105 protein-coding genes, 1 tRNA gene and 1 pseudogene (1 of these 107 only partly in view) are annotated in these 115,343 nt (G+C 46.4%); 73 read left to right on the top strand and 34 right to left on the bottom strand.

The features are described from left to right. The 21 genes from QUB68_RS19500 to QUB68_RS19400 all read left to right on the top strand — a co-directional run. Positions 1-1,509, top strand: partial view of a glutamate synthase-related protein gene (locus QUB68_RS19500; protein WP_332995539.1) — the 3' portion only. It extends 3,231 nt beyond the left edge of the window; only the last 1,509 of its 4,740 coding nucleotides appear in the window; the start codon falls outside the window, past its left edge; its stop codon occupies positions 1,507-1,509. Between the two features lie 433 nt (positions 1,510-1,942). Next, positions 1,943-2,344, top strand: coding sequence for an endonuclease domain-containing protein (locus tag QUB68_RS19495; protein WP_332995536.1), 402 nt, complete (start codon positions 1,943-1,945; stop codon positions 2,342-2,344). Between the two features lie 363 nt (positions 2,345-2,707). Continuing rightward, positions 2,708-4,045, top strand: a complete 1,338-nt coding sequence (locus QUB68_RS19490; protein WP_332995534.1) for a serine/threonine-protein kinase — start codon at positions 2,708-2,710, stop codon at positions 4,043-4,045. A gap of 303 nt (positions 4,046-4,348) precedes the next feature. Then, positions 4,349-4,576 (top strand): type II toxin-antitoxin system MqsA family antitoxin, encoded by a 228-nt coding sequence (locus tag QUB68_RS19485; protein WP_332995523.1) that lies wholly within the window; start codon positions 4,349-4,351, stop codon positions 4,574-4,576. 195 nt (positions 4,577-4,771) lie between these two features. Then, positions 4,772-5,173 carry an endonuclease domain-containing protein gene (locus QUB68_RS19480; protein WP_332995532.1) on the top strand — a complete coding sequence of 134 codons (402 nt, stop codon included), beginning with the start codon at positions 4,772-4,774 and terminating at the stop codon, positions 5,171-5,173. Between the two features lie 112 nt (positions 5,174-5,285). Next, a complete protein-coding gene (locus QUB68_RS19475; protein ID WP_332995530.1) occupies positions 5,286-6,647 on the top strand; it encodes a protein kinase domain-containing protein in 1,362 nt (453 codons plus the stop codon). A gap of 119 nt (positions 6,648-6,766) precedes the next feature. Then, positions 6,767-6,901: an element excision factor XisI family protein gene (locus tag QUB68_RS19470; RefSeq protein ID WP_442923105.1), complete on the top strand. Its 135-nt coding sequence runs from the start codon at positions 6,767-6,769 to the stop codon at positions 6,899-6,901. 127 nt (positions 6,902-7,028) lie between these two features. After that, positions 7,029-7,280, top strand: coding sequence for a hypothetical protein (locus tag QUB68_RS19465; RefSeq protein WP_332995528.1), 252 nt, complete (start codon positions 7,029-7,031; stop codon positions 7,278-7,280). Positions 7,281-7,282: 2 nt separating this feature from the next. Beyond that, positions 7,283-7,702, top strand: coding sequence for a putative toxin-antitoxin system toxin component, PIN family (locus QUB68_RS19460; protein ID WP_332995525.1), 420 nt, complete (start codon positions 7,283-7,285; stop codon positions 7,700-7,702). Between the two features lie 222 nt (positions 7,703-7,924). Then, positions 7,925-8,152 carry a type II toxin-antitoxin system MqsA family antitoxin gene (locus QUB68_RS19455; RefSeq protein ID WP_332995523.1) on the top strand — a complete coding sequence of 76 codons (228 nt, stop codon included), beginning with the start codon at positions 7,925-7,927 and terminating at the stop codon, positions 8,150-8,152. 6 nt (positions 8,153-8,158) lie between these two features. Beyond that, entirely contained in the window at positions 8,159-8,422 is a 264-nt protein-coding gene (locus QUB68_RS19450) for an element excision factor XisI family protein (protein ID WP_332995586.1), read from the top strand. Between the two features lie 64 nt (positions 8,423-8,486). Beyond that, complete coding sequence (locus tag QUB68_RS19445) at positions 8,487-8,756, top strand: type II toxin-antitoxin system Phd/YefM family antitoxin (protein ID WP_332995521.1); 270 nt, start codon at positions 8,487-8,489, stop codon at positions 8,754-8,756. Beyond that, a complete protein-coding gene (locus QUB68_RS19440; protein ID WP_332995519.1) occupies positions 8,743-9,024 on the top strand; it encodes a type II toxin-antitoxin system RelE family toxin in 282 nt (93 codons plus the stop codon). The genes QUB68_RS19445 and QUB68_RS19440 overlap by 14 nt, the downstream gene beginning before the upstream one ends. Positions 9,025-9,364: 340 nt before the next feature. Continuing rightward, a complete protein-coding gene (locus tag QUB68_RS19435) occupies positions 9,365-9,568 on the top strand; it encodes a hypothetical protein (RefSeq protein ID WP_332995517.1) in 204 nt (67 codons plus the stop codon). Positions 9,569-9,720: 152 nt separating this feature from the next. Next, positions 9,721-9,793, top strand: a tRNA-Ala gene (locus tag QUB68_RS19430). A gap of 259 nt (positions 9,794-10,052) precedes the next feature. Further along, positions 10,053-11,210: a glycine cleavage system aminomethyltransferase GcvT gene (gene gcvT / locus QUB68_RS19425; RefSeq protein ID WP_332995515.1), complete on the top strand. Its 1,158-nt coding sequence runs from the start codon at positions 10,053-10,055 to the stop codon at positions 11,208-11,210. A gap of 39 nt (positions 11,211-11,249) precedes the next feature. Continuing rightward, the gene (gene gcvH, locus QUB68_RS19420; RefSeq protein ID WP_332995513.1) at positions 11,250-11,639 is read left to right on the top strand and encodes a glycine cleavage system protein GcvH; all 390 of its coding nucleotides are present in this window, start codon (positions 11,250-11,252) and stop codon (positions 11,637-11,639) included. 246 nt (positions 11,640-11,885) lie between these two features. Then, positions 11,886-14,891 carry an aminomethyl-transferring glycine dehydrogenase gene (gcvP, locus tag QUB68_RS19415; RefSeq protein ID WP_442923104.1) on the top strand — a complete coding sequence of 1,002 codons (3,006 nt, stop codon included), beginning with the start codon at positions 11,886-11,888 and terminating at the stop codon, positions 14,889-14,891. A 148-nt stretch (positions 14,892-15,039) separates the two neighbouring features. After that, positions 15,040-15,288, top strand: coding sequence for an AbrB/MazE/SpoVT family DNA-binding domain-containing protein (locus QUB68_RS19410; RefSeq protein ID WP_332995511.1), 249 nt, complete (start codon positions 15,040-15,042; stop codon positions 15,286-15,288). After that, positions 15,282-15,533 carry a type II toxin-antitoxin system PemK/MazF family toxin gene (locus QUB68_RS19405; protein WP_332995509.1) on the top strand — a complete coding sequence of 84 codons (252 nt, stop codon included), beginning with the start codon at positions 15,282-15,284 and terminating at the stop codon, positions 15,531-15,533. Before QUB68_RS19410 ends, QUB68_RS19405 begins: the two co-directional genes overlap by 7 nt. Positions 15,534-15,805: 272 nt before the next feature. Then, entirely contained in the window at positions 15,806-17,491 is a 1,686-nt protein-coding gene (locus QUB68_RS19400) for a glycoside hydrolase family 44 protein (protein WP_332995507.1), read from the top strand. A 312-nt stretch (positions 17,492-17,803) separates the two neighbouring features. Here the strand turns inward: QUB68_RS19400 and QUB68_RS19395 are convergent, their stop codons facing one another. From QUB68_RS19395 to QUB68_RS19370, 6 genes are all read right to left on the bottom strand, one after another. After that, positions 17,804-18,688 (bottom strand): MBL fold metallo-hydrolase, encoded by an 885-nt coding sequence (locus QUB68_RS19395; protein WP_332995505.1) that lies wholly within the window; start codon positions 18,686-18,688, stop codon positions 17,804-17,806. Between the two features lie 291 nt (positions 18,689-18,979). Then, entirely contained in the window at positions 18,980-20,002 is a 1,023-nt protein-coding gene (locus tag QUB68_RS19390; protein ID WP_332995503.1) for a hypothetical protein, read from the bottom strand. 249 nt (positions 20,003-20,251) lie between these two features. Continuing rightward, positions 20,252-20,812, bottom strand: coding sequence for a Uma2 family endonuclease (locus QUB68_RS19385; protein WP_332995501.1), 561 nt, complete (start codon positions 20,810-20,812; stop codon positions 20,252-20,254). Positions 20,813-21,083: 271 nt separating this feature from the next. After that, positions 21,084-22,274 carry a cysteine desulfurase family protein gene (locus QUB68_RS19380; protein WP_332995499.1) on the bottom strand — a complete coding sequence of 397 codons (1,191 nt, stop codon included), beginning with the start codon at positions 22,272-22,274 and terminating at the stop codon, positions 21,084-21,086. Between the two features lie 69 nt (positions 22,275-22,343). Continuing rightward, positions 22,344-22,883, bottom strand: coding sequence for a four helix bundle protein (locus QUB68_RS19375; protein WP_332995497.1), 540 nt, complete (start codon positions 22,881-22,883; stop codon positions 22,344-22,346). 24 nt (positions 22,884-22,907) lie between these two features. Beyond that, positions 22,908-23,309 carry a DUF7682 family zinc-binding protein gene (locus QUB68_RS19370; protein WP_332995496.1) on the bottom strand — a complete coding sequence of 134 codons (402 nt, stop codon included), beginning with the start codon at positions 23,307-23,309 and terminating at the stop codon, positions 22,908-22,910. A 164-nt stretch (positions 23,310-23,473) separates the two neighbouring features. On the opposite strand from QUB68_RS19370, the gene QUB68_RS19365 reads away from it, so the two are divergent. After that, positions 23,474-25,162, top strand: coding sequence for a DUF655 domain-containing protein (locus tag QUB68_RS19365; protein WP_332995494.1), 1,689 nt, complete (start codon positions 23,474-23,476; stop codon positions 25,160-25,162). Positions 25,163-25,352: 190 nt separating this feature from the next. Here QUB68_RS19365 and cax read toward each other — a convergent pair whose 3' ends face one another. From cax to QUB68_RS19340, 5 genes are all read right to left on the bottom strand, one after another. Then, positions 25,353-26,444 carry a calcium/proton exchanger gene (gene cax, locus QUB68_RS19360; RefSeq protein ID WP_332995492.1) on the bottom strand — a complete coding sequence of 364 codons (1,092 nt, stop codon included), beginning with the start codon at positions 26,442-26,444 and terminating at the stop codon, positions 25,353-25,355. Positions 26,445-26,741: 297 nt separating this feature from the next. Then, complete coding sequence (locus QUB68_RS19355; RefSeq protein WP_332995490.1) at positions 26,742-27,161, bottom strand: hypothetical protein; 420 nt, start codon at positions 27,159-27,161, stop codon at positions 26,742-26,744. 329 nt (positions 27,162-27,490) lie between these two features. Beyond that, positions 27,491-28,114, bottom strand: coding sequence for a DUF6391 domain-containing protein (locus QUB68_RS19350; protein WP_332995489.1), 624 nt, complete (start codon positions 28,112-28,114; stop codon positions 27,491-27,493). Between the two features lie 48 nt (positions 28,115-28,162). Beyond that, the gene (locus QUB68_RS19345; RefSeq protein ID WP_332995487.1) at positions 28,163-28,900 is read right to left on the bottom strand and encodes an MORN repeat-containing protein; all 738 of its coding nucleotides are present in this window, start codon (positions 28,898-28,900) and stop codon (positions 28,163-28,165) included. Between the two features lie 44 nt (positions 28,901-28,944). Continuing rightward, positions 28,945-30,474 (bottom strand): hypothetical protein, encoded by a 1,530-nt coding sequence (locus QUB68_RS19340; protein WP_332995486.1) that lies wholly within the window; start codon positions 30,472-30,474, stop codon positions 28,945-28,947. 226 nt (positions 30,475-30,700) lie between these two features. Between QUB68_RS19340 and QUB68_RS19335 the strand changes: the two genes are divergently transcribed. The 5 genes from QUB68_RS19335 (at position 30,701) to QUB68_RS19315 (ending at position 35,484) form a co-directional block, all read left to right on the top strand. Continuing rightward, positions 30,701-31,348 (top strand): retropepsin-like aspartic protease family protein, encoded by a 648-nt coding sequence (locus QUB68_RS19335; RefSeq protein ID WP_332995485.1) that lies wholly within the window; start codon positions 30,701-30,703, stop codon positions 31,346-31,348. A 538-nt stretch (positions 31,349-31,886) separates the two neighbouring features. Then, positions 31,887-33,488 (top strand): 2,3-bisphosphoglycerate-independent phosphoglycerate mutase, encoded by a 1,602-nt coding sequence (gpmI, locus tag QUB68_RS19330; protein WP_332995484.1) that lies wholly within the window; start codon positions 31,887-31,889, stop codon positions 33,486-33,488. Positions 33,489-33,817: 329 nt separating this feature from the next. Continuing rightward, positions 33,818-34,057, top strand: a complete 240-nt coding sequence (gene secG, locus QUB68_RS19325) for a preprotein translocase subunit SecG (RefSeq protein ID WP_332995483.1) — start codon at positions 33,818-33,820, stop codon at positions 34,055-34,057. 101 nt (positions 34,058-34,158) lie between these two features. Continuing rightward, positions 34,159-34,887: a peptidase gene (locus QUB68_RS19320; protein ID WP_332995482.1), complete on the top strand. Its 729-nt coding sequence runs from the start codon at positions 34,159-34,161 to the stop codon at positions 34,885-34,887. A gap of 180 nt (positions 34,888-35,067) precedes the next feature. Next, entirely contained in the window at positions 35,068-35,484 is a 417-nt protein-coding gene (locus tag QUB68_RS19315) for a bis(5'-nucleosyl)-tetraphosphatase (protein ID WP_332995480.1), read from the top strand. A 168-nt stretch (positions 35,485-35,652) separates the two neighbouring features. On the opposite strand, the gene QUB68_RS19310 is transcribed toward QUB68_RS19315, so the two are convergent. After that, on the bottom strand, positions 35,653-36,132 hold the full coding sequence (locus QUB68_RS19310) for a rhodanese-like domain-containing protein (RefSeq protein WP_332995479.1): 480 nt from the start codon (positions 36,130-36,132) through the stop codon (positions 35,653-35,655). A gap of 422 nt (positions 36,133-36,554) precedes the next feature. Here QUB68_RS19310 and QUB68_RS19305 point away from each other — a divergent pair, with 422 nt between their 5' ends. Genes QUB68_RS19305 through QUB68_RS19295 form a run of 3 tightly spaced genes read left to right on the top strand, consistent with a single transcriptional unit; the run spans position 36,555 to position 40,770 of the window. Further along, positions 36,555-37,277 (top strand): hypothetical protein, encoded by a 723-nt coding sequence (locus QUB68_RS19305; RefSeq protein WP_332995477.1) that lies wholly within the window; start codon positions 36,555-36,557, stop codon positions 37,275-37,277. Positions 37,278-37,324: 47 nt separating this feature from the next. Beyond that, a complete protein-coding gene (locus QUB68_RS19300) occupies positions 37,325-39,304 on the top strand; it encodes an ATP-binding protein (protein WP_332995475.1) in 1,980 nt (659 codons plus the stop codon). Continuing rightward, the gene (locus QUB68_RS19295; protein ID WP_332995473.1) at positions 39,301-40,770 is read left to right on the top strand and encodes a DUF1802 family protein; all 1,470 of its coding nucleotides are present in this window, start codon (positions 39,301-39,303) and stop codon (positions 40,768-40,770) included. The genes QUB68_RS19300 and QUB68_RS19295 overlap by 4 nt, the downstream gene beginning before the upstream one ends. Before the next feature lie 35 nt (positions 40,771-40,805). Here the strand turns inward: QUB68_RS19295 and QUB68_RS19290 are convergent, their stop codons facing one another. The 4 genes from QUB68_RS19290 to QUB68_RS19275 all read right to left on the bottom strand — a co-directional run bounded on the left by QUB68_RS19290 (position 40,806) and on the right by QUB68_RS19275 (position 46,844). Beyond that, positions 40,806-41,576, bottom strand: coding sequence for a Uma2 family endonuclease (locus tag QUB68_RS19290; RefSeq protein WP_332995471.1), 771 nt, complete (start codon positions 41,574-41,576; stop codon positions 40,806-40,808). A gap of 115 nt (positions 41,577-41,691) precedes the next feature. Further along, positions 41,692-42,546: a Uma2 family endonuclease gene (locus QUB68_RS19285; protein WP_332995469.1), complete on the bottom strand. Its 855-nt coding sequence runs from the start codon at positions 42,544-42,546 to the stop codon at positions 41,692-41,694. A 196-nt stretch (positions 42,547-42,742) separates the two neighbouring features. Then, complete coding sequence (locus QUB68_RS19280) at positions 42,743-45,748, bottom strand: EAL domain-containing protein (protein WP_332995582.1); 3,006 nt, start codon at positions 45,746-45,748, stop codon at positions 42,743-42,745. A gap of 271 nt (positions 45,749-46,019) precedes the next feature. After that, positions 46,020-46,844 (bottom strand): prohibitin family protein, encoded by an 825-nt coding sequence (locus tag QUB68_RS19275; RefSeq protein ID WP_332995467.1) that lies wholly within the window; start codon positions 46,842-46,844, stop codon positions 46,020-46,022. A 663-nt stretch (positions 46,845-47,507) separates the two neighbouring features. Between QUB68_RS19275 and nfi the strand changes: the two genes are divergently transcribed. The 11 genes from nfi to QUB68_RS19220 all read left to right on the top strand — a co-directional run bounded on the left by nfi (position 47,508) and on the right by QUB68_RS19220 (position 59,357). After that, complete coding sequence (gene nfi / locus QUB68_RS19270) at positions 47,508-48,200, top strand: deoxyribonuclease V (RefSeq protein ID WP_332995466.1); 693 nt, start codon at positions 47,508-47,510, stop codon at positions 48,198-48,200. Between the two features lie 419 nt (positions 48,201-48,619). Then, positions 48,620-48,850, top strand: coding sequence for a KGG domain-containing protein (locus QUB68_RS19265; protein ID WP_293130743.1), 231 nt, complete (start codon positions 48,620-48,622; stop codon positions 48,848-48,850). 556 nt (positions 48,851-49,406) lie between these two features. Continuing rightward, positions 49,407-49,937, top strand: coding sequence for an FHA domain-containing protein (locus QUB68_RS19260; RefSeq protein ID WP_332995463.1), 531 nt, complete (start codon positions 49,407-49,409; stop codon positions 49,935-49,937). 295 nt (positions 49,938-50,232) lie between these two features. After that, complete coding sequence (locus QUB68_RS19255; RefSeq protein ID WP_332995461.1) at positions 50,233-52,236, top strand: FHA domain-containing protein; 2,004 nt, start codon at positions 50,233-50,235, stop codon at positions 52,234-52,236. A gap of 109 nt (positions 52,237-52,345) precedes the next feature. Next, positions 52,346-52,774, top strand: a complete 429-nt coding sequence (locus tag QUB68_RS19250) for a hypothetical protein (protein WP_332995459.1) — start codon at positions 52,346-52,348, stop codon at positions 52,772-52,774. 155 nt (positions 52,775-52,929) lie between these two features. Then, positions 52,930-54,084 (top strand): DNA cytosine methyltransferase, encoded by a 1,155-nt coding sequence (locus tag QUB68_RS19245; RefSeq protein ID WP_332995457.1) that lies wholly within the window; start codon positions 52,930-52,932, stop codon positions 54,082-54,084. Between the two features lie 252 nt (positions 54,085-54,336). After that, on the top strand, positions 54,337-55,689 hold the full coding sequence (miaB, locus tag QUB68_RS19240) for a tRNA (N6-isopentenyl adenosine(37)-C2)-methylthiotransferase MiaB (protein ID WP_332995455.1): 1,353 nt from the start codon (positions 54,337-54,339) through the stop codon (positions 55,687-55,689). Positions 55,690-55,958: 269 nt separating this feature from the next. After that, positions 55,959-56,372, top strand: a complete 414-nt coding sequence (locus tag QUB68_RS19235; RefSeq protein ID WP_332995453.1) for a hypothetical protein — start codon at positions 55,959-55,961, stop codon at positions 56,370-56,372. 138 nt (positions 56,373-56,510) lie between these two features. After that, the gene (locus QUB68_RS19230; RefSeq protein ID WP_332995451.1) at positions 56,511-57,569 is read left to right on the top strand and encodes a D-alanine--D-alanine ligase family protein; all 1,059 of its coding nucleotides are present in this window, start codon (positions 56,511-56,513) and stop codon (positions 57,567-57,569) included. A gap of 385 nt (positions 57,570-57,954) precedes the next feature. After that, positions 57,955-59,037 carry an AI-2E family transporter gene (locus QUB68_RS19225; RefSeq protein WP_332995449.1) on the top strand — a complete coding sequence of 361 codons (1,083 nt, stop codon included), beginning with the start codon at positions 57,955-57,957 and terminating at the stop codon, positions 59,035-59,037. A gap of 47 nt (positions 59,038-59,084) precedes the next feature. Continuing rightward, positions 59,085-59,357: a hypothetical protein gene (locus tag QUB68_RS19220; protein ID WP_332995447.1), complete on the top strand. Its 273-nt coding sequence runs from the start codon at positions 59,085-59,087 to the stop codon at positions 59,355-59,357. A 164-nt stretch (positions 59,358-59,521) separates the two neighbouring features. Here the strand turns inward: QUB68_RS19220 and QUB68_RS19215 are convergent, their stop codons facing one another. Beyond that, positions 59,522-59,662, bottom strand: coding sequence for a hypothetical protein (locus QUB68_RS19215; protein WP_332995445.1), 141 nt, complete (start codon positions 59,660-59,662; stop codon positions 59,522-59,524). 173 nt (positions 59,663-59,835) lie between these two features. Here QUB68_RS19215 and QUB68_RS19210 point away from each other — a divergent pair, with 173 nt between their 5' ends. The 8 genes from QUB68_RS19210 to QUB68_RS19175 all read left to right on the top strand — a co-directional run bounded on the left by QUB68_RS19210 (position 59,836) and on the right by QUB68_RS19175 (position 68,535). After that, positions 59,836-61,083 (top strand): HhoA/HhoB/HtrA family serine endopeptidase, encoded by a 1,248-nt coding sequence (locus tag QUB68_RS19210; protein WP_332995443.1) that lies wholly within the window; start codon positions 59,836-59,838, stop codon positions 61,081-61,083. 448 nt (positions 61,084-61,531) lie between these two features. Beyond that, the gene (locus QUB68_RS19205) at positions 61,532-61,675 is read left to right on the top strand and encodes a hypothetical protein (RefSeq protein WP_332995441.1); all 144 of its coding nucleotides are present in this window, start codon (positions 61,532-61,534) and stop codon (positions 61,673-61,675) included. Between the two features lie 3 nt (positions 61,676-61,678). Further along, on the top strand, positions 61,679-64,552 hold the full coding sequence (locus QUB68_RS19200; RefSeq protein ID WP_332995439.1) for a CHAT domain-containing protein: 2,874 nt from the start codon (positions 61,679-61,681) through the stop codon (positions 64,550-64,552). 270 nt (positions 64,553-64,822) lie between these two features. Next, positions 64,823-65,659, top strand: a complete 837-nt coding sequence (locus QUB68_RS19195) for an Rpn family recombination-promoting nuclease/putative transposase (RefSeq protein ID WP_332995438.1) — start codon at positions 64,823-64,825, stop codon at positions 65,657-65,659. A 137-nt stretch (positions 65,660-65,796) separates the two neighbouring features. Next, a complete protein-coding gene (locus tag QUB68_RS19190) occupies positions 65,797-66,057 on the top strand; it encodes a hypothetical protein (protein ID WP_332995436.1) in 261 nt (86 codons plus the stop codon). 63 nt (positions 66,058-66,120) lie between these two features. Then, on the top strand, positions 66,121-66,453 hold the full coding sequence (locus tag QUB68_RS19185) for a hypothetical protein (protein WP_332995434.1): 333 nt from the start codon (positions 66,121-66,123) through the stop codon (positions 66,451-66,453). Next, the gene (locus QUB68_RS19180; protein WP_332995433.1) at positions 66,440-67,903 is read left to right on the top strand and encodes a hypothetical protein; all 1,464 of its coding nucleotides are present in this window, start codon (positions 66,440-66,442) and stop codon (positions 67,901-67,903) included. The genes QUB68_RS19185 and QUB68_RS19180 overlap by 14 nt, the downstream gene beginning before the upstream one ends. Positions 67,904-67,929: 26 nt before the next feature. Continuing rightward, a complete protein-coding gene (locus QUB68_RS19175; protein ID WP_332995432.1) occupies positions 67,930-68,535 on the top strand; it encodes a hypothetical protein in 606 nt (201 codons plus the stop codon). A 178-nt stretch (positions 68,536-68,713) separates the two neighbouring features. Here QUB68_RS19175 and thiL read toward each other — a convergent pair whose 3' ends face one another. The 3 genes from thiL to QUB68_RS19160 all read right to left on the bottom strand — a co-directional run bounded on the left by thiL (position 68,714) and on the right by QUB68_RS19160 (position 73,936). Then, positions 68,714-69,709, bottom strand: a complete 996-nt coding sequence (thiL, locus tag QUB68_RS19170) for a thiamine-phosphate kinase (RefSeq protein WP_332995430.1) — start codon at positions 69,707-69,709, stop codon at positions 68,714-68,716. A 267-nt stretch (positions 69,710-69,976) separates the two neighbouring features. Continuing rightward, positions 69,977-72,538: a primosomal protein N' gene (priA, locus tag QUB68_RS19165; RefSeq protein WP_332995428.1), complete on the bottom strand. Its 2,562-nt coding sequence runs from the start codon at positions 72,536-72,538 to the stop codon at positions 69,977-69,979. Between the two features lie 318 nt (positions 72,539-72,856). Then, complete coding sequence (locus tag QUB68_RS19160) at positions 72,857-73,936, bottom strand: sensor histidine kinase (protein WP_332995425.1); 1,080 nt, start codon at positions 73,934-73,936, stop codon at positions 72,857-72,859. Positions 73,937-74,265: 329 nt separating this feature from the next. Between QUB68_RS19160 and QUB68_RS19155 the strand changes: the two genes are divergently transcribed. Genes QUB68_RS19155 through QUB68_RS19145 form a run of 3 tightly spaced genes read left to right on the top strand, consistent with a single transcriptional unit; the run spans position 74,266 to position 75,675 of the window. Continuing rightward, positions 74,266-74,466: a hypothetical protein gene (locus tag QUB68_RS19155; RefSeq protein ID WP_332995423.1), complete on the top strand. Its 201-nt coding sequence runs from the start codon at positions 74,266-74,268 to the stop codon at positions 74,464-74,466. Positions 74,467-74,520: 54 nt separating this feature from the next. Continuing rightward, complete coding sequence (locus QUB68_RS19150) at positions 74,521-75,465, top strand: fused MFS/spermidine synthase (RefSeq protein ID WP_332995421.1); 945 nt, start codon at positions 74,521-74,523, stop codon at positions 75,463-75,465. 39 nt (positions 75,466-75,504) lie between these two features. Then, positions 75,505-75,675: a YqaE/Pmp3 family membrane protein gene (locus QUB68_RS19145; protein WP_332995419.1), complete on the top strand. Its 171-nt coding sequence runs from the start codon at positions 75,505-75,507 to the stop codon at positions 75,673-75,675. Positions 75,676-76,038: 363 nt separating this feature from the next. Here the strand turns inward: QUB68_RS19145 and QUB68_RS19140 are convergent, their stop codons facing one another. Beyond that, positions 76,039-76,878 (bottom strand): metal ABC transporter permease, encoded by an 840-nt coding sequence (locus tag QUB68_RS19140; protein WP_332995417.1) that lies wholly within the window; start codon positions 76,876-76,878, stop codon positions 76,039-76,041. 191 nt (positions 76,879-77,069) lie between these two features. Beyond that, positions 77,070-77,789 carry a metal ABC transporter ATP-binding protein gene (locus tag QUB68_RS19135; protein ID WP_332995415.1) on the bottom strand — a complete coding sequence of 240 codons (720 nt, stop codon included), beginning with the start codon at positions 77,787-77,789 and terminating at the stop codon, positions 77,070-77,072. A gap of 88 nt (positions 77,790-77,877) precedes the next feature. Here QUB68_RS19135 and QUB68_RS19130 point away from each other — a divergent pair, with 88 nt between their 5' ends. Then, complete coding sequence (locus tag QUB68_RS19130) at positions 77,878-78,951, top strand: metal ABC transporter solute-binding protein, Zn/Mn family (protein ID WP_332995413.1); 1,074 nt, start codon at positions 77,878-77,880, stop codon at positions 78,949-78,951. Between the two features lie 181 nt (positions 78,952-79,132). Here QUB68_RS19130 and QUB68_RS19125 read toward each other — a convergent pair whose 3' ends face one another. Both QUB68_RS19125 and QUB68_RS19120 read right to left on the bottom strand, forming a co-directional pair. Beyond that, complete coding sequence (locus tag QUB68_RS19125; RefSeq protein WP_332995411.1) at positions 79,133-79,393, bottom strand: DUF7219 family protein; 261 nt, start codon at positions 79,391-79,393, stop codon at positions 79,133-79,135. Between the two features lie 275 nt (positions 79,394-79,668). Further along, positions 79,669-79,836, bottom strand: a complete 168-nt coding sequence (locus QUB68_RS19120) for a metallothionein (RefSeq protein ID WP_332995409.1) — start codon at positions 79,834-79,836, stop codon at positions 79,669-79,671. 146 nt (positions 79,837-79,982) lie between these two features. Between QUB68_RS19120 and QUB68_RS19115 the strand changes: the two genes are divergently transcribed. Further along, positions 79,983-80,393 carry an ArsR/SmtB family transcription factor gene (locus QUB68_RS19115; RefSeq protein WP_332995581.1) on the top strand — a complete coding sequence of 137 codons (411 nt, stop codon included), beginning with the start codon at positions 79,983-79,985 and terminating at the stop codon, positions 80,391-80,393. 206 nt (positions 80,394-80,599) lie between these two features. Here the strand turns inward: QUB68_RS19115 and QUB68_RS19110 are convergent, their stop codons facing one another. The 3 genes from QUB68_RS19110 to QUB68_RS19100 all read right to left on the bottom strand — a co-directional run bounded on the left by QUB68_RS19110 (position 80,600) and on the right by QUB68_RS19100 (position 83,222). Further along, entirely contained in the window at positions 80,600-80,800 is a 201-nt protein-coding gene (locus QUB68_RS19110) for a heavy-metal-associated domain-containing protein (protein WP_332995407.1), read from the bottom strand. A 168-nt stretch (positions 80,801-80,968) separates the two neighbouring features. Beyond that, on the bottom strand, positions 80,969-81,838 hold the full coding sequence (gene aroF / locus QUB68_RS19105) for a 3-deoxy-7-phosphoheptulonate synthase (RefSeq protein ID WP_332995579.1): 870 nt from the start codon (positions 81,836-81,838) through the stop codon (positions 80,969-80,971). A 619-nt stretch (positions 81,839-82,457) separates the two neighbouring features. After that, positions 82,458-83,222, bottom strand: coding sequence for a sulfotransferase domain-containing protein (locus QUB68_RS19100; RefSeq protein ID WP_332995405.1), 765 nt, complete (start codon positions 83,220-83,222; stop codon positions 82,458-82,460). A 363-nt stretch (positions 83,223-83,585) separates the two neighbouring features. Between QUB68_RS19100 and QUB68_RS19095 the strand changes: the two genes are divergently transcribed. The 9 genes and pseudogenes from QUB68_RS19095 to QUB68_RS19055 all read left to right on the top strand — a co-directional run bounded on the left by QUB68_RS19095 (position 83,586) and on the right by QUB68_RS19055 (position 93,243). Beyond that, the gene (locus QUB68_RS19095) at positions 83,586-83,738 is read left to right on the top strand and encodes a hypothetical protein (RefSeq protein ID WP_332995403.1); all 153 of its coding nucleotides are present in this window, start codon (positions 83,586-83,588) and stop codon (positions 83,736-83,738) included. Between the two features lie 34 nt (positions 83,739-83,772). After that, positions 83,773-83,907, top strand: coding sequence for a hypothetical protein (locus tag QUB68_RS19090; RefSeq protein ID WP_332995401.1), 135 nt, complete (start codon positions 83,773-83,775; stop codon positions 83,905-83,907). A 68-nt stretch (positions 83,908-83,975) separates the two neighbouring features. Beyond that, positions 83,976-84,374, top strand: a complete 399-nt coding sequence (locus QUB68_RS19085; protein WP_332995399.1) for a hypothetical protein — start codon at positions 83,976-83,978, stop codon at positions 84,372-84,374. 5 nt (positions 84,375-84,379) lie between these two features. Next, the gene (locus QUB68_RS19080; RefSeq protein ID WP_332995397.1) at positions 84,380-84,517 is read left to right on the top strand and encodes a hypothetical protein; all 138 of its coding nucleotides are present in this window, start codon (positions 84,380-84,382) and stop codon (positions 84,515-84,517) included. Positions 84,518-84,932: 415 nt separating this feature from the next. Beyond that, entirely contained in the window at positions 84,933-89,858 is a 4,926-nt protein-coding gene (hpsA, locus tag QUB68_RS19075; protein WP_332995395.1) for a hormogonium polysaccharide biosynthesis protein HpsA, read from the top strand. A gap of 32 nt (positions 89,859-89,890) precedes the next feature. Then, positions 89,891-90,514 carry a hormogonium polysaccharide secretion pseudopilin HpsB gene (gene hpsB, locus QUB68_RS19070; RefSeq protein ID WP_332995393.1) on the top strand — a complete coding sequence of 208 codons (624 nt, stop codon included), beginning with the start codon at positions 89,891-89,893 and terminating at the stop codon, positions 90,512-90,514. 85 nt (positions 90,515-90,599) lie between these two features. Further along, entirely contained in the window at positions 90,600-91,652 is a 1,053-nt protein-coding gene (gene hpsC / locus QUB68_RS19065; RefSeq protein ID WP_332995391.1) for a hormogonium polysaccharide secretion pseudopilin HpsC, read from the top strand. A gap of 58 nt (positions 91,653-91,710) precedes the next feature. Continuing rightward, a complete protein-coding gene (locus QUB68_RS19060) occupies positions 91,711-92,337 on the top strand; it encodes a type II secretion system protein (protein ID WP_332995389.1) in 627 nt (208 codons plus the stop codon). Between the two features lie 267 nt (positions 92,338-92,604). After that, positions 92,605-93,243 (top strand): annotated as a pseudogene (locus QUB68_RS19055) (Uma2 family endonuclease). A 167-nt stretch (positions 93,244-93,410) separates the two neighbouring features. Here QUB68_RS19055 and QUB68_RS19050 read toward each other — a convergent pair. After that, positions 93,411-93,644, bottom strand: coding sequence for a hypothetical protein (locus tag QUB68_RS19050; protein WP_332995386.1), 234 nt, complete (start codon positions 93,642-93,644; stop codon positions 93,411-93,413). Positions 93,645-93,857: 213 nt separating this feature from the next. On the opposite strand from QUB68_RS19050, the gene QUB68_RS19045 reads away from it, so the two are divergent. Continuing rightward, complete coding sequence (locus tag QUB68_RS19045; protein WP_332995385.1) at positions 93,858-94,430, top strand: transcriptional regulator; 573 nt, start codon at positions 93,858-93,860, stop codon at positions 94,428-94,430. Between the two features lie 336 nt (positions 94,431-94,766). On the opposite strand, the gene QUB68_RS19040 is transcribed toward QUB68_RS19045, so the two are convergent. Next, positions 94,767-96,836 carry an ABC1 kinase family protein gene (locus QUB68_RS19040; protein ID WP_332995577.1) on the bottom strand — a complete coding sequence of 690 codons (2,070 nt, stop codon included), beginning with the start codon at positions 96,834-96,836 and terminating at the stop codon, positions 94,767-94,769. Positions 96,837-97,624: 788 nt separating this feature from the next. Next, positions 97,625-98,176 carry a bifunctional adenosylcobinamide kinase/adenosylcobinamide-phosphate guanylyltransferase gene (gene cobU, locus QUB68_RS19035; protein WP_332995383.1) on the bottom strand — a complete coding sequence of 184 codons (552 nt, stop codon included), beginning with the start codon at positions 98,174-98,176 and terminating at the stop codon, positions 97,625-97,627. Between the two features lie 298 nt (positions 98,177-98,474). On the opposite strand from cobU, the gene QUB68_RS19030 reads away from it, so the two are divergent. Beyond that, positions 98,475-99,446 carry a glycosyltransferase family 2 protein gene (locus QUB68_RS19030; protein ID WP_332995381.1) on the top strand — a complete coding sequence of 324 codons (972 nt, stop codon included), beginning with the start codon at positions 98,475-98,477 and terminating at the stop codon, positions 99,444-99,446. Positions 99,447-99,547: 101 nt separating this feature from the next. Then, entirely contained in the window at positions 99,548-100,504 is a 957-nt protein-coding gene (locus QUB68_RS19025) for a glycosyltransferase family 2 protein (protein WP_332995379.1), read from the top strand. A 439-nt stretch (positions 100,505-100,943) separates the two neighbouring features. Here the strand turns inward: QUB68_RS19025 and QUB68_RS19020 are convergent, their stop codons facing one another. Continuing rightward, positions 100,944-102,257 (bottom strand): dihydroorotase, encoded by a 1,314-nt coding sequence (locus tag QUB68_RS19020; RefSeq protein ID WP_332995377.1) that lies wholly within the window; start codon positions 102,255-102,257, stop codon positions 100,944-100,946. A 275-nt stretch (positions 102,258-102,532) separates the two neighbouring features. Continuing rightward, positions 102,533-103,882, bottom strand: coding sequence for a histidine phosphatase family protein (locus QUB68_RS19015; RefSeq protein ID WP_332995375.1), 1,350 nt, complete (start codon positions 103,880-103,882; stop codon positions 102,533-102,535). Between the two features lie 407 nt (positions 103,883-104,289). Here QUB68_RS19015 and QUB68_RS19010 point away from each other — a divergent pair, with 407 nt between their 5' ends. From QUB68_RS19010 to QUB68_RS18980, 7 genes are all read left to right on the top strand, one after another. Continuing rightward, positions 104,290-105,882, top strand: a complete 1,593-nt coding sequence (locus QUB68_RS19010) for a CPBP family intramembrane glutamic endopeptidase (protein WP_332995373.1) — start codon at positions 104,290-104,292, stop codon at positions 105,880-105,882. A 242-nt stretch (positions 105,883-106,124) separates the two neighbouring features. Beyond that, positions 106,125-106,337 (top strand): hypothetical protein, encoded by a 213-nt coding sequence (locus QUB68_RS19005; protein WP_332995371.1) that lies wholly within the window; start codon positions 106,125-106,127, stop codon positions 106,335-106,337. An 88-nt stretch (positions 106,338-106,425) separates the two neighbouring features. Beyond that, a complete protein-coding gene (locus QUB68_RS19000; protein WP_332995369.1) occupies positions 106,426-106,773 on the top strand; it encodes an NINE protein in 348 nt (115 codons plus the stop codon). 264 nt (positions 106,774-107,037) lie between these two features. After that, on the top strand, positions 107,038-107,742 hold the full coding sequence (locus QUB68_RS18995; protein ID WP_332995367.1) for a helix-hairpin-helix domain-containing protein: 705 nt from the start codon (positions 107,038-107,040) through the stop codon (positions 107,740-107,742). Positions 107,743-107,949: 207 nt separating this feature from the next. Next, positions 107,950-108,420 (top strand): DUF29 domain-containing protein, encoded by a 471-nt coding sequence (locus tag QUB68_RS18990; RefSeq protein ID WP_332995365.1) that lies wholly within the window; start codon positions 107,950-107,952, stop codon positions 108,418-108,420. 312 nt (positions 108,421-108,732) lie between these two features. Next, complete coding sequence (gene chlG, locus QUB68_RS18985) at positions 108,733-109,743, top strand: chlorophyll synthase ChlG (protein ID WP_332995363.1); 1,011 nt, start codon at positions 108,733-108,735, stop codon at positions 109,741-109,743. A gap of 157 nt (positions 109,744-109,900) precedes the next feature. Next, positions 109,901-112,492, top strand: a complete 2,592-nt coding sequence (locus tag QUB68_RS18980; protein ID WP_332995361.1) for a transglycosylase domain-containing protein — start codon at positions 109,901-109,903, stop codon at positions 112,490-112,492. Positions 112,493-112,709: 217 nt separating this feature from the next. On the opposite strand, the gene QUB68_RS18975 is transcribed toward QUB68_RS18980, so the two are convergent. Then, a complete protein-coding gene (locus QUB68_RS18975) occupies positions 112,710-114,050 on the bottom strand; it encodes a 16S rRNA (cytosine(967)-C(5))-methyltransferase (protein WP_332995359.1) in 1,341 nt (446 codons plus the stop codon). Positions 114,051-114,250: 200 nt separating this feature from the next. Next, the coding region (locus tag QUB68_RS18970; RefSeq protein WP_332995357.1) for a tetratricopeptide repeat protein at positions 114,251-115,343 on the bottom strand (1,093 nt) is incomplete at its 5' end.

Raw genomic sequence — 115,343 nt, 5'->3', positions numbered from 1 at the left:
GAGGATTTGGCGCAGTTGATTTTTGACTTGCATCAAATCAACCCGAAAGCGGGAGTTTCGGTGAAGTTGGTATCGGAAGTCGGTATCGGAACTGTAGCAGCCGGTGTTGCGAAGGCAAATGCGGATGTGATTCAAATTTCCGGTCACGATGGCGGCACCGGTGCATCTCCACTGAGTTCGATTAAGCACGCAGGTTCTCCGTGGGAACTCGGATTGACCGAAGTTCACCGGGTGCTGATTGAGAATAAGTTGCGCGATCGAGTTTTGCTCCGTGTTGACGGTGGCTTTAAAACAGGTTGGGACGTGATTGTAGGCGCTTTGATGGGCGGCGAAGAGTATGGGTTTGGCACCGTGGCAATGATTGCTGAAGGCTGCATTATGGCTCGCGTTTGCCACATGAATAGTTGTCCCGTGGGCGTGACAACTCAACAGGAACACTTGCGGAAGCGGTTCCCCGGAACGCCGGAACACGTTGTTAATTTCTTCTATTTCGTAGCAGAAGAAGTGCGGAGTTTGTTGGCGAAGTTGGGTTATAAGTCGATCGCAGATATCATCGGCCGCGCGGATTTGCTGAAAATGCGCGAAGGAGTCCAACTGACTAAGACGCAAGCGATTAATTTGGATTGTTTGACGAAGTTACCGGATACTAAGGGCGATCGATCTTTCTTGGTACATGGTGACATTCACAGCAACGGGCCTGTGTTAGACGATGATTTGTTGGCGGATGTTGAGATTCAAAGTGCGATCGCGAATCACGGCACTGTTAGCAAGAGTGTAAAATTGGTGAATACCGATCGCACTGTGGGAGCACGTTTATCAGGTGCGATCGCACTGCAACACGGCAACACAGGCTTTAGCGGTGAAATCACCCTCAACTGCACAGGTAGCGCGGGCCAAAGCTTCGGCGCGTTCAACTTGCCGGGAATGACGCTGCGACTGTCAGGCCAAGCTAACGACTACGTTGGTAAGGGGATGCACGGTGGCGAAATTGCGATCGAGCCGCCGGCTGGTGCGACGTATGATGCTTCCGAAAATGCGATCGTTGGTAACACCTGCTTGTACGGCGCGACGGGCGGAATCCTGTTGGCTGCGGGTAAAGCGGGCGAACGGTTTGCGGTGCGTAACTCGATGGCGAAAGCAGTCATTGAGGGTGCGGGCGATCACTGTTGCGAGTACATGACTGGCGGTGCGATCGTCGTGTTAGGAAAAGTCGGCCGGAACGTCGGCGCTGGAATGACTGGCGGCTTGGGTTATTTCCTCGATGAAGATGGCAATTTCCCGGCGCACGTCAACGGAGAGATTGTGAAGATGCAGCGGGTTTGTACGGCCGCTGGTGAGGCGCAGTTGAAGGAGTTGATTGAGATGCAGTGCGATCGGACTAACAGCAAGAAAGCCGCGAAGATTCTCGCAAATTGGTCGGAATACTTGCCGAAGTTCTGGCAAGTTGTGCCGCCAAGTGAGGCGAATTCGCCGGAAGCTTCGGAGCAAAAGATTGCTGTGAAAGCGTAATTTTGCAACAAGTTAATTAGATGAGGGGCGACACGAGTCGCCCCTTTTTTTGAATCTATGGGAATTACGAACCGTGAGTCAAAAACCCGGTTTTTCACAACAACTCAAAAAACCCTCTCTTGCTCTTGCTCCCCCCCTTAGCAAGGGGGGGCTGGGGGGGGTAAAAAAGACCAAACAACCCACAAAAAAACCCTCTTGCTCTTGCTCCCCCCCTTAGCAAGGGGGGGCTGGGGGGGGTTAAAAGACCAAACAACCCACAAAAAAACCCTCTTGCTCTTGCTCCCCCCCTTAGCAAGGGGGGGCTGGGGGGGGGTAAAAAAGGCCAAACAACCAACGAAAAAAACCCCGTCTTGCTCTTGCTCCCCCCCTTAGCAAGGGGGGGCTGGGGGGGGTTAAAAAACCAAACAACCCACAAAAAAACCCAAATAAAAAAATGACCAAACTTTACAACAAAACCTCAGAAAAACTCAAGCGACAGCGACTCCGCAGAGAAATGACCAAAGCCGAAAAACGTCTCTGGGACAAAATCAAAAACAGACAGCTTGAGAATTGTAAATTTCGCAGACAATACAGCGTAGCAGAATTTGTAATCGACTTCTACTCACCGGAAATCAAATTAGCACTAGAAGTTGACGGTGACAGTCATTTTCAAGAAGGTGCTGTAGAATATGATGCAGCAAGGCAAGAATTTATTGAATCAGCAAAAATTAATTTTTTGAGGTTTACAAATGATGATGTTTATCATAATTTGGATGGGGTTCTAAATGTGATTGTCGATGGGATTAAATCGCTGAGAGTATTAGGTGTTTTACCCCCCCCAGCCCCCCCTTGCTAAGGGGGGGAGAAAGATTGGAGCGCATGGGATTAAATCGCTGAGAGTCTTAGGTGTTTTACCCCCCCCAGCCCCCCCTTGCTAAGGGGGGAGCAAGATTGGAGCGCATGGAATTAAATCGTTGAGAATATTAGGTGTTTTACCCCCCCAGCCCCCCCTTGCTAAGGGGGGGAGCAAGATTGGAGCGCATGGGATTAAATCGCTCAGAGTATTAGGTGTTTTACCCCCCCCAGCCCCCCCTTGCTAAGGGGGGGAGCAAGATTAGATAATAAACAAACTGGGTTTTTGAGGTCAGCGCCTACACAAAAATTTCCCGACTTCAGCTATAATCAACACCATCATCTCCTCCCCCCTCAAATACCCGCCATGAGACGCTGGCAAGACGGACAACAACTCGACGACGGTAAATATATCATTGAAGAATACCTTGGCGGCGGTGGATTCGGTGAAACCTACCGCGCTCAAAATCGCCATGAAGGTAAGTCAGTTGCTATCAAAACTCTGAATCTTTACCAACAATTCCAGCCGGATTTTGCTAAAACACAAAATAAATTCCTTAAGGAAGCAATGTCTTTATCCAAGTGTCGTCATCCGCATATTGTCGAAGTTTATGATATATTTCGCGAGGGTGATTTCAATTGTATGGTAATGGAATTAATCGATGGCATTGACTTGGCTACTCATCTCAAAGAAAACGGTGTTTTGTCGGAACAAAAAGCTTTGTCAATGATTCAGCAATTAGGCGATGCACTGACTTGTGTTCATAAACAAAACTTGACTCACCGCGATGTTAAACCAGAAAATATCATGCTCAGAAAGCGCGGTATGGAAGCTGTTTTGATTGATTTTGGTTTGGCGCGACAGGCGACGTTATCGGGAAAGTTAATGACTAATAGTAGCAGGGGGACTGAGCATTACGCACCCATTGAACTTGCGGAACAACGCCCTCAACTTGGCGCTTATACTGATGTTTATTCTTTGGCGGCGACGCTGTATAATATGCTTACAGATCACAAGCCGATTCCGTCGCAAGGTAGAAAGATTATTGATCCTTTTATTCAGCCAAAACAGTATGATAATAAAATTAGTGACAGGGTGAATGCGGCGATTATCAAAGGGATGGAGTTGGAACCGCAAAATCGCCCGCAGTCGGTGCAGGAATGGTTGGATTTGGTGATGCCGAAACAGGCGGCTAATGAGGTACAATTGGTTTCAGCCGTGGGGATGGATTATAGAAACTTGCGAGATTTATTAGCAGCAGGAAAGTGGAAAGAAGCGGATGAGGAAACGTCGAAAGTGATGTGCAAGGTGGCGGGTAAAGAATATTGGCTGGATATAGAAAGTATTGATAATTTTCCCTGCGAGGACTTGCGTACCATTGACCAGCTTTGGGTAAAATACAGCGATGGACGCTTCGGTTTTTCAGTGCAGAAGCGCATTCATCAAAGTCTGGGGGGAACCGGGGAATTGGATATTAAAATATGGAAAGCGTTTGGCGATCTGGTGGGCTGGCGAAAGAACGGTAGGTTGCTTTATTACTACAAGGACTTAACTTTTTCAACAAAAGCACCAGAAGCTCACCTCCCAGAGTCGTTGCATAAGTGGATATATTTTGGTATGAATCGGGGGGAGTATGAGTGCGACGAGGATGCTGAACGCTGGATATATTCTCTCGCGTCGAGACTTGTAAAGTGCAACATCTAAGCATTTCAGGGTTTCATGAAGATTTATAAAAAAGGCTAAAACCTCGAAACCTCGCCACTTCTCAGGTTTCCGATACCTGGCACGGCGGCCGACTACCGGACTGGGCTAAAAGACTCCCAGCAACTTGCGGGTGGTAACAGTTAGCAAAGATAAATTTTTCTGCCACCGCCAGAATTTCCGGGTTTTCCGCATTCCATTCCCCCCAATGAACTATTACATGACGCACCTTAAGAACTACTAGAAGCGAACGACAAATGTTCGACAAAATACTACGTAATTGCCTTAAGCAAGGAGACTTAGTAAATGGTATGTGATATTTGCGGAACAGAAGGTGTGCGAGTTCGCCGAATTCCCAGAACATATAGTAAAGGCAAAGATTTGCTAGTTATAGAAAACATTCCCGTAATAAGCTGTCCTCACTGTGGCAGTAGTTACCTCACAGCCGAAACACTCCATGAAATCGACAGAATTAAACGCCAGCGTAAAAGTGTAGCCGTAGAACGTTCTGTAGAAGTAGCTAGTTTTGCTTAGTCAAGTATTACTTTCATCTGCTTTGTATTATGATTGAAAAAAGGGCTAACTCTTGCTCCCCCCCTTAGCAAGGGGGGGCTGGGGGGGGTTAAAATACCAGCTTAAAAAAGGGCTAACTCTTGCTCCCCCCCTTAGCAAGGGGGGGCTGGGGGGGGTTAAAATACCAAGCAACTAACAATAAAATCCTATATAACAATGACAAAACTCTACAACAAAAACTCAGAAAAATTCAAGCGGCAAAAACTTCGCAGAGAAATGACCGAAGCTGAAAAGGAGCTATGGAAACGTATCAGAAACAGACAGCTTGAGAATTGTAAATTTCGCAGACAATATAGTGTATCAGCATTTGTGATCGACTTTTATTCACCAGAAATCAAATTAGCACTGGAAGTTGATGGTGACAGCCATTTTGTGGATGGCGCTGTAGAATATGATGCAGAAAGGCAAGAGTTTATTGAGTCGGCAAAAATTCATTTTTTGAGGTTTACGAATGATGATGTTTATCATAAGTTGGATGGGGTTTTAGAGGTGATTGTGGAGGGGATTAAATCGTTGAGAACATCGGGTGTTTTACCCCCCCCAGCCCCCCCTTGCTAAGGGGGGGAGCAAGAGTTAGCCCCCTTGCTAAGGGGGGGAGCAAGAGTTAGCCCCCTTGCTAAGGGGGGGAGCAAGAGTGTCTATAATCCAAAATTCATAATTCACAATTTATATGCCCTCAAAAGTTACCCTCACCATCACAGAAGGCAATCTCAAAGGTCAAGAATTCACCTTTGAATCCCGCACAACTTGCATCATCGGCCGCGCCAAAGATTGCTATCCCAAAATTCCAGACGACGACAAACACCGCACGATTTCCCGCTATCACTGCTTGCTAGATATCAATCCTCCCGATATCCGAGTGCGGGATTTTGGTAGCAAAAATGGTACGTTTGTTAACGGCGAAAAAATTGGTCAGCGAGAAGCACATCAAACTCCCGAACAAGCCGCAAATATCCAATTCCCAGAATTTGACTTGCAGGGCGGAGATGAATTCAAACTCAGCGATACTTCCTTTCGAGTTGGCATTGCCCTTGACCCAGAAATTGCTAAAACTATCAAATCGGAAAGACCCCCGACTATTCCCCCAAATCAACCGCAACTGTGGGAAATGCTCAAAGCTTTTCTGTTAAAAGCTGTCGGTGGTGAAAAGAATATCGGAGTTCTCGGCGATTATGTGTTGCTGAAGGAATTGGGTAAAGGTGGTTTTAGTTTAGTATATCTGGCAGAACACAAGCGGACAAAAGAACAAATTGCCCTGAAAGTAATGCTGCCAAAAGTAGCGGCGAATCAGCGGGCTGTTAATTGGTTTTTGCGGGAAGTTGAAAATATGAAATATTTAAAACACCCCAATGTGGTAAGTTTAAAAGAGTTTGGTTATGCTGATGAAACTTTCTTTTTTACGATGGAATTCTGCAATGGTGGCAGTGTTGTTGATTTGATGGCCAAACGCGGTGTCAGAACTTTGCCTGTGGATGAAGCTGTGGCGATTATCCTGCAAGTTTTAGATGGTTTGACTTACACCCACAATGTGGAAATTCCGAATGTAAAATTGGCTGATGGCAGTTTTGGTAAAGGACGCGGATTGATTCACCGGGATTTGAAGCCGGGGAATATTTTTCTGGCGAATGTGGGCGGGAAACAAGTTGCGAAAGTTGGGGATTATGGCTTAGCAAAGGCTTTTGATTTGGCGGGATTAAGCGGTCAAACTCTGACGGGAAGCGCGGTGGGGACGCTGGGTTTTATGCCGCGACAGCAGGTGATTAATTTTAAGTACGTGCAGCCGGAGGTTGATGTGTGGGCGGCGGCGGCTTGTTTGTATGCGATGTTGACGGGGTGTTTGCCGCGCAATTTGCAGGGCCAAGATCCGTTTTTGGCGGTTTTGCAAAGTGATGCTGTTCCGATTTGCAATCGCACTTCTACCATCCCTAAACCGCTAGCTAAAGTTATTGACTTAGCTTTAATTGACAATCCTGAAATTTATTATAAAAGTGCGGCTGAATTTAAACAAGCGCTAGTAAATAGTATGTCATAAATAGGACTTACTCACGAGTGGTCAGAAACCGGGTTTTTTACGAAAATCTTTGGTTGTTACCAGCAAATTCGGTAAAAACCCGGTTTCTTTGGCTTGATGCGTAACTCTTTTTAGTTAAAATTTGGATTGAGCGCGATCGCGCAAAAATCGGAGTAGCCAATGAATTAGTAGAAGCCGGAGTGCCCAAGACAGATATTGTTTTGGCATTTTACGCTCCCTACAGACGGCCATATACTGAGTTTGCGGTTGGCTAAAGGTGTGTATCGGCGATAATTGCGATCGCACTCCCAATCCCTGCCGATTTTGCCTAAAACAAATATAACCCACACTTATTGTGTTATGATATATTGAGAAAGCAGATTTTTACTGAGAGGTGAATCGATGCCAATAGCAACATTAGCATTATCTTTAACCTATACCCAAATCCTAGAATTAGTCAAACAAATTCCTAGCGAACAGCAAGCAGAATTATGTGAATTTTTGCTAAAAAGTAAATGGGGCTGGTTAAGTAACTTTACTAAAGATAGCGAAGCACACGCGCGAATGGCTTGCTGGAAGCGCGGCAAAGATTGGGATACCATGACTGAAGGCGAACGCGAAGAATTTATTAACGATGTCTTGGACGAAGATTGACCATGCTGCCTATCGTCATATTCGATACCAATATTTTAATCTCTGCCACTTTATCACAGAAAAGTAACCCCTATGGCTGCCTAAAACTTGCCAAAGATGGTTTAGTAAAATCGGTAACTTGCAGAGAAATTCTTGATGAATTTAAAGAAAAACTGATCTTTAAATTTGACTATTCACCAAATGATGCTCAATCAACTACTGAGCGGGTACTTGACTACTCTCAGCTAGTGAATATCACAAACAGCCTGAAAGGTATCTGTGCTGATCCTGACGATGATATGGTGTTGGAATGTGCTGTAGTTGCCAATGCAAATTATATTGTGACTGGTGATAAACATTTACTATCTTTGATTAATTATCAAAACAGTCTCATTCTCAAAGCAACAGACTTTTTGGCTAGTATACAGGAGTTACAAAACTAGAAGTTATTGTAGGGTGCGTCAGGGGAAAATTCTTGAGTAGGCGATCAAAATATTCTGTTTTGACGCACCCTACATACTATATTATGGCCGATTGGTTCGCTAAGAGATCACAATGACATATAGCTTAAAAAGCTTGGCAACACAGGTTTCGGTATACCCCCATTTGTGCGATCGAGGCTATATCATTACAGTATACGTGCCTTAAGCAAGGAGACTTAGTAAATGGTATGTGATATTTGCGGAACAGAAGGTGTGCGAGTTCGCCGAATTCCCAGAACATATAGTAAAGGCAAAGATTTGCTAGTTATAGAAAACATTCCCGTAATAAGCTGTCCTCACTGTGGCAGTAGTTACCTCACAGCCGAAACACTCCATGAAATCGACAGAATTAAACGCCAGCGTAAAAGTGTAGCCGTAGAACGTTCCGTAGAAGTAGCTAGTTTTGCTTAGTCAAGTATCACCTTCACAATCATAATAGATTGCAATGACCTCAAAAGTCACTCTCACCATCACAGAAGGACGCGGGTATTCGGCTGTCTGATCTACATCGAAATCAAAGATGGTAAAATTTGGATTGAGCGCGATCGCACAGAAATCGGAGTGGCGAATGAATTAGTAGAAGCCGGAGTGCCAAGACAGATATTGTTTTGGCATTTTACGCTCCCTACAGACGGCCATATACCGAGTTTGCGGTTGGCTAAAGGTGTGTATGGGCGATGATCGCACTCCCAACCCCTGCCGATTTTGCCTAAAATAGACATAACCCACACTCATAACATCTGTCATGCAAAGTTACACCCTAGCAGAAGCCTGCAATCCACAGGGGACAGTCTTTAACCGAGCGGCTGTGGAGCCTGTTTTACTCACCGATAAATCGCAGCCCAGCCATGTAATTATGTCCGCTGATGCCTATCAGTGCTTGATTGAGCGACTGATGGAATTAGAAGATATGCTGTTAGGCAAAGCAGCCAAATCTGCCCTGAGTCAGTCTCAAATGGTGGGTGCGGAAACCTTTGTAGAAACACTAAAAAAACTGACCAATGGCGAAACTTGATGGTTTAAAAACTGTTCTCGACTTTCTTAAAGGTTTGCAACCTAAAATAGCGGCTCAAATTGCTAAAAAAGTGTTAGCGCTGAATGTCGATCCTTTACCCAATGATAGCAAGCAATTAATAGGATCTCCGGGTTATTATCGGGTAGATAGTGGCGAGTATCGGATTGTTTACAACTTTAACCCAGATGAAGATTTGGTAGAAGTTATTCTAGTTGGTAAGCGTAATGATGATGAAGTGTACAAAAAATTAGAGCGCCTTTTACAATAAACTAATCCTCAACAGCCTTTGATTTGATCTTAAACGTGCGATCGCCCATCCATCCAGTTATACTCAAAACCTGCCGATCCAATAGCTGCAAGCTTCGCTAACGCACCCAACCCTCAAAAAAATCCTGCTTCCCCGCTTCCAGCTCAAAACGCCCCTAAAAAGCTGAGCTAGCTCTCATTTACTTTGCATATCGTCATTATCAAGAAAACCTATACTTTTTTTCTTGATGACTTTCCGCTGCTCCCCATCCGTTTTACAGCAATACTTAAATACGTCTGAGCTGATCTGCACGCAGTCCAAAGTTTTGTTACAATGGTCTAGCTGTTACAAATCGTAACTTATGCTGGTTTCTATTTTAATAATTGACGTTGCCCTCGTTGCCTGGTCATTGCACCTAATGCAAGAGGCGATCGCGCAGCGCGAATTTTCACTAATGCTAGCCGGCACCCTAGTTGCGGTCTCAGCCGCGGCCCTGGTAGTCGTCTACTTCCTCATGGGGTCTTGTTTGAGCCATTTAACCGCAATATCCCAACACACTTACTAAATCATAGTAGGGTTTGACAATTGTCCAGAAGCGAGGAGAGTTTTTTTGACAAAAAGCCGAAAGCCTTGCCAATCCAAGGCTCAAAACTAATTTTACAAAAAGGATTGACAAATATTGGTCAGTCAAGGCATAATGAAGAGCGCGAAAAGAAAGGGGAATTAGCTCAGTTGGTAGAGCACTACAATGGCATTGTAGGGGTCAGCGGTTCGAGCCCGCTATTCTCCATAAACAAGATGGGACGTACGGTTGAAACCGCGTCTACAAAAACCAAGTCCGCCTCCGCGGACTGAAGAGAATAACGCAATTTTCACCGCCCATTCTTCAACCCGCTCCCGTCGCGTGAGAGTTTGTATAGACGCGGTTTCAACCGCCCGGTCTTCTTTGGGCCTTACCATATCCTGAAATTCGATCGCCCCACACACCACAAAAACCAACTTTCCCGTAAAATCAAAACAGTCTACCCGTAAAAAACAAAGCGCTACCTGTGGCAAAGTCAACTGAACCCAACAATCCAGAGATACCGAGTCAGCTTGCCCGATCGCCTCTGTACGAACTATCATTAGAGCTCAAAGGTCGGATGGTGCCCTTTTCCGGGTGGGAGATGGCAGTGCAGTACGCAGGCATCAGCAGCGAACACCAAGCAGTACGCCAGCAAGCAGGAATGTTCGACATTTCCCACATGGGAAAATTCTGTTTGAGAGGGAAACAACTAATAGAAAAATTTCAACCCTTAGTACCCTCAGACTTAAGCCGCTTGCAACCAGGTCAAGCTCAATATACAGTCTTACTAAATAACAAAGGCTGCATCTTAGACGACATTATTTTCTACTGCCAAGAACCAGATCCCACCACGGGCGAAGAACGTGCAGTAATCATTGTCAACGCCGCTACTCGCATCACAGACAAAGCCTGGATTGTCGCCCACTTAGAATTGAGCGGACTTAGTTTTACAGACATCTCCGAAGACCAAGTTTTAATCGCAATTCAAGGGCCCGAAGCCGCCAACTATCTCCAGCCTTTTGTGGAAGATAACCTCGCACCAATTAAGGCATTCGGACACTTAGAAACAAAGTTATTGGGACAGCCGAGTTTCATTGCCAGAACTGGTTATACCGGCGAAGATGGATTTGAAATCATGGTGGATATAGAAACCGGAAAAAAAGTCTGGCAAAAATTCCTAGATGCTGGCGTTGTCCCCTGCGGTTTGGGTGCGCGAGATACCTTGCGTTTAGAAGCAGCAATGGCACTTTACGGTCAAGATATTGACGATAATACCACGCCTTTAGAAGCTGGATTGGGTTGGGTAGTTCACCTCGATACCAAAGGCGATTTTATTGGGCGCGAGGTTTTGGAACAGCAGAAAGCAACGGGAGTATCGAAGCGGTTGGTAGGGTTAGAAATGCAGGGGCGGCACATTGCACGCCACGGCTATCCGGTAATATTTGAAGGCGAAACAGTCGGAGAAGTTACTAGCGGTACATTATCGCCTACACTGAATCGGGCAGTTGCCCTCGCGGTTGTTCCGGCAAAATTAGGGAAAATCGGCCAGCGGTTAGAAGTCGAGATTCGCGGGAAAAATTACCAGGCGACGGTGGTGAAAAAGCCATTTTATCGATCTAATAATCGAATGCCCATAGTTTAATAAGATTTAACAGATACTTTTTTACGGCAAGGAATTGAGATGGCACTAACATACCCCGATGACCTGAAATACCTAGACACTCACGAATATATCCGACTCGACGGCGAAATAGCCACCATCGGCATTAGTGCCTTTGCAGTTGACCAACTTGGGGATATCGTATTTCTAGATTTGCCCGAAGTCGGCGCAGGGTTGGAAAAGGGCGAAGCTTTCGGTACAGTCGAGTCAGTGAAAGCCGTTGAAGACTTGAAAGCGCCCATTACCGGTACAGTCTTAGAACGCAATGATGCCATTGTAGATTCTCCCGAAAACTTGGCGGAAGACCCCTACGGTACTGGATGGCTGCTAAAAGTCCGCGTTGACAACGCCAGCGATGCCGATGATGCTTTGTCTGTCGAAGAGTATCGCAAAATGGTAGAAGGGGAATAAGAGAGGGAAGAGGCAGAGGGGGAGATTGGGAGAAGGGGAAAATCTTTTCTCTTCCCTCGAACCTCGAACCTCGAACATCCGTTAAATCCGCTACAAAATCCGTTGCCGAACCGTTACATCCGTTAAATCCGCTACAAAATCCGTTGCCGAACCGTTACATCCCGCACATTGCTTGCTGCCGAACTTCCTTCTTTTGTGGCGAAATGTTACAAACAAAGAAGAAAAGTCAATTTAGGAGAATCAGCCTTGGTACTCTACAGCCCTCAACTTGAACCCAACCAGCAGCAAAACCTTGTTCCCATCGATGGTTTTGCGGGGCGGCACATTGGCCCGACACCCAGCGAAATCCAGCAAATGCTAGATGTTTTGGGCATTTCCAGCCTCGATGACTTGATTGACAAAACGATTCCAGCGGCGATTCGCATGAATCAACCGCTACAACTTCCCGCAGCCCAAAGCGAGTACGCGGCTTTAGCAGAATTGAAAGAAATTGCTGCAAAAAATCAGGTATTTCGATCGTACATCGGCACTGGATATCACAACTGCATCACACCACCCGTCATCGGGCGAAACATCCTGGAAAATCCCGGCTGGTATACAGCCTACACTCCATACCAAGCCGAAATTGCCCAAGGGCGATTAGAAGCTTTGCTGAACTTCCAAACCATGATAATCGAGCTCACGGGTTTGGAAATTGCCAATGCTTCCTTGCTGGATGAAGGGACAGCGGCGGCGGAAGCTATGGCGGTGAGTTACGGCGCTAGCAAGAATAAGGCAAAAGCGTTTTTTGTGTCTCAAGATTGCCACCCGCAAACCATCGAAGTGGTGCAAACTCGCGCTAAACCGCTGGGAATTGAAGTAATTGTCGGCGACCATCAAAGCTTTGAGTTCGATCGTACAATCTTCGGTGCACTGCTGCAATACCCAGCAACCGACGGCGCAATTTACGACTATAGTGATTTTATTCGATCGGCACACCAAGCCGGCGCCTTAGTCACAGTCGCCGCCGACATTTTGAGCCTTTGCTTGCTCACACCCCCCGGCGAATTCGGCGCAGACATAGCCGTAGGAAGCACCCAGCGCTTCGGAGTGCCGATGGGATTCGGAGGGCCCCACGCAGCCTATTTCGCTACCCGAGAAGAGTTTAAACGGCAAGTTCCGGGGCGAATTGTCGGCGTTTCCAGAGATGCTAACGGCAAATCTGCCTTGCGTTTGGCTTTGCAAACTCGCGAACAGCACATCCGCCGCGAAAAAGCAACTAGCAATATTTGTACTGCTCAAGTTTTGCTAGCAGTGATGGCGAGTATGTATGCTGTTTATCACGGCCCTTCTGGACTCAGAGACATTGCCGAGAAAGTCTGGAGTTTAACTGCACTTTTGGCATCCGGCTTAAGAAGTTTCGGATACAAAATTGGTGATCAACCTTTCTTCGATACTCTGCGAGTAGAATTGGGAGACAAACCGCTGTCAGAACTTCTCGAAGCTGCTCAACTTCGCCAAATTAATCTCCGAGTTTTCGATGATGCGACAGTCGGAATCACTTTAGATGAAACTGTCACTGTTGAAGATGTGCAAGAGTTGTGGGAAATTTTCTCACAGAATAAGGATTATATCAGGGCTGACGGGCAGAATGCTCTCAACATTCCGCTGGATGCAGAGGAATTGAACTCATACTTGACTTTACCTGATTTTTGCGATCGTACAACCAGCTATCTCACCCATCCAGTTTTCAACAGTTACCACTCCGAAACTGAACTGTTGCGCTATATGCACCGTTTAGAAGCCAAGGATTTATCACTAAATACATCAATGATTCCCTTGGGTTCTTGCACAATGAAACTAAATGCAACATCAGAGATGCTGCCGGTAACTTGGGCGGAATTTGGTAACATACATCCCTTTGCACCCCGCAACCAAACTCGCGGCTATCAAATGATGTTCGTGCAACTCGAACAGTGGCTGGCAGAAATCACCGGTTTTGCGGGAATTTCCTTGCAGCCAAACGCGGGTTCTCAGGGCGAATATGCGGGATTGTTAGTAATTCACCAATACCACGAACACCGAGGCGAAACTCACCGCAATATTTGTTTGATTCCCCAGTCAGCCCACGGTACAAATCCGGCTAGCGCGGTGATGGCGGGAATGAAAGTAGTCGCTGTCGAGTGCGATTTGCAGGGCAACATTGATGTCGCCGACTTGCAGAAAAAAGCCGAGAAGCACAAAAATGAACTGGCTGCTTTGATGGTGACATATCCATCTACCCACGGCGTGTTTGAGTCAGAAATTAAAGAGATTTGCGCGATTGTCCACAACTGCGGCGGACAAGTTTATATGGACGGCGCCAATATGAACGCTCAAGTTGGTTTGTGCCGCCCTGGCGATTTCGGTGCCGATGTTTGTCACTTAAATTTGCACAAAACTTTCTGTATTCCCCACGGCGGCGGCGGCCCCGGCATGGGGCCGATTGGCGTGATGTCTCATTTAGTGCCTTTCTTACCTGATGTTTCGGGAGATCCCCCCCAGCCCCCCTTAACAAGGGGGGGGCAAGAGTTGCCTAATCTATCATCGATTGAGTCCAGAACTAATGGAGAGAAAGATGGCAATTCTATAGGTGCTGTTTCGGCCGCGCCTTGGGGAAGTGCTAGCATTTTGACTATTTCTTGGATGTACATTCGGATGATGGGAGGAGTCGGTTTAACTGAGGCGACAAAAGTTGCAATTCTTAATGCTAATTACATGGCGCATCGGTTAGAATCGTATTATCCGGTTTTGTACAAAGGGAAATCTGGTTTAGTAGCACACGAGTGTATTCTGGATTTGCGACTTCTCAAAAAATCTGCGGCTATCGAAGTCGATGATATCGCTAAGCGGTTGATGGATTATGGCTATCACGCGCCGACTGTTTCTTGGCCTGTCGCGGGTACGGTAATGGTGGAACCGACGGAAAGCGAATCGAAGCAGGAATTAGACCGTTTTTGCGATGCGATGATTGCGATTCGAGGGGAAATTGCGGAGATCGAAAAAGGTAATGTTGACGCGCAAAATAATGTGTTGAAAAATGCGCCGCACACCGCAGAATCTCTGATGGTTGATGAGTGGAATCGTCCTTATACTCGCGCGCAAGCTGCTTATCCGACTCCTTGGACTCGCGAATATAAGTTTTGGCCTGCGGTGGGCCGGATAGATAATGCGTTTGGCGATCGCAATTTTGTCTGTTCTTGTTTGCCAATGGAGGCTTACAGTCAAGGTTAAGTAACTTAGTAGGGTGCGTCAGAATGCGTTATTTGTGAATAGATAGGCTAATTCCTGACGCACCTTACTAACTTTACATAACTCAATCTGCCGTAATTTATATGCAACTGCTATAATAAATAAATCTGAGTCTTAACATCGCAAATGTATGACAGCTAAAATACACATCAGCAAGTTAGGTGATTCCTTGACTTTGCCAATACCAGACTACATAGTAAAGTTTCTCAACCTTAAAGCCGAAGATTCAGTAATTTGTAGCATAGAAAATGGGAAAATGGTCATAGAGCCTGTAAATAATAAAATATCAAAATATACCCTAGATGAATTATTGGCAGGCGAAATAGAATCTAGCGAAGAAGTCTCTTGGGGAAAACCAGAAGGAAAAGAAATTTGGTAAACTATATCCCCGAACGAGGTCATTTTATTCGCCTGAATTTTGACCCTCAAGCAGGACACGAACAAATGGGGACTAGACCTGCACTGGTTGTGAGTCAAACTAAATTTAACCGAAAAATGGGGTTTGTGTTTGTCTGTCCCATTAGCACCACACAACGCAAAAATCCGTTTTATATTCCCATTCCAGAAGGTGAAGGGGTAACAGGTGTAATTATGACGGATCAACTACGCTATGCAAGATTATAGGGCAAGGCAGGCAGGTTTTATTAGTGAATGTCGAGAAGATGTAATTGAGGAAGTCTTGAGGCGAATTCAACCTATTTTGTTTGAAAATGTGATTGTTGATGAATAGTTAATCAAAATCATATTGATTGAATCGTGTGGGCGGTTTGAGCATAATTTCTGTCACGTAGCGACAATTTAAATAAACCCGCTTCTACCAATTTGCAACACTCTTGTTAAGGGTATTTAATGGAAAATTCCCATAAAAAATCCTCAACTACCAAGTAAAATAACCAATGAATATAAGATTTTTGTGGCGATCGCCCTCCAAGACACCACGCTGGATTATTCTAGTATTATTAGGCGTTTTGGCGGCGATCGCAACGATCGCCACAGCCGTTCACTTCAAAAGTGCGATCGCCCAAAACAGTCTATCTTTATCTGTAGACGTAGCAGCCGATCGACATCTCATCAGTCCCGACATCTACGGCATGAACGATTATGCCATAGATCCAGCCCTGGCGCAAGAGTTGCGAATTCCGGTGGAACGCTGGGGCGCCAATCACACCAGCCGCTACAACTGGCTTGTCGATTCTTCCAACAGCGGCGATGATTTCTTCTTCGTAGGAGGCGGCGAAAACAAAAACCCAATTCCCGGCGAGTCGATCGACAAAATCGTCAAAACCAACCGCAATAACGGCAGCAAAAGTATCGTTACCATCCCCATAATCGGCTATGTAAATAAATTTAGCACATGGAACTGCGGCTTTCGAGTAGCCAAATACGGCGCGCAAGAAAAAACTAATCCCTACATTTTTCCCGAAGGCGATAAATGCGGCAACGGCAAGCGTCCCGACGGCAGTTTAATAACAGATAATAACCGCCTCGATGTCAGTATTATCAGCGATCCAAAATTCCAGAAAGCTTGGGTTGAACATTTAGTTAAAACCCACGGTACTGCTGCTAACGGTGGCGTGCAAATTTATCAAATGGACAACGAACCAAGCGGCTGGGGAAACACTCACCGCGATGTTCATCCAGAAGCGACAAGTTATCAGGAATTGCGCGATCGCACTTACGAATATGCGTCAATGGTAAAAGCGGTTGATTCCACCGCTAAGGTACTCGGCCCCTCGGATTTTGGCTGGATAGTCTATGCAGATTCTTTGGTAAAGGGCGATCGCGAAAAACACGGCGGTGTCTGGTTTGCGCGGTGGTACTTGCAGCAAATGCGCGCTTACGAACAGCAAAAAGGTGTTCGCATCCTCGACTATTTTGACGAACACTACTATCCGATCGTCGATGACCTCTGTTTGGGGAATTGTCCGGCTGGCGACGCTAAGACGCAAGCAGCGCGGTTGCGATCGACTCGTTCTCTGTGGGACAGCACTTATACTGATGAAAGTTGGATTGGTAAATCGAATCCGCCGCTAACAATTATTCCCCGGTTTCGAGAGTGGGTAAAGCAGGATTATCCAGGTACAAAAGTTGCAATTACTGAATACAATTGGGGCGGTTTGGAGTCAATTAACGGTGCGTTGACTCAAGCCGACATCCTAGGGATTTTTGGGCGGGAACAACTGGATTTAGCGACGCTGTGGGGCCCTCCGAAGTCTTCTGAACCGGGTTCCTATGCCTTCCGCACGTACATGAATTATGACGGTAAGGGCAGCAAGTACGGGGATACTTGGGTGCGATCGCACAGCACAGATCAAGGACAATTATCAATCTACGGAGCGCAACGCACGGCTGACGGTGCTTTGACGCTGGTAATCATTAACAAAACCAGCCAAAACTTAACCAGCAACTTGAGTTTGACAGGATTTAACCCAGCGGCCAAAGCTCAAGTTTACACTTACAGCGAGGCGAATTTGCGGGCGATCGTCCGTCAGAGCGATTTAAGTGTCAGCGCCGCCGGTTTTGGCGCAACTTACCCCGCTAATTCTATCACTTTGGTTGCCCTTCCGAAAGCAAAAATTTAGCCAGTTCGGGTACATCTATTTCGGAAAGCTGGCAAGAGGAAAGAAAAATTGGTATCAGAAACCCGGTTTATTCATAAATTTCTCGGAACTTCACGCACAACTCGTAGAAACCGGGTTTCTAGCTACCTATCGGTTAGCCATCAAACTGTCGCTACATATTGTTATCAAAATTGATTTAATTGCCAGAAACAATTGGTTTAACACCTCTCACTTTTAGGGAAAAATTAAAATCAGACTATTTATTACTCCAATCTTCTTCCTTCTAGGTCAATTGCTGTCAACTATCAACTATCAACTGTCAACTGTCAACTGTCAACTGTCAACTGAATTAACCTCCATCCAAGCAATACATTTCCGCATTTGCTCGGTCATCATTTTTTTGTCAGCATTATATCGGCGCCCGTGTCCCGGCAAAACCCATTCAAACGAGTAATTAGCCAAGTTTCCCATAGATTTGATTTGTTCCGGCCAAGAATACCAGCAGGCAGTAGGAAAGCCAATTAGCTGCTGGAAATTGTCCGACCAAGCGAGATGGTCGCCGCTGAACAAAAACTTGTTATTGTAAAGCAAAACAGTGTGACCTTTGGTGTGACCAGGAACAGGTACAATCAACAAATTATCTGCTATTTGATGCGGTTCGCTACCCGACAATTGAATTTCTACACTGCGAGTATCGGCGTTAATTTCGTCAGCATGAAGAATGCGATCGCACCCAAAATGGTCGCGGTATTTTTGATGGTCTGCTACGTCGTCGCGGTGAGTCAAATACAGATAGCGAATGCCGCCCATTGCTTCTATATTTTTGACTAGCTGCGGTACAAAACGGGGAGAATCAACTAAAACGTTTCCTTCGGGGCGGACAATTAAATAGCTGGCTGCGCCGTAGGATTTCTCTGAGTGGTAGCCGCAGTGGTAGACATTTTCTGTTACTAAGGCTGGCAAATGTTGCTGAACTTCTTTGATATTTTTGGGTTTTTCAACAGTGCCGATCGAAGTTGTTGGACAAGACAAAAGAGCTGCGAGACTTAGCATTTCTGCGGTTTCGTTTGTTGGCTGCTGGTAAACCGCAGATTGTTCTCCGGCTTGAGTAAATACTTCCGGCGCCATCCACCGACAAGTATCGCAGTCAATGCAGCTACTGTCTACATAAAAATTACCGCTGATATTTTCGGGGCGGCGCAAATTTATACGAGCCATTTTTTCACCTTTTAATAAAGTTAAGATGTAAGTTGGGAGGGGCTGGTTTATTTCAATTGTTGGTGAGAGTTAGAGATGGTTGGCGAACCCGTTCCTACAGAATTAATGGATGAAAAACTAATAATTGGAGTGAATTTATTTTAGCATAATTATGGCAAAAGGTGCTAGGTAGCGATCGACCGTTTTCCAATTCTCCAAATAGCGAGAAACCGGGTTTTTGCGAAGATATTCGATGCGAGGCGAAGATATCGGAAAAAACCCGGTTTCTTAGATTGTTAAGGCTGCCTCACTTTAGGCATTAGCTAGCTTCTTTTGAATCATTGCCCAATATTCAGGGAAATCCTCACGGGTATATACTGTTAAAGCTGCTTCATAAAACGATCGCGCCTTTGCGAGATTTTCATCCCGCGAACCGTTGATTCTGTCATTATGGGCATTACCTAGGTTATATTGAATCATGGCCCAATCTTCAGGAAACTGTTCGGGAGTACGAACAGTTAAAGCAGCCTCAAAAAATGCGATCGCGCGATCGATATTTTCCGCCCGCGAACCGTTGATTCTGTTGGCGTAAGCAGCAGCTAGGTTATTTTGAGCCATTGCCCAATCTTCCGGGAAAGCCTCAAGGGTGTAGACTGTTAAAGCAGCGCCATAAAGGGCGATCGCCATTTCCACATTTTCAGCCCGCGAACCCTTTATTCTGGTAATATAGGCAGCAGCTAAGTTGTTTTGAGTTTGAGCAAATTTTCCGCTTCCCGGTTGCCGATTATTTAAAACAAGTTGATAAGCGGCAATGGCAATTTCAATATTATTCGCTCTATTCCCACCGGAAAAATTGCTAATATTAATCGTCAAGTCTTCAACGAGGCTGACAATTGAGTCAATAGTTTGGGCATTTTCGCCACCAATTAACCTCTGGATTACTTGCTCTAAAATCTCGGCAAAACGAGCATTGAGGAGATGTTTTCGTTCAGCTAGCATGGGGTGAATTACTGCTGGATTGCTATTGCTACCATCTTCTGCTTGCAATAATTCTAGAATAAAGTTTGCATACTCTTGGGGATTTTCACCTTCGGAGTTATCGCCATCGTTGATCTCGATTAATTGTAATAGCTGACTAATCAGACTTCGCAGGAAGCTAGCGCCGTTTTCTCCTCCTTGCTGCGCCATTTTTTCTGCTACTAACTCGCAAGTTTCCAGAAATTCGACATCCAACAATTCTAAGTTATCTTCTAATATCTGGGGCTCGGTGCCGTTGGGGCAATTCAGCAGGGTGTGAATTAGTTCTAGGTAGGCTTGGGCGCGGTTTTCTTCCATTGTTGGGGAGTTGTGAATAATATCGGAATTTATTTTATCATGGTTGTGCGTGGGTGGCGAGAAACCGGGTTTTTGCGAGAATTTTTGATGAGAGGCGAAGATATCGGAAAAAACCCGGTTTCTTGGATTGTTTCTTAGATTGTCGGTGGGTGGCGAGAAACCGGGTTTTTGCGAGAATTTTTGACGAGAGGCGAAGATATCGGAAAAAACCCGGTTTCTGAGATTGTGCGTGGGTGCCCTGTCTTCTCTCTACGCAAATAATGTGGCTACTGATACGGTAAAACCAGGTAACAAAGGACTGCTTAAGTTATCTTCTTTAAATAAGGTCATTGCTAATTGCAAAATTCCGTTGTCTCGACGGTAAATTTCTACTTTTTGCTGTATTCGGTCAAAGATCCAATATTCGCGCACGCCTTGAACTGAATATAATTTTAACTTGGATTGCCGATCGCGCTTTTCATTTGCCTCACCGGGAGACATCACCTCTACCACCAACTCCGGTGCACCAGCCAAATGTCCGGCTTCATCTAATATTTGTGCTAAACGTTCGTAGCTTACCCAAACTACATCAGGAATCACATTATCACTATCGGTGAAGATCAGACCGGCAGTTGTTGCAGCCTTACCTAAACCTGTCTCTATTGACCAATTACCCAAGGTTCTGCAAACATTGTCAACAATATTTTGATGTTCCCAGCGAGGTGCTCTTGTCACAATCAATTCTCCTCCGATTATTTCATAACGGTTGCCGTTATCGGGTAATGATTCTAAATCAGCGCTTGTCCAGCGAACTTTTTCTGTGGTTGACATAGCTTTGACTCCGCTCTGTTCTATTTTAATTATATACCAATCTTTTCGGAATTTTGACCGCAGATGTTGGCGGATGTACGCGGATGGACGCAGATGAAGAATGGGTGGGTGGCCAGAAACCGGGTTTTTGCGACAATTTTTGGTAAGAGGCGAAGATATCAGAAAAAACCAGGTTTCTTAGATTGTGGGTGGTGGCGAGAAACCGGGTTTTTGCGAGAATATTCGATGGGAGGCGAAGATATCGGAAAAAACCCGGTTTCTGAGATTGTTTCTAATGCCTGCACAATGCTACCTTGGGCATTAATCTATCTAAGATTTGTGCGATCGCAATTACCGTCCAATCAATATCAGCTTCGGTGGTTTCGCGTCCCAGTGTCAAGCGAATTCCACCAATCGCGCCGCTTTCATCATATCCCATTGCCAATAATATCGGACTGGGCGTGAGTTTACCACTGCTACAAGCCGCACCGGAACTAATGCCAATTCCGGCTAAGTTTAGCTGTCTCACGAGAGTTTTGCCTGTGATTCTCTCTGTGTCTCTCTTTTGGTAAGGGCGACAGGAAGGGGAGACGATGCAAAAACTGGTGTGGTGCGGCAGTCGGTAATATCGATCGCCCGTTGGGACTAAACTGGGTATGTGGGATAATTTGTCAAAAAGTCGATCGCGCAATCCAATCAACCTCGGCGTTTCCACATCCATTTCCTGCACAGCCAACTCCGCCGCCACTCCAAAACCCACGATTGCGGGCAGCGCTTGCGTTCCTGAGCGCAGTTTCAACTCCTGTCCGCCCCCGCCGAACATTGGCACTAATTCTAGTCCTGGACGCACGTACAGCGCCCCCGCACCTTGCGGCCCGTAAAGTTTGTGACTGGAAAGCGAAAGCAAGTCTACGGGCAGTTTCTGCACATCAATCGGTAGTTTGCCCGCAACTTGAACTGCATCGGTATGAAACAGGATATTGCGATCGCGCGCAATTTGCGATAATGCTTCTATTGGTTGCAGTGTACCAACTTCGCTTTGTCCGTAGATGATGGAAATTAGCACTGTGTGCGATCGCAGTGATTCTTGCAAATCCAAAGGATGAATTCGCCCGTATTTATCGACTGGTAATCGCGTTATTTCCCATCCCAATTCTTCGAGTTGTCGCGCCGTTTCTGATACGGCCGAATGCTCTACGCTGGAAATAATGATATGCTGCGGCTTTGTATAAAGACGCGCAATTCCCATAATTGCTAAATTGTCCGCTTCTGTACCGCCCGAAGTAAAAATCATCGATTCCGGTAGCGCATTAATCAAGCTAGCAACCTGCATTCTGGCTAATTCTAAAGCAGTCGCCGCCCTTTGTCCCCACTCGTGCAAACTAGAAGGATTCCCCCATTGTTGAGTGAGAGCTTTTTGCATAGCATCAATTGCTTCTGAGCGTGTGGGTGTTGTGGCGCTATAGTCGAGGTAAATTTGCATGGGTTTTAATGAGTTAGTTGTTAGTTGTTATTGGTTATTGGTTATTGGTTATTTTTTGATTGTTGGTTGTCAAGAGTCTGTGGGTGGTTTGCTTTTGGGTATTTTCTTAATTTTCAACGCTTGAGTATTTGCTTTGCTTTGAATTGAGTTTAGGTAAGCGTTGAGTTTGGGAGATAGTTCGTCTATTAAAGGTTTTATACGCTCGATTTGCTCGGTGGTTAACAGGTGTCGGACACAAGCTAATCTTAACCAGTGTCTTGTTTCATGTAGTGACCCCCTGGCTATTTTGATAAAACGTTGATTATCATTGTAGTTATACCGCCCATTCCCCTCGGCAATATTAGCACCAATACTATCGACTGACCTAACCAATTGTTGCCCGACTGTATTTTTAGCAAAGGAATCCCAGGATTGAACAATAAACCAAACTTCATTAGAAATTTGCTCTGCTAATTGATAAACCTGCAACTCTTGAAACCTAACCATACATTTAAAATTTGAACATTGAACAATTATAACATTTTCTAAAAAAAGTACAATAACAACTAACCAATAACAACCAACCAATAACAAATAACAAATAACCAATAACCAATAACCAATAACCAATAACCAATAACCAATAACAACTAACTAACTCCCAGGTTTGCAGACATTGTAGTCTTCGTGGGACAAGACTTTTTGGGGAATTAAGAAACTGCCGCAATCTTCACAAAGCATTCTGTAGTTGCGCGTTACAGGAATACTCACAATCCAACGGTTGTGACGGAGACGTTTGCCGCCAAAATCTCTGTAATTCTTATTTTCGCCCAAAGCTGCTATAATGGCGCGAGCTTTAGTAACTACATGGTCTGGTAGACCTCTGAGATCGATGATATCTCTAGCAAATGATGCTTCCCTCTGTTGTTTTTTGGTTTGTTTTTCGACCAGGACTTCAACATATTGCTGCTGCGCCACCAACTCTTGCGTGCAGCGATGGCACGCTTTACCATATCCTTTGTGACCACACGGAAAAATTGTTTTTCTTTTAGCCATAAAGCAGCAGTATCGGGTTCGATCCACGCCCCTGAATGCTGCTACCCTACCAGTGATGCTTCCGGCATCGAGGCAGTTCTACAAGACGCAAAATCTATTCCGTTTCATAAATTTAATAGTTTTAACTTTGCTTGACCGAATATCTTTGAACTGTGAATAGACCGATGACCTCAATAAAATTTAAAATTTTTCTGACTGTACTTTATGATAATTTACCAGGTTTTTGCTGTGCTGGACTAATGGCGATCGCCCTGGCGGCCTGCGGACAAGTAAAGCAAGACGTGCAGAATTTGCCTCCCAGTTTGGCTCCGCTGCCTCAAGACCCCTTGTTGCAAGTATACTTCAATCAGTCCCTCACTTCGAGTTATACAGAGCCTTATCGCCCGCAAACTCGACCTGGTGATGATTTAGAAAAGTTGGTCGCTGAGGCTATAGCAAGTGCTGGATCGACCGTAGATATGGCGGTTCAGGAGTTTCGCTTGCCAGGTATTGCACGAAAAATGGTCGATCGCGCGCGATCGGGAATTAAAGTGAGATTAATTGTCGAACATCTGTACAGTCGCCCTTGGAGCGATTATACAGCCCAGGAGTTAGCGAAATTGCCCGATCGAGAGCGTGATCGCTACAATGAATTTTTGCAACTCGCCGATACCAATAAAGATGGCAAATTAAGCCCGGAAGAAATCAAGCAAAACGATGCTTTAGTAATTCTCAAAGATGCGGGAATTCCTATAATTGATGATACTGCTGACGGCAGTAAAGGCAGCGGTTTGATGCACCACAAATTTGTGGTAATTGATGGCAAAACAGTCATCGTAACTTCGGCTAATTTTACCACCAGTGATATCCACGGCGATTTCAAGACAGCAGCAAGTCGCGGCAATGCGAATAATTTGCTGAAAATTGAGAGTTCTAAATTAGCGCAAATATTTACTCAAGAATTTAACATCATGTGGGGCGACGGGCCCGGAGGCAAACCGGACAGCAAGTTTGGCATCAAAAAGCCGCTTCGTTCAGTCCAAAAACTCAGAGTTGGGAATGCAACTGTGGCGGTGCAATTTTCACCGACGAGTGCGACTTTGCCTTGGGAAACAAGCGTCAATAGTTTGATAAATCGAACTTTAGCAAAGGCGAAACAGTCGGTTAATTTGGCACTGTTTGTATTTTCGGCTCAGCGGTTGTCAAATACCCTGGAACTTGAATCTAGGCGCGGTGTGGCGGTGCGAGCTTTGATTGACTCAAATTTCATTTATCGCCCTTACAGCGAAGGTTTAGACATGATGGGGGCGACTTTGATGCAGGATTGCCGGTTGGAATCTGACAATCGCCCGTGGAGAAAGCCGCTGACTGCGGTGGGTGTGCCGCTGTTACCAATGGGCGATCGCCTGCACCACAAATTCGGCGTTATCGACGGCAAAACGGTCATTACAGGCTCTCACAACTGGAGTGAGGCTGCAAATCACGGGAATGATGAGACGCTGCTGGCGATCGACAGTGCGGTAGTTGGGGCCCATTTTGACCGGGAGTTCGATCGGCTGTACAAAGGTGCAATCCTGGGAATTCCCGCCCGCATCAAGCAGAAAATCGACGCTAGGAAAAAAGAGTGCGAGTCAGTGCAAGCAGCATCAAAATCTGCGAATCCTAAACCTCAAATTGCTGCTAAAAAGTTAATTAATTTGAACGCAGCGACTCAGCAAGAATTAGAAACTTTGCCAGGGGTTGGCCCCAAGTTAGCCGAGAAAATTATTGCAGCACGGGAAAAGCAGCCTTTTGAGTCTTGGGAAGATGTGGAAAGGTTGCAAGGAGTTGGAACCAAGACTGTAGACAAGTGGCGCGATTTAGTCGCATTTTAAAGACTAGAAAAGATTGCAAAAATAGCTAGGACGGGCAAGATGCCCATCCCACAAAATTTTTTTTCCTTATAGTACAAAAAGTTTAGGACGGGCAAGATGCCCATCCCACAAAATTGTTTGTCTTGTGGGACGGGCAAGATGCCCATCCCAAAATTTGATGCAAATAACTTCTGCAATCTTGTCTATTGCTTCAAGTAATCGGGTGAAAATAAAATGCTGCGGCCAACACAATATATGTTGCTAAAAGCAGCACTCCTTCCAGCCAATTAGAGCGCCCGTCGAGACTAATTAGATTAGCGATTGTCACCGCAATGGCAACTGCAACCACTTCAAACGGATTAAAGTTTAAATCCATCGGCTGATGAATCACTAATCCGATAATCACCAACACCGGCGCTACCAGCAAAGCAACTAGCAAACTCGAACCCATCGCCACGGAAACTGACAAATCCATATTGTTTTTCATCGCAACTCCCACCGCCGTTACGTATTCCGCCGCGCCGCCCACAATTGGTAACAGAATTACGCCTGTAAACAGCGGTGTCAATCCCAATCCTTTAGTAGTTTCTTCGACAACACCCACGAAAATTTCTGATTCAAAAGCAACGGCAATAGTTGAAGCAACTAGCACTCCTATCCACAGCCACAAATTCGGTTTGTGTGCAGTTGATTCATCGGTATTTTCAGAATCTTCTAACTCTAGTATGCCGACTTCGTAAAGATAGCTGTGAGTTTTTAAGGAAAATAGCAGTGTTAGCGCGTAAACTGCAATTAGGACGATCGCAGTTATTAACGAAAGATTCTGAATGGCTGCGGGTTCCACTCCATTGGATGTGTAAATTACCATTGTCGGCAGCAGAATCGCAATCACTGCTAGAGTCATGGTAGAACCGTTCACCCGCGCGATAATTGGCTTGAATTCTTGTTCTTTATACCGGATTCCTCCTAGCAACATGGAAAATCCCATAACTAAGAGCAAGTTGCTGATAATTGTGCCGGTGATGCTGGCTTTCACAATATCAATTAAGCCGGCTTTCAGGGCAACTATGGCAATAATTAATTCCGTAGCATTGCCGAAGACTGCATTTAATAAGCCGCCAATGGAGGGCCCTGTGACGATCGCCACTTCTTCTGTTGCTGTGCTCAACCAAATCGCCAGAGGTATAATGCCTAAAGCGGATGTGATGAAAACTGTGAGGGAGCCCCAGTGCAAATACTCGGCGGCGATGGAAATGGGGATGAAAACTAGCAGCGCTATGGAAAGAATTTTTTTGATTGACATAGGAACTCGGATGCTGTATTAAAGGGTGAAGTGGAGTTGTCAGGGCGATCGCCAACTTGATTTTACCGAAAAAATGGGTCTAAACCCCCGTCCTTCTAGGAAGGATTTTTAGATAAATGTGTTAAAATGTAAATGGCAATGCGGTCGCTACGCCTAGATAGCCAATATTGGGTTCTCCCCAACTACAATGCTCAGCTACGTGCGACTACCGTGTAGGAAAGAGAAACAAGAAATCGAGTAAATCATTTCAAATGCGGTCGGGCAGTCCGTGTATGCTTGTGGAGGGTAAAGTGATGCTTACTCCCCGTGAAGCAAGAATCCCCGCGCTTTTAAGCCGGGGAGTGTCAATGTTCCTTCGCCAACAGGTTTCAAACTCACTTTCAATAATGCACCGTCTTGTCGCCTAAATAAAACTGAGGGGGGTAGTGTCAATGCTTGCAGCGCGACTGTTGAATTTTCGGCTAAAGTGCGGCGGTTAGTTTGTCCCACTACTTGATAAAATAGTCGATCGCTCGTTTTATTTGTTAATCTCACATTGGCTTTGCCATTAACGGGAACCATCTTGCCGTCAGGAACTCTTTCTGGTTCGTTAGTTTGGGCGATTTCGCCAGCCAAACTCGGATTGTTGGCGAAAGGCAAAAAGCTGTTTCCTGCTATGGCTAAGGTAACAGCGAGTAGACTTGCTAGACTGGTTTTGTCGATCGCCCTTTTGCACATTATTTTGTTGGATGATCTGAGATTTCCCTGACTTAAAATCACTAATTAAACGCAGAAACAAAGCAGAAGCAATACCAATTATGAAAAATATTGCTACAGAAAAATTAGAAGATCTCATCTGTAGGGAAACGGCATTGCCGTGTCCGGCGGGAAGTTACGCTACAGACAGATAATTTGTATAGAAGTAATCACTGTAGCAAGACTTTTTCACGCTTGGTATTAAGAAGGAAGCATCAAAAAAAGGAAGGAAGAAAGAAGGAAGAAATAAGATTTTTCTCATCTCCCCATCTCTGACTCCTCCCTCTCCCACTCTCCCATTCCCGCAGCAACTATTCAACCCAACGCAGCCGCACAAAATGAGCCTCGCGTCCCCAGAAGTCGTGACTTACAGAAATATCAACAATACTCAAATTAAACGGAATAGCAGTTGTCAGGTAGCGCTGAGCCAGAGCTCCCACATCGGGAGCTAACTGAGCCGCCGCAGTCGCCGCCGCACCCAAACCCAAAAGTTGCAGGATGGGCCCCTTGGGCAGGGCTAAATTGATCCCGACAGCAAGTCCAGCAGTCAGCAGCATTGCCACCGACAAATTAGTGCCGCAGCGGGGATGTACGGCTAAATCCCACTCTCCGCTGGCAATCCGCTGCAAAGCCGATTGCACTGCATGGCGCAACTGTGCAATGTTAACGCGGCCGTACAGATAAAATCCTTGTTCTGTGGACATCCCGCCCAATAACTGATTATCGGCTCTTGCTGTCGGCGTACCGCCAGATTGGCTGAGTACCCAAACCGTAGCGTGTTCCAAAGCATGAACTTGGCGCAAAGTCAAGACTTCCTTCAAACCGGGCACAAAATCGAGTTGCCGCAATAACTCGGCATCTTGAGTCCGCTGCGGGGCAAAGTCAAAAGGAAATTCGCTGGTGTGCCCAGAGCCAGAAGCAGCATTTGTCGTCATGTCCAAAGCCCTCCACTAATGTCCGATCTTAATTTTTAGAGGCTCGATTTACGGTTGAACGCGCTTGCCTGCGCGAAACTCTCCGGGAAAGCGTCTGCCTTTAGCATCTGTAATGACGCCTCTACCGTGAGGCAGTCCCTTACGCAGTTCGCCTTCGTAGCGAATGCCGTTTGGGAAGCTGCAATTACCTTTGCCGTCTAGCTTGTCGTTGAAAAACTGACCGTCGCAGCGCGTCCCGTCCGATCGCGTGAACACTCCCCTACCAAACGGGTTTCCTGCGAAAAACTGTCCGGCGTAGCGATCGCCGCTAGCAAAGATAAACTGCCCTTGACCGTGCGGCTGACTGCTACTAGCGCCGCCACCTACTTGTTGAACAATTTCAAATGTTCCCCTGTAGCGATCGCCCGTGGCAAAAATAGCTTCTCCCCTAACGATCAGACCGTTGCGGAACTCTCCCACCATGCGGTCATCGTTGGCGAACAAAAATGTGCCTTGACCGTTGGGAACGCCGTTACGAAACTGTCCTTCGTAGCGATCGCCCTTGGAGTATACGTATACTCCTTGTCCCTGAGGTCTGCCGTTGACGAAATTTCCTTCATAATTGTCGCCATTTTCGTAGTTACATCTGACTCGACCGTTGGGGGGAGAGCCTTCGCAAGCGGGAGGGCGCTTTTGTTCTGCTGCTGGCGCCGCCAATGACGACTGAGTGTTGGCTACCACTGAGAGGCATCCTACTCCCGAACTAACCAAAATCAGTATTCCGAGTTTTTGAATTGAGCGAAGCATGACGGTTCTCAATTTTTTTTCTAAGGATTGAGGTAAATTTTGCATTAAACAGGGTTTTGGGCAACTCGGGGAGATTTTTCTCCCACAATTTTGGCAACCTCTACACCGTTTTCTTCTAAAACCACAATCGGGTCGGTTCCTGATTTGAAATCAACCCGTTTGATCAGCACCTGCCCGCTGGCAATCCGCTGTCCTACTTTGATATATCGACTTGTTGGTTCGTTAGGTGCTTTCACAATTACCAGTATGTCATTACCAACTCTGACTACGCCACTAACTTCAACTCCTTTGGCATTATCTGTCGAAGGCGGAGGCGGTGGCGGTGCCGGAGCCGGTGGGGGCGGTGGTGGGTTCGGGTCTTGCCAGGAGGGCGGCGGCGTTAATTCTGGCAGCTTGGGCAGACCGGGGAGTTCTCTGGTAGCGATGTTGGGAATTGTGGGAGGGCGAGGCGGGCCGGGCGGTCGAGCGGCGATCGCTCTTGGTCGTGCCGGTGTTGCTCCCGGTCGTGCCGGTGTTGCTCCCGGTCGTCTCGGTGTCCCTTGGGTGCCGGAGGTGGTGCCTGTTGGGAAGCCCGGTATGGAGGGCAGTCCGGGTATTGATGCGGGAGAGCCTGCTGTGTTTGGGGCACCCGTCGGTCTGGCTCCGGGGCGTCCGCCGGCTGGCTGCTGTCCCGTGGTGCCTGTTGGGAAGCCCGGTATGGAGGGCAGTCCGGGTATTGATGCGGGAGAGCCTGCGATGTTTGGGGCGCCCGCAGGTCTGGTGCCGGGGCGTCTGGGGGCTGCACCGGGGCGTCCGCCGGGGGCTGTTGGCACGCCCGGTAGGGAAGGCAGTCCGGGTATTGATGCGGGAACTCCTGCGATGTCTGGGGAACCTGCGGGTCTGGCTCCGGGGCGTCCCGGTCTGGTGCCGGGGCGTCCGGGGGTTGCTTGGGGACGCGCCGAAATTGGCGGTCTCCATTGGGGGGGTATGGAGGTTAAGGGCAGGTTGGGAAGACTGGACACCGCTGCGGGGCTTTGGGATTCGGGAAGTTCGGCAATTGCGCCGCCCCCTGCGCTCGATCGCTGTGCTGGCGTCCACTGAGGCGGGTTTTTCTCGTCGGGCAGCTTGGGCAGAGTTGGCACTTGTCGGACTGGCAGGTTGGGGAGGTCGTTGCCTGTGCTGCCGCCGTCTGTTCTCAGCGGTTGAGGGGGAAGGACTGAGAATGGGTCACTGGCTTTGCCCGGGAGCGTGGTCTGTGAAATTGCCTTGCGGTTTGAGGCCTCTCCCGGTGCTGTCTTTTTGCCCTCGATGTCTGTTTGAGCTTGTCTGGCGCGTTCGTCGGGGTTTGTGGGCCGGATCAAGCCGGGGGGCTGGGCCGCTACTACAGGGGAGGGGAATGTCTGAGCTCCTGGGGTGGGACTGGCCGCGGCCCCTGGAGTTCCCGGAGCCTTGGCTGCCGGTGTCCCAGAGCCTGCACCGGGACTGAGAGTAGGACTAGGAGTGGGACTGGCCGTGTTGCCGCCCCCGTCGCCGCCGCATCCTCCGATCGAGAAAGCCAGCATTCCGATAGTTGCAAAATATAAAAGTTTACGCATTGCCGATCGCCCCCAAACGCCTGACCTTTAAGTGATCCAAATGGCAAGCGCAGTTGCTGCTATTTGCCGATTTTCAGTTTACCTGTGTTTGATGGTATGCGATCGCTTTTAAATTGCCAAGTTTTGCCGATCGTGGGAGGTGGAAGCAAGCGCTGGGTTTTCGGGAGCAGGTTAGGATATCAATGGTGGCGGTTCTTGCACAGATTGAATCAATGAGGGCATTGTAATGGTGGCAAAAGTGATTCTGAAGCGGATTTGGCGATCGGGCATTGTTTCGGCGGCGGTTTTGGTGGCAGTTGGCTCGGTGGGAGGTGGCAATGTGGATGCTGGTTCACAGCCTGAAACTAAGGTGATGGCATTGGTACCTGATATGAGTTTCCAGCAGCTCGATCGCACTTTAACAGCCTCGGGAGCGGCACAGGGCAATGTGTACTCTCAGTTTCGCCGGGGATCGTCCAATCCTGGTGCCCAACCGCCGGGAAATCAACCGGCTTCTGGGGGGAATCAAAAGGTATTTCAAGCTAAAATCAAGCGCCGTGCTGGCGGGACACCGGTGATTGACGTAGTATTTAACGGCAACAAGACTTTTGAGATGATTGTCGATACCGGGGCGAGCGGCACTTTGATTACTCAGCGGATGGCTACTGCACTGGGAGTGAGGCCCGTGGGCATCGGGAGAGCGGGGATCGCTGACGGTAGCGTTGTCGAGTTCCCCATCGGTGTAGTGCGATCGATTCGAGTTGGGGGTGCTGCGATCCAAAATGTCGAAGTGGCGATCGCTAAACAAATGGAAATTGGTCTGCTCGGTCACGATTTCTTTGGCAATTACGATGTGAAAATTAAAAAAGATGTTGTAGAGTTTTATGTCCGCTAAGAGCGAGCCGATTCGGAAACCGATTTTGACAGTTGACAGTTGACAGATGAGGGCGAACTCTACCTGGAAAAAAGAGGATCGGAGTAATGAATCGTCTGATTTTAATTTCTCCCTACAAGGGTGGAGGCTTGAAACCAATTCTTTCTGGTAAAGTTATTCGCAGCTTTCGTCAAGGCTGTTTAATTTATTTCTTGAGGCAGTAGCAAAAGTCCGCCAAGTGTGGTATTCTCTTGATAGTTTCCAGAGCCACTGACCGTTGAACAATTCGTGAAAATCCGGCCGCAAAAGCACAGTCGCCGTTGGTGAGTTCGGTAACAGTCTGCGACTGTGGATTCACAGTTCAAGGCAAGGCAATCAATTAAACAATTCGCCGCTCGGGTCGAAATTAGTTCCCAAAATGCTGTGGCTGAGGGAATTTTGGTTGGCGTGGTTGTGCCGGAGCCTACAAAATCTGTAAACTGATTAGCGGAAGATGTTCCACCAAAAAATCGGAACTGATGACGATCGAGAAATTAATTATTGTAAATAAGGTATTCGCATGGCACAAACGTTTGTATCTCCTGTAGTGCTGATTATTCTAGATGGCTGGGGTTATCGTGAAGAAAAAGACGGAAATGCGATCGCCGCCGCAAAAACACCCGTGATGGACAGTCTCTGGGCCGCTTATCCCAGAACTCTGATTAAGACATCGGGTCGGGCGGTAGGGCTTCCAGACGGGCAAATGGGCAACTCGGAAGTCGGTCACTTGAATCTGGGTGCAGGCCGCGTGGTTCCTCAAGAGTTGGTGCGGATCTCGGATGCTGTCGAAGACGGTTCTTTGCTCAACAACCGGGCGCTGGTTCAGCTTTGCGAGAAAGTGCGCTGTCGGGGTGGCAAGTTGCACCTGACTGGTCTTTGTTCCGAGGGCGGGGTACACTCGCATCTGAGTCACATTTTGGGTTTGCTGAAGCTAGCAAAGGCGCAGGGAATTTCTGAGGTTTGCATTCACGCGATTACCGACGGCCGCGATACTACTCCGAAAGAGGGTGTCGAAGCTCTAGGCAAGATTGAAGGTTATATCGAACAGGTAGGAGTAGGCAGAATTGTTACCATCAGCGGCCGCTATTACGCGATGGACAGGGACAAACGCTGGGATCGGGTGCGGCGCGCTTACGAGGTGATGACGATTGAGGGAGCGCCTGACGGTCGATCGGCAGTTGATGTGTTGCAGGCCTCCTATGCTGAAGGAGTGACCGACGAGTTTGCAATTCCGACTCGAATTGCCCCAGGTGCCGTGGCATCCGGGGATGGGATGATTTTCTTCAATTTTCGCCCCGACAGGGCTAGAGAATTGACACAGGCTTTTGTAGCTGCGAATTTTAATGGGTTTGAACGGCAGTTAATTGAGCCGCTGACTTTTGCGAGTTTTACTCAGTACGACCCAAAACTGTCGTCGGTACTGGTGGCTTTTGAACCGCAGAATTTGAACAATATTCTGGGCGAGGTGATTTCTAAACACGGTTTGCGGCAGTTGCGGACAGCGGAAACTGAAAAGTACGCTCACGTGACTTATTTTTTTAATGGGGGTCTGGAAGAGCCTTTTGAGGGTGAAGACCGGGAATTGGTGCAGAGTCCGATGGTGGCGACTTACGATGAAGCGCCGGAAATGTCCGCCGCCGAGGTGACGGATGTGGCGCTGGCGGCTTTGTCCAAGGGTATTTATTCGTTTGTGGTGCTTAACTACGCTAACCCGGATATGGTTGGCCATACGGGGATGATGGACGCGACGATAATTGCGATCGAAACTGTGGATAAATGTTTAGGGCGGCTGTTGGTGGGGATTTCCAAAGCTGGGGGAACGGCAATTATTATTGCTGACCACGGAAATGCTGAGGTGATGTTCGATGAGAATGGGAATCCTTGGACGGCTCACACGACTAACCCGGTGCCGTTTATTCTGGTAGAAGGCGAGGGTCTGAAGATTCCGGCTCACGGAACGGATGTTCCTCTGAGGGCGGACGGCTGTTTGGCTGATATTGCACCGACGATTCTGGAGTTGTTGAGGTTGCCTCAGCCCCCGGAGATGACGGGAAAGTCTATGATTGAATCCGCTAATTTTGAAGTTCGCGCTAATCGCACTCCGGTGCGGGTGCGGCTGTAGCAAGTCTGGGCGGCAGGTAGGGACTTAGGCAGTGGCGATATGTGTCAACTTAAGACTAAAACCCTTGATAAGTGTCGTTTGTAGCCGAGGCCCGATCCCCCTAAATCCCCCGAAAGCAAGGGGGACTTTGAGAAAACTCCGGTTCCCCCTTTCTTAAGGGGGGCTAGGGGGGATCTGGCCTCGGCTGCGAACGAGATATACAAAGATTTCCAGGCGATTGTTGACACTTTCGGAAAGGCCGTGCGGTGTCCCGGAGGAGGTTGTGTGCGATCGACCGAATTTGATATAATCATGAATTACGGATTACTAATTACCAATTACCCCGAATTATGAATATTGTTGCTGTGTTACAAGTTATCTGGTCTGTATCTGCTTTAGGACTTGTGATTTTGGTGTTGCTACACAGTCCTAAAGGCGATGGCATTGGAGGGATTGGCGGACAAGCTCAATTGTTTACCAGCGCCAAGAGTGCGGAAACGAGTCTGAACCGAATTACTTGGGGTCTGTCTATTGTTTTTATGGGTTTGACTGTAATTTTGAGTGCTGGTTGGTTGACTCCTAAGTTGTAAGATTAGGATTTTTAACCGCAGATTAACGCAGATGAACGCAGATGAAGTTGATATAATCTGAATTTATCTGCGTTTGTTTTTGTGTATCTGCGGTCATCAAAATGCGGTTCTGGAAAGTTAGAAGAAAGTCTCGATTTCTGGGCGGTTTGGGATTGGCTTTATGTTGTTTTAGCCTGATAATTTTTACTCAGGTTAATACTCTGGCGCTGAGTATTTCTCCTCTGGCGAATAGTTTGCCGTCTCCACAGGTTCACCCTTTGCCGCCAACGCTGGCCAATTGGCAAGATTCAACGGATAGCGGTGATTATTTTGACCAGGTTAAGCAACCGAATTTTGGTCATTTGCTGTGGTCGAAGTTTCCGATTCAGGTTTATATTGATCCGGTTGATGCTAATAAGTCTCAAGCATGGATAGCGGCTGTTTTGGATGTTGTCAGGGAATGGGCGGTTTATTTGCCTTTGGAAGTGGTGGATAGTTCGGAGGTGGCTGATATTAGAATTGTACGTCAGGCTCCGCCTTTGCGTCAAGGGGTTTTGCGATCGCGCTCTGGGGAATCTACCTATGAGTTGTACAATCGTCGGGATGGGGATAAAACTGTTTTATCTCATCGGTTTTCGGTGTATTTGAATCCGAATCAAGTGGGTAAGTATATTCCAGCGACGGCGCGGCATGAGTTGGGGCACGCTTTGGGAATTTGGGGCCACAGTTTGATGGAAACTGATGTGCTATATTTTTCTCATGTGGGGAATCCTCCGGCTATTTCTGCGAGGGATGTTAATACTTTGAAGCGGGTTTATGAACAGCCCACTCGGTTGGGATGGAAATTGTAGTTTTGCGTGTAATATCGTTTCCGTTATAACATTCGTGACCTCAGAAACCCGGTTTCTTAAGATATTTTTCGTTAGGAGACGCAAAATTTCGGAGAAACCGGGTTTCTCGCCACCCATGAGTCAGCCCCGAAACTATGGGAACTGTTTATCTAGAACAGGATAATTAATAGAAAAAAAACAATGAAAGATGAATGTTTTGGAATTGTGCCGATTTTTGGCAAGGAAGCTGATAGTTTGTTTTTGTTAATTCAACATCAAGCCGGACATTGGGCGTTTCCGAAAGGTCACGCGAATCCGGGTGAATCTCCAGCGGAAACCGCTAGGCGGGAATTTGCGGAGGAAACTGGGATATCCGATTTTGAAATGCTGGAGGAGCCGAGTTTTACGGAACATTATTCTTTTGTTAAGGATGGGGAGCAGATTGACAAAACTGTGACTTATTTTTTAGGCTTTGTCAGTTCGATGGATGTGGTTTTGCAAGTGGAGGAAGTTCAAAATTCTGCTTGGGTTTCTGGTGAGGAAGCTATTAAGTTAATTACTTTTGATGCCAACCGCTTAATGTTCGAGGAAGTTAAGGCATATTTGGACGGGAGATAAGACTCGGCGGTTGAAACCGCGTCTACACAAACGAAGTCCGCCGGACGCCGACTAAGAAAATTTAAGACGGATTTGGTATAATTTATGATTGAGAAACCCGGTAACTTTTGCGATACCGGGTTTCTTAAGTGTTAGATTTTGTTGGCGAATTCGGCCGCCAATCTCAGATTATTTGTTGATTTTTTGTGCTTTGGCGTGATGTTGCAGGCGAGCGAAAACGTTGTAGGCATCGGGGCCGGGAGTACCGTGTTCGACAGCGCCGTCGATGGGGCCGTCGATGGCTTTCCAAGCAGGAATTCCGCCTTTTAGTTCGGCTACTTTTGTAAAGCCGGCTGCGCGGAGAAGATTGGCTGCTTCGGCGGTTTGTTGGTCGGTTTCGCCGTAGATGTAGATGTCGCGATTGGAATCTAGGCTGGATTTTGCTCGCTCTACTAATTCGTCGATTGGCATTGGTGCGGCGCCAGTAATGCGGCTTTTGTCGAAGCTTTCAAAGTCGCGGGCGTCGATGATTGTGAGTCCGGGTTCGCCCCAATCTAAGCGAGCTTTGAGGTCGTGGCTGGATGCTTGGGCTTTTAAACCGGGAGGGGTGGGAGTAAGGTCGGGAAGTTTTTCTTTGATATCTGCAATTTGGTCGGGAATAGTTTTCATGGGTAAAGTGTTGTTCAATGCTTTGATTGCAATGTAACAAGATGTGTAGGTTGAATTCGTCTTTCTAAAGGAAGAATCGGGTATTGAACTAAAGTCGCAGTTAAGCTGAATTGTTTGTGGTTGACTGCGGTTGGGAGCGCTATATTTGTTGAGTTTGCTAAGCTGTAGCTGGCTTTGAGCCGGATTGTTTTGATAGAAATGTACGATCGATCTTATTGACTATGAATAATTTGAAGTGCATCGCTCGTCCGATCTGTCATTGTATCAAATAATCACACTTTAGTCAATCCCAATGATTTTTAAATGAAATTTGCATAGGTTGTTCGCAGCCTCGTGCGCTATTTTACTGAAAAGTTTAGATATTTTTCAACAAGATTCCTGGTAAGATTTGATACTAACAATAGGTATTTAAAGGTATGGATATGTCTGAGAAAAATGAAATTGCGGTGCCTAAAACTTTGACACCCCAAGAACAAGCGGTTTGGGATGCGAAGGCGAAAGTTCGGGTGCTCCTGAATTTGTGGGATTTGACGGGCGGGAAGATTCCGGTTAAAAAGGGGGATTTGACTAAGCGGATTGTGCGGACTAATGAGACGAGTCAGAGATATCTGGGTGTGCTCGGTGAGTTGCAGGAATCTGGGGCGATTGAGTATTCGCTGGTAAATCGGGTGACGCGGGTGGAGTTGAGCGCGAAGGGGAAAGAGGTTTTGGCGGATGGCCTGAAAAGTGCTGATTCTCTGTTTGAGTTTGATGGTTCTCAAATCGGTACTCGGCTGGGAAATGCTTTGCTGAAGTGGATTCGGGTTCAGGATGGTGCGGCGAGTGTTGCTGTGCAGACGGGTAAGAAGGCTGGAGGGGCGATCGCATCATACAACGATTTTAAGGCTGTGGCGATCGATGTGTACGATCGGCTGAACCGGGATTACAACTTTGACGATTTGGTACCGATTTATCGGATGCGGCGAGAAATTGGGGAAAAAGTCAGCCGTTCTCAGTTTAATGAGTGGCTGCTGGAAATGCAGGCTAATGACATTTTTCAGCTAATGTCCGGAGAAATACCAGACATTACCCCAGACAAACGCGAGGACTCAATCACCATCTCTGGCGTTGGATTTCGTAACTACGCCAAGCGCTTGAACGCCTAAAATTGCCCTGAATCTTTTTGTAGTTTGTTACCTCACACCCAATCATTATGGAAAATTCAGCCGCATCTCCCATAGAAGCTCTTGACGCTGCTATCCAGAGTCACAACCCATTTAGCAAAACTAGGATTGTCACAGAACAGGATGTCTGGGGAAAAGGATTCCCCGATGTTCCCACTCTCAACAAACACGCTTCTGATGCAGTTTTTCAGGCCGTTGAGCAGGTGCGAACAAGTCAATCGAGTCAAGAAAAAGTGACTTCACTTGCTATAACTGCTCAGCCTGGAGTTGGTAAAAGTCATATTCTCAGTCGGCTACGGCATCGACTTGAACGCGATGGTGGCGCTGCATTTGTTTATGCAAGCGTCAATAATTACACCGACTTAAACCTGATAAAGTACCAATTTCAGCAAACCTTAGCAAATAGTTTTAGTTACACAGCCAATCAAGGGGTGATGCAGTGGCAAGAAGTAGCATCAGCAATGGCAAACGAAGGATTGAAAGCTATAAATGCTGATGCTCCAAGCCTTTCGCCCGCCAATCTTCTCGACCGATTTGACAAAGTATGTGCTAGTTGGGCAACTAAAAATAAGAGTTTTATGAATACTCTTAGTCAAAAAGTTTGCCAAACAAAGCCTAATGCTGATCCTTATATTATTCGGGCTGTTTTGTGGACTCTTTCAAAGATTCAGTCAGCTTTTGCAATCAGATGGTTGTCAGGTGAGGAGCTAGATAAGTCTAAGGCTGACGAACTGGGATTGCCAGCTAATTATGGTAAAACAAATCAAGATAGAGAAGCTGAAGCTCTTAATAATGTTCAGCAAATATTGAATTTGGTGAGTTACTACAACCCAGTCATCATTTGTTTTGATGAAATAGATGTCAAAAACAACTCTACCGATGATGGTTTGCCAACAGAAATGGTAATTGCTGATCTAGTTAAACGCCTCCACGATACTCTCCATCAATCGGAACTAGGTCAAGGAATTGTCATTCTCACAGTAATGCTTCCCGATACTTGGAAACAGAAAATTAAGCCGATGTCTGGCGGTACACCAGCTAGACTATCAACACATACAAAAGGAAAGCCAATAGAATTAAACTTTCTTGATAGCAATTCAATGATAGAGATAGTAACTCTATGGCTGAAAGATTTCTATGAATTCAGGAATTTAAAGCCTCACACTCAGCTATATCCTTTTGAAGAAAATCAACTCAAAGAATACGGCAAAAATAAGCCAGCGGTACGGGAAGCTTTGACATGGTGTGAAGAGAATTTTAAAGTTTCTAGACCTGCTCTTCCAGAAGATCCTCTTGAGCGATTTGAACTTGCTCTCAGGGAACTTGAGTCAGGGCTTGTAGACTATATGGAGAATAATTCCATAATTGCTAAAGCTCTTTGCTTTGGTTTTGAAACGTTGAAAGGTCAGAGCATCGAAGGAGTGATGATTGAAGAGGTTACTACTGAAATTAAGCCAAAAGCCCAAAATAATGATTGTATTAACTTCAAAGTTATTGGCACAGAAAATGGAAAAGTTGTCAAAATTGGTATTGCTGTTATGCAGTCTTCTCAGAATGAATTAGTGGCAGTATTGAAGCGTTTAATAGATTACGAAAAATTTGATTTGACTCGCGGTTGTTTAGTCCGTTCTCAATCCAAAATTGAAAGAATAAAGAAGACCGCTCAAGCATACAAGTTACTTGAAAAACTTGTATCACCTCAAGACAGAGGTGGTGAAATAGCCGATTTGATAGAAGAGCAAATAAAACCCCTGATCGCTGTTTATTCTGCTTGTAGAAAGTGCAGAGACTACAATTTAACGGAGGATCAAGTTTTTGATTTCATTTCTCAGAAGCAGCTAACTTTTGACAATCCTTTACTGCGAGAGATATTGAGCGATCCATCCGGTATAATGCCTGTTGTTGACGATGAAGATGAACGTCAACTTTTAGAAGACCTTCTTAATCCGCCCGCTATTGATAATACAGATGAATCGGATGATTTGAGTGATTTATTTAGTGAATTATGAGCACATCTGTTTTGATTTACAATGCTCTGCGTCTACCTGTTGCTGATGTTGAGGCGTTAATTTTAGGACGATCAATTGTGGCTGTGCCCCGGAAATTCATTAATCCGGGGCAGAAGTTTGCTTTGTACCCTGCGGATATTTCGATTAATTTGCTACCCCACGAGCAACATTATCGCTCAAGTTTTTTGCCCGTCGCTCAAAACGCACTTGCTCAGTTAAATTCTGAGAAAGTTTCGATCACAGCTTGGGCTAGGTGCGAATTTTGCCAAATGCTCAATGATCCTGAATCATTAGAGGCTTTGTCGCAGTTAACAGTCTGGACAACAGAGGTATTACAGCAAACTCTCTTAGAAAAACCTTATCTTTTTCTAGCTTATCTTCGCGTTTATCTGTTACCTCAGCCGCTTGAAGTTCCTGTGCATCCCAGCGGCAATTTTGTATCTTTGCCAAAATCGCTAACTGTGACTGATTCAACGCCTGTTTTGAGCGAGTCTATCTTTGCCAAACGCCGCCAACAACTGGAAAAACTAGAGCCTCCCGAACATCCAGAATTGGAAGAGTTGCAAAGTGCATTAGTGCATTTATCCATCACCAACCCAAAAGCCAAACAACTAGACGCAGAACTCAAAATGTTTCTCGGTTGGTCGGAAAAATCACCAACAACACAACCAGATCCAGATTTAGGTTGGATTCAAACAATTTCACAAGTCGGCAACTCTAGCGACGGTGATGGCTTTGAAAAATTAGTTCGTAAAAGTTTGATTAAGTTAGGTTTCGGAAATTCTAACAGCAACCCAAAAGCTAGTTTAGATCCAGAATCAACCGGGGGCGCTGGCGGATTAGATTTCTACTGTGAAACTCCCTATCAGGTAGTGGGAGAATGCAAAGCTACCAAAAGTGAAACTGTAGCTGATGGAACGCCAGCGCAACTTATCAAGTTAGGACACAAGCATCTTCAGGAACAATACAACTGCTGTATTAAGATAATTATGGCCGCTGGTCAGTTAAATAGACACGCTAACAAAACTGCTATCGGAAACCACATGAATGTCATTCGCCCTGAAACATTGCAAAGACTTGTTGAATTGAAAGCTAAACACCCAGGCTCAGTTAATTTATTAGACCTAAAACCGTGTTTAGAGCAAGAGCCTTTTGGTGAAGATGCTGATGTTAAAGTGAATCGTTATATTGAGCGAGTTTGGGACAAGATTAAAGTGCGATCGCAAATCGTACAAGCAGTCAAACAACTTTGCTATTCAGATAGCGAGTTTCCAACGGTTGTTGAGATTAAAGTTCAATACAATGCTAAATTTGCTACTGATTTTAAGCTAACCTACCCATCAGTAAGAGATTTAACAATAGAACTTTCTTCACCGCTGACAGGTTATTTAGGACGGCGAGAAAAGGGAAATGATGCGGAGGGCGATCGCTTTTATTTCCTGCGCGATTTACTGCTAGATGATTGAGATAGCTGAAGGGCGATCGCACTTCATACAATTTCCTACACAGTATCAGGATCTACTCCCAACTCTCGCAACCTCGCCGCCAATCTTTCAGCGCGTTGATGTTCACGATCAGCCCGTTGACGTTCCGTTGTAGGTGACTGTCGAAGTTCCTGCAACCGCCTTTGTTCTTCTTTAATTAACCTTTCCACCAATGGCGGACACAGTATTTCATCGACTGATAATCTCAAATTAGGAAATACTACAGATACCATTTCCTCACCAGGCAAGTAATCTACCTGTGAATAAACCTCATCACCTTCGGGAAATGCCGCAACTCGCACCCGCTGTCTATTTTCTGTCGGGTCAACTATGCAATATTCCGGCACGTTAGCTAGTTCGTACTCTCCTCGTTTAAGTACATAATCTGCGCGTCGATCTTTGCCAACTACTTCTATTAATAATAAAGGCGTTTCATCAAAGTCAAGGACGGCCCCTCCGGGTCGAGCAGCAACTTGTTCTAAAAGACTTTTAGTGCAAACAACTATATCAGGGATGCGGGATGAATTTTCTTCGGTTCTGACTCCCAAATTTCTTTTGACTACTAAATCAAGATTGTTTTTAGCTAGGTGACGCTGCAATTTATAAACCAAATACTCACAAATATTTATGTGTAGAATTGTAGGCATTGCTATTGGTATTAATTGACCTCTGTGCAGCTCATGTTTTATCTCGTCATCGACTTTATAAAATCGGTATTCTTCAAAGGTTAATGTGGGCGAAGTATCGAGCTGTTTTTCTTCGATCGCTGGCACAATAGATTGAGACATATATTTCTCCCGATCTTGATAGTTTGCTATTCTACTCAATTTTAATTTTAACACTCAAGCTCTTAGGAATGAAAAAGTACGGCATAGCTTAGCAGCGCGTACTTCATCCAATATCCTACAGAGAATCAGGATCTACGCCCAACTCCCGCAACCTCGCCACCAATTTTTCGGCACGTTGACGTTCATCATCAGCCCGTTGACTCTCATCATTAGCCCGTTGACGTTCATCATCAGCCCGTTGACGTTCATCATTAGCCCGTTGGCGCTCATTGTCAGCCCGTTGACGTTCCGTTGCAGCTTCCTGTCCAAGTTCCAGTAACCGTGCTTGTTCTGCGTTAATTAACTCTTCTACCAAGGTTGGGTTTAGTATTTCATCCACTGATAAAATCAGATCGGGAAATACTACAGATACCATTTCCTCACCCGGTAAGTAATCTGTATATGTGTAACCATCTTCACCTTCGATTAATGCAAAAAGTCGGATTTTTTGCTTGCCATTTTTAGGGTCAACAATGCAATATTCCGGCACATTTGCTAATTCATACTCTCCCCGTTTGATTACGTAATCTGCCCGCCGATTTTCGCTGACGACTTCTACCACTAACAGTGGCTTTTCATCAAAATCTAGGATACCTGCACCGGCTCTAGCAGCAGCTTGTTCTAAAAGACTTTTAGTGCAGACGACTACATCGGGGATGCGCGATTTATCTTCATCTGTTCTTACTCCCAGACCAGTTTTTACTACTAAGTCGAGATTGTGAGCGGCTAGGTAACGCTGCAATTTGTAAACTAAATATTCGCAAATTTTGATGTGTAAAACTGTTGCTGTTGGCATCGGGATTAATTTGCCTTTGTACAGTTCATATTGTACATCTGAATCACTTTGATAAAATCGGTATTCTTCAAAAGTTAAGGTAGGCAAAGTATCTGTTTGCTTTTCTTCGACTGCTGGCACAACAGATTGAGACATATATTTTTACCGCTCTCGATAGTTTGCTATTAAGTAGGTGGGTACAAATAAACATTAGATGGAGAGGGCGGGTTTTGCTTTTATCCGATCGCTTATATCCTAGATTCTTAGCTAAACCCGCCCCTACGATATACTATTGTTTTTTTGGCAATGACCTACTTATACTCAAGTCTAATCTTAACACTCAAGGTTTAATTCACCATTTGGGCGATCGCCTCAACAAGGCCGTAGCTGCCTCAGAGTCGAGAGGTCTAGAGAAAAAGTACCCCTGACCGTACTCGCAGCCGATCGCCCGCATTTGAGCCAATTGCACGGCGGTTTCGACACCTTCCGCCACTACCTCCATCCCCAAACTGCGGGCCAGCATGACGATCGCCCGCACGATTTCCAAATTTTCGCCCGCTGCCCCAACGCGGCTGACAAAAGAGCGATCGACCTTCAAAATATTAATCGGGAATTTGTGCAAATAACTCAGAGACGAATAACCAGTACCAAAATCATCAATACACAGCCCGATTCCCAACTCTCTCAACTGCGAAAGCATCGCCGCCGCCGCTTCCCCATCTTCCATCACCACAGTCTCAGTAATCTCCAACTTCAAACAGCGAGCATCAACACCTGTTTCCTGCAAAACTTGCTTAATTTGCTCGATCGACTCCGGCTCCGAAAACTGCCTCCCCGAAAGATTTACCGCTACTGTCAGCCGCGAATTTCCCACAGGTAAATTCAAACTCTGCCACTTAATAATTTGGCGGCAGCTTTCGTTCAAAACCCACAAACCCAAAGGCATAATTAACCCAGTTTCCTCAGCCATCGCAATAAATTCCATCGGAGAAACCAAACCGCGTTCCGGGTGCAGCCAGCGCACCAGCGCCTCAAATCCGATAACCGAGCCGCTTTTCAAACAAACAATCGGCTGATAATAAACAGTAAAAGGACATTCCAATCTAGGAGGAGTAAATTGTGATTTCGGACGCTCCAACTTCCCTTCAATTTCGCTAGTCTGGGAGTTTTCCCCCACCGGGCTACCTGCGAAATCCACCATCGAATCTTTCCAATTCAGTTCATCAACCGACTCTCGCAAATCGTGTTCCAAGTGCATCAAAGCCACAGCCCGAGTGTGCATGGCACTTGTAAACACTTCGTAGCGAGCTTTACCGAGAGCTTTTGCCCGGTACATGGCAATATCAGCATCGCGCAAAATATCTCCAGGCCACTGATATTTGTCGGTACTCAAAGCAATGCCGATGCTAGCAGTAATTAAAACTTTATTACCTTCCAAAAAAAGCGGTCGTTCGATCGCCTTCAGAATTTGCTTGGCTTGGGCGATGGCTTCATCAACACCTTGAATTTCCTCCAGCAAAATCACAAACTCATCTCCCCCGAGACGAGCCGCCGTATCTCCAGGCCGCAAACAAGTCAACAGACGGCGGGCCACAGCCACCAACAGCCGATCGCCCGTGCGGTGTCCCTGACTGTCATTAATCACCTTAAACCTGTCCAAATCCAGAAACAGCACCGCAAACTGATAGCTCGGATGCCGTTTGACGCGGGCAAAAGCTTGCCCCAACCTGTCAGTCAACAAAGCGCGGTTCGGCAACTCCGTCAGCGCGTCGTGCAAAGCATCGTGCAACAATTGGTCTTCAGCCACCTTGCGCTCAGTCACATCGTGACAGTTGACGACAATTCCCCGCACCGAAGGTTCGTCGAGCAAATTCGTCGCCACCGCTTCCAACACGCACCAGAAACCGTCCTTGTGCCGCACTCGGTATTCCGCCAATCCCAGACCAACTCTCGGCATTTCGATGACACCTTTGAACACCTGATCCACCATCGGCAATTCATCGGGGTGAATCAAGTCAAATACAGAGCGGCCGAGCACTTCCGCCGTCGGGTAGCCCAAAATCCGCTCTTGGGAAGGAGAGACATAGCGGCAAAAGCCTTTCTCGTCGAGAATTATAATAATGTCTCTGGCATTTTCAATCAGCGATCGAAAACGCTTTTCGCTTTGTCGCAGCTCTTGTTCCGTGCGCTTGCGATCGGTAATGTCGGTATTCATGTAAATTAGACCGACAATTTGCCCGGTGCGGTCTTTAATAGCATCTGCCCGCAGCAGCACTTGCAAAATTTCGCCGCTTTTAGTGCGGTTAGTAACTTCACCAGACCAAGAATAACCCCGGGCGATCGTGTCGAGTACCTCCGCGGCGACGGCAGAGTCTGCAAAAACTGCCGGTATGCCTCCAGCTCGTTTAAATTCCTCTGCGGTGTCCCATTCAAATAGCTGAGAAAACGCTGGATTTTGATAGATGTGAGTGCCCGAAACATCGCTGATCCCGATCGCGTCGCTCGAACTTTCCACCGCCTTCCGAGTCAATACCAGAGCTTCTTCTGCCCGCTTGCGCTCAGTAATGTCAATCCCTACCAGACAAGCTGCGTTACCCCGATCGTACTTTTGAGCCACAATCAAATAGTGTCCCGCCGACTGGCCGCCGTCAGTTTTCACCTTAGCGCCGAGTTCTTTAACCGTTTCTGTAGACTCGCAGGCAAAAAACTCCACCACAAAAGAGTGAAAATCCGAGCTAGCGCCCAGAAAACCGATATCTTGACCGACAAAGGCCGACGGCGGCAAACCGTGCAATTTAGCCAAGTGGTGGTTGACACCCAAATAGCGCAAATCCGAGCTAATCCAAGATACTGTCCCCGGAACTGCTTCCAAAATCGTTTGCAGTTGGTCGTTAGCTTGCTGTAGTGCTTCCTGCACTTCTATGCGATCGGATAAGTCGGACTGAGTTCCGACGAAGTGAGTCAAATTACCGCTGTCGTCTCGCAGGAGAGATAGCGACAATTTGTTCCAAAAAGCAGTACCGTCTTTGCGGTAATTTTTGATTGTCACCTGCAATGCTCGACCTTCGCGCAAGGCTTCGCGGATCTTAGCTACCGTAGTTCGATCCGTATCGGGGCCTTGCAAAAATCGGCAGTTGCGCCCCAATATTTCACCGGCTGCGTAACCTGTAATCCGTTCAAAGGCCGGATTGCAATAAATTATGGGACAGTCGGGTGCCTTGGCGTCAGCAATGACAATACCGCTGCTAGTAGCTGCCAAAACTTGATCGCGCAGCCACAGTGCTGACGCAGGATCGCGATCGGCTACGTCCCCCACTCCACCTAAATTAGAAATTGACTGGTTATCTCGATTTCCCATCAGCCAAACTTTCAAGCAAACCTTTACAATTTCCGAGTTGCTTCTTACTTTAACGTTTTTCAGGACTGGCGCAACGTAAATTGTATCTTGTGATTTAAGTAAGCGGGATTTCAATTTAGTTGTTAATTGTATTTTCTGCGCTTGGTCTTGGGCATTTACAAAAAGCAGATCTTCACTGCCGCAGTGAAAAACCCTCAATTCCTCTCCCCCCTCGGACTCTCTCTCCCTCTCCCCGAATCCCCGCGCTCCGTCAATCAGGATGCGCAGCAGCTTATTTACCAGGAGTCGCAGATTGACCGGTAGGAGGCGTAATATTAATCAGGGGTAGAGCCCCGTTGCCCCCCATGACTGTCGGAAACTGGCCGTTCCATTTTTCAATTGCTTGCTGCTGCAAAATTTCTGAAGTTAAAGTTTGCCGCTGCAAGCGTTGAGCTTCTGCTTGTCCCTTAGCGCGGTTAATTTGGGCTTGAGCATCTTGGGTTGCTTTTTTAACTGTAAATTCTGCTTGTTTGGCTTCTTGTTCTGCTATCTGTTTGGCTTCGATGGCTTTGCTAAATTCTGGAGAAAACCCAAAATTGATCAATGAAACATCTCTGATGATGATGCCGTAAGGCGCTAAGCGTTTTTTGAGAGAGTTGTCAATTTCTGTTTTAAGTTCTGTGCGTTTAGTGATAATTTCTTCTGCTGTTTTTTCAGAAGTTGCTGCTTTGAGCACTTCGGAAATTGCCGGACTAAGAATGCTATTGACAATTTGTTCTTCGTCTCCTACTTGCTGGAAAACTTGGTTAGCTTTGGCGGGGTCAATGTTCCAGTTAATTGCCAAGTCTGTACTAACTTTTTGCAAGTCTTTGGATGCTGCATCTGCTTTGAGGTCTGTTTTTTGGACTCGGACGCTCAGGGTTTTGACGGAAGTGACGATCGGCAAAATCGGGTGGATGCCTTCATCTAAAATCTCGTTCTGAACTTTGCCGAAGCGCATCATCACGCCGCGTTCCCCGGCGCCGACGATGGCAAAAGGTTTTAAAATTAAGGCGGCGATGATCAAGACGATGCCACCGACGGTGTAGAGAGCTAGGTTGTACCGAACACTTTGCATGGTTTTCATATGTTAATTCAGCGTTGAGTTGTGTTACGGGATGTTAGTTTTCGATGCGGTCTTATCTAAGATTATAACTTCATGTTAATGGTGCAACAATTCATAAATTCATTGATTATTTTCATAAAAGTCATATATTTTTGAGGGTTCCAGAGCCTCTCAAATGCAAAAAGTATAAGATTCCCGTTAGATCAATTATCTGGTATGAACAATGGCACTTGTACCAGGCTGAGATGATTGATGAATAAATGTTTCAATATCTCGACAAATGGGACGAATTTAGATAAAGAAGTGAATAGATAGCTCGATCGCTCTCCGACAAGCTATAGGATGGCGCTCGGAGAGAGAAAGCTTTCTAGAGAGCGAAAAAATCAGAATTGAACAGCTAATTTTTGGGTAAATTTTAATGGTAAATTGGAGGTGCGTGGCGGTGAAACCTTTGCGGGTTGGTGCAAGCACAAGCGAAAGATAGAATTTCAGTCTACGACGTACAGACCTTATATGTAGAATTGGCCTGCGCCGGCCTTACTCAACCCTCCAGAGTATAAAAAAAGACTCCTTGCGCCAGTGGTGAATTTATAGCGACAAACGATAAAAATCCGAGTTTATAAATGCCACAAAATAAGTTAAGATTAGATGAGAACGGTTGAATAAAAATATCTAATGTTGCAGCGACAACCTTGGCCGCAGACAATTGAAGAGGCGATCGCCATTCAAGAACAGCTCCGGTCATCGGTAATTACCGAAAATCAACGGTCGCCAGTTCGGTATGTCGCAGGCGTAGATGTCGGCTACGACAGTGCAGACAGCGTATCGCTAGCCGCTGTCACAGTTCTGAGCTTTCCCGACTTGCAGTTGCAGCAACAAGCAGCAGTTCGCAGTCCGACAGCTTTCCCTTACGTTCCGGGTTTCTTGTCTTTTCGAGAAGTGCCGGCAGTCCTCGACGCTTTAGAAAATATCAGTTTGAGGCCAGACTTGATATTGTGCGACGGTCAAGGACTCGCTCACCCCCGCAGGTTCGGTCTTGCCTGCCATTTGGGAGTTTTGACAGGAATTGCGACGATCGGAGTTGCCAAAACTAGATTTATTGGAGAACATTCAGAAGTAGGGTTCGACCGGGGTAGTTGGCAGCCCTTGCTGCACGAGGGATCAACCGTAGGCGCAGCGCTAAGGACGCAAACAGGAGTAAAACCGATTTATGTATCGATCGGTCATAAGATAGACTTGATCAGTGCGATCGAGTACGTCCTGCGCTGCGCCCCGAGATATCGCTTGCCAGAAACAACTCGATCGGCAGATCACCTAACATCTCCGATAACAGGCAACCCCGGAAGGCATCAAAAAAATGAAAAGTAAAAAGACAAAAAAAGCATCCCTCTTTGGACTTTTAATTTTTGAGGTGTCACCCCTGAGTAGAAAAATTCTATGAGTCTATGGCCAATGAGCTTTCGCTTCCATCCTTCCAGCGAACTAAAGAATGACTATACCTGAGAAAGAGGTATAAAAGTTGGGGGGTTTATAGAATGATTGAAAGACAGTAAACTGCTTAAACATTGGCTGCTCTAACAGAGAGTGTCCGGGCGTGAACTATTTTTAGTTCACATTTGTAAATTATGAAATAATCATCCTGCGACTAAAACCAAAAGTTTAGATTCGTCAAGTGACGTTTCATAATTTACCGTCTGAAATCTCACCACTGACTGGGAGTACCCACTACAGTGGGAGGCGAAGGCGCGATCGAGCTAAAAAATCAGAAAACAAACAAGGAGACAGTCATGGCTGAGAAAAGCAAACGCGGATTCGCTTCTATGGACGCCGAAAAACAGCGCGCAATTGCCAGCAAAGGCGGAAAAGCTGCACACGAGAAAGGAACTGCACACGAATTCACCCCTGAAGAAGCCAGAGAAGCTGGTCAAAAAGGTGGCGAAGCCGTCAGCAGAAATCGGGAACACATGGCTCAAATTGGTCGCGAAGGCGGCCGCAAAAGTCGCAAGAGCGAAGCTTAAGTCTCTTAACGCTTTGGCTGGAACGAAAGATGGCACGATAGTTGCAGCTTGAGATTCAGCACGGTAAACAAGCTCGCGTTTGAGGAGGTGGTGCGATCGAATTTCTGCTGTTGCAGCTAGTTCGATCGCCCTTTCCGACAAAAAACGCAACGCAGTGCGTACGCCTCGCTTCGCAACGCCAGAACACCCCGCAGGGATTAGTTTTGAGCAATCGCTGGCAAATCTTTAACTTTCGCTGCACTGGGGTTGAGAATTTTGCGGCAAACAAAAGCTGCAATACGTGCGAGTCAGTGTCTCAAAAAAAGCCAACCCGAGCGACAAAAGCCCCGAATTCGGGGCTTTTTTGTTGAGCTGCACTTTTCTATTTTCTCAGAGGCATACAGGTGGCGATCGCACTTTTGACCTCAGAAACCCGGTTTCTTTTGAGATTACTCGTTACCAAACCCAAAACTCCTAGAAACCGGGTTTCTTAGCCCCAGCGAGTCAGCCCTGAAACTGTCCTAACTCCTGATATAAATAAGTAAGATTTTTATATATTTCAGGAAACCACAGACTCATGACAAACCAGCTCACTTTGACATGGACAGAAGCTGGGGTGCATCAAACTCGGACGATTCAAGACGGACAGCCAAGCAAAAATCCGGGAAGCGTGAGACTCGGGCGCGATCGGGCGAAGTGCGATCTAGTATTTTCGCATTCGAGCGTCTCGGGCTTGCACATCGAAATATTTTTTAATCAGGAATTGCAGGAATATGCCGTGCGGAATTTGCGCGACAGCAATCCGCCGCTGGTAGACGGAAAAATTCTGGCATCGGGCGAAGCAAAATTGACTTCGGGAAGCCGCATCCATTTAGGCCAAGTGGAAATCGAGGTGGTGGAGGTGACGGAGATGCAGGTAGCTGCGCCACTGACAGTTTTGCTGTCTGCGCCTCCGGTTCAAATTTCTTCCCCGGCGACGGGGCCTTGCACCTACGGTTTGCAGTGTCCGAAGTGCACCCGAATTTCGCCTTACGCGCAATTGAGTGCAGGGTGTCCGTGGTGCGGTACTTCTTTGGCGGCGGCGGTGAGTGTGGTACTCTCTCCTTGAAAATTTTAAAAAGAGATAATCGGACGATCGCCCGATCGACAATCAAACATCGCTAATGCTAGGATTGTGCCATTTCCCGCAACTAATTTTCGCCCGCACACTCCGAAACACACCAACACCCAAAAACCGATTTTTTAACTCTGATTGAGGTTTTGAACGAAGTAAAGGGATTAAGAAACCAGATTTTGCCGTTCCCGATTGCATTCAATCCAAAATCTCAAATCCAATCTCTCAAATTCAAAAATCTTTTTTCGCAGCCCGCTCAAACTCTACGGCTAATGTTTAAAAAATAATAATGAATCCTCAACCCTTGCGCCTGCGACTGACTTGGAAAGATACAGCTACGGGGGATTGTCGCTCCCCAATACTCGACTTGCCGATCGCTTTGGGACGTATTTTTGAAGCTATGCCCGGCACAATCAACGGGGAACGAGTTTCTCGAATTGCCCTCAGCAGCAGTCAAATTTCTCGCTTTCACGGAGTGATTGCCACCGAAGGCAACAGTATCGTAGTCATTGACACGGGCAGCCGCAACGGTACTTATGTCAACGGCGCTCGCCAAACCCGCTGCATCTTGGCAAACGGCGATATGCTGCAAATTGGGCCCTACGCGATCGGCATTTCATTTGCGATTAATTCCACAGAACCCCAGTCTGTCAATTCTCACATTTTCTTTAACCCCCAGACCAATGGGCCAGACCCCGCGTTGGGGCCGCAAATTGTCTCGCCGCTTCCTCAAACAAATAGTAAGGGAGAATTTCCGCCGATCGCATTTTTGCAAGCTTCTCAAGTGACAATGCGATCGCTCCAATCTATGGGGCTCCCGGTGGAAGAAATTGATTGGGCTGCTGTTGGCGGCGGTTTGGGCAGCTTTATGTGGGTGGATTTGCTGAGAATTTGCGGCGTGAAGGTCGATCGAATTGCCGTTTTGGGCATGGAAGAGCAGCCCTACGCCCGCTACCGGCGTTTGTGCCTGAATTCTCAAATTCCGCTGCGGGAACGCCTGCGATCGAATTCTGACTCGTGTCCAGACAACATTTGGGGCTGGCCTCCCTATGCTGTGCGGGAAGCTTGGCAGGAATTGCTGAAAGGGCGGTTGGGAGTGTCGCTGAAGTTGATGTGGCAGGTATTTGCCGAACCGACTTTTGCCGAAACTTATACGCCGCGCGCCGGGAATGTGTTTGATTCTATTGACAGGGAAACTGTGCGTATCGGGTGGAATCAGATGTTTCGCTACGGGAGAGTGCGGGCAATTCGCAAGACAGATGACGGCCGGTACGCGATCGCTTATTCTCGATCGAATGCCGAGCACCGCGACCACGCTTTTTTAATCGCCAAATACGTACACTTAGCCACCGGCTATCCCGCCATTCAATTTTTGCCGGACTTGCAAGAGTATCGCGAAAAAACTCAGGATTTTGAATCGGTTGTCAACGCTTACGAAAGCCACGACGGTGTTTACGAAAAGTTGGAAGCGAGGGGCGGCAGCGTATTGATTAGAGGGCGGGGGATTGTGGCTTCGCGGGTGGTGCAGCGGATTTATGAAGCGCGACAACGGAATGCCAATATTCAAGTATTGCATTTGATGCGATCGCCCAAACCCCAAGGTAACAAATTCGATCGGGCTGTGCGACAAGTCGAAAATCACTATGAATTTCAACCTTTCAACTGGCCCAAAGCCTGCTGGGGCGGGGAACTCCGCCTACTTTTGGAACAAGCCAAACCGGAATTTCGCCCGCAGTTGCTAACCGACTGGGGCGGCACGACTACAGCCAATCGCAGCGACTGGCAGCACATTGTCAAACAAGGTTTAAGTCAAGGATGGTATCAAATTACCTTCGGCGAAGTCGAGCGAGTCGAGCGCGACAGTCAAAACCGCACGGTGACGTACATTCAGGAGAAGGAACTCAAGGGGCAAATTAAGCTAGAAGCTGATTTTATCATTGACGCTACGGGTTTGGACGCTAAGGTAAAAACCAGTCCCCTGCTAGACGATTTGGTGGCTCAATACAATCTTCCCCTCAACAATTTGGGGCGTTTGAGCGTGAACAACGATTTTGAAGTACCCGAATTGCGTAACACTTCTGCTAGCAACGCAGAAGGGCGGGTTTACACAGCGGGCGCGATTACTTTGGGCGGGCCTTACGCCCCAGTAGACAGCTTTTTGGGCTTGCAATACGCGGCCCTGCGTTCCGTTGAAAGTCTGGCAGCTAACCGAGCTCCGGGTGTTGGGAAATTGAGCGTTTGGCGATCGTTCGTGCAGTGGTTAAAGTGGATTTTAAATAAATCTCCCGGTTGATTAGTTATTGGTTATTAGTTATTGGTTATTGGTTATTAGTTATTAGTTATTTGTTATCAATGCCAATGCCCAATGCCCTGTTTGGCCAATGCCCAATTCTTAATTTATTATGACTCCCACCTTATTCGGCCGCTGGCAAACTCGGTTACTGCTATTTGCAACCGTGGGCGTTTTAGTAACGCTGCCATTTTTTCTGGGTTTAATTACATCCAAATCAGGCTCAATTTTTTTCTTAATTTTAGGCTATGTAGCAATTTTTGGCATCGGCTGGGATGCTTTATATATCTACATCCAGCAGTTTCGCTGGGATCGAGATTGGCCCGGCGCCTTTCAATTGCTCGCCGGGATTTGGGAAGCACTTTTTGTATTATTTTTAATTCAAATCATCGGTTTGCCCGGGATACCTGCACAAGATTTTGACTTGGGAGCTTTTGCCTTGCATTACAGTTTAGTGTGGCTGGCTATTTATCTGGCATCGCAAACACTGATGCGAATTTTATTTCCCTACTGGCGTTTCCGAGGCGGCCAATGGTTGTAAAAATATTGTGTGATTTTTGTGATGCCTGTAGGGGCGGGTTTTACAGACAATCTGTGCCTAAGACCAATAATCTCATAAACCCACCCCGGCCAATTACCAATTACCAATTACCAATTACCAATTACCAATTACCAATTACCAATTACCGATTCCCAATGCCCAATTCCCCATGCCCAATTCCCTGTATATTCTCGTTTTTTTCCGGTTCGGGATTCCTTGACCTCGGTTTTGAATTAAGCGGCTTTAATGTAGCCTATGTCAATGAAATTTTCCCACCTTTCATGCAAGCATACCGCTACTCTCGGCAGTGCCTGAATTTGCCGCTACCAGAATACGGATACTGCGAAGCAGAGGAAGCAGATGTCACTCAACTTGTAGGGGGAAAACCAGCTTTTCGCCTGCGGGAATTGATGCAGGATGCCCGCAAGCATCACGATATTGTGGGATTTATCGCGGGGCCGCCTTGTCCTGACTTTTCGATTGGCGGTAAAAACCGAGGTCAAGAAGGAGATAAAGGCAAACTTTCAGCTTCGTACATTGAATTGATTTGTCAGCAGCAGCCGGATTTCTTTTTGTTTGAAAATGTCAAAGGTTTGTGGAGAACCAAAAAACACAAAGCTTTTTATGACGAACTAAAGCTTAAGTTGGCTGATGCGGGATATTTTTTTTTAGAACGTTTAATAAATGCGATCGAATACGGTGTCCCGCAAGATAGAGACCGAATTATTTTGATTGGCTTTAGAAAAAATCTCATCAAAAGTCTGGGCATTTCCTTAGATGAAAAAAGCCAAATGTTACCCGAAAATTCATTTCCGTGGGACAGTCAGATATTATATCCCAAATCAGAAGTTTTTGCTTATCCTTGGCCTCAGAGAAATCTCTTTGGAGGCGATGATTTCTTACCTTGTCCCGATGGCATTCCCCAAAATTTAACGGTTGAGTTTTGGTTCCAAAAAAATGATGTTCTCAACCATCCCAATGCCGCAGATTATTTTCAACCGAGAGCAGGTATTAAAAGGTTTGCTGAGGTCGAGGAGGGAGACGATTCAAAAAAATCTTTCAAGCGCCTGCACCGCTGGCGCTATTCGCCGACAGCTTGTTACGGCAATAACGAAGTTCACTTGCACCCTTACAAAGTTCGCAGGCTTTCTGTTGCTGAAACACTTGCAGTTCAGTCACTGCCAAAAGAGTTTGCGTTGCCGCCCCAGATGACGCTGACTAATATGTTTAAAACTGTGGGGAATGGAGTTCCTTATTTGGCTTCCCAGGCTATTGCTCAAACAATTTATCTATTTTTACACACAAAATAAATAAATAAGCGCAAAAGTATCTCAGAAACCCGGTTTCTTGCTAGATTTGTCGTGACCAATCGCAAAATTCGTAGAAACCGGGTTTCTAGCCCCCGTAACAGTTAATCGTCGCGCTTCACACACGCTAGAGATTAGTGAACTCGGTTTTTTAAATGAACTAAGAAAAAGAAAAGTTCACAAATGGTTTAGACTTGTTATATAATAGTTGGTTAAGGTTAAAAACCTAGATTTTTTATTTGCCTGCAATTCGCCATGACCGTTAAACCCCGCCGCTATCACATTACCACGTTCGGATGCCAGATGAATAAAGCCGATTCGGAACGGATGGCCGGCATTCTGGAAAATATGGGCTTTGAGTTCTCAGAAGACCCGAACGAAGCTAGCTTGATTCTCTACAATACTTGCACGATTCGCGACAATGCTGAACAAAGAGTTTATTCTAACCTGGGAAGGCAAGCTCATCGCAAGCGCAAAGAACCTGGTTTGACTTTAGTTGTGGCTGGATGCGTGGCGCAGCAGGAAGGTGAAGCGCTGTTGCGTAGAGTGCCGGAATTAGATTTAGTAATGGGCCCGCAACACGCTAACCGACTTGAAGATTTGCTGGAACAAGTTTTTCAGGGTAATCAAGTTGTGGCGACTGAAGCTGTTGAGATTATGGAGGATATTACTAAGCCGCGCCGCGACAGCAAGGTGACTGCTTGGGTGAATGTAATTTACGGTTGCAATGAACGCTGCACTTATTGTGTTGTGCCGAATGTTCGCGGGGTTGAACAGTCGCGAATGCCGGAGGCTATTCGGGCTGAAATGGAGGAGTTGGGCCGTCAAGGTTACAAGGAAGTGACTTTGTTGGGGCAGAATATTGATGCTTACGGTCGCGATTTGCCGGGGACAAAACCGGACGGCAGCAACCAGCATACTTTGACGGATTTGCTTTATTTTGTGCAGGATGTGCCTGGTGTCGATCGCCTGCGTTTTGCTACTAGCCACCCGCGCTATTTTAATGAAAGATTGATTCGGGCTTGTGCGGAGTTGCCGCAGGTTTGCGAACATTTTCATGTGCCTTTTCAGTCGGGAGATAATGATATTTTGAAGGCGATGTCTCGGGGTTATACTCAGGAGAAATATCTGCGAATTGTTGATATGATTCGCCGTTATATGCCGGATGCTTCGATTACGGCTGATGCGATTGTGGGTTTTCCGGGGGAGACGGAAGCGCAGTTTGAGAAGACTGTGAAGTTGATCGAAGATGTTGGTTTTGATTTGGTGAATACTGCGGCTTATTCGCCTCGCCCGGGTACGCCGGCTGCTTTGTGGGAAAATCAGTTGAGCGAGGAGGTGAAAGCCGATCGCCTGCAACGCATAAATCATGTGGTGAGTACAACGGCGATGGAGCGATCGCAGCGCTATTTGGGACGCACTGAGGAGGTTTTGGTCGAAGTTCAGAATCTCAAAGATTCAAGTCAGGTGATGGGGCGCACTCGCGGCAATCGCCTCACTTTTTTTAAGGGCGATATTGCACAATTGGCGGGAAAAATTGTGCGTGTTAAAATTACAGATATTCGCGCTTTTAGTTTGACTGGAGAAATGCTTTCAGTTGACAGTTGACAGTTGACAGTTGACAGCACTTGACAGGCGAAGGAAGAGAATTGGAGTAATGAATAGTCTGATTTTAATTTCTCCCTACAAGGGTTCCGGCTTTAAACCAATTCTTTCTGGTAAGGGTTTTGACAGAACTTAGGCAAAACCTCTATTATGTTGTAGGGTGCAACCACAAGCACCTTACGATTCCGTGTAACTGATGGGAGGCGATCTGAGGTTGGTGGCGGGCGGTCAAATTCGATGAAATTTTTATTAACAAAAGAGAGTTTAAATCCATGACACAAAGTTCTGACTTCGACACACAACAGTCAATTCCCCAAACAGATGAGCAAGCTGATTTGCCGCAGCCAAACCAACGCGGAGAGTATTCCAGAACCTCCCACCGATATTGGGAAGTGGTAGATTCAGACCCGAACGGTCTTAACTGTCGCATGGGCCCGCATTCGATTGAGGAAATAGAAGACCCCGGAAGCAAGGTACATTTAAATATTGGCAGTTGGCCTGTAGTTGGTACTTTGAAAGGGGGCCAGAATTTTGAAATCTATCTCGGGCCTAGCGGTTTGGGGGTTTTGTACGATGTGCAACATAAACCTTGGTTTTTTGTAGAAAAAAGTCAGGGTACTGGCGGGCCGAGTAATTGTTTTGTTCGGGCTCGCAGCAGTTTGGTGAAACCAATACAGCCCAATTAGCCCTGCTTTGATGAGCAAGTTTTGTCGGTTTTTGAGCCTGTTTAATTATCCTGAATTCTTGATTGGTGTCTAATACTTCCTGTTGTAGCTGCGCTAACTGCGTGTATATTTGTCAAAAAGTACCGGGAGTATGGAAAAATGACGAAGATGCGGATTGGGTTACTCTTCGGCGGGCGATCGGGCGAACATGAAGTCTCGATTAGTTCGGCGCGGGCGATCGCCCGCGCCCTGGCTGCTGACGAAAATGCCTCTAAATACGAAGTTCTGCCGTTTTACATCCAAAAAGACGGCCGCTGGCTGTCGGGAACATTACCGCAGCAAGTTTTAGCCGCCGGCAAACCCCTGGAAATAGAGTCACAACCAGGAGAAGCTTGGCAGTTTCCTAATTTTAATGCAGTTGATGTTTGGTTTCCGGTTTTGCACGGGCCTAACGGCGAAGACGGTACGGTGCAAGGGTTGCTGAAATTATTGCAAGTTCCGTTTGTCGGTTCTGGGGTTTTGGGTTCGGCGGTGGGAATGGATAAAATTGCGATGAAAATGGCTTTTGCTCAAGCAGGTTTGCCGCAGGTAAAATACATCGCTGTCAACCGTTCGGAAATTTGGTCGAATCCTTGTGTTTTCCCGAAACTGTGCGAGAAAATTGAGGAAAATTTGGGCTATCCTTGCTTTATCAAACCAGCGAATTTGGGTTCGTCTGTGGGCATTTCTAAAGCTCGATCGCGCGCTGAATTGGAAGCAGCTCTCGACAGCGCCGCCAGCTACGACAGGCGGATTATTGTGGAAGCGGGTGTGGTTGCTAGAGAGTTAGAATGTGCGGTTTTGGGCAACGACAACCCTCAAGCTTCAACGGTGGGAGAAATTAGTTTTCAAAGCGATTTCTACGACTACGAAACTAAATATACTCAGGGACAATCCGAGTGTTCTATTCCGGCAAAGGTCAGCAGCGCGATCGCCTCGCAAATCCAAGAAATGGCAGTGCAAGCATTTTTAGCTATTGATGCAGCAGGTTTGGCGCGGGTAGACTTTTTCTACGTTGAGTCCACCGGAGAAGTTTTGATTAACGAAATCAACACTTTCCCCGGCTTTACAGCTACCAGTATGTATCCTCAAATGTGGGCGCATGATGGTATTTCTTTCCCAGAATTAGCAGACCGTTTAATTCAATTAGCTGTCGAACGGCACGGGGAAAAAGCTTGAATCACCAGCCGCTAACTGTTTTCGTACCAAGCGCAAAAAATAAGTTATTCCCCAGGTAATATATCCATACCAGCGGAAACGATCTAACATGGTTGTGGCAGGTACTGCCTGCCAGCAGCCCTATTTCTGCTGTTGGTCGAGAAACTGGGAATTTTTAGCAGCCTGGTATAACTAAATGCAACATAAAATCTTTAACGGAGAACGGCGAATAGCAGCTTAACAGTTGACAGTTGACAGTTGACAGTTGACAGTTGACAGTGAAGTTTTTAGGCAGGGGATTTAAGCCCCAGCCTAAAAACAATCCACCTAAAGGTGGGGGCTTAAATCCCCTGTGCTTTGGTCAATCTCACATCTTGCATCTCACATTTTAACTCGGTTAACTTAGATGAAACGTTTCACTCAACTGCCGCAGTGGTGGACTTACGGACTGTTATTTCCTCTGGCGGTACTCAACTGCTGGTTAGCGCTGTTAGTGTTTGAATTTTTTCGCGCCTTGATTACCGTTTTGGTAGTCGCTACAGTGTTCTCTTTTTTGCTGGATTATCCAGTGCGTTTTCTACGCAGATACGGCTTGAAGCGCGATCGGGCTGTGTTGGCGGTATTGTTAGCAACTTTACTGATCTTGGTGGTTTTAGGTGTGACTCTGGCTCCGATTCTGCTGAACCAAATTACTGAACTCGCCACCCGACTCCCAACTTGGATAGTTTCTGGTACAGAACAGATTGAAGCGTTCCACAAGTGGGCGGAAAATCGCCGTCTCCCTATTGATGTTAGCGGTTTGACTACTCAATTGAGCGATCGACTTTCAACTCAATTGCAGTCTCTCACCGGGGAAATCCTCAAATTTGGCTTGGGTGCGGCAGACAGTCTGGTGAATTTTTTGCTGACGATTGTCATAACATTTTACTTGCTATTGCACGGCGATCGCCTGTGGGAAGGATTGTTTAAGTGGTTTCCCTCCAAACTCAGCCTGCAATTGCGGCAGTTGCTGGCGCGAAGCTTCCACAACTACTTCGTGGGCCAAGCAACTTTGGCGGGTTTGATGGGATTGTCGATAACTGTGGCTTTTTTAATTTTGCGGGTTCCCTTCGGATTGCTATTCGGTTTGGGTGTGGGTGTAATGACAATGATTCCCTTCGGAGCACCTTTCAGTATTTGCGTTGTCAGTTTGCTGATCGCATTAAACAACTTTTGGCTCGGCGTCACAGTTTTAGCTGTCGCTACAGTCATCGAGCAAGTAATTGAAAGCGGGGTTGCTCCTCGGTTATTAGGCGGTTTTATCGGCCTCAATCCCGTGTGGATTTTAGTGTCGCTGCTAATTGGGGTTAAGGTGGCGGGAGTACCAGGTTTGATCGTGGCTGTGCCGATGGCTGGTTTTATTAAGAATACTGTTGATACTTTGGAAACTTCGAGGAACAAGTCGATGGAAATCGAGGCGGTTAATTCTATTGAACCTGTAGAGCAATAATAATTGCAAACTCCGTTCAAATCTAAGATTTGAACGGAGTTTTTGTTGTGTACTTTGACTTAGCTCTAGTAGATACTTTAGCTCTGGGCTTTATAGGTTTTTTAGTTGCTACTTTAGCTCTAGGCTTTACAGTTCCTTTAACTACAGTCTTAGTTGCTGTTTTGCTGGTAGCGGCTTGTGCTGCTGGCATTCCAGCAGTGCCGACAATATCGGATAACAGCGCACCGAGGGCGAGGGCGGTTGGTTGCTACAATAGACTTGCCAAACTTAAAATTTATAGTAGATGGCTCTGGTTGAGGTTTGAGAACAGGCGAGACTAATAGTAGCAGATATTTTAAATCATCTCATGTTGATTAGATATTTGCTGGGTACGGCAGTTTTTAGGGCGGCAAAATTCCTGCCAACACGATCCCTCGCTACAGTTTGGGGCTGTTGCTGATGAGGCTAAAAATAAGTCTGAATCAGGGGTTATGGACGGAGGATGTCAAGGATTTGAAGATTTTAGGGGAAATGCGGAATATCCGGGGAGGCTGCCGTAGTTTGTATTATCGCAGCCTGCGGCAGTTCGGCTGTACTGCGGTTCGATCGCACTTTCGCGAGCCCAAATCCACAATTTGCCTGCCACCGTCCGGTTTCTACCCCACCCTGTAGGGTAAATCCCACCCCAGCCGCCAGCAGATCTCAGAAATGCTTGAATTAAAATTAAAGAACCTGGAGTTCTAATGGAATTAGATGTAGGTGCTAAAAATGCAAAAAAATAAATATAACTCTCATCCCTTATCCCACCAAATCAATACTATGTCAACCAAAAATATGTCTAATCAAACTCAGCGTTCTAGCAGTTTTTCTTTGCCGAAAAAACTGGCTTTTTTATCCCTCGTTTTGCTCAGCTCCACGGCAACTGTCGGGTGCAACGCCTTAACTTCTGCCCGAGTTCCTGGAAGTTCTAACGCTCTCCAATCTGAACCTGCAACGGCTGCGCCAATCTCAGCATTGCCTGCAAATATACTGCCGAATCAAGACGCTAATTTTGTGACTAAAGTAGTGCAGCAAGTCGGGCCGGCAGTGGTGCGAATCAATTCTTCTCGCACGGTTAAAACCCAACAGCCTGATGTGTTGAATGATCCGTTTTTCAACCGTTTCTTTGGGCCAGACTCTCCGATTAAACCGGGAAATCGGGTAGAACGGGGCTCTGGTGCGGGTTTTATTTTTGGTTCCGACGGCCGCATTTTAACTAACGCTCACGTTGTTGATGGCGCGGATACGGTGACGGTAAAACTGAAGGATGGCCGCGAATTTGTGGGCAAAGTTTTAGGCGTAGATACAGTTACTGATGTGGCTGTTGTGAAGATTGAAGCTACCAATTTGCCTGTGGTGAGTTTGGGTAAATCTGAAGATTTACAGCCGGGAGAATGGGCGATCGCGATCGGCAATCCCCTCGGTTTGGACAATACCGTGACTGTGGGCATTATTAGCGCCACAGGCCGTTCTAGCGCCGATGTGGGCGTTCCAGACAAGCGCGTCAGCTTTATTCAAACCGATGCTGCAATCAATCCCGGCAATTCCGGCGGCCCGTTGCTGAACCAGCGCGGTCAAGTTATTGGCATGAATACGGCGATTATTCAAGGCGCCCAAGGATTGGGTTTTGCGATTCCGATCGATCGAGCACAACAAATTGCCAACCAATTAGTCACCAGCGGCAAAGCCGAACATCCTTATCTCGGCGTTCGGATGTTGGCTATTACTCCAGAAGTCAAGGCAGAATTCAATAAAAATCCCAACGCCAAATTGAGGCTGACTGAAGATAAAGGCGTTTTAATTCTGGGAATTGCCAAAGATTCTCCGGCGGCACAAGCTGGAGTTCGCCTAGCTGATGTGATCAAGAAAATCAACGGTACAGAAGTCACCGATGCTGGCAGCGTACAGCAAATTGTCGAGAATAGCAAAGTGGGTAACGATTTGCAGCTTGAGTTGAGCCGCGAGGGAAAACCTGTTACTGTGGCGGTAAAAGCTGGTGCTTTTCCAGCGGCCGATAAGCAGCGGTAGAGTTGTTGATGTTGCGGGTTAAGTTAAGCCAGGGACTTGAGTCCCTGGCTTAACTTTTGAGCTTGTTGGTGGGGTGGAGGCGGGTTTATTTAACTTGTTTGTATTGTTTGGGCGATCGGCGGTTAGCTAATGCCTAAAGTGAGGCAGCTTTAACAATCTAAGAAACCGGGTTTTTTCCGATATCTTCGCCTCTCATCAAATATCTTCGCAAAAACCCGGTTTCTCGCCACCACGCACCATCTCAGAAACCGGGTTTTTTCCGATATCTTCGCCTCGCATCGAATATCTTCGCAAAAACCCGGTTTCTCGCTACGACGTACAATCTCAGAAACCGGGTTTTTTCCGATATCTTCGCCTCGCATCGAATATCTTCGCAAAAACCCGGTTTCTCGCTACCCACGCACAACCATGATAAAATAAAAGCCGGTGTTATTCAGAACTCCCCACAATGGAAGAAAACCGCGCCCAATCTTACCTCGAACTAATTCACACCCTGCTGAATTGCCCCAACGGTGAAGAATCGCAGATATTACAAGATAACTCAGAATTGTTGGATCGCGGATTTCTGGAATCTTGCGAGTTAGTAGCATAAAACTTGGCACAGCAAGGAGGCGAAAATGCCGCTAACTTCCTGCGAAATATGGCCAGTCAGCTAGGGCAATTCATTGATATGAACGATGACGGAGATAGCAATAACTCTCAAGGTGAAAATCCCCAAGAGTATGCCAACTTTATCCTAGAATTATTGGAAGCAGAAGCAGATAGCGATATTAAAGTAATTTACACTATGCTGGCTGAACGGGAACATCTCCTCAATGCCCGTTTTGCCCAAACTTTACATCAAGTATCCCAGAGGTTAATTGATGGCAAAAATGCTGAAACAATTAGCTCAATGGTATATCTCATTGAAAATTTGAGTATTCATATTAAAAACTTTCCCTGTGGGAAGATGGCGAATAATATTGAAATTGCCATTTCTGGTTTTCAAATAGTTTTAAATAATCGGGAACCGGGGAGCAAAAATTTTGTGGTAACTCAAAGTAACCTAGCTAATCTTTACAGTAACAGAATCAATGGTTCGCGGGCGGAAAATCTGGAACAGGCAATCGGATTTTATGAAGCTGGTTTAACAGTCCATACTCTTGAGGATTTCCCTGAACAATGGGCAATGACTCAAAATAACCTAGGTGTGGCCTACTTATACAGAATCAACGGTTCGCGGGCAGAAAATCTGGAACGGGCAATCGGCTTTTGTAATGCTGCTTTAAAAGTCCATACTATTGAAGATTTACCTGAACAATGGGCAATGACTCAAAATAACTTAGCTCTCGCCTACTGGCAAAGAATCAATGGTTCGCGAGCGGAAAATCTGGAACTAGCAATCGGCTTTTATAACGCTGCTTTAACAGTTTACACTCTTAAGAATTTCTGTGAAAAATGGGCAGGAATTCAAAATAACCTAGCTATTGTCTACATTGACAGAATCAACGGTTCGCGGGCAGAAAATCTGGAATGGGCAATCGGCTTTTGTAACGCTGCTTTAACAGTTTATACTCTTAAGAATTTCCGTAAAAATTCGGCGGCGGCTCAAGAGAACCTAGCTAATGCCTACAGTGACAGAATCAACGGTTCGCGGGCGGAAAATCTGGAACGAGCGATCGGTTTTTATCAGGCAGCTTTAAAAGTCTATACTCTTGAAGATTTCCCGTTGCACAATGCAAATACCTTAAATAACCTGGGCTGGACTTATCTGGCCAAACTAGACTACATCAACCGAGAAAAACCAGAAGACACAAACCAAAAAGCAGCAACTCTCCAAAGTGCCTACGATACCTTTAAAAAGGCCATAACCGGAGCCTCCAAATTACGAGAGTTAGAATCGGGAGATGAAACCAAGCAAAAACACGATTTGGAGTGGGATAGGCTCTACAAAGGCATGGTGCAAGTATGTCTCGATCGCAACAGCAACCAAGAAGCACTAGAATATGCCGAAGCCAACAAAGCCCGCAACCTTGCCGAATTAATCGCCCAAAAACAGGAAATTCCCAAAACCCTAACACCCATCACCTTCAGCGAAATCACCCAACTCCTCACCCCCAACACCGCCCTGATTGAGTGGTACATCACCGACGCAGAAATCATCACCTTTGTCGTCACTTACCCCGACGTGCTGACAGTGCATCGGAATAGTCAATGCGATGAATTAACCGACTTAGTTGATGAATATCGGGCCGCCTACAAAACAAGCAAAACCGACTGGCAAAAACAACTTGCTACCGGGCTCCAGCGCCTCGCCGACATCCTCCAAATCACCACAATACTGCCGCCATCAACTACCCGCTTAATTCTAATTCCCCACTGGTTGCTGCACCTGTTCCCCCTCCACGCCCTACCCCTAACTGACGGCGAATTCTTATTAGATAAATACCTCGAAGGCATTCAATACGCCCCCAGTTGCCAACTCCTGCAACAGATTACCATCCACCCAAATTTTGACCAACTCCTCGCCCTGCAAAACCCCACCTCGGATCTGCGCTACACCGATTTAGAAGTCGCCAGCATCGCCCCCAAATTCGCGCTCAGTCAAATTCTCCCCGGCGATGAAGCGAGTAAAACAAATCTCCTAGAAAAGTATCTAGATCAGTTAGAAAACGCCCACTGCGCGCACTTTTCCTGTCACGGCTCCTTCAATCCCGACGATCCGCTAAAATCGTTTTTAATCTTGTCTGGCGGCATCATCCCCGGAGATCCCCCCCAGCCCCCCTTGGTAAGGGGGGAGCAAGAGGAAGAAGTTATCAAAGTCCCCGTTGTTGAACCCGGAGATCCCCCCCAGCCCCCCTTAAGAAGGGGGGAGCAAGAAGTTGTCAAAGTCCCCCTTCTTAAGGGGGATTTAGGGGGATCGAATTTAGGGGAGCAAGAAGAAGAAGTTATCAAAGTCCCCCTTCTTAAGGGGGATTTAGGGGGATCGGATTTAGATGAATCGGATCGTTACGTGGAATGGCGCGCCGGAAAAACAGCCGACATTGACAAATGCCTAACATTAGCCGACATCTTGTTACTGCAATTCAAACATTGCCGCCTAGTCGTGCTTTCCGCCTGCGAAACCGCCCTCATCGACACCAACAATCGCTCCGATTATATTGGATTACCGACAGGATTTCTCCACGCCGGTGCAATGGGAACCCTAGCCAGTCTTTGGGCTGTCAACGACCTCTCTACCGCCTTGATGATGGTAAAATTCTATGAATTGCTAAAACCAGGAGTTAGCATCGGTAAAGCCCTCCACGATACCCAGCGCTGGTTTAAGTCTGCCGCGACTTCAGATTTGCTATCATGGGTGCAGGAATCGGATAGTTTCGATGGCGATCATAAAGACTTTATTGAAGAAGTGCTAGGTAAGTACAATGATGATGAAAAACCCTACAGCGATGTTTATCATTGGGGAGCGTTTTGTGCCATAGGTTTATAATGTGAATGTGTAAATATTGTAGGGGCGGGTTCACCAACCATCTCTGATAAAAACCAGAGATTTCATAAACCCGCCCCGGCCTATGATATAACGCACAATCTATCTGTACAATAGAATTGCGATCTAAATTTTTCGGTGGGGTGGGGGCGGGTTTTTACAATCCATCGATGGGTGTCAAATATTTCGGCGAACCCGCCCCTACAGCACTTGGCATTATGATACAATCGTGAATAAACAGGGTAGAATTCAAAGAAAGATTTAATTTGATCAATGAAAACCGATAGCATATTTTACAACATCTTCCAAGAATTTCCCTTTGTATTCTTTGCCCTTCTCGGCATACCAGCCGAGAGTGCCAACCAATACCAATTTACATCCCAAGAAGTCAAACAATTAGCCTTTCGCCTAGACGGTTTATTTCTACCAATTATCCCCGATCCTCAACTACCATTCTACGTTGTCGAAGTCCAATTTCAACCAGATCCAACCCTATACTATCGTCTCTTTGCCGAACTATTCATCTATCTCAAACAATACCAACCGCCGCACCCTTGGCAATTGGTAGTCATCTACCCAAATCGGCAAACCGAAAGAGAAAGCAACATCCACTTTCAGGAAATGCTGGCACTCCCACAAATCACCCGGATTTACATCGATGAACTAAGTGCATCAGAAACAGCATCTCTACCGATAAAAGTGCTAAAACTGGTAATCGAACCAGACAACACCGCCGAAAACTTTGCCATAGACTTAGCCAGACAAGCCGAAACCGAAATATCGGATACCACAGCCAGAAAAAACTTCATCAACTTACTAGAAACCATCATTGTTTACAAATTACCCCAAAAAACCAGAGAGGAAGTTGCCGCCATGTTTAGCCTAACTGACTTAAAGCAAACCCGATTTTATCAAGATGTTTTTGCAGAAGGACAAGCAGAAGAACAAGCTAAAGCTAAACAACGAGACAAAGCTCTTATTTTCAGACTATTTAGTCTGGGATTAGCCACAGAACAAATTGCTACAGTTTTTGGCTTACCTGTAGCTGAAGTCGCAGCGACTATCGCCGAAGCTCAAAAAGAACAATCTGAACAAGCCGAGCAAAATTAATCAACGTACACTAAAATTAGTAGGGTGCGTCAGTTGCGAAAATCCTGATTTTTCGTACTAACCTAAGACTGACGCACCTTACAAGTGAATTGTTGACAAATTACCGCAAAAATTCCGAGAGGAGATTGCCGCCCGCCATGTTTAACCTAAGCGACTTAAAACACACCAGATTTTATCAAGATGTTTTTGCCGAAGGAAAAGCAGAAGCAGAAGCAGAAGCAGAAGCCAAAGCACAAGCAGAAGCTAAACAGCGAAATAAAGTTGCTATTCTCAGAATATTTAGTATGGGATTAACTACAGAAGATATTGCTACAGTTTTTGACTTACCTCTAGCTGAAGTAGCAGCGACCATCGCCGAATCTCAAAAAGAACAAGCTGAACAAGGCGAGCAAAATTAATCAAACTACGGTTTGATTGAATCGGTTTCAAATTCAAGTAACATTCATTTGGAAGTAAAATTTATGATGAAAAGCGTGATTTTGTTGGAACTTTATAACGCCATTACCACAAACCCGCAGATTCTTACTCCGCCATTTATTGAAGAATTACTCAAGACTGTTTTACCTTTAGCCGAGTCTGATGCTGATGATAAAGTCGTTAAACAAGCGATTAACAACCTCTATCGAAATTTTACAGAGGTGAGAGATTTGATTGGCAATGTGAGAAAAAATCTTGATGATGCAGAAGCAGAAATCACCCCCGGTTATGAAACACTCATCAATACATATCCAGACATCAAAAAACTAGAAGCAAGCTTGAAAAAACGCATTGACAAAGCCGATGCTAAAAATTGACCATCCCCAAATATACATCTACAGCTACCAACTCAGCCAGGAAAGCAAAACAGCAGCTAACTCAATCTGGACTTGGGCTAATAATATCTGGCAACATTTCAGCCCGGAAAAAGAGCTAATCTTTTCCCAATCCAACCTCGGTTATCCCCTAACTAGAGTCCAAAAATTCTCGCATTCCAATAAAATTGATGGTTCCTTCAAGTTTTGCCGTCTGGATGATAGCGAAGGCATTTTAGCAAGAATTGGCAGCCCAGAAACCGATGAAAATAAAGATATAGATATCGCAGCATTAAAAGATTTTAATGTTAATAATCTCATGGCTGATAGTTATAAAGATTGGCTGGGACAGACTATTTTTATAACTTACAAATTACAAACCTATCAACCTCCAACTAAAAAATACCTCCGCCAAGTTGCGGATGAATGTTTAAATAATCTCTTCCCACAAGCATCTGTGCGTTTTTGCCGCGATACTGAGTTACTGGGTTCTCCAATTTTTGAGTACAGTTCGCTCAAAAGTCAACTACAAGTCTTTGTTTATCTGGTTGACGATGAGATTGAGGAAAAATTAGGGCAAATTCTTCAACCTTTGTTTGAACTGTTTTATTACCGCCATAAAATCACTACAGCTTTTCTGGATAGTCGCAAAAATTATGATTTACTCAAGGGACTATATGCAAAAATTGAGGGGATAATCGCTAACTTAGAAACAAAAATTGCTCAGTTTGAATCGAACAATGATGTTGCTTCCCAGGAAAATGTTAATACAGATGAGTCTTTAACCTCTCTGAAAAGCACACTCAAACAGTTACTTCGAGAAAGTTTGGATTATGAAAGAGTATTAGAATCTCTGGAAGATTTTAATAATACGATAAATATTCATGTTTACAATTATCAGGAAAAGCTGTCTGAAATCTGTGATAAATGGCAAGCATCAACCGAAGAATTAACAACGTTCAAGTTTTTTATTGATAGAAATTGTCCGTATTTTCAACGACAAATTCAGGGCGATTTAGGCTATTTTAAACATGGCACTGATTTGATTAAGATTGCGGTGGATTTGGTAGCCGGGATTGTGGATATCGAACAAGCAGAAATCGATCGCTCTTTGGAAAGAACCATTCAAATACTCGGTACTGGATTAGGGGCTGGAGGCCTTGTGGTGTCTGCGGTTGCCAATTATATCGAGACACCGCTACTGTTCAGAATACCTCAAAAAGGGGATGTGCTTCACCCGGCTGTAGCTAGTCTGTTGTTGAGTCTCTTGGTTGTAATCGTGGTTTCTGCATTGATGGGTTGGATTAATGGTGCATGGAAAATTAAGGGTAATTTTAGATGGTTTCGGGGTAAGTCTGAACGTCCCAGATTGCCCGATTCCCAAAGTCCACCAGTTAATGATATCTTACAGGAAGCGGCCGACGTGCTAGAGCAACATTCCGAACAAGAATAAAACTAAATCCTAGAGATAGATAACTAATGTCATACAGTGATTTTACCTTAAATCGAGTTTATAAAGACTTTAATTTAACGATTGCCGAACGCTCTAATATATTTGCAGAAATTCCCGAATTAATACCTAGCGACTTTCTCCAAGAAACCCTGCGTGATAATGTAGCTTTAGCCCTCGGCAGCAATACAGAAAAAGCTCGATCCGAACTTATTATCACTCCCATTCTCGTCGAATTAAGAAAACAATTAAATTATCAAATTAGCTGGTTTTCCGGCATTGACTTTAGTGTAGATAGTACCAAAGGATTAAACGGGAGTTGTGACTTTATCATCAGTCAATCTCCCGAACTTTTATTCATTAGTGCGCCAGTCATCACCATTGTTGAAGCCAAAAAAGAAAATATACTAGCTGGTTTAGGACAATGCGTAGCAGAAATGTTGGCGGCGCAAATTTTTAACCAAAATGAAGGTAATGAAATTCCTGTGATTTACGGTTCCGTTACCACTGGCACAAACTGGAAATTTATGCGATTATCAAGACAGACGATCGAAATTGATTTAGTTGAATATTTTCTCAATGATATTGGTAAAATTTTAGGTATCTTAGCCAGTGGCATTCACTCAAATCATTAAGGCTAAAGAAACCGGGTTTTTACTTAATCTGTTGCCACAATGAATGATTTTCCCAAAAAACCCGGTTTCTGACTCCGCAGTGAAGGCCAAAGAAACCGGGTTTTTCCCTAATTTGTGCGCCACAATCAAGGATTTTCGTAAAAAACCCGGTTTCTGACTCCGCCGATTAAGAGAGAATTTAGAAGTGTTGAAATCCTCGATCGATCTCCAATCTAAAATCAAAACAAATACCACTGCTATCACTCAACCAAATATCGCTGCTTTCCGTAGTAATTCCGACGATCGCACTACCATCACCGATTCGATCGACCAATAGCTTAGCATGGTCGATCGGCAAAAACAGCACTAACTCAAAATCCTCTCCACCGTACAACGCCCACTCCAGAGCCTTTTCAGTAGATACGATTTCGCTTAAACTATGGGGAATTGGTATTTTCGTGCGATCGACTTTTGCACCAACACCGCTAGCCCGACAAACTTGAATAATCGCATCAGCCAAACCATCGCTGCTGTCCATTCCAGCAATCGAAAACTCACCCGCAGCATCTAAAATTTCCCACAAAATCGGCAAAACATCCAGCCGCGGTTTAGGCTGCTGATGAGCGAGAATTAAAGAAGTTCGATCGCCCTTTTCCAGATTTTGCCCAAATTCTGGATTCAACAACAATTCTAATCCCGCGCGGGATGCTCCGTGAAACCCAGTCGCCACAATCGCCCAATTCGATCGCGCATTTGCCCGACTAATGGTACGATCGCACTCAACCTCCCCAAAAGCCGTAATCGCCACAGTCACCACGGGCGATCGCACAACATCCCCACCGGCGATCGGCGTATGATACACTTCCAAACAAGCCGTCATCCCCCGATAAAACTCTTCCACCCACAGCACAGCCGTATCCGCAGCCACAGCCAGGGCTACCGTCACCGCCAGAGGCTTTGCACCCATTGCAGCCAGATCCGACAAATTCGCGGCTGCGGCGCGCCATCCTGCGTAATAAGGGCCTGTGGTGCGATCGCTAAAATGCACACCATCCACCAACATATCCGTTGTCACCGCCAGAGATTGGTGAGGATTTGTCGGAAGTACCGCACAATCATCTCCCACAATTTCGGCGGGGCAGAATTTTTGCAATATTCTTAAAAGACCTTGTTCTCCAATATCTTTAACTTTCATAATTAGGAATTAATTCTGCTGGGCCGCAGCAGGCGCAGAGACAACAGAAAAGAGAGTATGTTTATTGTAAATTTGATGAGATTGTACAGCACTTTTCAATCCGATCGAATATATTATGGAGGACACGGCGCCCTCCCCATTGCTGTCAACAATCGTCTGAAAACTTTTGTATCTCTCGTTTGTGCCCGAGTATGAATACCCCTAACTCCACCCTGGGACTAAGAGGGATTTAGGGTATCGAGTCCGATCGCACTTATCCATCTCCAATCAACCAAAATTCAACGGATCGACATCAATAGTTAGACTAACAGAACGTGGCGTGCAATCGCGCAACCCGATCAAATCCGACAAATCCACAGACTCATCCAAAGGCAACTTCAGCAAAATCTGCCACCGATAGCGATTAGCCACCCGCATAATCGCCGCCGGTGCAGGGCCCAACATCTCGCAGCCAGTCACCGAAAGTCGATCGATATACTGTTGACAAACAGATGCCAATTGTACCGCAGTTACCGCAACTTCCGCCGCATCAACACTACTCAACCGCAACAAAATCAACCGCCCCGAAGGTGGATAATTCAGCGCCGCCCTTTCCGCCAACTCCGTCTCCACAAAACCCGCATATTCGTGCCGCCTCACCGCTTGAATTACCCGATGTTCAGGAGTATAAGTTTGAATAATTACCCGCCCCGGATCGTCACCTCTGCCCGCACGTCCCGCGACTTGAGTTAATGTTTGAAAAGCTCGTTCGCTGGCGCGATAATCCGATAAATTCAGCAACCCGTCAGCAGACACAACTCCCACCAATGTGACTCCAGCTAAATCTAACCCCTTCGTCAACATTTGCGTGCCAAGTAAAATATCAGCTTCCCCATTGGCAAATTGCGTTAACAATCGGCGGTGATCGCCCTTATTTCTCGTAGTATCACTATCAAACCGAATCGCCCGCAATTCGGGAAACAATCTTGTTAATTCCTGTTCAACTCGCTGGGTGCCGCTGCCGAAGTTTTTGAAGTAAGGAGAACTACATTCTGGACAGTTTTGAGGGTGTCTTTCCGTGTGGTTGCAGTAGTGACAGCGCAAGATTTCTGCGCTTCCTTCCCCGACGTGGTGATAGGACAGCGAAACATCGCAATTCGGGCATTCCATCACGTACCCGCAACTGCGACAAGAGACAAATGTGCTGTGTCCTCTGCGGTGAATAAACAGGATGCCTTGCTGTTGTCTCGCTTGCAATTGTTCCAGCGCGTTTTGCAGGGAAGTGCTGAAAATTGAGCGGTTGCCTTGCCGCAATTCTTGGCGCATATCGACTACTTCCACAGGCGGCATCGGGCGGGAATAAATGCGAGTTGGTAATGATAAATAATGGATAGTTGGTAACGAGTCATAATCTCGGCGCGTCCCCACCAACGTCTCTAAAGCTGGCGTTGCGGAACCTAAAATTAAGGGACAATTTTCTAATTCGGCGCGCCATTTGGCAACGGTGCGGGCGTGGTAGCATGGCGCTGGTTGGTCTTGTTTGAAGCTGCTGTCGTGTTCTTCGTCGAGGATAATTAAGCCGAGGTGCGGTAATGGTGCAAAAATGGCCGATCGCGTGCCGATGACAATTTGCGGCGTTCCAGTCAGCATCTGTCGCCATGTATCGTAACGTTCGCCGTCGGATAGGGCGCTGTGGTAAACGCAAATTTGCTCGCCAAACCGGGCGCGGAATCTGTCTGTAAGTTGCGGTGTCAACCCGATTTCAGGAACTAGGACGAGGGCGGATTTGCCACTGGCGAGGATTGGGGCGATCGCCTGCAAATACACTTCAGTTTTACCAGAACCGGTAACGCCGTGCAATAGCACTTGACGGAATCCCGAAAAACTGTTAATAAACGTTAAAGCTTCAGCTTGAAAGCGAGTTAATTTTTTCGGTGCATCGGGCAATTGAGCAATTCCGCGATCGCCCCTAAGCACTTCCCTTTGATCGATTACAACACTGCCTTTTTGTTCCAAAGCTTTAACAACCGAAGAACTTGCGCTGCAAATTCTCAGCAAATCATTCATCCACATTTCACCGCCACCGCGCCGCAAAACTTCCAATACTTCTTGTTGCCGATTAGTTAAATCTGTGACAAATGCGCTGACAATTAATGTCACTGCCGGTTTTAGTTGTGGTTTGGGAGGATGGGGCGGTTCTAAATAACTTTCTACCCAACCGCGTTGCAATAAATCTTTCAATCCCCGATAACTTCCCTTGACTTGGCGCTGAAGGTATTGCCAAGTATAATCGCCATTTTTTTGAGCTTGCAGCAATTGCAAAATTTGACTGGCGGCGGGATTTAGAAATGTTTCGGCATTCGGAGAAATAGCATCCTTAATTAAGCGAATTCGGCGCACGGAACGGCTTAACAAACCGGGTGGCAGTGACGCTCTAATTACTTGAATTAATGGTGTGCAATAATAGGTGGATACTCGTTCTATTAGTTCCCAATAACTAGCAGGAAAAAAGCCCGTATTAACAATATCTTCTACATCTTTCACCCGCGCCGGATCTAAGTCTGCCGGCAGTTGAGTAATGAACCGAATTGCGATCGCCCCTACCTGTTGACTGCCAAAGGGTACACTCAAAATATCCCCCGGCTGCACATTCATTTGGGCAGGTAAGCTATAGGTAAATAACTTGTTTTCCTCCCCCGGCGAGTCCCCCGCGCCCCTGAAAGGAGAGTCCACCAACACCTCGATCCACTGTGCCGGCGCGGTGGGGCGCTGGGGCGGTTGGCTGCTACCGTAGGATGCCCCGGCCTCTGCCGCGGAGGGGGTTGATAAACCAAAAGTGACAGTAGACATAGGGTTGCACATCAAACTAGGAGGAGCCGCAGTCAAAGCGAGTTTTCATTATCTCTCAATTTAGCTCGATCGATATATACCGAGCCTAAATTATTTGTGTAATTCTTGTAGGGGTAGTGGGCCGTGCCTACTAAGAGCGCTTCGGGGTAGGCATGGGGGCACTACCCCTACATATTTGTACATAAGATTTAGACGCACCATATTATAGCAACCTTCTTGGCTTTTAAGACATAGATAACCTGATGAATAGAACCGGAGACTCTCTACCCTAAACGGTTTGATTCCCATATGTAACTGTCAACTGTCAATTGTCCACTGTCAACTGCTATAACTGCGGGATTTGGCGATCGGAATCTCGATCGCAAATTCAGTCCCTTCTCCAACAGCCGATATGCACTCCAACCTCCCGCCGTGTTTGTCCACAACAATTTGATAACTAATTGACAGCCCCAAACCAGTCCCATGCCCGACTGGTTTAGTTGTGAAAAACGGATCGAAAATTTTTCCTTTTACAGCTTCATTCATTCCCAGAGCATTATCTTTGATGCTAATTCTAACCCGATTCCCGGAAATAATAGAAGTAGTAATGACAATCTGACTGGGGTTGACTTCTATCTCGCCTAGAGAACGCTTTTTGTCTCGCTCCCGCACGGCATCAATAGCATTATTAATGATGTTCATGAATACCTGATTCAATTGTCCCGGATAACATTCTATTTTTGGCAAATTGCCATAATCTTTCATAATCTCGATAGCCGGATAACCTGGTTTTTCCTTAGTTAAATTTTGCAAAATTAACAAGGTGCTGTCAATTCCTTCGTGAATGTTAACTGGTTTCTTTTCGGCTTCGTCTACCCGCGCAAAATTGCGTAAAGTCAGCACGATTTCGCGGATACGCTCGGAACCAACTTTCATTGACGCCAGAGTTTTCAACAAATCTTCGCGCAGAAAGTTCAGGTCAATCTTTTCCAGAAAATCTTCAATTTCTGCATCAGTTTCGGTATAGCGATTCTGGTACATTTCGAGCAATTTTAGAATATCGCCAGTGTAGTCATTGACATAGGTGATATTACCGTAGATGAAGTTGACGGGATTGTTGATTTCGTGGGCGATACCAGCTACCAAAATCCCCAAAGCCGACATTTTTTCGGCTTCGATTAATTTGATCTGCATTGCTTGCTGGTTTTCCAGAGCTTTTTCTAGTGTAGACATTCTTTCTTTTAAGATTTTTTCGGAATCTATAAATTTCTGAGTGACTGTTTTTAGCAAAAATTCTTTTTCTTGATTTAGGGCTTCTAATTGGCTGCGTTCGGCTTCCGAAGTTTCGAGTTTTTCCCGCAGGATTAGATTTGCTTTTTCTAGCTCTTTGATTCTGTTTTCCCAGTCTGTTGGTTCCATCGGCTATTATTTTGAACCTAAAAATAGTGTCACAAAAGTTTTATTATGAAATTTAATGGCACCCTTTACTTACTTAGAATCTTGTCGCGACTAGACTAGAAAATTTTGTCAGCAAAATTCAACATCTCCTTTATTTTGCTACATCTAAAAATCTTATCTAAGATTGATTAAAAATGTCAAGAGATTAACAACAAACTTAGTTAGAACCGATCGCAGTTTTTCATCCCCGCACTCGCATTCGTGGGGTTGTCATCCGTGGAACCCGATCAGCCCGTTAGCGTTAGCGCAGCAAGCTCTGATAAAAGCTTGCATTCGAGAGGATCGCACATTTGTATGGCCAGCCCCAGGGTGAAAGATTGCCCGATGAGCGACAAGATTTGTACAAAACCCGCCCCGGGCGATCGCCCACAAGCAATCTCAAGTACCAAGCCAATTGTGCTGTCCCAGAAGGCAATCATACTATACCATTGCTGAGAAATCTCACTCCAATGTGTCGATCGCACTCACACACCCGCACCATTTTGTGGTAAGAACTACTACTTGTGACAACATCGACACAGCAGTTTATATTTGGAGAATAATTGATGTCAGGTAGCGAAGTTCGTGCAGACTTTTGGATGAGCGAGTACATTACCCCTTGGGATATTTACGTTCACGGTATCATCAGCGTACTCGCTTACAAGAAAACTGCCTACCAAGAAATGTACGTCGTTGAAACCGGCACCTACGGCAAAGGCTTAGTTTTGGACGGCAAATGGCAATCTTGTACAGGCGACGAGTTTCTGTACCACGAACCCCTCGTGCACCCAGCCATGATTGCTCACGGTTCACCCAAAAAAGTGCTGGTGCTCGGCGGTGGCGAAGGAGCTACAATTAGAGAAGTCCTGCGCTGGAAAACAGTTGAAAAAGTGGTGATGATCGACATTGACGGCGAAGTAGTAGATGCTTGCCGCGAACACCTGCCAGAAATGCACCAAAATGCCTTTGACGACCCCCGTTGCGAAGTAGTAATCGGCGATGCTTTGGACTATTTAGACAACACTGACAACGATTGGGATATTGTGATTTCTGACTTGTCAGATCCCATTGAAGAAGGCCCATCTTTCCAGTTGTTTACCAAAGAGTATTTTGAGAAAGTTCGCAAGATACTGTCGCCTAACGGATATTTTGTAGTGCAAGCGGGCCCTGTTTCTCCAGCAGAAATGAAAATGCACGCCCGCATTGTCAACACCCTGAAATCGGTTTTCCCCAACGTTCAATCCTGCACCAGCTTTATTTCTACCTACGGAGCTCCTTGGGGTTTTGCCGTAGCTTCCAGCCAGGAAATAAACACGCGGCCTGAACCAGAAGTTACCGACAAATTGCTGGCAGAGAAAACAATTGGCGGGTTTCGGATGTTAGACGGAATTACCCTGCTAGGATTGATGCAAGTTCCCGGTCACTTGCGGCGAGTAATCGCCGAGGAAACCGAAGTTTACACTATGGCAGCACCGCCTAAATTTTTCGGGAAAGGCTCTGTCGGTCAGTGAAGCTAAATTGAAAGAGAAAAGTCGTTTGGAGTAACTGAGATGAACAATTTAATCCGCATAGTGGCTGCAATTTTTATTCCCCCGTTGGGCGTATTTTTGACTGTTGGGATCGGGGCTGATTTTTGGATCAACCTGCTTCTAACCTGTTTTTTCTGGTTTCCGGGTATGATCCACGCTATTTGGATCATTGCCAAGAACGATCGGGGCTAGGTTGATATCAAAGATATTAACTTTAGGGGCGGGTTTTGCTAGCCATATCTGTCAGTCGCGAAGCGATATAAACCCGCCCAACCCAACAAACAACCTGTATTAATTATGATGTTAACAACAAAAAATTAATGCAGGTTGAGATTTTTTAGGGTACGAACGGGTTTATTTAAATTGTTTATTGGTGTTCGAGATTGTTGGGTAAATCAACCATAAGACTTGTAGGAGCGGGTTTAGCCAAGGATTTTGACAGCAAACAATCTCGGTACAAAACCCGCCCGCTGCCCTACAAGGGGCGGTTTAGCCAAGGATTTTGACAGCAAACAATCTCGGTACAAAACCCGCCCGCTGCCCCTACCAATGAACTCATTCTCCTCTCTTTCTCGTCAAAATCCCTTGACTGGGACTGAACAGCAAAGCTACTAAAAATAACCCAAACACAACTAATACAATTGCCGCACCAGATGGCATATTCAAATAATAACTGAGATACATCCCAGTCACGCTAGCTGTCATGCCAATAATTGCCCCCAGTCCCATCATTAAATGCAGCTCTTTTACTAACAAATACGCCGTAATTCCCGGCCCGATTAACAGCGAAATCACTAACAGCGCCCCCACAGTTTGCAAACTTGCAACCACCGTCAGCGTAATCGCTGAAATCATTCCCAAATAAATCCAGTTTACAGGCAAACCGGACGCTTGCGCGCCCAGCGGATCGAAAGTATAAAATAGCAGTTCTTTGTAAAAGATTTTAACTGCGACCAAAATTATCAAAGTTATCGCAAAAGTCTGCTGCACGTCCGACGGTGCAACTGACAAGATATTCCCGAACAGAAACCCATCTAAGTCTAGTTTTGTAGTCCGCAATAGGCTAATCAATGTGACGCTAATTGCTAAGAAGGTAGACAAAATTAATGCCATGACTGCATCTATTTTTAGGCGCGATTGCGATTGAATCCACGCCATAATTACTGCGCTGATGATTCCCGATATAAACGCGCCGATGGAAATATTGAAACCTAAAGAAAATGCCACCGGCAGTCCTGCTAATACTGAATGGGCAATCATGTCAACCATCATTCCCATTTGCTGTACAATTAAGTATGAGCCGACAACGGCGCAGACAATTCCTAGCAAAATTCCGACGGCGATCGCATTTCGCATGAACTCGAATTTTAGCGGCTCAATTAGTAGGTTTAACATTTAATTTTCTCGATAATAGTTACAAACTCCATTGATAAAAGTCGGCGGTTGAAACCGCCCCTACACAAACGAAGTCCGGATGGTGCGCGGACTGAAGAATACAAGCTAATTTTAACCGCCCATTCTTCAACCCCTCCCTTGCTCGGGTTTTGTTTGTATAGACGCGGTTTTAACCGCCCAGTCTTCTTATCTTACGCAGAAACTAAGCTTAAATCGTATCCATAGGCTTTTTGAATATTGGCGGCGGTGAGAACTTCTCGGCAGGAACCAGTGGCAATTAGCTGCTTGTTTAGCAATAATAAATTATCGTATTTTTTTAAAGTGTCGCCTAAATCGTGGCTGATTACTAGCAATGTTTTATTTTCGGCTTTGAGTTCGGCAAAAATATCGAAAATAATCTCTTCTGTAGCTTTATCAATAGCATTAAAGGGCTCGTCGAAGAAGAATAAATCGGCTTGTTGGGCGATCGACCTTGCTAAGAAAATCCGCTGCTGCTGTCCGCCGGAAAGTTCGCCAATTTGCCGATCGCGCAAATCCCACATTCCCACCCGCAATAAAGCAGCTTTGACCAATTCCTGCGACTGCTTCGAGGGACTGCGAAACCAACCAGTCTGGACAGTCCGCGCCATCATTACCGCATTCCACACCGTAATCGGATAATCCCAGTCAATTTGCGATCGCTGCGGCACGTAAGCCACCCGCGACAACTGTTCCTTCAACAACCGCCCCTGATATTTTACCAAACCCCGACACGCCGGAATCAATCCCAGCATCGCTTTCACCATCGTGCTTTTCCCCGCGCCGTTGGGGCCGAATACACCGGTTAATTGTCCGGGTTCTAACTGGAAATTCACGTTGTTAAGGGCCGAAATTCCTCGATAATTCACCGCCAAGTCTTGCACTTCTAACATAATTCCAGATTTAGAGAACGATTCTTGTTGGTAGCTACTACAATAGGATAACTCTAAAAGTAATAACGATTATCGTTCTAAAGGTAAAATGTTAAAGAACTTGACCGGAAAAAGCGGCAGATTGTGCGGTGCTGCGGTTTTGGCGATCGGCTGCGGGCTGGTTGCGTGCACTTCCGCCCCCAAACCCAGCAATTCCACGCCAGAGAGTCCCGCTGCAACTCAAGCCAGTCCCGCCACCAACTTACCAAAAGTCGTGGCCACGACGGGCGTGATCTGCGACATTACTAAGGAAATTGCTCAAAGCTCGATCGACACCACCTGTCTAATCAAGCCCGGAGAAGACCCCCACGCCTACCAAACCAAGCCGGAAGACCGCAAAGCGATTGAAACAGCAAATTTGATTTTATACGGCGGTTACAACCACGAACCCAGCATCATTAAATTAATTAAATCCAGCAGTAATTCCGCACCCAAAATCGCCGTACACGAACTCGCCGTTCCCAAACCTCTAATGGGTGAACACGAACACGAACATGGCCCAGAAGACAAAGCGGAAAGCAAACCCCACGCAGAGGGCGAAAAAGTCCCCGATCCTCACGTTTGGCACAACCCTAAAAATGGCGTGCGGATGGTAGAAACAATTCGCGATGAATTGATCAAAGTTGCTCCTGCAAATACTCAACTTTATACCAGTAATGCCGCGAAATTAACAGATGATTTAGAAAAAATAGATACTTGGATTAAAGCCCAAATTGCCACAATTCCGGCGAATAAACGCAAATTAGTCACAACTCACGATGCTCTGAGTTACTATGCCGATGCTTACGGTTTGGAGATTGCTGGAGCTTTGCAGGGAGTAACAACAGAGGAACAGCCGACAGCAGCCAGAATAGCGGAATTGTCATCAGAAATTAAGACCGCTGGAGTGCCAACAATTTTTGCCGAAACCACAACTAATCCGAAGTTAATGGAGACTGTGGCGAGGGAGGCAAATGTCAAAATTTCGGACAAGGAACTTTATAGCGATGAGTTGGGCGGCCCCGGTACCGGTGCTGATACCTATGAAGGAATGCTGAAAACTAATACTTGCGCCATCACTTCCGGCCTCGGCGGCAATTGTACTCCCTTCGCAGGACAAGCAACACCAACTCCCAAACCATAGAAAAGTCGGCGGTTGAAACCGCGCCTAGACAAACAAAAACCGCCTCCGCGGTTTGAAGACAGGGCGGTTAAAATTATATTATTTTCTTGACACCGCGGAGGCGGACTACCCTTCGGGAAGGCTAATGCCTACGTTTTTATAGGCGCGGTTTCAACCGTACGTCCTATCTACTGCGATGACTTTAAGGTGAATTGTCCCCATCTGTACTGGGAGGTTTCTGACCAATTCCCAATTGCTTCTTAGAGGATTTTAAGTCTTTCCAAAGCGCCTTAATATCTTTATAGGCTTTCTCAGTGCTAATTTTCCCCCCTGTTTCCAGCGAGCAAATATAAGTTATTTTCTGAGCAAATTCCTGCAAGTTGGCATTAAACGCCAAGTTTTCTGGCGTGAAATCACCGTAGTAGCGACTGCGAGGATGTAAAAAGTCTTCCCGTTCTTTCATTGCCCCCTCCTAATTAAACTTTTGGTTCTATCTCTGCTATTAATAGCAGTCTTTGCACTTAGTATCGCGGCGCTTACTTACTTTTATTGTATTCCGCTGATCACAATTGTGCTTTTTCGCTGTGTACCTAGCTTGTTTAGCTAATTTTAACCTTTAATTACCCGTATTTTAACCTTAATTTAACCTAAAAACACAAAAATTGGGAGACGCGCTGTTGGCATCTCCCTTTAGATAGATTTTACGGTTGTTTTTGAACCGGTTCTGAAGCGGAATATTTATTTGCTGCACTCGCAACCGGTGTGGCCGCAGCCGCTACCGTTGGGGTGGCCCTCAGCGCAAGCAGTGGAACAGTAGTTTTTGCCACTTTTTTCGATGGCTTCACTGAGGCTGACAACGCACAAACAAGAAGGACAGGCGCATTTCATTTGGGTGACAGTGGTCATTTTACTTTCTCGGGAGTGGGTTTGTTTCGGTATATTTATATATGAACACATATTCAGATGTGTGTCAAGGGAATGTAAAAGTTTTGTTACAAAAGTTGACCGATCGCGCTAATATGAAAATGAGAATTAAAATCAGCCGGGAAAAGATGTCACCGAAGTCTGCTGTTAACGGAGCGATAAGTCAGCCTGACCAAGAAAACGATACACCAACGTGCGATACATCGCACGTAGTTGACAGTTGGCTGGCCGGAGACATCCAAACACAAGTGCTCAACACCGCAAAAGCTCAGCGGATGGCCGAGTTTTTCAGTCTTTTGGGAGATGCGAATCGGCTGCGGCTGGTGTCTGTGTTGGCAAAACAAGAATTGTGCGTGTGTGATTTGGCGGCGACTTTGAGCATGAGTGAATCGGCAGTATCGCACCAGTTGCGGGCGATGCGGGCGATGCGGTTGGTAAGTTACCGCAAGGTTGGGAGACAGGTTTTTTATAGTTTACTCGATCGCCACGTTTTAGAACTTTACCAAGCAGTTTCCGAACACTTAGACGAAGAATCTTAATTTGTCAGTTGACAGTTGACAGTTGACAGTTGTTAGTTGTCAGTCGTCATTGGTAATTTCTGTAGGGGCGAATTCTGTAGGGCGAGTTCACCGATATCTATGATGCACATCGAGAATATTTGCAAACTCGCCCTCCCCAACCCAAGATTCATGCAAGCGATTATCTGTAAAGGGGCCCTGACTGCAAACCAGGGCTTATCCTCAAATTACGCTTCGAGGACAGTGTGACCTGAAGCAACCACAGCCTGTTTAATTGACTCTTCGGAGGCTTTAGCTTCCACAGTCACAGTCTTGGCTGCTAAATCCACATCAATCTTAGCTTCGGGTTCAACAGTTTTGATGGCTTCGGTAATAGTGTCTCCGCAGCCGGAACAGACGATCGACGGAACATGAAGTTTGAGTGCCATAATTAAGCGAGATCTTGTAGATGACAGTATTGATTGTGCTTTTATGTTAATCTAATTTCGCTTTTTGGGACGATGCTCGAAGCCCATCCCACAAAAAAAAATTGTGGGATGGGCTTCGAGCATCGTCCAAATTTTCTTGAAAGAGGTCTCAAGTCCAATGACCAATGACTAATGACTAATGACTAATGACTTAGCATCAGCAACGCACCGCCCGACGGCCGCCGCCACAGGCCGCAAACTTGCAACTAAATCTACCATATCCGGCAAAGAAAGAGCTTGCCGCGCGTCAGAAACCGATTTTTCCGGTTGCGGGTGACACTCAACAATCAATCCGTCAGCACCGCAAGCAACCGCTGCTTTGGCTAGAGGTGCGACTAATTCCCGCTTGCCGGCGGCGTGAGAAGGGTCTACAATTACTGGCAAATGAGTTAACTGTTTCAAGGCTACGACTGCACCTAAATCTAAGACGTTTCGCGTATAATTGTCGAAGCTGCGGATGCCTCTTTCGCACATCACTACATTCGGGTTTCCGTGGCTGAGTATGTATTCGGCGGCCATCACAAATTCTTCGATGGTGGCTGACAAGCCGCGTTTTAACAACACTGGTTTTCCGGCTTGACCGATCGCCTTTAGTAACTCAAAATTCTGCATATTGCGACTGCCTACTTGCAGCATATCAGCATAGGCGACAACTGGCTCGATTTGGGCGATCGACATTACCTCCGTCACCACCGGCAAACCGTAACGCCGGCTGACATCGGCTAAAATTTCCAGCCCCTCAATTCCCATCCCTTGGAAAGCGTAGGGAGACGTGCGGGGTTTGTAGACTCCCCCCCGCAAAGCTTGCACCGATGCGGCTGAGAGTTTACTGGCGACTGTCTCCATTTGTTCGGAACTTTCCACGGTACAGGGCCCGCCGATGATTAATAATTCTGTGCCGCCGACAGAGACGGTTTCGGATAGTTTGACAATTGTCTGGTGTTCGGGATGAGATTTGGTGACGAGTTTGGCATCTAACATGAGGGAATTCTCCTGCAAAATCGAGTGGGTGGTTGACAATAAAAAACCCGGAACTTTTAAGGAGTTCCGGGTTGGCGCGAAAAGACAGCACGACAATTTACCCAGAGCTCCTGTGGGGCCAAAAATAAAAGCCGTAATACCAGTTACTGAATAATGTCATTGCTGTTTTCGCTTGTGCTTGATTGGTGGTTGGGAAAAGAAGTAGAAAAAACAAAACCGCAGGTGTTAAGCTGCGGTTCGCCCGGATGTTCACAGTGAATTTACAATTCACTCCGGGCGAACTTGACCTTGCCAAAAATAAAAATAGCTGATTGCTGTGAACATAGGTGAAGGGATGCGATTTACTGATTAAATTCAATACTATTCGCTAAGCTAGCACAGACTGATAGAAATGTCAAGGATTTTTTGCAAAAGGTAGGGACACGGCATTGCCCAAGGAGTGTCAACTTAAAGTCTAAAACTGATTAGATCTCTCGTTTACTGCCGAGGCCTGATCCCCCTAAATCCCCCTTAATAAGGGGGACTTTGAGAATGCTCTTGTCCCCCCCCTTTTTAAGGGGGGTTAGGGGGGATCTGGCCTGGGCTATAAACGAGAGACACAAAGGTTTTTAGGCGATTGTTGATACTAATGACATTATTACTCCCAACCGAAGTCTCGATCGCACAATTGAGCTAATCTCTGATTGGGCGATCGATAATATGCCCTTAATTGCTCGTATACTGTCTCGCTAACCGGCGGATATTGGGTAGCGTTGTGCTTTTCGTAGATTTCTAATTGGTGCGGCGGCAAGTCTAGAAATTTTAACACGCTGTTGTATATGCTGCAAGGATTTGCATACAAATCTTCGCTTTTGAGGATTAAGATTTGTGATTTGGGAAATAGCTGCATCCAGTCTGGAAGTTGGTCGGCGTAGAGGCCGCGGCTTAGATATGTGTGGTGGCGGTGGTTGTAACTTTCGTAGGTTGGACTCGCTAGGATTTTTTCGATTTCACCTTTGAGTCTTTCGGGCTCGTGGCCGATCGCACTTTCGAGAGATAGCGATTCGTAGCCAATTTTTATGTAGTAATGATAGTGGGAAATTGCGCGCTCTACGGGATTTCTCAGCAGGGCGATGATTTTAACTTTGGGACATAAATCGTGGATGCGCCCTGCGACGCGGGGATGAAAAATATAGTAGGGGCTGGCTTCTCCGGTTAGCTGGTGTTCGCCGCTTTGTGCTTGGGGAAATTGGGAATAATACCAGTCGGGGGTTTTGTCGAAGTTGAGGTCGAAATAATGGATTTCTTTTTGGGCGGCGGGGGCGATTTGGGGATGTTGGATTAGGTAGTTGTACAGGGATGTTGTGCCGCCTTTTTGGACGCCGATGATGATGAAATCGGGGGGTTTGGAGGGTTGTTTCATGGGTGGGCGATGATATCTGTCGCTTGGTGTCAATTTGGGCGTCGAACTGTTGATAAATATAGCTTACAGCCGAGTTGCGATCGCGCGATCGGCTAATTAATAGTCCTGGACGCATCGGTGGTCAGAAACCGGGTTTTTTTACGAAAATCTTTCGTTGTAGCCAACAGATTAGGTAAAAAACCCGGTTTCTTTAGCCTGATACAAATCTAACCAACTCCGCGCGGTTGTGGTTTTTTAGCCGAGCGTGCTAGCATTACCTTTAGCGCGATTGCGCGCAATACGTGGTATTTCGTTCTCGATCGCCAGATGCGAGAATGCAGATATGCGCGTTTGAGAGATATGGCTAAAAAAATTCCACCTGACATGGCTGAGCTGAGCGTTTACGTAGACAAAAAGCTAAAGTTGCAATTCAAACTAGCTTGTACGGCTCAAGAAAAACCGATGAGTGAAATCGTTGGTTTACTGATGAAGCAATGGCTAGAAATACAAGCAACCTCGCCAGAGTCTGAACCCTAGCGCGTCAAGACGGCCGCCAAAACTGAGGAGACAAATGTTGAGAGATTCAGACAACCCTGAGAAATCTTGGGAAGATTTAGAAGCCGAACTAGCGGAAAACCCGGACAGACCTTTTTATGCCCGGAGTGACGCAGCAGCTTTTAAACGCTGCGAGAAACAAAATCGCTAAGCAACGAGACACTCGGACGTAACCGGGAGAGCCTATTACACTTGTGATGAGAAAAGAGGGAAAAACTCATGACTGAATATCGATTAACACCCGCAAAGTACCGTCACGTTCAGGTAGTCGTTTGTCTCAATCGCGTTCGATTAGACGGCTACGCTAACTCTGATGAGGCTTTGGCAAAGCTGAGCGAACTGGGTTACAGTCCCCAATTGCGTTATCAATGGAATCCAGAGCGAGATGAATTTGATTTGTATGCGCTGATTCATGATTTGCCGCTAGATGAGTCGCTGATGACTGACGAAAAGTGTCAGGAGTTCTTTAAGCATTTTAGGCACAGTCAGATATATTCGATCGGCTGTGGACACGCTGACGCCGATTGGTTATTTGCTTGGGGCTTTAATGACCCGCGGCGTCACGCTACGCCGGAGGAAATTGAGCCCCTGCAAGCAAATGCTACGGCCGCTGCTTGATATTTGTGGACGCACGATCGCACTTTTGGACAATACATCAAGTGCGATCGCGCGATTCCCTACGGGATAGCTTCGCTTCACGGGTTGCAGAGGATACGGCAGTGCAGTTTCCCGTAGGGCGATCGCGCAACAACCGAAATTAGATCGCACATTTATAGCCGTTTTCGGGTATGGAAACGGCATTGCCGTGTTCTGTATTTGATACTTTACCTGATCCAAATCCCGATAATCAGCAATGTTCCCCAATCTAAAATCTAAAATCTAAAATCTAAAATTGAGTGACTTTGTGGCTGGGCACTGACATCTCGATCGAACTAGACTAGAGTGGAGTTCCCGACCCCAAATCCTTGCGGGGCAAATCTTTCGGGGAAAAATATATCGGCAGCGAACCCCTTTGCGGGTTTGTGGGTTTTACTTTTGGGCGAGAATACACATTGTGTAAATTTGTGCAAGGGGTGATATGGATGTTGTGGAAATTGGGAACTATAAAGATGGGATCGTACTGTTCGGCAGTATCTACCTGCAATACCATCTCTGAAAATATCCGGGAAGGCGTCAATGTTTAAAAGCAAATTATCCAAAGTTATCGTATCGCTGCTGCGGCGGATTGCTGGTGTTACCAGAACCGGGGCGAAGCGGCTGATGAGAGCAATGCTGCGTGCCATGATGGCTATGAGCCGCAGGGCACAATTGCCTGTGGCGGGGTTTGTGCTGCCGACGGTGACGATGGTGTTGCTGGTAGTGATCTTGTTGACTGTGGCGATTACTCTGCGATCGTTCGATCGGGCAAATACGGCTCGCAACGTGCGCGTGAACCAGCAGGTGCTGGCGGCTGCCACTCCCGCGCTCGATCGGGCAAAAGCAAAAATTCAGTTTATGCTGCGGGAAGACCCGCAAAGACCGACGGCTACTCCATCCGATGCAGAATTGTACCGGATTATGTCGTCTTATGATGCAACAAATGACTCTTATAAGTTCGGGGATGAGACACGCCTGAAACTTAAATTTGACCTAGACGGTGATGGTGCTCCGTTCGCCGATCTTCCCCTTACCGATCCTAGCAATGTCGAGAAAAACGAATCAATAAACACTGCTTGGAGGTATGAAGTCGATACGAATAATGATGGCCAGAAGGATACCTATACAATCTACGGCATATTCTTTCGCTCTCCACCTCGTGACAAAGACGCCAATTTCACAAGAGCGAGAAAACCGCTGGAAGCAAGAACACCTCCAATGTCTGGAGGCACGCTCAAAAAAGGGTGCGAGGCGGGTGGTAGTAGCGCTAGTTTGGTCGGAGACTCTGGTTGGTACAAAATAGATGGTAGGTTGAAAAAAAGTTTCTTTGTTTACACGGTTAATGTACCGATTGAGGGGAAATTCAAAGGCACTCCCAGTATTTCCGCTCTAGAATACCAACAAGACCAAAGCCGTATTCCCCTCAGCAATAATGCGGTTGTGTATGAAGATGATTTAGAAATATCTCCGGGTCCCACGTTAAGGCTGAATGGGCGGATGATCACAAATAGTAATCTGCTAGTGACGGTTACGAGGGGCGGAGAAAGCTTAAATTTATATCAAGTTAGCAGCAAGGATTCCTGTTTTTACGAACAAGAAAACAGCAAGATAATTGTTGGTGGAAATGTAGTCAACGGCTGGTCGGGAAATAACGATTCCAAAGTAGCAGTGCCAGTACACCTGTTTAAAAAAGATGCCGATCCAAAAACAAACTTAACAATTGACACTACAAACCAATCTACAAGCAATACCTCTTTAGATGTAATCTATAACAATCAAGCTTACGCCGATCGCATCGCGGCATTAGTAAATGAACGGATCGGACCCGTCGGGAGTGAAACCGATCCCCTTACCGATCCAATTTCAGTCCAAGAAGCCACAAAACTCACAGGAGCCGGACAGACACGGCCACAAGCGCTGGAAGATTATTTTAAGGAGAGGACTCGGAAAGTTCCCTTTGCTGAAAATGCCTTTGGCGTGAACGGAACTGGAGGCGTGACTATTGGAAATTTGGTTGATTCAGGGCGGCAGGGTCTACGACCCAAACCTCTATGGGTTGATCCATCAACCAAATTAACTCTCAAAACCGACCAACTACAAGCAAATAAACCTGAACCTCCACGCGACGAAGAAGAGTTCATCGGCGATCGAGTAGTGGCGGGTAATAACTTGCCTTCCCAAATTTGGAACAGCACCAAAAACCAATTTGAAACTGCATCGCAAACATTTGGAACGTGGCAACCCAGCGTAGCGGGGCGCAAACGAGAGTCCCAGGTGATTAAGCTCGCAGACGTGGGAGCAACTGACCGTGACGGTTTTTGGGAAGAAGCATCAGCCCAAATACCTAAAACTCCCCTTGACGGTATAGGTGGTCTGCGGATTATTACCAGTGCCGGAGTTTACGATCGCACAACTTCTTTTCTTCCCCCTCCTCAATGGCTCGATCTTCGAGATCCTGCTGGGAGTCCTCCAAGGAAAGGACCATTATTTGTCACTGATCCCCTGACTGCCAACAATACTTACGACGACCCAGCAACTTCTACGGTTGTCGAGCAATACCCCGTCGTATGGCCGGACTCCATGCCGATGTCGCCACTGGGACCTGGATCGAAAGTATATAACAACGTTGCTACTACCAATAATTGGATTCTATTTCCAGGAACAGACGCAAACGGTAATGGGCTAACACCGGCAGCAACTCCGTCAGCCATTGACCCCAGCACGCCCCAGTTTGCCAAAGGCGATTTGCGGATGCGGGCATCGGCAGTTTATCACTATGCAAACAGTGGCTACAAGCAAGGTGAAACTCCTCAACAAACCCCTTTTGCCTGCGTCAGCAGCTACTACGACCCCAGTACCGCACTGACAGCGAGAAATATAAGTACACAGCTTGATGTCAGCGGAGATATAACTCTTCCAGCACTAACGCGCCCTGCAATTACAAAAATCGGCTCTCACAACGGCATAGTTTACGAATTCCCAGGACGACCAACGCTTGCAGGACTGGGACCTCTCCCACCTAACGGCTTGTTGACCGGTGGCAACCCAATTTATACCGCACAAGCTAACTACGTGTTTCCTGACGGTAGGTTTGCCAACAAGCCTTTGAGAGATGCGCTGCTGAAAGATCCAGTTAAGCGAACTTTGGCCGACTTAGCAGCGATCGACTCTACTGCTTGCGCTTTGAATATTTTGCAGACTCCCACTGTTAGCAATGCGATTCCTGCTGGGGCCATTCAGGAAGTAGCATTTTTGAATGCCAGAGAAATCAGGGCAATAGACGCCGACGATACTGCTACTACTAAAGTGAATGAAGAATTTACGCTGAGCAGTCCTCTGAGCATTCCTCCTGCCATAAACCCCGAGGCAGCAAAATTAACAGGGTATTACAATCTGCCGATCGAAGAACGGCAACCCCTAGAAATTCGAGCAACCCAGTTGGATATAAAGAAACTGCGGCAGGAAGAATTTAATAAAGTACCAGTAACTAACTGGCTAGGAGCGCCGGCAAAAGAGTATTTACTGCCAAACAGCGGGATTATTTATGCCAGTCGGGATGACGCGCTCCCCGATCGCAGTGCTCGAAGTGCTGATGAAAATAGGAATAAATTAGTCAGTCCCACAGACTCTCTGCTCGACCCCACACGCAAACCGAACGGGATTTTAGTCATCAACGGTGAATCGCTATTCCGCGACAAAGCAGGTCCGGTAAGACCAACAACCGTGGCAGACGTGGTTAGGGAAAAAGGTCTAACTTTGGTATCTAATTTGCCTGTTTATATCAAAGGAGAATTTAACAAACACAGCCAACAAGAGTTCAACACACCTTTAACAGACAATTGGAGTAATTTTTACACTGGTCGTGGCGCCCTCAATCCTAATTTTGCCTGTCGCCCAGGCGACCCCAGACTCAAAGATTGTACAGACGGTGATAATTGGCGTCCCGCAACGGTATTAGGAGATGCTGTAACTCTGCTATCAGGAGAATACCGCTTTGGCTTCCGCAACGAAGGGGATTTTGACCTCAGAAATAATGCGGGCGCTGCTGCTGTATTACCTCGGAGACAACAAGGTTTTTATCACAACAACTTTGTGACTAACGGTCTCACTAGCGGGGCATTCTTAATTGACGGGAAACCCTCACTCGTTGGGGGTGCAGGAGGGCTTAAAGATGATGACTATAAAGCTCCCAAGTTGAATAGTTCTTACTTCAACAACTTTGTCACGCCCGTTCAAAGACGCGGAACGTTCCCAGAATATTTGATGGAAACTTGCATAAAACTGCCGGTTTCTGAATGTGGCACAGACCCCAAGGATTGGGTGGTCAATCCAATTCCGGTGGGCGGCCGCACGGTACAAACAGCGGCAGAGGTGCTTGCTAGTGGCCTGACAGCTTACAACCCAACTAACCGTGAAAATGTGTTCCAAGCCGGAACAACTGTTGACCCTCCGATTCCAGGATTACAGCGATTCCCCCGCCGCGTTGCTTTCCCAAGAACCCCTGGTACCAATAATTTGACTGGATCGCCAAATCCACAGCCTTACGGCATTAATGGTGGAACAGTAGATTCTGCTAACCCTGGGACACCTAAACTAAATTCTCTGTGGTTCGCGACGACAGCAACAGCAACTTCTAATGCTGTAAAGTACGGTGAGACTGGATTCCCATTACCGTTTGTCGCCAACAAAAATGTGACTGACTGGAATGGTAAAGCTCTCCCACTTTTATCAACCGCTCAGCCCTTTCAGCCGCTGCTGATGCCTGTCTTACAGCTCCAAACAGTGGGAACTGCCGTCGGCTCAGACGGCCCACCCTTAGATAGTACGCTAGCAAAACAAACTGGGTGGCTGCCGAGAGTTGATAATAAGCCTACAGCTTTCCATCTGCTCATAGGAGCCGGAGACATTCCTTCCCGAGCTCTTGACCCTAATACGGGTGACTTTAACGGCGGTCTGCAAAATTTGCCCCGCTTTTTGGAAAGCTGGCAAGTCAACAATGTCGATATTGCAACGGATATCAAGGGTTCTTTCATCCAACTAAATCGTAGTGCTTACAGCACGAGTCCTTATTTTCCAATTCTGCCACCGTCGTTTAGTACCTTAAAAAGTTTGTTCGATCGACCAACAACTTCACTAATGGCTGCTTATCAGCCTCCAAAGGTACAAGCGATTGGTGGGGCACTCGTAACAGGATATATAACTGATGGTGGAGGTCGCCTTCCCTATTTCATCCCACCAAAACGGGATTGGGGTTTTGATGTAGGGTTGCTATCTCAGCCGCCTGACTTGTTTACCCAAAGGTTCACTACTCCTCCGAGAAAGACTGAGCCGGATGAGTATTTCCGGGAAGTCGGTCGCGATGACAAGTGGGTACAAACTTTGATGTGTGCTGAAATTGCCGCCACCCCCGGCACCTTCGCTGTGGATGCTCCTTTTAAACCAGCTACTTGTCCTCCTCCCGCCTAAATTTCTGCCGCGCAATTACCGGAGTTCTACTTATGACTGAGCAAAAACAACACCAAAATTTATCCCAGTCGCGAGACGGTGGCTACACGATTATCGAGTCGTTGGTAGCGATGATTGTAGTTTCGGTGCTGATGATCGCGATCGCCCCGGTGATGGCATTCTCCGTAGCAACTCGCGTCCAAGCGCGGCGGGTGGAACTGGCCACACAGGCGGCGAAAACTTACATTGACGGTTTGCGATCGGGGTCAATTAAGTTTAATGACCCCACAATTAAAGGGTTTCCCGCTAAATTCACAGCGACAAACCCGGAAGATTTGGCTAACGCACCAGTTCCGACAAATAAAGACGATTTATACTGCGTTGACCTGGATGCAGGAGGTTGTAGCACCAGTAGCACCAAAGACTTTTACGTTCAGGGCGCTTGGCGAAATCCGTCGAATCCCTCCGATCCCACAACAACGGGCTACCAGCTCTTAGTCCGAGTTTACAGGGCTGATTCCTTTCCGGGTGTAACTTTGAGGGCTCCCAAGGCTGCGAAGCAATCTGTTGTGGGTTCTGGTTTGGGCGACAAGACCATCCCAGTAGTAGAAATGTCTACAGAGATTCCCGCGATCGGAACTCCTTCCTATAAGTCAATCTTGGAGCGCCTCAAATAACCATGAACTAATGTAGACCGATAATTACAGTAAGCGTGATTAGATTAAAACCCCTCCGACCCACTCGGCAAAGGAAAAAGTCAAAATGAAAACTTTACTCAGGTTGCTTCTCAAAACTCAGTACCAGCAAAACCGCTGCGGACAAGCTCAAACAGAGAAGGGCATGACTCTGGTCGAGCTATTGGTGGGCGCGATTATGGCATTTTTAATCATTACGCCGATGCTCGCCTTTGTAGTCGATATGCTGAATACCGACAGGAGGGAACAAGTCAAGTCAAACACCGAGCAAGACATTCAGGCGGCAGTTGATTTCATCGCCCAAGATTTGAGTCAAGCCATTTATATCTACGATAGTGACGGAATCAAGGCAATTAAAACTCAACTTCCAGATGCTACTGTAAATACTAGAATTCCGATCCTCGTGTTCTGGAAGCGACAGCAGATTAAAAATGCTGTTCCTGTTAACAGTTCAATAAAACCAAACCAATGTGAAACTACAGCTAATGCAGGTAAATGCAACGACACCTATGTACTTTCATTAGTTGCCTACTACCAGTTTAAAGATAATGATTCTACTTGGTGTCAGCCTTCAGGAAATCCTTGTCCTACCCGTATTGCCCGCTATACAATTAGGGATGGAGTAAGAAACCCTTACGCGACAGATCCTACAAATCCTTACTACAACGTTACTGATACAAACCCAGATACTCAACAACCAGATCCCGCTTTTAATAGAAAGTTTGGATTGACTGAACCCACAAAAGACGTGACAGACGCGACGCAACTCGGAAATGCTAAATCTGGGGCAAAAAAGCCCGAGGTACTGGTTAACTACATCGACCACAATACACCAGTGCAGACATTATCATTCACTGAATGCCAGACGGCTCTTGGTAATCCTACCGACCCCAAAAATTCCACAAAAAAAATAGATGAAGGAACGCTAAAAGTAACAGATCCAGCTACGAATAGTTTCTACGCTTGTGTAGATACAGATAAAAATATAGCCCGAGTAACGATCAGAGGAAACAGCTTGCGCCGCCTTCAAAATAGTAATGTTCCTTCTAGTACCGAGAATTCAGCATTTTTCCCAACAGCAAGCGTGCAAGTACAAGGTCTAGGTGCACGAGGAAAGTAACATATGCTTGAAACACATTTCCGCACCGCTACAGGCCCATAAAAAACAGGAGATAACCATGAAAACCCCACCAATATTATTAAAACTTTTGCACAAGTCGATCGCCAAAACCACCCCTAATTTTAACAAAACAGCATCCCGAAACGACGATGGAGGATTCACTCTTCTAGAAGTGCTGATCGTAGTGCTGATTTTAGGTATATTCGCCTCGATCGCAGCTCCGGGCTGGCTGGGATTCATCAACAGACAAAGAGTCCGCACAGTCAACGATCGAGTCCTCCAAACCTTGCGAAGTGCACAAAGCGAAGCCAAGCGAACAAAGAGCGATATAGTAGTTACGTTCAATAATGATAAAAGTACGCCTGCTGCTGACCCGCCAACAGTTACGTTTAGCCGGCCATTACCCACGGGCGGTAGTACACAGCAGTTAAATGGTGGAGGTGAAATTAAAGCCCGACAGATTGAACTTACGCACAATGCAGCTAACCTTAACCCTGCAAACTCGATTGTTTTTAACTATCAGGGAAATGTGAATGAACTTCCCGCTCCAGTCGCTCCAGCAACTAATAAGCGATTAGTTGTCACAGTTTCTGCTCTTCCTAGTAGTACAAAACAGTGCGTAATTGTGGAAACTATCTTAGGAGGAATGCGAACTGATGAGGGAGCTGCTTGTAACATACCATAACTTTCAATAAATTTAATTTTAATCTCTAACAGCGATTCCGCGCAAGTTCTGAATTGCTGAAATATATTAATAATTTAAAAAAGTATTGCTAGAATCCTCTATCTTATACCAACTATTAAAAGCTCCCCGCACCGGACACGGCAATGCCGTTTCCCTACCGATGCTCGGGTAGGGACACGGCACTGCCGTCTCCTGTATTTCAGAGAATTGAAAAATCGCATAATAGGAATTATTTAATATTTCAAATCCCCTCAAAATACTCAAACTATGCAGCTAGAACTCAAACAAATCACAGTCCCGCCAGGGAATCAATTACTGCTAAAAGACATAACCTGGCAGATGTTTGAAACTATCTTATCAGAACTAGGAGAACACCGCGCCTCCCGACTTTCATACAGCAACGGAACCTTAGAAATCATGGTACCGCTACCGGAACACGAAATTGGCAAAGTCCTGATTGGGGACTTAGTAAAAATTCTCCTTGAAGAACTAGAGCTAGAATTTTGGTCTTTGGGTTCTACCACATTAAAAAATGCAAAAATGGCTCAGGGATTAGAAGCTGATGACTGTTTCTACATCCAAAACGAAGCCGCAGTCCGAGGCAAAAACCGCATCGACTTAGCCACAGACCCCCCTCCAGATTTAGCCATATAAATCGACATCACATCGCGCACTCAGCTCAACAACTACGAAGCATTGGGAGTTCCCGAATTGTGGCGCTACAACGGCCACAACCTCCAAATCAGTGTCCTGCAAAATGGAAAATATATCAAGGGCGATCGCAGTCTTCAGTTTCCCAACTTCCCCATCACCGAACTCATCCCCCAGTATTTAGAACAAAGCAAAACAGCCGGCAGAAACGTCGCGATGAAAGCCTTTAGAGCCTGGGTGAGAACCCAAATTTAGCCATCTTTCATACCCAGGGCCAGATCCCCCCTAACCCCCCTTAAGAAGGGGGGGACAAGAGTGCGATCGAAGTCCCTCTAAAAAAGCAGGGACAAGAGCATTCTCAAAGTCCCCCTTGCTTTCGGGGGATGCGAGGGGGAAGAAGCCTCGGATAGAAGCGAGATTTCTCAGGTTTCAAGCGATTTATCTACTGCGGGCGATCGCATCAATACGCGCAATTTGTGCGATCGGGCGATCGATAAATTTGCTGTAGGGAAACGGCACTGCCGTCTCCTGACTGCCTCGCAGTTAAAAAATATACATAGCAGGCGATGTCTCCAGGCAAACGACTGTGCCCAGCTTTGACTGCCGTATTCCTTACAGCACATACATTGCAGGCGATTTATGTAGGTAAAAGCCACTGCCGTATCCTGAAGCGCAGCTCTGGAAATTGGTATAAATTTTCAGTAAATGCCGATCTACACAGTAACCAAACTCAAAAGTTAAAATCGAGCCATCAAAAATAGTTTCTCCTAGCCATTTTTCATTTCAAGCCAAACATCAGGGAGTGCATCTACGTGTTAATAAAAAAAACGCTCAAAAGCAGAGCCACTGCACTTGACGCCGGTTTTACAATGGTTGAGTTATTGATAATTATTTCAATCATCGGGATATTTTGTGCGATCGTCACCCCCAGTTGGCTGATGTTCATCAACAACCACCGTTTGAAGGTATCAGTCGATCGGGCTTATTCTGCGATCGAGCGCGCCCAAAGCAACGCCAAACGCGACAAAACTTCATGGCAAGTCAGCATTAAACAAGTAGGAGAAAACGCACAGCTAGCAGTTCACCCAGCCGACATTCCCCCAGCCAAACTACTAGCCCATCAATGGAAAGAGCTAGAAGACAAAATTCAAATAGATCAACATGAAACCACAATGCTCGAAGTAGATGAAAACAACAAGCAAACAGCAGACGGCACAATCCAGCGAGTAATGTTCAACTATCGAGGTTGTCCAGTATCTCGCAGCGACCACGACTGCACCCTCACAAGTATCCGAGCCAAAGGAACCCTAACACTATCTCATCCCCAGTTAAAAAACAGCCAGCGCTGCATCATTATCTCCACCCTCCTAGGACACAAACGCATCTCCAAAAGACAATTCAAGCCCAACCCTAACAACGACAAAAAAAGATATTGCTACTAACTTGGATGAAATGCAGAAGTCAAGTTACAGCAGATTGCAGGCCCATCAGGTACATTAAAGAAGCCCTACGGGGCACGGCACTGCCCATTCGTGTCAACTTAAGCCTGGAACTACTGAAAAATCTCGCTTTTATCCGAGGTCAGATCCCCCTCGCATCCCCCTTAAGAAGGGGGACTTTGAGAAGATTCTTGTCCCCCCCTTCTTAAGGGGGGTTAGGGGGGATCTAGATTTAATAGTCAAACAACAGTCTCTGACTGGGTTTGACCTTAAGTTGACACTCCTTGGGCACGGCGCCGTGTCCCTACCTTTCTGATGTACCTCACGCCCTAATGCTGACTACTTCCCCGCCGGCAAAGACAACTGAGGCGAAGTCTTAGGATAAGCTACACTCTCGGGAATCGCAGCAGGTTCCGACGACAGCAAAAACTCGCGAATTAACCTAGCAACTGCTCTTTGAGCCAAACCGCCCACGACTTGCTGGCCCATGTTCTGCACTTCTGGTTTCAGCAACAACTGCGGCAGTAGCTGCAAAACTTTCATCCCGTCAAAACCCGGAGTTGATTGCAAAATATCCCAAATTCGCTTGATGTGTTCCAAGTTTTGTTGTTCGGTTGGTGAAACCACAGGTAGACTCGCCTTGACTCCAAACCATTCACCGACTACAGATTTAGCGTTAGCAAAAGCATTGCTCGAAAGCGTGTCGAGACTTTTCACCAATTCAGCTACAATGCGATCGCGAATGAAATCTCCTCTCTGAGAAAATAAATACTCTAACGCTTGGTTGAGGATTTTGCTGACATCATAATCGTCGCTCTCCCGGGCATTGTTCAGCAAATTTTCTAAGCGGTTCCAGCGGAATTCGCCTTTCTTGAACAGCAAATCTTGCAGGGAAGCTCTCAATTCCGGTGCGGGGTCGCTCAGCAGCCGTTTTGCTACATAAGGATAAGCTTTGCTCAGCACTTTGAATTCAGGATCGACATTAATCGCAATCCCTTCTAACGTAACGAGCGATCGAATAATCAAAGCATAGTAAGCCGGAACTCGGAAAGGATACTCGTACATCACCGCCGAAAGTTCATCAGTAATGCTCTTGAAATTTAGTTCCGCAACACTAGCACCCAAAGCATTGTTAAACACCCCAGCCAAAGCCGGAATAATTGGCGTCAAATCAGTATCTGGCGTTAAAAACTCCAACTTCACGTAATCTCTCGCCAAACCTTCAAAGTCGCGGTTGACCAAATGCACCACAGCTTCTAATAACCCGTACCGCTGATAAGGTTCCACTTCGCTCATCATCCCAAAATCGAGATAAGCCAAATGACCGTCAGGAGTTGCCAAAAGATTACCTGGATGCGGGTCAGCGTGAAAGAAACCGTGTTCCAGAAGCTGTCTGAGAGAACACTGCACCCCCACTTCAATTAAGTAACGAGCGTCGATTCCTTGAGCCTTGACGGCTTCTAAATTAGTGAGCTTGATCCCGGTGATCCATTCCATTGTCAAGACGCGGCGGCGGGTATATTCCCAGTAGATTTTGGGAACGTAAATATCCTTCAAATTCCCGTAGAGTTCGGCAAAGCGTTCCGCATTTTGTCCTTCGTGGGTGTAGTCCATTTCTTCGTAAATGCGCTCGCCCAACTCGTCCATAATCCCTGCGAGGTCGCTGCGAATTATTTTGAAGTTGTTTTGCGCCCAAAGTGCGACGCGCCGCAGGATGTAAATATCTAAGCCGATGTTGTCGGCTAAACCTGGTCGCTGCACTTTAATAGCGACGATTTCCCCGGTTTTGAGTTTACCTTTGTAGACTTGTCCGAGGGATGCTGCTGCGATCGGATCTGCGGTGATTTCGGCGTAAATTTCGTTGGGATGCGCTCCCAATTCTTCTTGTATAAATTGATACGCTACTTCGTTGGGAAACGGTGGCAATTGGTCTTGCAGCGTGGTTAGTTCTTCTAAATATACTGGCGGTACTAAGTCGGGGCGAGTTGAGAGTGCTTGTCCGATTTTGATGAAAGCTGGGCCGAGTTGGCTGAGAATTTCTCGCAGGCGGGCGGCGCGGCGCTTTTCGTTGGCGGCGCTACGGCCTCTTTTTTTGTCAAACCACAAACTGAAGGCGAAGCTAAAAAATGTCCAAACAACGCTTAACAGCCGTCCCCAGACTTGCAGGGGGCGATTGCGGTACTGGGCTGCGATCGCCACTGGATCGTAGCGCACAGCTTCTCCTGCCAACTCATAAGCTATATCTTTGGCTGATTTGAGCGGTTTGGGAGTCGCTGCGGCATTCTCTAGTTCTACTTGTACTGCTTGCAGGGGAACGGTTTCTACCTCTTGGAGATTGCCGAGTGCAGCGTGAGTCCCTGAATTTGAGTAAGTTACCGGGGAGGCTGGCGATACTGTCTTGACATCCATAAACTCAGACCTAGTGTGAAGCATTGTAAACACATTGTAACAATTTGTCGCCTTGTCACCACTGCTTTAAGGCATAAAACTGAAGTCATTGGTCAGTTGACAGTTGACAGTTGACAGTTGACAGTAGTCAGTTGTCAGTAGTCCGTTGTCAACAGTTTATAGTCCAAGAGTATGCGCTACGACCAAAGAAACCGGGTTTTTTACGGGTTCTAGGGGTCGTCACCAAGTATTTTCGCGAAAAACCCGGTTTCTGACTAGCCGCACGTATTCTCCCCCTCTCTGCCTGTCTCTGTCTTCACTCGCCGCTGGTTCTGAGCAGCCGATCGCGAATCCCTGAAAGTTGCGATTTTGTACTGATGGGCGATCGGGGTTGGGGCATTTCGATAATTGGTTATTTTAGACTTTAAAGTTAAAATTTGCACTCTATCTCAAGAGACATTTTATATTTAACATTTTTTCAAAAGTTGGCTATTTCCAGTGTCGAATTGTGGTGCTGGTTGCCCGAGGGAGGATTTTTTTGAGTGATTTATCAGAAAGAATTGGTTTAAAGCCGGAACCCTTTTAGGGAGAAATTAAAAGCCGACTAGATATCTTGCAAAAGTCTTTTTAATCAAATTTTGGAACAGGCAAGATGCCCGTTCCACATAAATATTTTTTTATGTGGAACAGGCAAGATGCCTGTTCCTAGTTATTTTTGCAAGAGGTCTACTATTGATTACTCCAGTCCTCTTCCTTCCAGGTAAAGGTCGCCCTCAAGCAGTCAACTGTCAACTGTCAACTGTCAACTGTCAACTGTCAACTGTCAGCGGCAATCGCGTACCCAGAGTGCTCAAATTCAACGCATAACCACCCGTAGCGAGATAAACAGCATCGGCGATCGCCCCGATGTGGCGCACGAGAGTGCCGAGGCGATCGCGAAACAGCCGTCCCGCCGGATAAGCAGGCACAACACCCCATCCAGTTTCCTCTCCTACCAAAATGACATCAGCCGCCGCCGACTTCAAACCTGCCAGCAAATCTTGCTGCGAAAGGGCCCAAGCAGCAGATTCTTGTTCTAAAAGATTTGCCGTCCAAGTTCCCAGGGAATCAATTAACAAGCAATCCGACGCTGAGGCCGATCGCACAACTGCCGGTAATTCGATCGACACTTCCAGAGTTGTCCAATTAGTCGGACGGCGATTTCGGTGCACTTCCAGGCGACGAACCCACTCCAAATCCGCTTCATCAACCAAGCCAGTAGCCACATAGATTACTTGTTTTCCCGAAGTCTCAGCCAGAGTTTCCGCCCATTCACTTTTGCCACTTCGCGCCGGCCCAGTCACTAAGATTATTTTAGTCATTTATGGTTGGTTATTTGTTGTTGGTTATTTGTTGTTGGTTATTGGTTATTGGTTATTGGTTATTTGTTGTTGGTTATTGGTTATTGGTTATTGGTTATTTGATTGCCAATTATTTTAAGGCGATAATAGCATTAATGGGACAATATCAGAGTCAGTCGATCGAGCTTCCAAGCATAGCCGTTTTCTTTTCAAGTGAGGTACGCCCTTACTAATTCGCAATTCAGGTAGAAGAAGCAAGAAGCAGAAACTATTCCCAATGCTCAATGCCCAATGCCCAGTATTTCCTCTTCTGTTATTTATGCCAGATCATCCTCAGATATCAGCCATAATTTGCACCCACAATCGCGCCACCTATTTAGCTGGGGCGATCGACAGCTTGCTGTTACAGGATTTTCCCGACAACTTTGAAGTAGTAATAGTCGATAACGGTTCTAGCGATTATGTGAGCCCAGAAAGTAGAATTTCACGCACCCGCGAGGTGGTAGAAGCAAGACTGGGCGATCGACGGCTCAAGTACGTATGGGAACCCGAAATCGGTCTGTCAGTAGCCCGGAACACCGGCGCAAAGGCAGCTCGTAGCCAAATATTAGCTTATCTCGACGACGACGCTATTGCCGATCCCAATTGGCTCAGGGAGTTACACGCCGCCTATCAAAGCAATCAAAAACTAGCCATAGCCGGTGGCAAAGTTAACTTACTGTGGCCTTCTGGAGTCACCCCGCCCGACTGGCTGTCGCCCGGATTGACCCAAAATTTGGGAGCATACGATTTAGGTGATACTTGCCTGTACGTGACTGCTGCCGGTTTGACTCCCAGGGGTGTAAACTACTCAATCCGGCGCGCTTTTCTCGAACAAATTGGCGGCTTCGATGTCAAACTCGGTAGAGTCGGCAAAAAGTTGCTGTCAAATGAAGAATTGCGCGCCACAGAATTAGCATTAGAGTTAGGTTGGCAAGTGGTTTATCTGCCTCATGCCCTGGTGCTGCACAATGTCGCCGCAGAACGGCTCAACAAAGCTTGGTTTCTAGAGCGCGGGTGGTGGCAAGGCATCAGCGAGTGTTATCGGGAACAATTGTGCGATCGAGCCGGTATTGCTCAGCTTGGGCGAGGAGGGGAAAGAATACTCAGGGGTGTCTACAAGTCTTTTAAATACATTAGAGATCCGGGGCTGCGCTTTGAAAATTTCGTTTTTGCCTGGGGCCAAATCGGTTATTTGAGTGCAGCCCTCCGCGGCCTGATTTTTCTACCGAAATCGACCAGCAGGCATTAGGCTATAGGCAATATCCCTCGCTGTTCAAGTCGTCGGCGCGGCTGTGCCGATCGCATTTCATCCACAATAACTCGACCGCATTCAGGTTCAAGCACTCGATTATGACATCTAGTTCATCCAAGATTCCGGTTTCAGTTCTCATTCCGGCAAAAGACGAAGAACTTAATCTACCTGCGTGTCTGGCCAGCATTGCCAGGGCGGATGAAGTTTTTCTGGTTGATTCCCAAAGCAGCGATCGCACGGTAGAAATTGCCATCAGCAGCGGCGCCAAAGTAGTGCAATTCTACTTCGATAACCGCTGGCCGAAAAAGAAAAATTGGTCTTTGGACAACCTGCCCTTTCGCAACGAATGGGTACTAATTGTCGATTGCGACGAACGGATTCCCCCGGAACTTTGGGACGAAATCGCCCGCGCGATCGCAGACCCCAATTTTGACGGCTACTATCTCAACCGCAAAGTCTTCTTTTTAGGACAGTGGCTGCGTTACGGCGGCCGCTATCCCGACTGGAATTTGCGTTTGTTCAAGCATCAAAAAGGCCGCTACGAAAATCTCGGCACTGAATCTGTCCCCAATACAGGCGACAACGAAGTTCACGAACACGTCATTTTAGCCGGTCAAGTCGGTTACTTAAAACATGATATGATCCACGAGGATTATCGCAATTTATTTCACTGGATCGAGCGTCACAACCGTTATTCAAATTGGGAAGCTCGTGTTTATTACAATATTCTTACTGGTCGCGACGACAGCGGTACTATTGGCGCTCACCTATTTGGAGATGCCGTGCAGCGGAAGCGATTTCTCAAAAAAGTTTGGGTGAGGCTGCCTTTGAAACCACTGCTCAGATTTATTTTATTTTACTTCATTCAGCTCGGCTTTTTGGATGGAAAAGCTGGCTATATTTATGCAAGGCTATTGAGCCAGTACGAGTATCAAATTAATGCAAAACTTTATGAGTTGAGATGCTGTGGCGGTCAGTTAAATGTGGCAGAACCTGAGCCTCCCCTATCGCCGCCTGTAGTTAGAAGTCAGGAGACTGAAGTTAAATCGCCTTAATACTTTGCCGCAATTGGGAATTGAGAATTCACAATTGGCAATTGGGGATATTAACGGGACAAAAAAAGCGTTAACAATCGCGTATTCAGCTAGATATTAGAGATTTGTGCGCTGGCTGCCAGAAAATATGGACGCCCAAGCTGCCATCGAGCCTGTTTGGGCTTTGTTTGGGCTTAAAACGCAGTTTTTGTCCCGTTAGTATCCCCAATTCTCAATTCTCAATTCCAAATTCCGGCAAAACGAGAGTGAAAAACAGATATAGCAACCGCCACATCGGTGAGGACATCAATAACCGGAATGAATAGAGCCGATACCCGTACGGAATCAATGGTTTGATTCGGGTTATGCAACTGTCAACTGTCAACTGTCCACTGTCAACTGCTATACTGCGATTGCTTCGTTCCTCTCTTCGGACAAATCCTAACCCAAGCGTATTGCCTTAAACCCAAGTTTGTAGAACTTTTCCTGCTAATTGCTGTCCCAACCAAGGCGTATTTGCCGATCGCGACTTCAGACTATGCCCCTCAACAGTCCAACTCATTAGCGGGTCGAACAAAATCAGCTCAGCAGGGACACCCAGCGCCACCGCGGCGGGGGTTTGTCCGAGACAAATCGCCGGCCCTGTACTCAAAACTTGCCACAGTTCCAAAGCCGAAAATTCGCCAGTTTCCACCAGTCCGTGCCACAGCAAAGGCAACGCTAATTCCAAGCCGATCGCGCCGGGCGGACTATCCGCAAAAGCCACGGTTTTTTCCTCGTAAGTATGGGCGTTGTGGTCGATCGCGATCGCATCAATCACCCCATCTTTCACAGCTTGAATTAAGGCTAATTGGTCGCTGCGAGTGCCCAACGGCGGTTCTAGGTGTAAATTCGGATCGTAGGCAAACGAAGCCGTCAGAGCATTTTTCCCGCCTCCCGAATCTTTGGCATTTCCAGAAATGGCGCCAACATTTAACAGCAAGTGCATCCAAGTCACACTCGCCTGCACCGGCAAACCCCGCGCCTTGGCATCTCGAATCAATTCCACGCTGCGGGCGGTAGAAACGCGCATGATATGTACAGGAGTACCTCCAGATGCCACCAACTCCAGAATTGCCGCCAAAGCCGATGTTTCCGCACTCGCCGGAATTCCCGGCAAACCCAAGCGCACCGACACCGCACCCTCCCGCGCGGCGCCATTTTCTGCCAAAGCTCGATCGCACGGCCACAAAGCCACGGACTTATTCAACGGCTGGATATACTCAAGCAAACGCCTCACCAGAGCCGGATTAGACAGCGGCAAACCGTCCGCAAACCCCACCACCGCAGAGGAGGCCAGCTCGCCCAATTCCGCCATCTGCTGCCCTTTCACGCCCGCTGTCAGCGCGCCCCAGAAATACAAGCGGGGCAGACCGGGAGACAAATTGCGGATATGTTGCTGCAACAAAGCTAAACCGGCCAAATTATCCACTGGCGGGGATGTATCGGGCAAAATCGCTACTCGCGTAAAACCGCCAGCCGCCGCAGCCTGCATTAAGGATTCTAGGGTTTCTCGTTCTTCAAAACCCGGTTCTCCGCTATGACTGTAAATATCGGTTAATCCTGGCCCTAAAATTAGGCCTCGGCAATCCCGGACTTCTGTGTCGGCGGGAATCTCGGTAATGTTTTCTTGGATTGCTGTGATCTGATTTTCTGTAATTAGAATATCAGTGGTGCGATCGATCTTTGAAACTGGATCGAGCATCCTTACATTTTGTAGCAGTTCGCGGCTCATAAATTAAGATTCCAACATAAAAATTTAAACATTTCAGAATTTATCTCATGTCTCGTAAAATAACCGTTATAAAGTTCGTAGTGAGGACTTTAGTCCTCTGATTTATGCGGACTAAAGTCCTCACTACAAACCTGACTTTAGTCCTCTGATTTATGCGGACTAAAGTCCTCACAAACCTGACTTTAGTCCTCTGATTTATGCGGACTAAAGTCCTCACTACAAACCTGACTTTAGTCCTCTGATTTATGCGGACTAAAGTCCTCACTACAAACCTATTAAAGTGCTCCGGCTGCTGTTTGGTCAAAAACGCCACCACTTAAATGAGTTGTGACGTTCATTGCTTGCAATACTGGCAAACCGTCGGGGCCGTGGGGATAATCGATCACGCTAACGGCTCCGTTTCCTTGTTTGAATTTCCAGAAATGTTCGGGTTCTAAATTGAATAGGTGGCAGAGAAGGGCTTTGTTGACGGCATCGTGGGCAACGACAATTCCTGTACCAGTAACTGATTGTACGATTTCTCGCCACGCTGCGATCGCCCTTGTCCAAACTTGCTCTAAATTTTCTCCTTCTGGCATTTGCACTTTTTCGGGAGATATTTTCCATTCTTCGAGCAAACCCGGGTAGGATGCTTCTATTTCTGATTCAAATTTTCCTTCCCAAAGTCCGTGGCTGATTTCTCTCAATTCGTCGCGGAGTTCTAGTTGCAAATCGCCGTGATATTTGAGAATGATTTCGGCTGTTTCTTTCGGGCGCAGCATGGAACTGCTGATGGCAAAATCTAATTTTACGTCTTTGAGAAATTCTGCGGCTTGCCGAGCTTGTTCGCGGCCGTTATCGTTGAGAGGTACGTCTATTTGTCCTTGAAATTTCCCTGCTCTATTCCAGTCTGTTTCACCGTGACGTACTAGCAACAAGCGCGGGCCTCGGTGTCCGTCCCTGGGTTTGGGGAAGATTTCTCCGGTAGGGGCAGTTAAATTCAAGGATTCTAATTGAACTGCAATTTTCTTGTTGGATTCTGTTTGGTCATCGGTAAATCCAAAATTGATGACACTAATTCCACAATTTGATTGTTGAATTGATTGATAGTAATCTGGGGTAATTTCTGAGGCTGTAGCGATGAGCGCGCGGTTAATTCCGTTGTGACCTACTACTAGAATTGTGCCAGAAGTGTGGCGTGATAAAAGTTCTTCCCAAAACTTGCGGGCGCTAGCAAAAACGGCTAGTACCGGAAAGTGTTCGATTTCTCCTTCGGGGGAGGGGATTTTCATGGAAAATTTGTCGGGATGTTGTTGCCATTGCTGATATGCTTCGGGGAATTGGTCGATCACATCTTGGCGCAGCATTCCTTCCCACAATGGCACATCGATTTCCATCAATTTATCAGTTGGTTGGAGTTCTGGCGGATTTGTCAAGCGCGACAGGATTATTTCTGCTGTTTCTTTGGCTCGCTTGAGGGGACTTGTATAGGCGGCATCAAAGGCGATACTGCTGAGTGTGTCGCCTACTTGCAGGGCGGAGGCGCGGCCTGCTTCTGTCAAAACTGATTTATCGAGGCGCCCTTGGATGCGTCGCTCTTGATTGTAGGTGCTTTTGCCGTGACGGACTAAGATAATGCGAGTCATTCGATTTTAGATTTTAGATTTTAGATTTTAGATTTAGCCTGTTACCGAGTCTTCGGGTGCGCCCATAAGCACCTTACCCCATTGAAAAATCTCGCTTTTAGCCTAGTCTCGATCCCCCAAAATCCCCCTTAAGAAGGGGGACTTTGAGCGTTTCCTGTCCCCCCCTTGCTTTCGGGGGGCTAGGGGGGATCGGGGCCTAGTCGTCAAACTGTAGACTGATACTACGTTTGAGCTGGTTGTTGACACGCCTTGCGGTGCGTACCTTACCCAGTCGAAGGGTGCGAGGCGAGTCAAAAAGATGAGCCAGTGAAATTTTACCAGTTGTCGGGATACTCTCGACTGCAACGACCTATGATTGAAGACGGACAAGACTTAGCCACGGATTTGCGCGGGACGGAAAAGCAGGAATGACACTGAAGCGGATAATTTTAGGTATTTTAACGGCGATCGCGATCGCTCTGGTCGGTTTATCTTTACTTGCTAGTTGGAATGAACCGCAAATTCAAAGCCGACTGGAACTCTACCAGACAAATTTGCTGCTTCACGCCTCGGAGTGGCAACCTGAAAACAATCAGAGTGCTAATTTAACTTCGGCGCGCAACAATATTATCGGTTCGGAGCCTTTAAATACGGCTTTGACGCAGTATCAAGCAGCGCGAGATTCGACTCAAAAAACTCTCAAGAAAACTCAATCAGAATTCAAAGAAGTTCAGTCAGCCATCGCCTCAAAGTCAGAAGATAATACTCTGAAATTTGCTCAAAGTAAGGGTTTGTCAGAGTCGCTCAAGCAACAGTCGGCGCTGCTCAACGAACTTGACTTGCGCTTAGGAGTTTTGCAGGCAAGCAGCGACAAAACAGAGGCGGCGCTCCCAACTTGGAAAAATTTAATTGCGCGGTACAAAAATCAAATTGATTACGATTATTCCGTGGCAACTGCTGAAGTTTTAACTGGAATTTGGAGCAATCCGCCTCAACTGCTGCCGGATGCGGAACCGCGCATTCAAAAGTCTTTGGATGGCTGGTTTCGCTATCGCGCTCTCGCTCAACTTTACAAGCTGCAAGAACGTTCTAAGGAACTGGTGGCGCTGCAAGCAGCAGAGCAGGTAACGGCTGAGCAAGCTGTAGAAAAGTTGGCAATTATTGTTGGTGTTCCGACTATATCTCTTTGTATTGGCACGGTTTTGCTGGTTGGTTTGAGTGTACAGTGGCTATTGCAACGGAAGCAGTTAGATAAGGTAGGTTCGGGGCCGCTGTTGGCGCGAAATGCGAGTTTGACTTGGGATGTGCCTTGGGATGGCGAGATTGTTTGGCAGGTGCTGGTGGTCGGCTTTTTCTTTGTCGGGCAAATCCTGATTCCCTATTTGTTGCTGCCAGTTTCTCTGGCTGTTCTCAAACTGAATCCTGCTACTTTTGACGCGCGCGAAAAGGCTTTTTATATCTTTGCTACTTATTTGTTGCTCTCGGCTGGGGGGCTTTCGGTACTGTATTTTTCGGTTAAGTCTTTTTTGCCTTTGCCTGATGGTTGGTTTCGGATTAATTGGCGGGGGAATTGGTTTTTGTGGGGGTTTGGCGGCTATTTTGTGGCTTTGCCTTTGGTGGTTGTGGTGTCGCTGCTCAATCAGCAATTATGGCAGGGACAAGGTGGCAGTAATCCGATTTTGCCGATCGTCCTTGAAGGTAGGGATAACGTGGCTCTGGCGGTGTTTTTCGGCACTGCTGCGATCGCGGCTCCGGTTTTTGAGGAAATCGTGTTTAGGGGCTTTCTGCTGCCTTCTCTGACTCGCTATTTGCCTGTTTCGGGGGCGATCGCAGCTTCGGCTTTCTTGTTTGCGGTGGCTCACTTGAGTGTCTCTGAGATTCTGCCTTTGGCGACTTTGGGCGCGGTGTTGGGGTTTGTGTACACGCGATCGCGCAATCTCCTCGCTCCCATGCTTCTTCACAGTCTTTGGAATAGCGGAACTCTCTTGAGTCTGTTTCTTTTGGGCGGCGGCGCGAGTTAATGCGGGCGGTTGTGAATAATTGTGAATTAACCGGGTTTTGGTGACATCTACCGGCACTGCCTGCTGAGGTTGAATTTGGCGATCGCCCGTTGAGAACTTTAACGGAAAAACTTGCTTTAAGATAGAAGTAATATCTTGTCCGCTGATGGATGAAACACTGGCGCGGGCGATCGCACCCAAGCGAACTTGACAATCCGGCTAATTTTTAGGTTAAATTTAAGTGAGGATGAGGCTTAAACCCCATGAGCAATTTCAACAGTCGCAAGTTAGAGGGAACGCCGAGTTGGATGCGTTTGGCACCCTACGCAGCCCTAGGCATTTTAATATTTTCTGTCAATTCCGGTAGCGAACTCAATTATTTCTTGAGAGGCTACTCGGTGATTCTACAGGCTCAAGCCGGTATAGTTCTGCTGTATTTTGCGATGTCTAAGTTTCGCAAAAACCCACATAAATGAGTAAAAATTAGTCATAAGATTACTGAGTTCGATCGTTAAAGGTCGATCGCACAAGTTAAAGTAAAAAAAAAACTGGGGAAACAAAAAAATGGTAAAAGATAAAACTGTAGCAGTTGTGTTAGCTTTCGTTTTAGGAGGTTTCGGAGTTCACAAATTTTATTTGGGGAACAACTTAGCAGGTGTATTGTATTTGATATTTTCGTGGACATTAATTCCCTCACTGATCGCATTTTTCGATTTTCTCGGCCTGCTGCTGATGTCGGAACAGGCTTTTCAGGTACAGTACAATGGCGGAATGTTGCCGTCTGGGTATGCCCTCAGAGCCGCAAAAGATGTGACTGGGGCGATCGCAGATTTGAAAGGACTTTACGATATGGGCGCAATTACCGCCGAAGAATATGAAGAAAAACGCCAAAAACTACTGCGGGAATTGTAATTTGTGAAGGAAGAAGGAAGAAGTCATTAGTCAATAGTCAATAGTCAGTAGTCAATAGTCAATAGTCATTAGTCATTAGTCATCAGGAAGAAGGGAATCCACGCTTGACATGATTTACGCACAAATTCTATATGTAGTAGGGTGATCCCCTCAGAACATTACCCCTATCAGTAGCGTGTCAAACCACTTTTTGCGTAAGTCTTGCATGAAAAGGGTGGGATTTAAATAAGAGTCAAATAAAAGTCGATTGAGGATAGAACTAAAGTGTCTCAAGAGTTATACTGGCTGCGTCAAACTCCCAACTGGGTGTGGTATTCTTTTATTCCCTACTTCGGCGGATTGGCGATCGCCTATGCAGGCCAAAAAACAAATATTCGCAGTTGGATGGGATGGGGTGTTGGCATTACTTTAGCCGCACTAGCACTATCTTCTTCCACTAATTTGGGCACCCTCGTTTGGATCGCTCAAATTGTCACTGCTTTTGCTTTGAAAAAGCGCTATCTGATCAAAACTGCACCCAGAGGCTTACTGGTTCCTGCAACTGCGACAAATGCCGAAGAACTAGCCAACCTGCGCGGCAAAATAGATATTAACGAGTGTACCAAAGATGATATGGTCAAAATCTTGGGTTTGCCGATCGTCTACGCTAACGATATCGAATCTTTGCAAAACGAAGGCTACCTTTTTACCCACGCCGAAGAGTTATCGGAAATCGCCGGAGTTCCCGAAAGTCACGTCCGACGCATCGCCCCGATGATTTGCTTTAGCTACAATTATCAAAAAGAATCCCAGTTTACTTGGAAACGGTTAAATATTCTTTCGCCCGAAGAGTTGATCCAAAGCGGTTTAGATCGGGTTGTTGCCGAAACAATAGTTAGAGAAAGGCAAAGCAAAGGTGCATACAAATCAGTTGTTGATGTCAAGCGGCGGACGGGACTGCCTTTTGATTCCTACCGCCATATTTGTTAATAATTTGCCGTTATTAGTTGTGGATTTAATTTTTATTTTGAGGGCGGGCTAGAAGCTCAGCCCACAAGAGTTTGACCCATGCAGACCTCAGAAACCCGGTTTCTTCCTAGATTTCTCGCTGCTCGACAAAAAACTCGTATAAACCGGGTTTCTTGCCCTCGTGGGTAAGCCCTGAAAATGTCCGAATTGGTGAATTAGGAACAGCTTATGACAACAAAATTAGAAGTTGACCGACATAAATTGTATGATACTGATTACCTCAGATGGATTGAAACCACTGTGGAAAAGTTGCGGACTCGCGAGTATTCAAACATCGATTGGGAAAACTTGATTGCAGAAATAGAAGACATGGGGCGAAGTGAACGCAGGAGTTTAGAAAGTAATCTTGTGGTAATTATCCTGCACTTGCTGAAGTGGCAATTTCAACCGGATCAGAGAAGCGGTAGTTGGAAAGGCAGCATTGTTGAACATCGCAGACGCATTCGCAAAACCCTAAAAGATTCCCCCAGTCTCAAACCAGATCTTGAAGAAATTTTGGCTGAATGTTATGCGGATGCCGTAGAACAAGCAAGTGCTGAAACTGGATTGTCTGTAGAAACGTTTCCGCCATCATGTATCTACTCTGCTATTGAGGTTCTAGATTCTGACTTTCTGACAGATGAGATGATTCAAGGGTAGTATGGCAAAAAGCACGGGTAGCACATCCTGCTGATTAACATTAAATACACCTGAAGCCGCAAAAATCTTGCCCAACAGGCGGCCAAGAGCATAACTATTAAAAAAAGTATTGCTCATCTTGACATTTCCCGAAAATAATGATATTAAAATATTTTAGTAAAACCCATATTTTTCTCTCTTCTTAAACTCCAAGCCGGGAAGAGCTTTTCAAAACTGGTGTGGGCAATGCCTTAAATATCAGTGGTATCCTATCAGAATTATTATTTAAACGGAAAACGGCACAATAGTAGCAGTACCACTAACATCACACTTATGTCTGACTCTCCTCCATCTCAAATCTCCCCAGAACCCTCACCCGAAAGCGCTGCTACCGAAAACCGCAGTGCGAAAGCTCGGCAACTGTTGGGTATGAAAGGGGCCGCTAGCGGGGAAACTTCGATCTGGAAGATTCGCTTGCAACTGATGAAACCGATTACCTGGATTCCCTTAATTTGGGGCGTGGTGTGCGGGGCGGCTTCTTCGGGAAACTATGTTTGGAATTTAGAGAATTTCTCGATCGCCGCAGCTTGTATGTTGATGTCAGGGCCTCTGCTGGCGGGCTACACTCAAACTTTGAACGATTTTTATGATCGCGACATCGACGCCATTAACGAGCCCTATCGTCCGATTCCTTCCGGTATCATCTCGATTCCCCAAGTAGTAACGCAAATTTTGGTATTATTAGCCGCAGGGATTGCGGTAGCCTATGCTCTAGACTTGTGGGCTGGTCATGAATTCCCGATCATGACTGTTTTGACTCTCGGCGGCGCATTTTTGGCTTACATCTACTCTGCGCCACCGCTGAAACTCAAGCAGAATGGCTGGTTGGGAAATTATGCCCTAGGTGCTAGCTACATTGCCCTGCCTTGGTGGGCTGGTCAAGCTTTGTTTGGCAAGCTGGATGCTACGATTATGGCTTTGACTCTGTTTTATAGTTTGGCAGGGCTGGGAATTGCGATCGTTAATGATTTCAAAAGTGTTGAGGGCGATCGGCAATTAGGGTTAAAATCTTTGCCAGTGATGTTTGGCATCGACACCGCAGCCTGGATTTGCGTGTTGATGATCGACATATTTCAAGCAGGGATTGCAGGCTACTTGATTAGCATTCACCAAAACCTGTACGCGGTCATTCTCGTGCTGCTAATTGTGCCGCAAATCACTTTTCAGGATATGTATTTTTTACGCAATCCCCTGGAAAATGATGTTAAATATCAGGCAAGTGCTCAGCCTTTCCTGGTGTTGGGTATGCTAGTAGCCGCTTTGGCACTAGGTCATGCTGGTTAAGCAGAATTTTGAGTTGTGAATTTTGAGTTAAATAGTTTTTAATTCAAAATACATAGCTCAAAATAATTAACAGTGCTGTTGAATACAAAATATCAAGTTAAAAATTAAAAATTGAAGAGGTCTAGCCTTTTTAATTTTTAATTTTTAATTTAAATTGATGAGGTTTGAAGGTCTGAACGTGGCAGAATTTTTCTCAAATATTAAGGATAAATTGAGCAAAGTCACTAAGGCAGTAGGCGGTAATTCCGATCGAGAATCGCCGAATGTTGCCAATAGCACCGGGCTAAACTCACCGCAATCTCCGGCTCAATTGTCTGCACAGACAACAGGTGAGCGATCGGAGTATGTGGTATCAGAAGATGCTACACCTCTAGAAGAGTCAGAATTAGCATCAGAATATTATTCCGACTCAGAAGACGATGAATATCCAAGAGTCCAGCGCAATTGGCAAGGGTTGAGGCGCTTAATCATTTGGTTGGAAATTGATCCTCTAATTACTACGTTGCAAGCAAAGGGAAGAGAATTGTTGCAGCCGGGATTGAGTGGGCACAGAACTAAATCACCCCAAAAATCTGATAATAGTGTAGTGCCGAAAAATAGCGCACCGCAAAGTACCGAACTGCAAATAAATACCGAACTACAGGAAAGTATTGCACCGCAAAATACCGAACTGCAAATAAATACCGAACTACAGGAAAGTATTGCACCGCAGGAAGATAGCGCACCGCAGGACAATACTAAAAAACGAATCTCCCGTCGCCCGAGATTTTGGATCGGTTTAGGTGTTCTCAGTATAGGAAGTGGCGCTTTAATCTACGGTTTGTGGATTTTATACACCTTAGACAAAGGTTTGCCGGATGTTAACGATTTGTCGGCTTTTAACCGCGATGGAACGCTGACAATTAAGGCGGCAGACAATACGATTTTGTCGCAGTCGGGGCCGGCAACTAGAGATAAGCTGAAACTTAAGGAAATTCCCGAACTGTTGACGAAAGCTTTTATTTCCATAGAAGACCGCCGTTTTTACGAACATCGCGGGGTGGATTATCAAGGTATTGTGCGATCGATTGTTTCTAATGTGATAGCGAGAGATTTGGTGCAGGGCGGCAGTACAATTACGCAACAATTGGCTCGCGTTGTTTTTCTCAATCAGGAAAGAAGTATTAAGCGGAAGGTTCGGGAGGCTCTTTTAGCTCAAAAAATAGAGCGGGAGTTGAGTAAAGAACAAGTTTTAGAACGGTATTTAAATCTGGTTTATTTGGGTTCTGATGCTTACGGGGTGGCGGATGCGGCTTTGGTTTTCTTTAGTAAAACAGTCGATAAATTAACTTTGGCAGAGATGGCAACTTTGGCGGGTTTGCCGCCGGCACCGAGCGAATATTCGCCTTTGGTTAACCCGGATATTGCTAAGCAACGCCGCAATCTTGTGCTGAAACAAATGCAGGAAGCGAAGGTAATTACAGAGGCTCAGGCGAAGGAGGCGATGGCGGAACCTATGGCGGTTAAACCAAGTCCGCCGAAGCGATTTAAAGTAGTCGCGCCTTATTTTGCTAGTTACATTCGGAAGGAATTGCCACGCTATGTTTCTCAGGATGCTTTGGAAGCTGGCGGTTTGACTGTCGAGACGACGGTGGATTTGAAGTGGCAGAAAATAGCGGAACAGGTTGTTAAAAATGCGATCGAAGTTGATGGCCGCCGTCAGGGTTTTGAACAGGCGGCTTTAGTTTCTATGGACACTAAGACTGGGGAAGTTAAGGCGCTGGTGGGCGGCGGAAATTTTAAGGAAAGTGAGTTTAATCGCGCTACGCAGGCTTTGCGGCAGCCCGGATCGACGTTTAAAGGGTTGGTTTATGCCGCGGCGATGGCTGCTGGTTTTTCTCCCTATGACGGTTACGAAGACGAACCAATTATTATCGACGGCTATCAACCGAATAATTATGGCAAAAAATTTAGCGGTTGGCGATCGATCTCTGATGCTTTGACGCGTTCGGTGAATGTCGTCGCTGTGAAGGTGTTGATGGATGTGGGCTTTGAACCGGCGATCAAATTAGCCAACGATATGGGAATTAAGTCTAAATTGAGTCCGATTTATTCCCTGGCTTTGGGTTCTTCGGAGGTGAATTTGCTGGAGTTAACCAATGCTTACGGTACTTTAGCATCGGAAGGGAATTTTATTGAAGCCCACGGAATTACTCGGGTGATTAATCAGCGGGGAGATGTGATTTATCAGGCTAATTTTAAACCGAAGCGGGTTTTGGATAAGGATAGTGCTGCGATTACTACTTGGATGTTGGAGGGTGTTGTGCAAGACGGTACGGGGGGGCCTGCTGCTTTAGCCGATCGCGCTGTAGCGGGCAAAACTGGTACTTCGGAAAATGTCAGGGATTTGTGGTTTATTGGTTACATTCCGCAGGTGGTGACTGGGGTTTGGCTAGGAAATGATGACAATTATCCCACCTGGGGAACTAGCGGTACGGCGGCGTATAATTGGCGCGATTTTATGAGTCAAGCTGTTAAGGGAATGCCGGTTGAGAAGTTTCCGAAGTTGCCTAAGTTGGAGGGCCGCAAAGGCAGTATTAAAGCGAAGCCGGTGCAGCCTAATAGGATTATTCGGGGGATGATTGTGAATGAGGATGGGGCGATCGTACCTTACAATCCTAATCCCGAACCCCGGCGTCGCGAGTGGCAAGAGCCTGCTTATCAAGAGCCTGCTTATCAAGAACCAGCTTATCAAGAGCCGAGATATTAAGCGATAATTACAAACAATTGCGATGTGTAGGGGCGGGTTCACCAACAATCCTTAATGAGTACCAACAATTGAAATAAACCCGCCCCCACCCAACCAATAATTTAAATGTACATTGGATTGATTGCAAAAATTGGAATTTGGAATTTTTAACCGCAGATTATGGCAGATTAACACGGATTAACGCAGATGTAATTGCGGATTTCAATCGTATTGCAATTTAATCTCGTTTGAGTCGCACCATAAAAAAGCCATCCATTTGATGCTTATGCGGCCAAACTTTCACCCATCCTTCTGGTGATGGCTGTACGGGTAAATCAATGGTTGGCGGTTCGATTTGCCAGTGTGGATTGCTATCTAAGAACGATCGCACAACCTGTTCATTTTCCAAGGGATGAATCGTGCAAGTTGCGTAAACTAATACGCCGCCGGACTTGACAAATGTCGCTGAATTTGCTAGCAATTCCGATTGCAGTTGCGATTGTTGTTGAATGTTTTCCGGTGTGTGTCGCCAGCGGGCGTCAGCGCGGCGGTGGAGGGTTCCGAGGCCGGAACAAGGTGCGTCTAATAACACTCTGTCTGCGAGGTTGATAAATTCTGGGAATTCGCGGCTGTCTCCGGTATGAATTTTAATGGATTTCATCTGGAGTCTGTCTGCATTTTCTGTAAGTTTTTTAAGTCTGCTAGCGGTTTTGTCGCAGGCGTAAATAGTGCCTGTATCCTGCATTAATTCGGCGCTGTGGGTGGTTTTCCCTCCGGGTGCGGCGCAGGCATCGATGATGATTTCCCCAGGCTGTGGATCGAGTAAATGGGTGACTAATTGAGCGCTACTATCTTGGATTGTCCACCAACCTTCGCTATATCCGGGGAGGTTTTGGATTGCGCCGGTGCTACCATTTAGTCTTAATGCTTGGGGTAAATGGGGGATTCTGCTAGTTGAGATGTTCTGGGCTTGGAAGGCGGCTTCGATTTGGGCGATCGAGCTTTTTAAGGGATTGATTCTGAGGTGAATTGTGGGAGATTGGTTGAACCATTCACAGAGTTGTTCGGTTTCGGTTTCGCCTAGTTGTTCGATCCATAATTCTACTAGCCAGTCGGGGAAGCTGTGCAGAATGCCGAGGCGTTCGACTGATGATTTATAGTTAGTAACTGTTAATGGGTTTAAGTCGGTTTCTGTTAAACGGATGTATTGTCGCAGCAAGCCGTTGACAAAACTGCTGAGTCCTGCAAAGCCGTTTTCTTTTGCTAGTTGAACGGTGGTGTTGACGGCGGCGGAGGGGGGAATATTGTTGAGATATTGGAGTTGATAGAGGCCTAAATGTAGGATGGTGCGGAGGTCTGGCGGTTGTTGGGAGGATTTTTTGGTGGCTAGTTTGTCGATGATGAAGTCGATCGCGCGCATTCTCCTAACGCTACCGTACACTAATTCTGTGACTAAACGCCGATCGAGGTCGCTGAGTTGAGAATTGCGGAAAGTGCGATCGAGGGCGGCGTCTGCGAATGCACCTCGGCGGTGGACTTCGCGGAGTGCGAGAAAGGCTATTTGGCGAGGATTTTGCATAGTTAAGATATGGGGGCTTAGAAACCGGGTTTTTTACGATAATACTTCGTTACAGCCCGCAAATTCGGTGAAAAACCCGGTTTCTTTGTCGGAGTGCATGGGGCCCAGAAACCGGGTTTTTTACAAAAATACTTCGTTGTTACCGACAGATTAGGTAAAAAACCCGGTTTCTTTGTCGGAGTGCGTAAATCCTGTGTTACTTATTCTACTTTTCCTGACACCAACGGTTCTAATAAAGTGCGTTCTTCAATGGGAAGTTCTAGCAAAACTCGTCTGTCGCCCTTGGTTTCCTTATAGCGGACAGCCGCATTCAGCAGGCGGATGGGAATTTGGAATTGTTCGTAGTTGCTGGTTAGTTCTCGCCACAATTCTAACCAAGTGCGGGCGGCTTTGTCGCTGACCATTTCTGACATTAGCGCGGGGATGTTTCGCACGATTCCCTGTCCTAAGACTGAGAGATATTTGTGTTTTTCGTAAACTGCAATTAGGCTGGTGATGCGAGTCTGAGATATGGCTGGATCGTTCGTGTGCGCGAACAGGTTGCTGATAATTAATTCGGCATCATCTGGGGCGGCTTCATTATCGGGTTCGAGGCGTTGGAATGCGTCGTATAAGGCGGTTATACCTTCATCCCAACGATTTAATCCGAGAATGGCAATGGCGCGCTTGAAGAAGACAGGTGAATCTTGATCTCCAAGTGCGATCGCTTTATCACAAGATATTAAAGCTTCTTCATAGCGGCCAAGATTATCCAAAGTCCAACCTCGGCTAGACCAAGCCCACTTATCATTGGCATCAACTTCGAGCGCGCGATCGTAAGATGCTAAGGCTTCATCATAGCGTTTTAGGTTGTTGAGTATACCGCCTCGATTAGCCCAAGCCCACTGATAATTGGGGTCAAGTTCGATCGCGCGATCGAAAGATACTAAGGCTTTATCATAGCGTTTGAGGTTGTTGAGTACATTGCCTCGATTAGCCCAAGCTGACTGAGAATTGGCATCTAGTTCGATCGCGCGATCGTAAGATACTAACGCTTCATCATAGCGTTTGAGATTTTCGAGTAAATTTCCTCTTCTAGTCCAAGCCCACTGATAATTGACATCAAGTTCGATCGCGCGATCGAAAGATACTAAGGCTTCATCATAGCGTTTGAGGTTGTTGAGTACATTGCCTCGATTAGCCCAAGCTGACTGATAATTGGCATCTAGTTCGATCACGCGATCGAAAGATACTAAGGCTTCATCATAGCGTTTGAGGTTGTTGAGTACATTGCCTCGATTAGCCCAAGCTGAC

This window comes from Microcoleus sp. A006_D1 (assembly GCF_036702805.1).
GTDB lineage: Bacteria > Cyanobacteriota > Cyanobacteriia > Cyanobacteriales > Microcoleaceae > Microcoleus.
This window is presented reverse-complemented; position numbering and strand designations above follow the sequence as displayed.

Excerpts from the sequence above, each read along its gene's own strand:
- QUB68_RS19495 (WP_332995536.1), top strand. The coding sequence starts at position 1,943 with ATGACCAAACTTTACAACAAAACCTCAGAAAAACTCAAGCGACAGCGA.
- QUB68_RS19490 (WP_332995534.1), top strand. The coding sequence starts at position 2,708 with ATGAGACGCTGGCAAGACGGACAACAACTCGACGACGGTAAATATATC.
- QUB68_RS19485 (WP_332995523.1), top strand. The coding sequence starts at position 4,349 with ATGGTATGTGATATTTGCGGAACAGAAGGTGTGCGAGTTCGCCGAATT.
- QUB68_RS19480 (WP_332995532.1), top strand. The coding sequence starts at position 4,772 with ATGACAAAACTCTACAACAAAAACTCAGAAAAATTCAAGCGGCAAAAA.
- QUB68_RS19475 (WP_332995530.1), top strand. The coding sequence starts at position 5,286 with ATGCCCTCAAAAGTTACCCTCACCATCACAGAAGGCAATCTCAAAGGT.
- QUB68_RS19465 (WP_332995528.1), top strand. The coding sequence starts at position 7,029 with ATGCCAATAGCAACATTAGCATTATCTTTAACCTATACCCAAATCCTA.
- QUB68_RS19460 (WP_332995525.1), top strand. The coding sequence starts at position 7,283 with ATGCTGCCTATCGTCATATTCGATACCAATATTTTAATCTCTGCCACT.
- QUB68_RS19455 (WP_332995523.1), top strand. The coding sequence starts at position 7,925 with ATGGTATGTGATATTTGCGGAACAGAAGGTGTGCGAGTTCGCCGAATT.
- QUB68_RS19445 (WP_332995521.1), top strand. The coding sequence starts at position 8,487 with ATGCAAAGTTACACCCTAGCAGAAGCCTGCAATCCACAGGGGACAGTC.
- QUB68_RS19440 (WP_332995519.1), top strand. The coding sequence starts at position 8,743 with ATGGCGAAACTTGATGGTTTAAAAACTGTTCTCGACTTTCTTAAAGGT.
- QUB68_RS19435 (WP_332995517.1), top strand. The coding sequence starts at position 9,365 with ATGCTGGTTTCTATTTTAATAATTGACGTTGCCCTCGTTGCCTGGTCA.
- gcvH (WP_332995513.1), top strand. The coding sequence starts at position 11,250 with ATGGCACTAACATACCCCGATGACCTGAAATACCTAGACACTCACGAA.
- QUB68_RS19410 (WP_332995511.1), top strand. The coding sequence starts at position 15,040 with ATGACAGCTAAAATACACATCAGCAAGTTAGGTGATTCCTTGACTTTG.
- QUB68_RS19400 (WP_332995507.1), top strand. The coding sequence starts at position 15,806 with ATGAATATAAGATTTTTGTGGCGATCGCCCTCCAAGACACCACGCTGG.
- QUB68_RS19395 (WP_332995505.1), bottom strand. The coding sequence starts at position 18,688 with ATGGCTCGTATAAATTTGCGCCGCCCCGAAAATATCAGCGGTAATTTT.
- QUB68_RS19390 (WP_332995503.1), bottom strand. The coding sequence starts at position 20,002 with ATGGAAGAAAACCGCGCCCAAGCCTACCTAGAACTAATTCACACCCTG.
- QUB68_RS19385 (WP_332995501.1), bottom strand. The coding sequence starts at position 20,812 with ATGTCAACCACAGAAAAAGTTCGCTGGACAAGCGCTGATTTAGAATCA.
- QUB68_RS19380 (WP_332995499.1), bottom strand. The coding sequence starts at position 22,274 with ATGCAAATTTACCTCGACTATAGCGCCACAACACCCACACGCTCAGAA.
- QUB68_RS19370 (WP_332995496.1), bottom strand. The coding sequence starts at position 23,309 with ATGGCTAAAAGAAAAACAATTTTTCCGTGTGGTCACAAAGGATATGGT.
- QUB68_RS19365 (WP_332995494.1), top strand. The coding sequence starts at position 23,474 with ATGACCTCAATAAAATTTAAAATTTTTCTGACTGTACTTTATGATAAT.
- cax (WP_332995492.1), bottom strand. The coding sequence starts at position 26,444 with ATGTCAATCAAAAAAATTCTTTCCATAGCGCTGCTAGTTTTCATCCCC.
- QUB68_RS19355 (WP_332995490.1), bottom strand. The coding sequence starts at position 27,161 with ATGTGCAAAAGGGCGATCGACAAAACCAGTCTAGCAAGTCTACTCGCT.
- QUB68_RS19350 (WP_332995489.1), bottom strand. The coding sequence starts at position 28,114 with ATGACGACAAATGCTGCTTCTGGCTCTGGGCACACCAGCGAATTTCCT.
- QUB68_RS19345 (WP_332995487.1), bottom strand. The coding sequence starts at position 28,900 with ATGCTTCGCTCAATTCAAAAACTCGGAATACTGATTTTGGTTAGTTCG.
- QUB68_RS19340 (WP_332995486.1), bottom strand. The coding sequence starts at position 30,474 with ATGCGTAAACTTTTATATTTTGCAACTATCGGAATGCTGGCTTTCTCG.
- QUB68_RS19335 (WP_332995485.1), top strand. The coding sequence starts at position 30,701 with ATGGTGGCAAAAGTGATTCTGAAGCGGATTTGGCGATCGGGCATTGTT.
- gpmI (WP_332995484.1), top strand. The coding sequence starts at position 31,887 with ATGGCACAAACGTTTGTATCTCCTGTAGTGCTGATTATTCTAGATGGC.
- secG (WP_332995483.1), top strand. The coding sequence starts at position 33,818 with ATGAATATTGTTGCTGTGTTACAAGTTATCTGGTCTGTATCTGCTTTA.
- QUB68_RS19320 (WP_332995482.1), top strand. The coding sequence starts at position 34,159 with ATGCGGTTCTGGAAAGTTAGAAGAAAGTCTCGATTTCTGGGCGGTTTG.
- QUB68_RS19315 (WP_332995480.1), top strand. The coding sequence starts at position 35,068 with ATGAAAGATGAATGTTTTGGAATTGTGCCGATTTTTGGCAAGGAAGCT.
- QUB68_RS19310 (WP_332995479.1), bottom strand. The coding sequence starts at position 36,132 with ATGAAAACTATTCCCGACCAAATTGCAGATATCAAAGAAAAACTTCCC.
- QUB68_RS19305 (WP_332995477.1), top strand. The coding sequence starts at position 36,555 with ATGTCTGAGAAAAATGAAATTGCGGTGCCTAAAACTTTGACACCCCAA.
- QUB68_RS19300 (WP_332995475.1), top strand. The coding sequence starts at position 37,325 with ATGGAAAATTCAGCCGCATCTCCCATAGAAGCTCTTGACGCTGCTATC.
- QUB68_RS19295 (WP_332995473.1), top strand. The coding sequence starts at position 39,301 with ATGAGCACATCTGTTTTGATTTACAATGCTCTGCGTCTACCTGTTGCT.
- QUB68_RS19290 (WP_332995471.1), bottom strand. The coding sequence starts at position 41,576 with ATGTCTCAATCTATTGTGCCAGCGATCGAAGAAAAACAGCTCGATACT.
- QUB68_RS19285 (WP_332995469.1), bottom strand. The coding sequence starts at position 42,546 with ATGTCTCAATCTGTTGTGCCAGCAGTCGAAGAAAAGCAAACAGATACT.
- QUB68_RS19280 (WP_332995582.1), bottom strand. The coding sequence starts at position 45,748 with ATGGGAAATCGAGATAACCAGTCAATTTCTAATTTAGGTGGAGTGGGG.
- QUB68_RS19275 (WP_332995467.1), bottom strand. The coding sequence starts at position 46,844 with ATGCAAAGTGTTCGGTACAACCTAGCTCTCTACACCGTCGGTGGCATC.
- nfi (WP_332995466.1), top strand. The coding sequence starts at position 47,508 with ATGTTGCAGCGACAACCTTGGCCGCAGACAATTGAAGAGGCGATCGCC.
- QUB68_RS19265 (WP_293130743.1), top strand. The coding sequence starts at position 48,620 with ATGGCTGAGAAAAGCAAACGCGGATTCGCTTCTATGGACGCCGAAAAA.
- QUB68_RS19260 (WP_332995463.1), top strand. The coding sequence starts at position 49,407 with ATGACAAACCAGCTCACTTTGACATGGACAGAAGCTGGGGTGCATCAA.
- QUB68_RS19255 (WP_332995461.1), top strand. The coding sequence starts at position 50,233 with ATGAATCCTCAACCCTTGCGCCTGCGACTGACTTGGAAAGATACAGCT.
- QUB68_RS19250 (WP_332995459.1), top strand. The coding sequence starts at position 52,346 with ATGACTCCCACCTTATTCGGCCGCTGGCAAACTCGGTTACTGCTATTT.
- QUB68_RS19245 (WP_332995457.1), top strand. The coding sequence starts at position 52,930 with ATGCCCAATTCCCCATGCCCAATTCCCTGTATATTCTCGTTTTTTTCC.
- miaB (WP_332995455.1), top strand. The coding sequence starts at position 54,337 with ATGACCGTTAAACCCCGCCGCTATCACATTACCACGTTCGGATGCCAG.
- QUB68_RS19235 (WP_332995453.1), top strand. The coding sequence starts at position 55,959 with ATGACACAAAGTTCTGACTTCGACACACAACAGTCAATTCCCCAAACA.
- QUB68_RS19230 (WP_332995451.1), top strand. The coding sequence starts at position 56,511 with ATGACGAAGATGCGGATTGGGTTACTCTTCGGCGGGCGATCGGGCGAA.
- QUB68_RS19225 (WP_332995449.1), top strand. The coding sequence starts at position 57,955 with ATGAAACGTTTCACTCAACTGCCGCAGTGGTGGACTTACGGACTGTTA.
- QUB68_RS19210 (WP_332995443.1), top strand. The coding sequence starts at position 59,836 with ATGTCAACCAAAAATATGTCTAATCAAACTCAGCGTTCTAGCAGTTTT.
- QUB68_RS19205 (WP_332995441.1), top strand. The coding sequence starts at position 61,532 with ATGGAAGAAAACCGCGCCCAATCTTACCTCGAACTAATTCACACCCTG.
- QUB68_RS19195 (WP_332995438.1), top strand. The coding sequence starts at position 64,823 with ATGAAAACCGATAGCATATTTTACAACATCTTCCAAGAATTTCCCTTT.
- QUB68_RS19190 (WP_332995436.1), top strand. The coding sequence starts at position 65,797 with ATGTTTAACCTAAGCGACTTAAAACACACCAGATTTTATCAAGATGTT.
- QUB68_RS19185 (WP_332995434.1), top strand. The coding sequence starts at position 66,121 with ATGATGAAAAGCGTGATTTTGTTGGAACTTTATAACGCCATTACCACA.
- QUB68_RS19180 (WP_332995433.1), top strand. The coding sequence starts at position 66,440 with ATGCTAAAAATTGACCATCCCCAAATATACATCTACAGCTACCAACTC.
- QUB68_RS19175 (WP_332995432.1), top strand. The coding sequence starts at position 67,930 with ATGTCATACAGTGATTTTACCTTAAATCGAGTTTATAAAGACTTTAAT.
- thiL (WP_332995430.1), bottom strand. The coding sequence starts at position 69,709 with ATGAAAGTTAAAGATATTGGAGAACAAGGTCTTTTAAGAATATTGCAA.
- priA (WP_332995428.1), bottom strand. The coding sequence starts at position 72,538 with ATGTCTACTGTCACTTTTGGTTTATCAACCCCCTCCGCGGCAGAGGCC.
- QUB68_RS19160 (WP_332995425.1), bottom strand. The coding sequence starts at position 73,936 with ATGGAACCAACAGACTGGGAAAACAGAATCAAAGAGCTAGAAAAAGCA.
- QUB68_RS19150 (WP_332995421.1), top strand. The coding sequence starts at position 74,521 with ATGTCAGGTAGCGAAGTTCGTGCAGACTTTTGGATGAGCGAGTACATT.
- QUB68_RS19145 (WP_332995419.1), top strand. The coding sequence starts at position 75,505 with ATGAACAATTTAATCCGCATAGTGGCTGCAATTTTTATTCCCCCGTTG.
- QUB68_RS19140 (WP_332995417.1), bottom strand. The coding sequence starts at position 76,878 with ATGTTAAACCTACTAATTGAGCCGCTAAAATTCGAGTTCATGCGAAAT.
- QUB68_RS19135 (WP_332995415.1), bottom strand. The coding sequence starts at position 77,789 with ATGTTAGAAGTGCAAGACTTGGCGGTGAATTATCGAGGAATTTCGGCC.
- QUB68_RS19130 (WP_332995413.1), top strand. The coding sequence starts at position 77,878 with ATGTTAAAGAACTTGACCGGAAAAAGCGGCAGATTGTGCGGTGCTGCG.
- QUB68_RS19125 (WP_332995411.1), bottom strand. The coding sequence starts at position 79,393 with ATGAAAGAACGGGAAGACTTTTTACATCCTCGCAGTCGCTACTACGGT.
- QUB68_RS19120 (WP_332995409.1), bottom strand. The coding sequence starts at position 79,836 with ATGACCACTGTCACCCAAATGAAATGCGCCTGTCCTTCTTGTTTGTGC.
- QUB68_RS19115 (WP_332995581.1), top strand. The coding sequence starts at position 79,983 with ATGTCACCGAAGTCTGCTGTTAACGGAGCGATAAGTCAGCCTGACCAA.
- QUB68_RS19110 (WP_332995407.1), bottom strand. The coding sequence starts at position 80,800 with ATGGCACTCAAACTTCATGTTCCGTCGATCGTCTGTTCCGGCTGCGGA.
- QUB68_RS19100 (WP_332995405.1), bottom strand. The coding sequence starts at position 83,222 with ATGAAACAACCCTCCAAACCCCCCGATTTCATCATCATCGGCGTCCAA.
- QUB68_RS19095 (WP_332995403.1), top strand. The coding sequence starts at position 83,586 with ATGGCTGAGCTGAGCGTTTACGTAGACAAAAAGCTAAAGTTGCAATTC.
- QUB68_RS19090 (WP_332995401.1), top strand. The coding sequence starts at position 83,773 with ATGTTGAGAGATTCAGACAACCCTGAGAAATCTTGGGAAGATTTAGAA.
- QUB68_RS19085 (WP_332995399.1), top strand. The coding sequence starts at position 83,976 with ATGACTGAATATCGATTAACACCCGCAAAGTACCGTCACGTTCAGGTA.
- hpsA (WP_332995395.1), top strand. The coding sequence starts at position 84,933 with ATGTTTAAAAGCAAATTATCCAAAGTTATCGTATCGCTGCTGCGGCGG.
- hpsB (WP_332995393.1), top strand. The coding sequence starts at position 89,891 with ATGACTGAGCAAAAACAACACCAAAATTTATCCCAGTCGCGAGACGGT.
- hpsC (WP_332995391.1), top strand. The coding sequence starts at position 90,600 with ATGAAAACTTTACTCAGGTTGCTTCTCAAAACTCAGTACCAGCAAAAC.
- QUB68_RS19060 (WP_332995389.1), top strand. The coding sequence starts at position 91,711 with ATGAAAACCCCACCAATATTATTAAAACTTTTGCACAAGTCGATCGCC.
- QUB68_RS19045 (WP_332995385.1), top strand. The coding sequence starts at position 93,858 with ATGGTTGAGTTATTGATAATTATTTCAATCATCGGGATATTTTGTGCG.
- QUB68_RS19040 (WP_332995577.1), bottom strand. The coding sequence starts at position 96,836 with ATGGATGTCAAGACAGTATCGCCAGCCTCCCCGGTAACTTACTCAAAT.
- cobU (WP_332995383.1), bottom strand. The coding sequence starts at position 98,176 with ATGACTAAAATAATCTTAGTGACTGGGCCGGCGCGAAGTGGCAAAAGT.
- QUB68_RS19030 (WP_332995381.1), top strand. The coding sequence starts at position 98,475 with ATGCCAGATCATCCTCAGATATCAGCCATAATTTGCACCCACAATCGC.
- QUB68_RS19025 (WP_332995379.1), top strand. The coding sequence starts at position 99,548 with ATGACATCTAGTTCATCCAAGATTCCGGTTTCAGTTCTCATTCCGGCA.
- QUB68_RS19020 (WP_332995377.1), bottom strand. The coding sequence starts at position 102,257 with ATGAGCCGCGAACTGCTACAAAATGTAAGGATGCTCGATCCAGTTTCA.
- QUB68_RS19015 (WP_332995375.1), bottom strand. The coding sequence starts at position 103,882 with ATGACTCGCATTATCTTAGTCCGTCACGGCAAAAGCACCTACAATCAA.
- QUB68_RS19010 (WP_332995373.1), top strand. The coding sequence starts at position 104,290 with ATGACACTGAAGCGGATAATTTTAGGTATTTTAACGGCGATCGCGATC.
- QUB68_RS19005 (WP_332995371.1), top strand. The coding sequence starts at position 106,125 with ATGAGCAATTTCAACAGTCGCAAGTTAGAGGGAACGCCGAGTTGGATG.
- QUB68_RS19000 (WP_332995369.1), top strand. The coding sequence starts at position 106,426 with ATGGTAAAAGATAAAACTGTAGCAGTTGTGTTAGCTTTCGTTTTAGGA.
- QUB68_RS18990 (WP_332995365.1), top strand. The coding sequence starts at position 107,950 with ATGACAACAAAATTAGAAGTTGACCGACATAAATTGTATGATACTGAT.
- chlG (WP_332995363.1), top strand. The coding sequence starts at position 108,733 with ATGTCTGACTCTCCTCCATCTCAAATCTCCCCAGAACCCTCACCCGAA.
- QUB68_RS18980 (WP_332995361.1), top strand. The coding sequence starts at position 109,901 with ATGAGGTTTGAAGGTCTGAACGTGGCAGAATTTTTCTCAAATATTAAG.
- QUB68_RS18975 (WP_332995359.1), bottom strand. The coding sequence starts at position 114,050 with ATGCAAAATCCTCGCCAAATAGCCTTTCTCGCACTCCGCGAAGTCCAC.